Annotated in this window: 105 protein-coding genes, 1 rRNA gene and 1 pseudogene (1 of these 107 running past the window's edge); 72 read left to right on the forward strand and 35 right to left on the reverse strand. The window is 57.0% G+C overall.

Translation table 11 applies throughout. The features are described 5' to 3' along the window. Positions 1–94, forward strand: a 23S ribosomal RNA gene (locus IEX01_RS15680); the annotation flags it as partial. A 227-nt stretch (positions 95–321) separates the two neighbouring features. Here IEX01_RS15680 and IEX01_RS15685 read toward each other — a convergent pair. Further along, positions 322–2,118 carry a thiamine pyrophosphate-requiring protein gene (locus IEX01_RS15685; protein ID WP_188724240.1) on the reverse strand — a complete coding sequence of 599 codons (1,797 nt, stop codon included), beginning with the start codon at positions 2,116–2,118 and terminating at the stop codon, positions 322–324. Between the two features lie 162 nt (positions 2,119–2,280). Between IEX01_RS15685 and IEX01_RS15690 the strand changes: the two genes are divergently transcribed. Together IEX01_RS15690 and IEX01_RS15695 are read left to right on the forward strand one after the other, a co-directional pair. Beyond that, positions 2,281–2,733 carry a DUF4385 domain-containing protein gene (locus tag IEX01_RS15690; protein ID WP_188724147.1) on the forward strand — a complete coding sequence of 151 codons (453 nt, stop codon included), beginning with the start codon at positions 2,281–2,283 and terminating at the stop codon, positions 2,731–2,733. A 152-nt stretch (positions 2,734–2,885) separates the two neighbouring features. Further along, positions 2,886–4,187: an MFS family transporter gene (locus tag IEX01_RS15695; protein WP_188724148.1), complete on the forward strand. Its 1,302-nt coding sequence runs from the start codon at positions 2,886–2,888 to the stop codon at positions 4,185–4,187. Here IEX01_RS15695 and IEX01_RS15700 read toward each other — a convergent pair. From IEX01_RS15700 to trxC, 5 genes are all read right to left on the reverse strand, one after another. Continuing rightward, positions 4,184–4,507, reverse strand: coding sequence for a YfiM family lipoprotein (locus IEX01_RS15700; protein WP_024556597.1), 324 nt, complete (start codon positions 4,505–4,507; stop codon positions 4,184–4,186). The two genes, IEX01_RS15695 and IEX01_RS15700, sit on opposite strands and share 4 nt — an antisense overlap. Positions 4,508–4,563: 56 nt before the next feature. Then, on the reverse strand, positions 4,564–5,919 hold the full coding sequence (gene pssA, locus IEX01_RS15705) for a CDP-diacylglycerol--serine O-phosphatidyltransferase (protein WP_188724241.1): 1,356 nt from the start codon (positions 5,917–5,919) through the stop codon (positions 4,564–4,566). Positions 5,920–6,031: 112 nt separating this feature from the next. Beyond that, positions 6,032–8,692 carry a bifunctional acetate--CoA ligase family protein/GNAT family N-acetyltransferase gene (locus IEX01_RS15710; protein ID WP_188724149.1) on the reverse strand — a complete coding sequence of 887 codons (2,661 nt, stop codon included), beginning with the start codon at positions 8,690–8,692 and terminating at the stop codon, positions 6,032–6,034. A 34-nt stretch (positions 8,693–8,726) separates the two neighbouring features. Next, complete coding sequence (gene tapT, locus IEX01_RS15715; protein WP_188724150.1) at positions 8,727–9,428, reverse strand: tRNA-uridine aminocarboxypropyltransferase; 702 nt, start codon at positions 9,426–9,428, stop codon at positions 8,727–8,729. Between the two features lie 69 nt (positions 9,429–9,497). Next, positions 9,498–9,929: a thioredoxin TrxC gene (gene trxC / locus IEX01_RS15720; RefSeq protein ID WP_024556601.1), complete on the reverse strand. Its 432-nt coding sequence runs from the start codon at positions 9,927–9,929 to the stop codon at positions 9,498–9,500. A gap of 210 nt (positions 9,930–10,139) precedes the next feature. On the opposite strand from trxC, the gene IEX01_RS15725 reads away from it, so the two are divergent. Further along, positions 10,140–11,177 (forward strand): tRNA/rRNA methyltransferase, encoded by a 1,038-nt coding sequence (locus tag IEX01_RS15725; protein ID WP_188724151.1) that lies wholly within the window; start codon positions 10,140–10,142, stop codon positions 11,175–11,177. A gap of 30 nt (positions 11,178–11,207) precedes the next feature. Here IEX01_RS15725 and ung read toward each other — a convergent pair whose 3' ends face one another. After that, on the reverse strand, positions 11,208–11,897 hold the full coding sequence (gene ung, locus IEX01_RS15730; RefSeq protein WP_188724152.1) for a uracil-DNA glycosylase: 690 nt from the start codon (positions 11,895–11,897) through the stop codon (positions 11,208–11,210). 306 nt (positions 11,898–12,203) lie between these two features. On the opposite strand from ung, the gene grcA reads away from it, so the two are divergent. Further along, complete coding sequence (grcA, locus tag IEX01_RS15735) at positions 12,204–12,587, forward strand: autonomous glycyl radical cofactor GrcA (RefSeq protein WP_024556604.1); 384 nt, start codon at positions 12,204–12,206, stop codon at positions 12,585–12,587. A gap of 82 nt (positions 12,588–12,669) precedes the next feature. Here grcA and srmB read toward each other — a convergent pair whose 3' ends face one another. Next, positions 12,670–13,998, reverse strand: a complete 1,329-nt coding sequence (gene srmB, locus IEX01_RS15740; protein ID WP_024556605.1) for an ATP-dependent RNA helicase SrmB — start codon at positions 13,996–13,998, stop codon at positions 12,670–12,672. Positions 13,999–14,128: 130 nt separating this feature from the next. Here srmB and trmN point away from each other — a divergent pair, with 130 nt between their 5' ends. Then, a complete protein-coding gene (trmN, locus tag IEX01_RS15745; RefSeq protein ID WP_188724153.1) occupies positions 14,129–14,866 on the forward strand; it encodes a tRNA(1)(Val) (adenine(37)-N(6))-methyltransferase TrmN in 738 nt (245 codons plus the stop codon). Here the strand turns inward: trmN and nadB are convergent. Then, entirely contained in the window at positions 14,851–16,470 is a 1,620-nt protein-coding gene (gene nadB / locus IEX01_RS15750; protein WP_024556607.1) for an L-aspartate oxidase, read from the reverse strand. The two genes, trmN and nadB, sit on opposite strands and share 16 nt — an antisense overlap. A 331-nt stretch (positions 16,471–16,801) precedes the next feature. Between nadB and rseD the strand changes: the two genes are divergently transcribed. From rseD to acpS, 12 genes are all read left to right on the forward strand, one after another. Further along, a complete protein-coding gene (gene rseD / locus IEX01_RS15755; RefSeq protein WP_229701868.1) occupies positions 16,802–16,909 on the forward strand; it encodes a rpoE leader peptide RseD in 108 nt (35 codons plus the stop codon). Then, positions 16,906–17,481, forward strand: coding sequence for an RNA polymerase sigma factor RpoE (rpoE, locus tag IEX01_RS15760; protein WP_024553705.1), 576 nt, complete (start codon positions 16,906–16,908; stop codon positions 17,479–17,481). The genes rseD and rpoE overlap by 4 nt, the downstream gene beginning before the upstream one ends. Before the next feature lie 31 nt (positions 17,482–17,512). After that, complete coding sequence (gene rseA, locus IEX01_RS15765; protein ID WP_024556608.1) at positions 17,513–18,166, forward strand: anti-sigma-E factor RseA; 654 nt, start codon at positions 17,513–17,515, stop codon at positions 18,164–18,166. Then, positions 18,166–19,119, forward strand: a complete 954-nt coding sequence (gene rseB / locus IEX01_RS15770) for a sigma-E factor regulatory protein RseB (protein WP_024556609.1) — start codon at positions 18,166–18,168, stop codon at positions 19,117–19,119. Before rseA ends, rseB begins: the two co-directional genes overlap by 1 nt. Further along, on the forward strand, positions 19,116–19,592 hold the full coding sequence (gene rseC / locus IEX01_RS15775; protein WP_024556610.1) for a SoxR-reducing system protein RseC: 477 nt from the start codon (positions 19,116–19,118) through the stop codon (positions 19,590–19,592). Before rseB ends, rseC begins: the two co-directional genes overlap by 4 nt. A 201-nt stretch (positions 19,593–19,793) precedes the next feature. After that, the gene (gene lepA / locus IEX01_RS15780) at positions 19,794–21,593 is read left to right on the forward strand and encodes a translation elongation factor 4 (protein ID WP_024558785.1); all 1,800 of its coding nucleotides are present in this window, start codon (positions 19,794–19,796) and stop codon (positions 21,591–21,593) included. Positions 21,594–21,607: 14 nt separating this feature from the next. After that, on the forward strand, positions 21,608–22,582 hold the full coding sequence (gene lepB / locus IEX01_RS15785; RefSeq protein WP_024558784.1) for a signal peptidase I: 975 nt from the start codon (positions 21,608–21,610) through the stop codon (positions 22,580–22,582). Positions 22,583–22,753: 171 nt separating this feature from the next. After that, the gene (rnc, locus tag IEX01_RS15790; RefSeq protein ID WP_024558783.1) at positions 22,754–23,434 is read left to right on the forward strand and encodes a ribonuclease III; all 681 of its coding nucleotides are present in this window, start codon (positions 22,754–22,756) and stop codon (positions 23,432–23,434) included. After that, positions 23,431–24,336 (forward strand): GTPase Era, encoded by a 906-nt coding sequence (gene era, locus IEX01_RS15795; protein ID WP_024558782.1) that lies wholly within the window; start codon positions 23,431–23,433, stop codon positions 24,334–24,336. Before rnc ends, era begins: the two co-directional genes overlap by 4 nt. A gap of 9 nt (positions 24,337–24,345) precedes the next feature. Then, complete coding sequence (gene recO, locus IEX01_RS15800; protein ID WP_024558781.1) at positions 24,346–25,083, forward strand: DNA repair protein RecO; 738 nt, start codon at positions 24,346–24,348, stop codon at positions 25,081–25,083. 74 nt (positions 25,084–25,157) lie between these two features. Continuing rightward, positions 25,158–25,889, forward strand: a complete 732-nt coding sequence (pdxJ, locus tag IEX01_RS15805) for a pyridoxine 5'-phosphate synthase (RefSeq protein WP_024558780.1) — start codon at positions 25,158–25,160, stop codon at positions 25,887–25,889. Further along, the gene (acpS, locus tag IEX01_RS15810) at positions 25,889–26,269 is read left to right on the forward strand and encodes a holo-ACP synthase (RefSeq protein ID WP_024558779.1); all 381 of its coding nucleotides are present in this window, start codon (positions 25,889–25,891) and stop codon (positions 26,267–26,269) included. Before pdxJ ends, acpS begins: the two co-directional genes overlap by 1 nt. Here acpS and IEX01_RS15815 read toward each other — a convergent pair. Beyond that, positions 26,266–26,526, reverse strand: a complete 261-nt coding sequence (locus IEX01_RS15815) for a YfhL family 4Fe-4S dicluster ferredoxin (RefSeq protein ID WP_188724154.1) — start codon at positions 26,524–26,526, stop codon at positions 26,266–26,268. The two genes, acpS and IEX01_RS15815, sit on opposite strands and share 4 nt — an antisense overlap. Before the next feature lie 56 nt (positions 26,527–26,582). Then, positions 26,583–27,431 carry a MurR/RpiR family transcriptional regulator gene (locus tag IEX01_RS15820; RefSeq protein WP_024558777.1) on the reverse strand — a complete coding sequence of 283 codons (849 nt, stop codon included), beginning with the start codon at positions 27,429–27,431 and terminating at the stop codon, positions 26,583–26,585. A gap of 120 nt (positions 27,432–27,551) precedes the next feature. Between IEX01_RS15820 and murQ the strand changes: the two genes are divergently transcribed. From murQ to tadA, 4 genes are all read left to right on the forward strand, one after another. After that, on the forward strand, positions 27,552–28,445 hold the full coding sequence (gene murQ / locus IEX01_RS15825) for an N-acetylmuramic acid 6-phosphate etherase (RefSeq protein WP_024560695.1): 894 nt from the start codon (positions 27,552–27,554) through the stop codon (positions 28,443–28,445). Positions 28,446–28,458: 13 nt separating this feature from the next. Continuing rightward, positions 28,459–29,826 (forward strand): PTS transporter subunit EIIC, encoded by a 1,368-nt coding sequence (locus IEX01_RS15830; protein WP_028019761.1) that lies wholly within the window; start codon positions 28,459–28,461, stop codon positions 29,824–29,826. Between the two features lie 3 nt (positions 29,827–29,829). Further along, a complete protein-coding gene (gene yfhb, locus IEX01_RS15835; protein WP_024558774.1) occupies positions 29,830–30,465 on the forward strand; it encodes a phosphatidylglycerophosphatase C in 636 nt (211 codons plus the stop codon). A gap of 65 nt (positions 30,466–30,530) precedes the next feature. Further along, positions 30,531–31,034, forward strand: a complete 504-nt coding sequence (gene tadA, locus IEX01_RS15840) for a tRNA adenosine(34) deaminase TadA (RefSeq protein WP_188724155.1) — start codon at positions 30,531–30,533, stop codon at positions 31,032–31,034. Here the strand turns inward: tadA and mltF are convergent. Continuing rightward, positions 30,925–32,514, reverse strand: a complete 1,590-nt coding sequence (mltF, locus tag IEX01_RS15845) for a membrane-bound lytic murein transglycosylase MltF (RefSeq protein ID WP_188724156.1) — start codon at positions 32,512–32,514, stop codon at positions 30,925–30,927. The two genes, tadA and mltF, sit on opposite strands and share 110 nt — an antisense overlap. A gap of 268 nt (positions 32,515–32,782) precedes the next feature. Here mltF and purL point away from each other — a divergent pair, with 268 nt between their 5' ends. From purL to glnB, 5 genes are all read left to right on the forward strand, one after another. Continuing rightward, positions 32,783–36,670 (forward strand): phosphoribosylformylglycinamidine synthase, encoded by a 3,888-nt coding sequence (gene purL, locus IEX01_RS15850; protein ID WP_048888601.1) that lies wholly within the window; start codon positions 32,783–32,785, stop codon positions 36,668–36,670. 569 nt (positions 36,671–37,239) lie between these two features. Further along, positions 37,240–38,676, forward strand: a complete 1,437-nt coding sequence (locus tag IEX01_RS15855) for a sensor histidine kinase (protein WP_024558771.1) — start codon at positions 37,240–37,242, stop codon at positions 38,674–38,676. After that, a complete protein-coding gene (qseG, locus tag IEX01_RS15860; protein WP_188724157.1) occupies positions 38,673–39,449 on the forward strand; it encodes a two-component system QseEF-associated lipoprotein QseG in 777 nt (258 codons plus the stop codon). Before IEX01_RS15855 ends, qseG begins: the two co-directional genes overlap by 4 nt. Beyond that, positions 39,446–40,783, forward strand: a complete 1,338-nt coding sequence (glrR, locus tag IEX01_RS15865; RefSeq protein WP_024558769.1) for a two-component system response regulator GlrR — start codon at positions 39,446–39,448, stop codon at positions 40,781–40,783. Before qseG ends, glrR begins: the two co-directional genes overlap by 4 nt. Positions 40,784–40,880: 97 nt before the next feature. Then, a complete protein-coding gene (glnB, locus tag IEX01_RS15870; RefSeq protein ID WP_002438074.1) occupies positions 40,881–41,219 on the forward strand; it encodes a nitrogen regulatory protein P-II in 339 nt (112 codons plus the stop codon). Positions 41,220–41,349: 130 nt separating this feature from the next. On the opposite strand, the gene hmpA is transcribed toward glnB, so the two are convergent. After that, entirely contained in the window at positions 41,350–42,540 is a 1,191-nt protein-coding gene (gene hmpA, locus IEX01_RS15875) for an NO-inducible flavohemoprotein (protein ID WP_024558768.1), read from the reverse strand. Between the two features lie 320 nt (positions 42,541–42,860). Here hmpA and glyA point away from each other — a divergent pair, with 320 nt between their 5' ends. The 5 genes from glyA (at position 42,861) to IEX01_RS15900 (ending at position 47,430) form a co-directional block, all read left to right on the forward strand. Continuing rightward, a complete protein-coding gene (gene glyA, locus IEX01_RS15880; protein ID WP_024558767.1) occupies positions 42,861–44,114 on the forward strand; it encodes a serine hydroxymethyltransferase in 1,254 nt (417 codons plus the stop codon). Positions 44,115–44,172: 58 nt separating this feature from the next. Beyond that, positions 44,173–44,535: a MerR family transcriptional regulator gene (locus tag IEX01_RS15885; RefSeq protein ID WP_048888597.1), complete on the forward strand. Its 363-nt coding sequence runs from the start codon at positions 44,173–44,175 to the stop codon at positions 44,533–44,535. Between the two features lie 57 nt (positions 44,536–44,592). Further along, a complete protein-coding gene (locus IEX01_RS15890) occupies positions 44,593–44,994 on the forward strand; it encodes a carboxymuconolactone decarboxylase family protein (protein WP_024558765.1) in 402 nt (133 codons plus the stop codon). Positions 44,995–45,078: 84 nt separating this feature from the next. Next, complete coding sequence (locus IEX01_RS15895) at positions 45,079–46,734, forward strand: methyl-accepting chemotaxis protein (protein WP_188724158.1); 1,656 nt, start codon at positions 45,079–45,081, stop codon at positions 46,732–46,734. A 135-nt stretch (positions 46,735–46,869) separates the two neighbouring features. Beyond that, complete coding sequence (locus IEX01_RS15900) at positions 46,870–47,430, forward strand: DsbA family protein (RefSeq protein WP_188724159.1); 561 nt, start codon at positions 46,870–46,872, stop codon at positions 47,428–47,430. Between the two features lie 162 nt (positions 47,431–47,592). Here IEX01_RS15900 and IEX01_RS21855 read toward each other — a convergent pair whose 3' ends face one another. Further along, entirely contained in the window at positions 47,593–47,778 is a 186-nt protein-coding gene (locus IEX01_RS21855) for a type II toxin-antitoxin system RelE/ParE family toxin (RefSeq protein ID WP_229701865.1), read from the reverse strand. A 132-nt stretch (positions 47,779–47,910) separates the two neighbouring features. On the opposite strand from IEX01_RS21855, the gene IEX01_RS15910 reads away from it, so the two are divergent. Then, positions 47,911–49,050, forward strand: coding sequence for a 3-phenylpropionate MFS transporter (locus IEX01_RS15910; protein ID WP_024561716.1), 1,140 nt, complete (start codon positions 47,911–47,913; stop codon positions 49,048–49,050). Here the strand turns inward: IEX01_RS15910 and csiE are convergent. Continuing rightward, positions 49,047–50,330, reverse strand: coding sequence for a stationary phase inducible protein CsiE (gene csiE, locus IEX01_RS15915; protein ID WP_188724160.1), 1,284 nt, complete (start codon positions 50,328–50,330; stop codon positions 49,047–49,049). The genes IEX01_RS15910 and csiE overlap by 4 nt on opposite strands. Before the next feature lie 124 nt (positions 50,331–50,454). Between csiE and IEX01_RS15920 the strand changes: the two genes are divergently transcribed. Next, on the forward strand, positions 50,455–51,102 hold the full coding sequence (locus IEX01_RS15920; protein ID WP_373289691.1) for a DUF1007 family protein: 648 nt from the start codon (positions 50,455–50,457) through the stop codon (positions 51,100–51,102). Beyond that, positions 51,093–52,067 carry a nickel/cobalt transporter gene (locus IEX01_RS15925; protein WP_188724161.1) on the forward strand — a complete coding sequence of 325 codons (975 nt, stop codon included), beginning with the start codon at positions 51,093–51,095 and terminating at the stop codon, positions 52,065–52,067. Before IEX01_RS15920 ends, IEX01_RS15925 begins: the two co-directional genes overlap by 10 nt. A 92-nt stretch (positions 52,068–52,159) precedes the next feature. On the opposite strand, the gene suhB is transcribed toward IEX01_RS15925, so the two are convergent. After that, positions 52,160–52,963: an inositol-1-monophosphatase gene (gene suhB / locus IEX01_RS15930; protein WP_024558758.1), complete on the reverse strand. Its 804-nt coding sequence runs from the start codon at positions 52,961–52,963 to the stop codon at positions 52,160–52,162. Positions 52,964–53,084: 121 nt separating this feature from the next. On the opposite strand from suhB, the gene trmJ reads away from it, so the two are divergent. The 12 genes from trmJ to IEX01_RS15990 all read left to right on the forward strand — a co-directional run bounded on the left by trmJ (position 53,085) and on the right by IEX01_RS15990 (position 64,349). Then, positions 53,085–53,819, forward strand: a complete 735-nt coding sequence (gene trmJ / locus IEX01_RS15935) for a tRNA (cytosine(32)/uridine(32)-2'-O)-methyltransferase TrmJ (protein WP_024558757.1) — start codon at positions 53,085–53,087, stop codon at positions 53,817–53,819. A 126-nt stretch (positions 53,820–53,945) separates the two neighbouring features. Further along, positions 53,946–54,434 (forward strand): Fe-S cluster assembly transcriptional regulator IscR, encoded by a 489-nt coding sequence (gene iscR, locus IEX01_RS15940; protein WP_024558756.1) that lies wholly within the window; start codon positions 53,946–53,948, stop codon positions 54,432–54,434. A gap of 122 nt (positions 54,435–54,556) precedes the next feature. Further along, positions 54,557–55,771 carry a cysteine desulfurase gene (iscS, locus tag IEX01_RS15945; protein ID WP_024558755.1) on the forward strand — a complete coding sequence of 405 codons (1,215 nt, stop codon included), beginning with the start codon at positions 54,557–54,559 and terminating at the stop codon, positions 55,769–55,771. Between the two features lie 26 nt (positions 55,772–55,797). After that, complete coding sequence (gene iscU, locus IEX01_RS15950; RefSeq protein ID WP_024558754.1) at positions 55,798–56,181, forward strand: Fe-S cluster assembly scaffold IscU; 384 nt, start codon at positions 55,798–55,800, stop codon at positions 56,179–56,181. A 13-nt stretch (positions 56,182–56,194) separates the two neighbouring features. Beyond that, the gene (iscA, locus tag IEX01_RS15955) at positions 56,195–56,518 is read left to right on the forward strand and encodes an iron-sulfur cluster assembly protein IscA (protein WP_024558753.1); all 324 of its coding nucleotides are present in this window, start codon (positions 56,195–56,197) and stop codon (positions 56,516–56,518) included. 80 nt (positions 56,519–56,598) lie between these two features. Next, on the forward strand, positions 56,599–57,114 hold the full coding sequence (gene hscB, locus IEX01_RS15960; RefSeq protein WP_024560287.1) for a co-chaperone HscB: 516 nt from the start codon (positions 56,599–56,601) through the stop codon (positions 57,112–57,114). Positions 57,115–57,129: 15 nt separating this feature from the next. Continuing rightward, complete coding sequence (gene hscA / locus IEX01_RS15965) at positions 57,130–58,980, forward strand: Fe-S protein assembly chaperone HscA (protein WP_188724162.1); 1,851 nt, start codon at positions 57,130–57,132, stop codon at positions 58,978–58,980. Position 58,981: 1 nt separating this feature from the next. Beyond that, positions 58,982–59,317 (forward strand): ISC system 2Fe-2S type ferredoxin, encoded by a 336-nt coding sequence (gene fdx / locus IEX01_RS15970; protein WP_024558750.1) that lies wholly within the window; start codon positions 58,982–58,984, stop codon positions 59,315–59,317. A gap of 11 nt (positions 59,318–59,328) precedes the next feature. Next, positions 59,329–59,529 carry a Fe-S cluster assembly protein IscX gene (iscX, locus tag IEX01_RS15975; protein WP_024558749.1) on the forward strand — a complete coding sequence of 67 codons (201 nt, stop codon included), beginning with the start codon at positions 59,329–59,331 and terminating at the stop codon, positions 59,527–59,529. Between the two features lie 67 nt (positions 59,530–59,596). After that, entirely contained in the window at positions 59,597–60,883 is a 1,287-nt protein-coding gene (pepB, locus tag IEX01_RS15980) for an aminopeptidase PepB (RefSeq protein WP_024558748.1), read from the forward strand. 105 nt (positions 60,884–60,988) lie between these two features. Further along, positions 60,989–61,765 carry an enhanced serine sensitivity protein SseB gene (gene sseB, locus IEX01_RS15985; protein ID WP_024558747.1) on the forward strand — a complete coding sequence of 259 codons (777 nt, stop codon included), beginning with the start codon at positions 60,989–60,991 and terminating at the stop codon, positions 61,763–61,765. 466 nt (positions 61,766–62,231) lie between these two features. Continuing rightward, a complete protein-coding gene (locus tag IEX01_RS15990) occupies positions 62,232–64,349 on the forward strand; it encodes a M48 family metallopeptidase (protein ID WP_188724163.1) in 2,118 nt (705 codons plus the stop codon). A gap of 33 nt (positions 64,350–64,382) precedes the next feature. On the opposite strand, the gene IEX01_RS15995 is transcribed toward IEX01_RS15990, so the two are convergent. The 4 genes from IEX01_RS15995 to IEX01_RS16010 form a co-directional block, all read right to left on the reverse strand. Further along, positions 64,383–65,159, reverse strand: coding sequence for a MurR/RpiR family transcriptional regulator (locus IEX01_RS15995; protein WP_024560291.1), 777 nt, complete (start codon positions 65,157–65,159; stop codon positions 64,383–64,385). After that, positions 65,159–66,007, reverse strand: coding sequence for a 3-mercaptopyruvate sulfurtransferase (gene sseA / locus IEX01_RS16000; RefSeq protein WP_024558744.1), 849 nt, complete (start codon positions 66,005–66,007; stop codon positions 65,159–65,161). The genes IEX01_RS15995 and sseA overlap by 1 nt, the downstream gene beginning before the upstream one ends. A gap of 93 nt (positions 66,008–66,100) precedes the next feature. Then, a complete protein-coding gene (locus IEX01_RS16005; protein WP_024558743.1) occupies positions 66,101–67,465 on the reverse strand; it encodes a 6-phospho-alpha-glucosidase in 1,365 nt (454 codons plus the stop codon). A gap of 12 nt (positions 67,466–67,477) precedes the next feature. Then, positions 67,478–69,022: a PTS transporter subunit EIIC gene (locus tag IEX01_RS16010; RefSeq protein WP_024558742.1), complete on the reverse strand. Its 1,545-nt coding sequence runs from the start codon at positions 69,020–69,022 to the stop codon at positions 67,478–67,480. Positions 69,023–69,342: 320 nt separating this feature from the next. Between IEX01_RS16010 and IEX01_RS16015 the strand changes: the two genes are divergently transcribed. From IEX01_RS16015 to der, 10 genes are all read left to right on the forward strand, one after another. Further along, the gene (locus IEX01_RS16015; protein WP_188724164.1) at positions 69,343–74,307 is read left to right on the forward strand and encodes an alpha-2-macroglobulin family protein; all 4,965 of its coding nucleotides are present in this window, start codon (positions 69,343–69,345) and stop codon (positions 74,305–74,307) included. Positions 74,308–74,334: 27 nt separating this feature from the next. Then, positions 74,335–76,641, forward strand: coding sequence for a peptidoglycan glycosyltransferase PbpC (gene pbpC / locus IEX01_RS16020; protein ID WP_188724165.1), 2,307 nt, complete (start codon positions 74,335–74,337; stop codon positions 76,639–76,641). Between the two features lie 165 nt (positions 76,642–76,806). Continuing rightward, on the forward strand, positions 76,807–77,238 hold the full coding sequence (gene ndk, locus IEX01_RS16025; protein ID WP_024555254.1) for a nucleoside-diphosphate kinase: 432 nt from the start codon (positions 76,807–76,809) through the stop codon (positions 77,236–77,238). 178 nt (positions 77,239–77,416) lie between these two features. Then, positions 77,417–78,583 (forward strand): dual-specificity RNA methyltransferase RlmN, encoded by a 1,167-nt coding sequence (rlmN, locus tag IEX01_RS16030; protein WP_024558739.1) that lies wholly within the window; start codon positions 77,417–77,419, stop codon positions 78,581–78,583. A gap of 397 nt (positions 78,584–78,980) precedes the next feature. Next, positions 78,981–80,006, forward strand: a complete 1,026-nt coding sequence (gene rodZ, locus IEX01_RS16035) for a cytoskeleton protein RodZ (protein ID WP_024558738.1) — start codon at positions 78,981–78,983, stop codon at positions 80,004–80,006. Between the two features lie 26 nt (positions 80,007–80,032). After that, positions 80,033–81,151, forward strand: a complete 1,119-nt coding sequence (ispG, locus tag IEX01_RS16040; RefSeq protein ID WP_024558737.1) for a flavodoxin-dependent (E)-4-hydroxy-3-methylbut-2-enyl-diphosphate synthase — start codon at positions 80,033–80,035, stop codon at positions 81,149–81,151. Between the two features lie 112 nt (positions 81,152–81,263). Next, positions 81,264–82,538, forward strand: a complete 1,275-nt coding sequence (gene hisS / locus IEX01_RS16045; protein ID WP_188724166.1) for a histidine--tRNA ligase — start codon at positions 81,264–81,266, stop codon at positions 82,536–82,538. 36 nt (positions 82,539–82,574) lie between these two features. After that, complete coding sequence (locus IEX01_RS16050) at positions 82,575–83,195, forward strand: YfgM family protein (protein ID WP_024558735.1); 621 nt, start codon at positions 82,575–82,577, stop codon at positions 83,193–83,195. Positions 83,196–83,205: 10 nt separating this feature from the next. Beyond that, complete coding sequence (bamB, locus tag IEX01_RS16055) at positions 83,206–84,387, forward strand: outer membrane protein assembly factor BamB (RefSeq protein WP_024560297.1); 1,182 nt, start codon at positions 83,206–83,208, stop codon at positions 84,385–84,387. Between the two features lie 120 nt (positions 84,388–84,507). After that, on the forward strand, positions 84,508–85,986 hold the full coding sequence (gene der, locus IEX01_RS16060; RefSeq protein WP_024558733.1) for a ribosome biogenesis GTPase Der: 1,479 nt from the start codon (positions 84,508–84,510) through the stop codon (positions 85,984–85,986). Between the two features lie 354 nt (positions 85,987–86,340). Here the strand turns inward: der and IEX01_RS16065 are convergent, their stop codons facing one another. Genes IEX01_RS16065 through tssD form a run of 3 tightly spaced genes read right to left on the reverse strand, consistent with a single transcriptional unit; the run spans position 86,341 to position 87,658 of the window. Next, positions 86,341–86,790 (reverse strand): hypothetical protein, encoded by a 450-nt coding sequence (locus tag IEX01_RS16065; protein WP_024558732.1) that lies wholly within the window; start codon positions 86,788–86,790, stop codon positions 86,341–86,343. Then, entirely contained in the window at positions 86,787–87,155 is a 369-nt protein-coding gene (locus IEX01_RS16070; RefSeq protein WP_188724167.1) for a DUF2778 domain-containing protein, read from the reverse strand. Before IEX01_RS16070 ends, IEX01_RS16065 begins: the two co-directional genes overlap by 4 nt. A gap of 11 nt (positions 87,156–87,166) precedes the next feature. Next, on the reverse strand, positions 87,167–87,658 hold the full coding sequence (tssD, locus tag IEX01_RS16075) for a type VI secretion system tube protein TssD (protein WP_024560300.1): 492 nt from the start codon (positions 87,656–87,658) through the stop codon (positions 87,167–87,169). Positions 87,659–88,475: 817 nt separating this feature from the next. On the opposite strand from tssD, the gene IEX01_RS16080 reads away from it, so the two are divergent. Continuing rightward, complete coding sequence (locus tag IEX01_RS16080; protein ID WP_024560301.1) at positions 88,476–88,697, forward strand: zinc ribbon domain-containing protein; 222 nt, start codon at positions 88,476–88,478, stop codon at positions 88,695–88,697. On the opposite strand, the gene IEX01_RS16085 is transcribed toward IEX01_RS16080, so the two are convergent. From IEX01_RS16085 to xseA, 3 genes are all read right to left on the reverse strand, one after another. Continuing rightward, a complete protein-coding gene (locus IEX01_RS16085) occupies positions 88,694–89,047 on the reverse strand; it encodes a protealysin inhibitor emfourin (RefSeq protein WP_024558728.1) in 354 nt (117 codons plus the stop codon). The genes IEX01_RS16080 and IEX01_RS16085 overlap by 4 nt on opposite strands. Further along, positions 89,047–90,072 carry a M4 family metallopeptidase gene (locus IEX01_RS16090; RefSeq protein WP_188724168.1) on the reverse strand — a complete coding sequence of 342 codons (1,026 nt, stop codon included), beginning with the start codon at positions 90,070–90,072 and terminating at the stop codon, positions 89,047–89,049. The genes IEX01_RS16085 and IEX01_RS16090 overlap by 1 nt, the downstream gene beginning before the upstream one ends. A 74-nt stretch (positions 90,073–90,146) precedes the next feature. Further along, the gene (gene xseA / locus IEX01_RS16095; protein WP_024558726.1) at positions 90,147–91,520 is read right to left on the reverse strand and encodes an exodeoxyribonuclease VII large subunit; all 1,374 of its coding nucleotides are present in this window, start codon (positions 91,518–91,520) and stop codon (positions 90,147–90,149) included. A gap of 170 nt (positions 91,521–91,690) precedes the next feature. Here xseA and guaB point away from each other — a divergent pair, with 170 nt between their 5' ends. The 4 genes and pseudogenes from guaB (at position 91,691) to IEX01_RS21590 (ending at position 95,416) form a co-directional block, all read left to right on the forward strand. Continuing rightward, positions 91,691–93,157 (forward strand): IMP dehydrogenase, encoded by a 1,467-nt coding sequence (gene guaB, locus IEX01_RS16100; RefSeq protein ID WP_024558725.1) that lies wholly within the window; start codon positions 91,691–91,693, stop codon positions 93,155–93,157. Positions 93,158–93,221: 64 nt separating this feature from the next. Continuing rightward, a complete protein-coding gene (guaA, locus tag IEX01_RS16105; protein WP_024558724.1) occupies positions 93,222–94,799 on the forward strand; it encodes a glutamine-hydrolyzing GMP synthase in 1,578 nt (525 codons plus the stop codon). A 173-nt stretch (positions 94,800–94,972) separates the two neighbouring features. Further along, entirely contained in the window at positions 94,973–95,197 is a 225-nt protein-coding gene (locus tag IEX01_RS16110) for a type II toxin-antitoxin system Phd/YefM family antitoxin (protein WP_188724169.1), read from the forward strand. Continuing rightward, positions 95,194–95,416: pseudogene (locus IEX01_RS21590) on the forward strand (hypothetical protein). The gene IEX01_RS16110 and the pseudogene IEX01_RS21590 overlap by 4 nt, the downstream one beginning before the upstream one ends. 367 nt (positions 95,417–95,783) lie before the next feature. On the opposite strand, the gene IEX01_RS16115 reads toward IEX01_RS21590, so the two are convergent. Then, entirely contained in the window at positions 95,784–95,984 is a 201-nt protein-coding gene (locus tag IEX01_RS16115) for a YfgG family protein (RefSeq protein WP_229701866.1), read from the reverse strand. Positions 95,985–96,336: 352 nt separating this feature from the next. Between IEX01_RS16115 and IEX01_RS16120 the strand changes: the two genes are divergently transcribed. Then, the gene (locus IEX01_RS16120; protein WP_188724170.1) at positions 96,337–98,559 is read left to right on the forward strand and encodes a sensor domain-containing phosphodiesterase; all 2,223 of its coding nucleotides are present in this window, start codon (positions 96,337–96,339) and stop codon (positions 98,557–98,559) included. A gap of 33 nt (positions 98,560–98,592) precedes the next feature. Here IEX01_RS16120 and ppx read toward each other — a convergent pair whose 3' ends face one another. The 4 genes from ppx to purM all read right to left on the reverse strand — a co-directional run bounded on the left by ppx (position 98,593) and on the right by purM (position 104,054). Beyond that, positions 98,593–100,134: an exopolyphosphatase gene (gene ppx, locus IEX01_RS16125; RefSeq protein ID WP_024560304.1), complete on the reverse strand. Its 1,542-nt coding sequence runs from the start codon at positions 100,132–100,134 to the stop codon at positions 98,593–98,595. A gap of 6 nt (positions 100,135–100,140) precedes the next feature. Continuing rightward, positions 100,141–102,201 (reverse strand): polyphosphate kinase 1, encoded by a 2,061-nt coding sequence (ppk1, locus tag IEX01_RS16130; protein ID WP_024558720.1) that lies wholly within the window; start codon positions 102,199–102,201, stop codon positions 100,141–100,143. A gap of 174 nt (positions 102,202–102,375) precedes the next feature. Beyond that, positions 102,376–103,017, reverse strand: coding sequence for a phosphoribosylglycinamide formyltransferase (gene purN / locus IEX01_RS16135; RefSeq protein ID WP_024558719.1), 642 nt, complete (start codon positions 103,015–103,017; stop codon positions 102,376–102,378). After that, positions 103,017–104,054: a phosphoribosylformylglycinamidine cyclo-ligase gene (purM, locus tag IEX01_RS16140; protein ID WP_188724171.1), complete on the reverse strand. Its 1,038-nt coding sequence runs from the start codon at positions 104,052–104,054 to the stop codon at positions 103,017–103,019. The genes purN and purM overlap by 1 nt, the downstream gene beginning before the upstream one ends. A gap of 233 nt (positions 104,055–104,287) precedes the next feature. Here purM and upp point away from each other — a divergent pair, with 233 nt between their 5' ends. The 3 genes from upp (at position 104,288) to IEX01_RS16155 (ending at position 107,082) form a co-directional block, all read left to right on the forward strand. Next, the gene (gene upp / locus IEX01_RS16145) at positions 104,288–104,914 is read left to right on the forward strand and encodes a uracil phosphoribosyltransferase (protein ID WP_024558717.1); all 627 of its coding nucleotides are present in this window, start codon (positions 104,288–104,290) and stop codon (positions 104,912–104,914) included. 82 nt (positions 104,915–104,996) lie between these two features. Further along, positions 104,997–106,286, forward strand: a complete 1,290-nt coding sequence (gene uraA, locus IEX01_RS16150; RefSeq protein WP_024558716.1) for a uracil permease — start codon at positions 104,997–104,999, stop codon at positions 106,284–106,286. 94 nt (positions 106,287–106,380) lie between these two features. After that, positions 106,381–107,082 carry a DnaA inactivator Hda gene (locus tag IEX01_RS16155; RefSeq protein ID WP_024555087.1) on the forward strand — a complete coding sequence of 234 codons (702 nt, stop codon included), beginning with the start codon at positions 106,381–106,383 and terminating at the stop codon, positions 107,080–107,082. Between the two features lie 31 nt (positions 107,083–107,113). Here the strand turns inward: IEX01_RS16155 and arsC are convergent, their stop codons facing one another. Beyond that, entirely contained in the window at positions 107,114–107,467 is a 354-nt protein-coding gene (gene arsC, locus IEX01_RS16160) for an arsenate reductase (glutaredoxin) (RefSeq protein WP_024558715.1), read from the reverse strand. A gap of 11 nt (positions 107,468–107,478) precedes the next feature. Further along, on the reverse strand, positions 107,479–108,942 hold the full coding sequence (gene bepA / locus IEX01_RS16165) for a beta-barrel assembly-enhancing protease (protein ID WP_024558714.1): 1,464 nt from the start codon (positions 108,940–108,942) through the stop codon (positions 107,479–107,481). A 227-nt stretch (positions 108,943–109,169) separates the two neighbouring features. On the opposite strand from bepA, the gene IEX01_RS16170 reads away from it, so the two are divergent. Next, complete coding sequence (locus IEX01_RS16170) at positions 109,170–110,234, forward strand: AI-2E family transporter (protein WP_024558713.1); 1,065 nt, start codon at positions 109,170–109,172, stop codon at positions 110,232–110,234. 39 nt (positions 110,235–110,273) lie between these two features. Here IEX01_RS16170 and bcp read toward each other — a convergent pair whose 3' ends face one another. Together bcp and IEX01_RS16180 are read right to left on the reverse strand one after the other, a co-directional pair. Further along, positions 110,274–110,744, reverse strand: a complete 471-nt coding sequence (gene bcp / locus IEX01_RS16175) for a thioredoxin-dependent thiol peroxidase (protein WP_024558712.1) — start codon at positions 110,742–110,744, stop codon at positions 110,274–110,276. 2 nt (positions 110,745–110,746) lie between these two features. Continuing rightward, complete coding sequence (locus IEX01_RS16180; protein ID WP_024558711.1) at positions 110,747–111,316, reverse strand: glycine cleavage system transcriptional repressor; 570 nt, start codon at positions 111,314–111,316, stop codon at positions 110,747–110,749. Between the two features lie 146 nt (positions 111,317–111,462). Here IEX01_RS16180 and dapA point away from each other — a divergent pair, with 146 nt between their 5' ends. The 5 genes from dapA to IEX01_RS16205 form a co-directional block, all read left to right on the forward strand. Further along, entirely contained in the window at positions 111,463–112,341 is an 879-nt protein-coding gene (gene dapA / locus IEX01_RS16185; protein ID WP_024558710.1) for a 4-hydroxy-tetrahydrodipicolinate synthase, read from the forward strand. Between the two features lie 16 nt (positions 112,342–112,357). Next, positions 112,358–113,392, forward strand: coding sequence for an outer membrane protein assembly factor BamC (bamC, locus tag IEX01_RS16190; RefSeq protein WP_188724172.1), 1,035 nt, complete (start codon positions 112,358–112,360; stop codon positions 113,390–113,392). A 130-nt stretch (positions 113,393–113,522) separates the two neighbouring features. Continuing rightward, entirely contained in the window at positions 113,523–114,236 is a 714-nt protein-coding gene (gene purC, locus IEX01_RS16195; RefSeq protein ID WP_024558708.1) for a phosphoribosylaminoimidazolesuccinocarboxamide synthase, read from the forward strand. Between the two features lie 134 nt (positions 114,237–114,370). Continuing rightward, positions 114,371–115,237, forward strand: a complete 867-nt coding sequence (ypfJ, locus tag IEX01_RS16200; RefSeq protein ID WP_024558707.1) for a KPN_02809 family neutral zinc metallopeptidase — start codon at positions 114,371–114,373, stop codon at positions 115,235–115,237. A 28-nt stretch (positions 115,238–115,265) separates the two neighbouring features. Then, positions 115,266–115,343 carry the 5' end (the start) of a tRNA(Met) cytidine acetyltransferase TmcA gene (locus IEX01_RS16205; protein WP_229701867.1) on the forward strand. 1,932 nt of this gene lie beyond the right edge of the window, so only the first 78 of its 2,010 coding nucleotides appear in the window; it begins with the start codon at positions 115,266–115,268; its stop codon lies beyond the right edge, outside the window.

Below are 115,343 nucleotides of genomic sequence, written 5' to 3' on the forward strand. Positions count from 1 at the left end.
GGAACGTTGAAGACGACGACGTTGATAGGCCGGGTGTGTAAGCGCAGCGATGCGTTGAGCTAACCGGTACTAATGAACCGTGAGGCTTAACCTTACAACGCCGAAGATGTTTTGGCGTGATTTGAGAAATTCAGCTTGTGACGGATAAGCACTCATGGCGAAAGCGGTGAGTGCAGGTGAAAAGCCCATCCTCACGGATGGGCTTTTTGCTTTTCAGCGGTATTGCTGTTATTTAGTTACAACATTCTATTACTGGAAGAGCAAGAAAATAACCACTCGAATGAGTGGTTATTGAGATTTAGTACAACAGAAGATAACTGTTTACTCTTTATTGCCCGGCAGCACAGTATTGATGATCTGCTGCGCCGTGTCTTTAATGACTTTTCCTGCGGAGTGGTCGCCTTTGGCCATAGAAGACATGAATGATTTTGCCTGCTGAAGCGTAATATGCGGCGGTAGTGGAGCAACTTCAGGATCTGTTTTCACTTCCAGCACTACAGGACGATCGGCCCCTAACGCTTCGGTCCACGCCTCATGCAGTTTATCGGGATCGTCAACAAAAATACCTTTTAGCCCAATAGATTCAGCAAACTTAGCATAAGGAACATCCGGCACATCCTGCGTTGCTTCATAACGGGGGTTCCCTTCCATTACACGTTGTTCCCACGTCACCTGGTTCAAATCGCCATTGTTGAATACGCATACAATCAGACGCGGATCGGACCAGCTTTTCCAGTATTTTTGAATCGTAATTAACTCAGCAAGGTTATTCATCTGCATCGCACCATCGCCTACCAGGGCGATAACCGGTTTTTCCGCAAACGCAAACTTAGCAGCAATAGCGTAGGGCACTGCTGCGCCCATAGAGGCAAGCCCGCCTGATAATGAAGAACGCTGTCCCTGCTTCACTTTAAAGTCCCGGGCATACCAGTTAGCGCATGAACCTGAATCAGAAGTGACGATGGCGTTATCAGGCAACAGCGGCGACATTTCCCATACCACGCGCTGCGGATTAACCGGATTGGCTTTCGCCATTGCCCGTTCTTCCATTTTTTTCCACCACTCCTGTACGGAAACAGCAATCTTTTCCTGCCATGAGCGGTCTTCTTTACGTTTAAGCAGCGGCAGCAGAGCCTGTAAGGTACTGACGGCGTCGCCATGCAGATTAACTTCGGTAGGATAGCGTAATCCCAGCATGGAGGGATCGATATCGATCTGGACGGCACGTGCCTGGCCTTCTTTTGGCAAGAATTCTGCCCAGGGAAAGCCGGTGCCAATCATGAGCAACGTGTCGCACTCCTGCATGAGATCCCACGACGGCTCGGTACCGAGCAATCCTATACAGCCCGTTACAAACGGAGCATCATCGGGCAAAACATCTTTACCTAATAAAGCCTTAGCTACACCTGCGCCCAACAAATTAGCTGCCTGAACCACTTCCACCGCCGCTTCGCGCGCGCCAGCGCCAATCAATATCGCAACTTTTTTACCGTCGTTAAGGATATCAGCAGCGCGCTGCAGATCGTATTGATGAGGGATGACATGCGGGCGTTGATAGCCGGGGCCTGAATGCGTAAAACCATGCGCATGCTGCGGTTCTTGCCACTCTTCATCCTGAATATCTTTTGGCAGAATAAGCACCGTTACGCCATTGGTAGCGGTAGCAATACGCACCCCCCGATCCACCAGATGGCGAACCTGTGAGGGCGTCGCCGCTTCCTGTACAAAGCTTGCTACATCGCTGAATACGCGGTCGAGGTTAAGCTCCTGTTGATATGTGGCGCCGCGGGCCGTTGCCTCCGCCTGACCCGCGATGGCGATGACCGGCATATGGTCCATTCGTGCGTCATACAGCCCTGTCAGTAAGTGCGTCGCGCCAGGGCCGCCTGTTGAGAGACAAACGCCAGGTTCGCCGGTGAATTTAGCGTGAGCGCAGGCCATAAATGCGGCCATCTCTTCATGCCGCACCTGAATAAATTCAATGCCGTTGCCTGCTTTCTCTGCACGCTGCAGCGCGCCGAGCACGCCATTTATTCCATCGCCCGGATAGCCATAAATCCGGGTTACTCCCCATGCTTTTAACCGTTCTACAAAAAAGTCACTCGTCATCTTCGTCATTATTTTGCCTCGCTTCAGGTGGTACGTGACGGCGTTCAGCCTGAGCTGCGCTCGAACCTTTAGTCTGTTCGAGAATAGTTCACTTAAAGCAAATGGGCGAAAAAGGGGGAGTTCTCCGAAGGCTGCTATGGTTAAAAGAACAATCACAACGGAGAGCCGCCGGTGCGCAAAGAATTTGATTACCAGCAGGATTTTACTAATACCGATTTTCGCAAGCATCCTGAGCTGTATCAGGTAGGACGGGGCGAGCAGGGTGTGTTGCTGGTTGAGCCTTATAAGAGTGAAATTCTGCCCTGGTGGCGTTATAAGGATCCGGAGTCCGCTCAAAAGTCAGCGGAGAAAATTTATGCGCTGTTTGAGCAATACCGGGAAAAAGATGACTTTGTTGGCATGGATATGGCGCGGAAATTTATTCAAATGGGGTATACCCGCGCACGGCGCTACGCCAATTACAAAGGCGGTAAGAAATATGATGAAAAGCGTGAGTTAATGCCGCGCGGCAACGATCCGGTTAAAGCAGCGGCAGCGGCGGTATTTAAGACGTGGTGGGATCGCATACGTGCCGATGAAGATTATCTTCGTCGTAAAAAAGCACATCAAGAAAAATGGGGATAAGCAGACTCTTTCAGGGGACGTAAAATGTTCTGCGCTTCACAGAATCAATAGCCAACAAATAATTAACACTTTATTTACCTTTAATGCGGGCGCAAGCTACGGATCCGCATTTTACGGGTTGGTTTTCCCGTAATGAAAGACAGGAGAAAAAAATGACAGAAGTAACCGCCCGTTCGGAGAAAACGGCGCTGACGTCATCGGATACTCGTCGTCGCGTCTGGGCTATCGTCGGCGCTTCATCCGGTAATCTGGTGGAGTGGTTCGATTTTTATGTCTATTCGTTCTGCTCGCTCTATTTCGCCCACATCTTCTTCCCCTCCGGCAACAGCACCACCCAGCTTCTGCAAACCGCAGGCATTTTTGCCGCAGGTTTTTTGATGCGCCCAATCGGGGGATGGATGTGTGGCTATATTGCAGATAAGCATGGACGTAAAACTTCCATGCTGATTTCCGTCTGCATGATGTGCTTTGGCTCGCTCGTCATCGCCTGCCTGCCGGGTTATGACGTGCTTGGCACCTGGGCGCCAGCGCTGCTGTTGTTGGCGCGTCTGTTTCAGGGGCTTTCGGTTGGCGGCGAGTATGGCACCAGCGCCACTTATATGAGTGAAGTGGCAATAGAGGGACGTAAAGGCTTTTACGCTTCTTTCCAGTACGTCACGCTTATCGGCGGTCAGTTGCTGGCGCTGCTGGTGTTGGTTGTTTTACAGCAGACGTTAGCGGACAGCGATTTACGCGCCTGGGGCTGGCGTATTCCGTTTGCACTGGGCGCCGGGCTGGCGATTGTGGCGTTGTGGCTGCGTCGTTCGCTGGAGGAAACCTCGCAGCAGGAGACGCGTGCGCTGAAGGAAGCCGGGTCGTTGAAAGGGTTATGGCGCAACCGACGCGCTTTCCTGATGGTATTGGGCTTTACTGCTGCAGGCTCGCTGAGTTTTTACACCTTCACAACTTACATGCAGAAGTATCTGGTCAATACCGCCGGCATGCATGCTAATGTTGCAAGCGGCGTGATGACGGCGGCGTTATTTGTCTACATGCTGGCGCAACCGTTTTTTGGCGCGCTTTCCGATAAAATCGGCCGTCGTAACTCTATGATCTGCTTTAGCGTGCTCGCCACGTTTTGTACCGTGCCTATCCTCACCGCGTTGCAGCATGTCTCCTCGCCTTATGCCGCCTTTGGGCTGGTGATCCTCGCTTTGCTGATTGTCAGCTTTTACACCTCAATAAGCGGCATTTTGAAAGCAGAGATGTTCCCGGCGCAGGTGCGGGCTTTAGGAGTAGGGCTATCTTATGCCGTTGCAAACGCTCTGTTTGGCGGGTCGGCTGAATATGTCGCCCTTTCGCTAAAATCGCTGGGCTCGGAAACCGCCTTTTTCTGGTACGTTTCGGTAATGAGCGCGATTGCGCTGCTGGTTTCGCTCAAATTGCACCGTAAAGGAAAGGGCATGCGGCTTTAATGTTCGGCTAACTGCCAGATTGTATAGCCGGTCGTCGCGCCGGCTACGTCCCAGGCAAAATCCTTCCAGCTCCAGCCGCTGCCCGCCGGGCGGCTGTCCCAAAATTCTTTTGTTGCGCCAAGAGAAAGGGAGAACATGACACCCACGGCAGCGGCGCGATCGTGGCTTATTCCCTGATGTTGTGCAAACTCGTTTCCGGCAGCAGAAAGCATGGCAGAGGCGAGAAAATGCTGAGCTTTATCCTGACCCGACCAGGCGTCCTGCGCCATATGGGTACAGCCAGTTAACAGCATCGTGCTGATGAGTAAAAGAAAACGCATACAGCCTGTCCCAATAAAAAGCCCTGACGGGCAGGGCTTTTCACTATAGTTGAAAGTTACAGAATGCGGCTAATCAGCCGGTCTATCCGAATACGCCGTAAGCGGCGAATCAGCTTACGAACTTTTACCGGATAATCTGCGATGCTTTGTAACTCACGGTAATGCTTCACGACTACCGTATGGGTGCGGATAAGCTCCAGCTCTTTAGTGCGCATTGCAGCCAGTTGCTGCCTGGGATCGTGGATAAGAATGGCGTTTTCCAGGTCGAGCCGCCATGCGCGTGGGTTAAGGTTGTTGCCGGTAAGCAGCATCCATTCATCATCCACCCACATGCCTTTCAGGTGATAGCTGTTATCTTCATCTTTCCATAAGCGCACCACCAGCTGTCCGCTGTTGACATAATACTGCAGGCGGTTTAAGAAACGGCGCAGGTTGATTTCATAGAGGTAGGGCAGCGCGCCAATGATTTTAAAAGGCTCATTCTCAGGAATGTAGAAATCGTTAGCGGTTTTGTCGCCGACGATAATTTCTACCTGTTTGCCATCGCGCAGCAGCTGGATAACGTTGCGTACCAAAACGGCAGGGAGGTTGAAATAGGGAGTGCAGATAACCAGCTTCTGATCCGCACAAGGCATGAGATGGAAGATGGTTTTATTGAGCGGGCTGGATTTGCCCAGCCCAACCAGCGGCGTTACCGCCAGTTGTTCGTTATCCGCATTCCCTTGAAAATGATACGCCGCATCGCGCAATTCCTGGCGAAACAGACGGATATCGTTTTTGATTTCCGGACTCTTCGGACGACCCGGGTTGTCCAGACGATTTACCGCACGGCCTGCAGCCAGATGCTGCTGCACCCAAAAGTACATCTGATCGGCAAGCTCTGCGTTACGGATCCAGTGATAGCGATCGTAACGGTATTTTTCGTGCTGATGCAGATAAACATCATTCAGGCTGGCGCCGCTGTAAAACACGCCGTCATCAATAATAAAGCCTTTGTAGTGCAGCACGCCCAGCGCTTCGCGGGTATTAACAGGAACGCCGTAAACCGGGATTTCGACGCCTGGATTTTCCTTCGCCATACGGCAATACCAGTCAGCGTTGGTATTCGATGCCGCCGCGCCGATGCGTCCGCGCTGGGCGCGGTGCCAGTCTACAAGGACGCTTACTTCCAGTTCAGGACGCTGGCGCTTTGCTTCATACAGGGCGGAAAGAATGCCTTTGCCGCCGTCGTCCTGCTCAAGATAGAGCGCGACGAGGCAGATACGCTGGGTTGCCGCCGCGATTTTTTGCAACAGGGTTTCCCGAAAATCGGCGGGGGAAAAGTAAAACTCGACATCATCAACTGACTGAGAAAGCTTCGGTAGTTGGGCAAGGTGTTGTTGATGTTTGTTTCGTTTAAATTTAGACAACATCACAGTGCATATCTTCTCTGAATAGGATGGTCTTCTGCGCAAAACAGACGACAGAAGTGGACGATAATATCACTACTGTCCGGGAAAGTGGTCACTATTTCCAGCACCTTACTCACGACTCGGCTTCCTGCGACAGTGGTAATGTCAGGCCGACAATGCCATCTTCCAACTGAACATCCACCTTAAATCCGAGTTTTCTGGCCAGCGCCACCATGCCCCGATTATGCGGCATGGTAATGCCGTTTAACCGTTGCAGGCCATGCTCGCGAGTATAAACAATCAGCTTTTCCAGCAAACGGCGGCCAAGCCCAAGGCCTTTGAGATCCGAACGCACCAGTACCGCAAATTCCGCATCAATGTTATCCGGGTCTGATATGGCGCGCGTAACGCCAAGTATCTCCGCTTCGTTGTTCTGGTTGCGCACGGCGACGAAAGCCATTTCTCGATCGTAGTCGATCTGCGTCATGTTGGCTAAGTCATCGTGGGTAAATTCGTTGATCTCGCTGAAATAACGGTAGTAGAGATCCTCTTTTGTGACCTGAGCGATAAAGCGCTGCAACAGCGGTTCATCTTCGGGCAGGATGGGGCGGAACAGGCATCTTTCGCCGTTTTTCATTTCTACCCATTCTTCAAACTGATGCGGATAGGGGCGAACCGCCAGCCGTCCATCCGGGTCGCCTGTGAAAGGCTTAATTTGTAGCGTAACGTCAAGTGCGGTGAACTCGCTGGCGGAGGCGAGCAGCGGGTGAATATCCAGCCGGTCAATCTCCGGGCAGTCCACAATCAGGTTAGAAACCTGCACCAGTAGCTGGCTCAACGCGGGAATATCAAGCGGGCGAAGCGCGCTGCGCCCGCGAACGTTACCCTTTTTAATCGCCTGAATAACAAGATAACGCGCCAGGTTCATGTTAAGCGGCGGCAGCGCTACAGCGGCTTGTTCTTCAGGGCGCCACTCTACGCCGCCTTCGCCCAGCATAATCAGCGGTCCGAATACCTCGTCATGCTCCACCACAACCCGCAACTCCTGCGCGCCCGCACGATTTGCCATGCTTTGCACCAACAGGCCGTGAATGCGCGCCTGCGGCCAGGTCATTTTTACGCGATCGAGGATAGCATCCGCCGCCTGTTGCACCTCTTTTGCCGTGCGCAGGTAAAGCATTACACCCTGGACTTCCGACTTATGCGGAATATCCGGCGAGCGCAGCTTCAGCGCCACCGGGTAGCCAATCTGCTCAGCGATATGCACCGCTTCGGCGCTGTCGCTGGCAATCCAGGTCGGCAAAGTCTGTAGACCGTAGGCCTGCAAAATAGGCTGCACTTCATGCGTATCAAGCCGGGTAGCCCCGTCTTCTAACGCCTGTTGCAGCAAGCGATGGGCATCGGCGGTATTGGTCGTAAGGTTGACGGGCAGGGCCGGGATCTCGCGCAGCTGTTTCTGATTGCGGCGATACTCCACCATATGCATAAAGGCGGTTATTGCCCCTTCCGGCGTGCGGTAAGTAGGAATGCCGGCATCGCTAAAGAGTCTTCGCGCTTCTTGCGAAGAGTGCTCGCCGCACCAGTTGGTGATGAGCGTAACGTACTTGCCGCGCGTATGGCGATTGAGCAGGTCTATAAGCGCGCGCGCGCTTTCGCTGCCCGGCGCTGCGGCGCTGGGAGAGTGAATGATCATCAGCGCGTCATAATCGTGGCTATCAAGCAGCGCTTCTATCGCTTTCAGGTAGCGCTCAGGCGTAGCGTCATCTCGCAAATCAAGGGGGTTGGCAGGCTCAACGCCCGCTGGCAGCGCCGTTTTCAAACGGGCAAGCGTCTCCTCCCCGGGTGTTGCCAGTTTGCCGTTGCGTAACCACAGTTCATCCAGCGCAAGCGCCGCCGGGGCCGCGCCGTTGCTGACAATCATCAGCCGTTCGCCGCGCAGCGGGCGCATGTGGCTGAGCGTTTCGACGGCTGAAAAGAGCTCATGCGTGTCCTGAACGCGCAACAGGCCGGCGCGCTGAATGGCGGCATCCCAGGCGGCATCCAGCCCGGCAGGCGTGCGAAGAAGATGCCGCGCCTGCGGGCTACGTCCGCTTTTAATCACCAGAATAGGTTTATTACGGGAAGCGCTACGGGCGGCGGAAACAAAACGCCGGGCGTCGCTCAGGTGCTCCAGGTAGAGCAAAATGGCGCTGGTTTTGCTGTCCCGCGTCAGGTAATCAAGCAGCTCGTCGACATCAATGTCCAGGCTATCACCAAGCGCGATAAAATAGGAGAACCCCATTTCGCGCTGCTGGGCCCAGTCGAGGATAGTGTTGGAAACGGCGGCGGACTGCGAAATAAACGCCAGCTTGCCTTTACGGATCGGCACCGGGGAAAAGCTGGCGTTCAGGCCCTGCCAGGGGGCGAGCAGACCAAGACTGTTTGGCCCTAACAAACGCATCTGAAAACGCGCCGCGCAGGCCAGCAGGTCTGCGTGCTGCTCCGCAGGCGAAGAGAGAATAATGCAGGTCTTACAGCCTTTTTCTCCCAGCGCCTCCAGCAGCGCCAGATTTCGCCTGGCATTGGTGCAAAGCACAGCGAGATCGGGCGTAAAAGGAAGGCTCGCCACATCGGGCCAGGCAAGGACGCCGCAAACCGCTTTCCAGGCGGGCGTGACTGGCAATACCGGGCCGTTGAATCCGCCCGCCAGCAAATTGCGCATCATCAGATAACCCGCGCGATCCGGCTTCATCGACGCGCCTACCACGGCGATGGATTTCGGGCGTAGCAGGGCTTCCAGTCCACGTTGGCTCATCTTCTTCTCCGCAGGGCAAAGTGACCCGATGATTTTAAACGCTTTCTGTCGCTTCTGCTGTGACGCTTCCCTGATGGTGGGGTTTTCCTGCGAGATAGCGTTCGCGGAACAGCGCAAAATGATCGCTTAGGCGTTTTGCCGCCGCCATGTCGCCGGCGAGATCGAGCAGGGCTACCGCGACCTCGGCAGTGCAGTATTGTCCCTTTGCATGCGCTTCACGCAGGCGATAGGCGGAAACGCGGGAAAGGTCGACCGAAATGACCGGCAACGCGTCCAGATAAGGGCTTTTACGAAACATTTTCCGCGCTTCGGTCCAGGTGCCGTCGAGCATAATAAACAGCGGCGGTTTGCCGCCAGCGGGCGGGGTGGTTAAGACTTCCCGGCCCGCATCGGCATAAGACGCAGGAAAAACCACCATCGGCTGATAGTCAGGGTTAGCGACCAGATCAAGCAGCGCCTGAGGCGGCTCGGTGCGCGACCACTGAAAGGCTTCGGTATCCGGCAACACATCGGCTATCAATCGGCCGGTATTGCTGGGCTTCATTGGCTCGGTGTCAAACATCACCAGACAAAAGCGGCTGCGGGCCTGCGCGGGCTGCAACGTTGCGCACAGACATTGCTTAAGCGGCAACAGACAGCGCTGGCAGCGGCGGATACGGTTGCCCCTGGCAAGAAAAGGACGAGTGGCGCGCGCGAGGCGCTCGGCGCGTAAGCGAAGAACAGCGTTGTCGGTCATGGAAGGCCTGGCAAAAACGCCATTGTCGCAGAGGGGAAAACGGGGCGCAAATTTTGCGCCCCGTTGCGGTTACACGGCTTCGTTGACGGCTTCGTTTAGCCAGACGTCGAACGGTGCTTTAGGCACCGCGCCGTTAAGCATGTCAACGAGCTGGCCGTTTTTGAACATCATAATGGTCGGAATGCTGCGGATGCGAAAACGTGCGCTAAGCTCACGTTCCGCCTCGGTGTTGATTTTCACGAAGCGGATTTTACCGCTGCGCTCTTCAGCCACGTCTTCAAAAATCGGCGCGAAGTTGCGGCAAGGGCCGCACCACGGGGCCCAGAAATCAACCACTACCGGCAGGTCGTCTTTCAACAGGGCGTCGAAAGTTTCGCTGGTGGCATTGATAACCTCGCCGTCAAACAGCTCATGGCCGCAGCGACCGCATTTCGCGCCATCTTCAAGGCGGTCTTCCGGAATGCGGTTAATAGCCTGGCAGGCGGCACAAACGGTATTCATAACAGACCTCTGGGAAACAGGTTTACAGGAACCGGCAGGGCATGTCGGTTATGTTTCAATATTGTTGCATATTATCTGAGAAGTTGTTTCCGGCGACCAGGTGTTTTATCCAATGAGTACAATAGTTATTAGCTTTTGCGCGAAGAACATGGCGCAGCGGGGATACATCGGGTAATCTTCGCGCTTCGCGCAGCGCTGGTGGAGAAAAGCATGAATGACGATTTAAAAGGTAAAGGCGGCAAGGTCAAAGTGATGTATGTTCGCGGTGACGACAATGCCGATAAACGTGGCGCGAATCCGCGCACCGGAAAAGGAGGCGGACGTCCGTCTGGCTCTGCCCGCGCTGAAGGCGGCCGCCGCGCGCCGCGCGACGAGAAAGGCGGCGCGCGCGACCGCAACCGCAACGCTTCACCATGGCGCACCGTATCCCGCGCGCCAGGCGATGATGCGCCGGCGAAACCCGATCACGGCGGCATCAGCGGTAAAAGTTTTATCGATCCGGAAGTGCTGCGCCGCCAGCGCGCCGAAGAGACTCGCGTTTATGGCGAAAATGCTTGCCAGGCGTTATTCCAGAGCCGTCCGGAAGCCATTGTCCGCGCCTGGTTTATCCAGAGCGTAACGCCGCGTTTTAAAGAGGCGCTGCGCTGGATGGCGGCTAACCGCAAGGCCTATCATGTGGTGGACGAAGCGGAGCTGGCGAAAGCGTCCGGCACCGAGCACCATGGCGGCGTCTGTTTTCTCATCAAAAAACGCAATGGCCTGTCGGTTAACCAGTGGCTGAGCCAGAGCGGCGAAGAAGATTGCGTCCTGGCGCTGGAAGATGTCGGCAACCCGCATAACCTCGGCGCAATCGTGCGCAGTTGCGCGCATTTCGGCGTGAAGGGCGTGGTGGTGCAGGATGCCGGGCTGCTTGAATCCGGCGCAGCAGTGCGCACCGCTGAAGGCGGCGCAGAGCATGTAGAAGCGATAACCGGCGACAGCTTTAACGACACGCTCGAGCAGTTCCGCCGCGCAGGTTACGCTATCGTTACTACTTCCAGCCACAAAGGCACGCCGCTTTTCCAGGCGCAACTGCCGAAGAAAATGGTGTTGGTGCTCGGCCAGGAGCGCGAGGGGATTTCAGAAACCACGTTCGCTAATGCCGATCTGCGTCTCTCGATTGATGGCACCGGTAACGTTGAGAGCCTGAACGTCTCGGTAGCGACCGGCGTCCTGCTTGCCGAGTGGTGGCGACAGAACAAAGCCTGATAAAAAACGCCAGCGTAAGCTGGCGTTTTGCTATTCCGATTCGGCGGGCAGCGTCGGTTCCCAGTCGATGGGCTTTTGTCCATGCGCCATCAGGTATTCATTGGTTTTGGCGAAATGACCGCAGCCGAAGAAACCGCGATGGGCGGAAAGCGGAGACGGGTGCGGCGCCTGCAAAACATGGTGCCTCTGACGGTCGATAATCGCGCCTTTCTTCTGCGCATGCGAGCCCCAGAGCAGAAATACCACGCCTTCGCGATGCTCGTTAATAAGCGAGATGACCTTATCAGTAAAGGTTTCCCAGCCGAGATTCGCGTGTGAGTGCGCTTTACCCGCCTGAACCGTCAATACGGTATTGAGCAGCATAACGCCCTGACGCGCCCAGCTTTCCAGATAGCCATGCGTCGGGCGTTCAAAGCCCGGAATCGACTTTTCCAGCTCTTTATACATATTCACCAGCGAAGGCGGCGGCGCTACGCCCGGGCGAACGGAGAAAGCAAGCCCGTGCGCTTGCCCCGGGCCGTGATAAGGATCCTGTCCAAGGATAACCACTTTTACGTCGCCCAGTTCCGTAAAGCGAAAAGCATTGAACACATCTTTTTGCGGCGGATAGATAGTTACGCCTGCTTCGCGCTCGGCGGCTACGGTGGTCAGGATGTTCTGGAAATAGGGTTTCTGTTTCTCTTCGGCCAGCACGTCGTGCCAGGTGAGTTTGTCAGCCATCTCGCTCTCCTGCGAATTTTCTTTCCCTAAGCTTAACTGCTTATTTCATCTGAACAAAATTTCCCGGAAGCCAGAGGCGAACGCGGATGAAAATTTACACTTCTCTGGCCGTCTTGTTGGCTGCCTAAGTTGATATAAAACAAATCCTTGGTTTTATGCCCGCTTTTTCTATGTGGTTTTTGTTGATTTTAATCAAAGAATAATGCCCCGCTGTTGGTATATAAAACAACCCATCAACAATGGTTTTACCAATTAGCCAACGCTGGCTGATGATAATCAAAGACTAAGCCCATAGGGAGGCATCATATGATTACGGGTATCCAGATCACTAAAGCCGCGAACGACGACCTGCTGAACTCTTTCTGGCTGCTGGACAATGAAAAAGGCGAAGCACGCTGCGTTTGCGCGAAAGCAGGGTTTGCAGAAGATGAAGTCGTCGCCGTAAGCAAACTTGGCCAGTTTGAATACCGTGAAGTACCGATGGAAGTGAAGCCGGAAGTACGCGTGGAAGGCGGTCAGCATCTGAACGTCAACGTACTGCGCCGCGAAACGCTGGAAGATGCCGTTAAGCATCCGGAAAAATATCCGCAACTGACTATTCGCGTTTCTGGTTATGCGGTGCGCTTTAACTCTCTGACGCCTGAACAGCAGCGCGACGTTATTGCCCGTACTTTTACAGAAAGCCTGTAATCTGCCGGACGACGAGGGGGCTCTTCGTCGGCAGCCATAAAAAAACCGCCTGTAAAACAGGCGGTTTTTTCTTAACAGACGATTACTCTTCGCTGCCCGTCGTTGCTGCCGCATTGGGTTTGCGACGCTTGCCGATATTTTTAGTATCGCGATGACGTTTTTTCACGCGCGGCTTCTCTTTTTCTTTCTCTTTTTTCTTCTCTTCGCGTTTTGCCAGCACTTTCTTCGACGGTTTGCCCTTGAGCTTCTCGCTCGGCGCGCGCGTTGTCGGGCGCAGTTCGTCGATAACGCGCGCTTTCAGCGGCTCTTTGACATACCGCTCAACTTTGCCAAGCAGCAGATGGTCATGAGCCTCCACTAGCGAAATCGCGGTGCCTTTACGCCCGGCGCGGCCTGTACGACCAATGCGGTGCAAATACGTATCCGCCGTGCGCGGCATGTCGAAGTTAAAGACATGGCTGACATCCGCAATATCGATGCCGCGCGCCGCCACGTCGGTGGCGATAAGCACGTTGACGCGACCATCGGTCAGGCGCTTAATCGCTTCGTTACGCTTAGCCTGCACCATCTCGCCTTCGAGATAACAGGTATTGATGCCCGCTTCGCGCAGCCAGCCCGCCAGTTCATGCACGCGCTCGCGCTTGCGCACAAAGACGATAGAACGGCTGACGTCCGGCTGTTTTAGCAGGTGCACCAGCAGGGCGGTTTTATGTTGAACATCATCCGCGCGGTAATACCACTGGTGGATCTTCTTACGTTCGCGAACAGAAGGGGTGGCGGAGACTTCAACCGGATCTTCCAGCAGACGCTCAGCGAAATCTTTAATCGCTTCCCCTTCGAGCGTGGCGGAAAACAGCATGGTTTGCTTACGCCAGCGCGTTTCGCCAGAGATGTGTTCGATATCCTGCGCGAAACCCATGTCCAGCATGCGGTCCGCCTCATCGAGGATCAGCGTTTCCACAGCCCGGCAGTCGAAATTCTCTTCTTTAATGTATTGCAACAGGCGACCGGTGGTCGCGACGACGATATCCTGGTTTTCGCTGAATACTTCGGCGTGGTTCATATATGCAACGCCGCCAGTGATTGTGGCGATATCAAGATGCGTGTGAGCGGCGAGCTCGCGAGCGTGCTCGGCAACCTGCATAGCCAGCTCGCGGGTTGGCGTCAGAATGAGAATACGCGGCGGTCCCGATTTTTTACGGGGAAAGTCCAGCAGATGCTGCAACGCCGGCAACAGATAAGCTGCCGTTTTACCGGTGCCTGTCGGCGCTGAACCCAGCACATCACGCCCTTCGAGCGCAGGCGGAATAGCGGCGGCCTGGATAGCCGTGGGACGAGAAAAGCCTTTATCCTGGAGGGCATCCAGAAGGCTTTCATCAAGTTCAAGTTCGGAAAAAGTGGTTACAGTCATTTTCTACCTCAGTGTGGGCCGCCGATTATAGACGTTCAGCCTGTAATGTTCATCCCTTTCCAGGGGGAAGCGCTTCCCCGGGGCGTCGCTTTCCCCTATGCTACAGCGGTTTTGTTAGCAGGTAGTGAAGATGTCTGAGCCAAAAGCCCCGCTGCGCCGTAACGGGTTTACATTTAAACAGTTCTTTATTGCACACGATCGCTGCGCGATGAAAGTCAGTACTGACGGTATCTTGCTGGGTGCGTGGGCGCCCGTCGCCGGCGTGACGCGCGTTCTTGATATCGGCGCAGGAAGCGGATTGCTCGCCCTGATGCTGGCCCAGCGTACGCCGCAAACCGTACAAATTGAAGCGGTGGAACTGGATGCCGAAGCCGCAGAGCAGGCGCGCGAAAACGCGCAGGCCTCGCCGTGGGCGCAACGCCTTGCCGTCCATAATGCGGACGCGCTGGCCTGGTCGCAGCTGCAAACGCAGCGCTATGAGCTTATCGTCTGTAATCCTCCTTATTACGAGAAGGGGGTTGAGTGCGCAACGCCGGCTCGCGAGCAGGCGCGCTATACGACAACGCTCGACCATACCGCTTTGCTGAACTGCGCGGCGCAGTTAATCACAGAAGAAGGTTTTTTTTGCGTCATCCTGCCCGTAGAGGTGGGTGAGACGTTCAGTCGACAGGCGATAAAACAGGGTTGGCACCTTCGGCTGCGTACGGATGTCGCTGAAACGCCGGAGCGGTTGCCGCACCGCGTGCTGCTCGCTTTTTCACCCTTCCCGGGCGAAAGTTTTAGCGACAGGTTGATTATCCGTGGGCCAGACCACCATTATTCCGAGGCTTATTGCGGCCTGACCCAGGATTTCTATTTGTTTATGTGAACCAGCGGCGAAAGTACGGAAGGACCGGAGTCGGGCAGGGCATCGGGGTAGTCGAGCGTGTAATGCAGTCCGCGGCTCTCTTTACGCATCATCGCGCAGCGCACAATAAGCTCTGCCACCTGAACCAGGTTTCGTAATTCCAGCAGGTTGTTGGAAACACGGAAATGGGCGTAGTACTCGTCGATTTCCTGCTGAAGCATGGTGATGCGGCGTAATGCCCGCTCAAGCCGCCGGGTGGTTCGCACGATGCCAACGTAATCCCACATAAAAAGCCGTAGCTCGTGCCAGTTATGCTGAATAACAACCAGCTCGTCCGGGTTTTCCACGCGGCTTTCGTCCCATGCGGGCAACGCTTTCACCCCGCGCACATAAGGCATACGCTTGTTTATATCTTCTGCGGCCGACCAGCCGTAAACCAGGCACTCCAGTAAAGAATTTGACGCCATGCGGTTAGCGCCGTGCAGCCCGGTGTAGGTCACTTCGCCAACAGCATACAACCCGTCGACATCCGTGCGGCCATGCTCATCCACCATCACGCCGCCACAGGTATAGTGCGCTGCAGGCACCACGGGAACCGGATCGGTAGTGAGATCGATGCCAAGGCCCAGCAGCTTTTCGTAAATGGTGGGGAAGTGGTGGCGGATAAATTCAGCAGGTTTATGGCTGATATCCAGATACATGCAATCCGCGCCGAGGCGTTTCATCTCATGATCAATCGCGCGGGCGACGATATCGCGCGGCGCAAGCTCGGCGCGCTCGTCAAAGTCCGGCATGAAACGACTGCCGTCCGGCCGCTTCAGCCAGGCCCCTTCGCCGCGCAGCGCCTCGGTAAGCAAAAAATTCCTCGCCTGAGGATGGAAAAGCGCGGTGGGGTGAAACTGGTTAAACTCCAGATTCGCCACCCGGCAGCCTGCGCGCCATGCCATGGCGATACCGTCGCCGGAGGCGATGTCCGGGTTAGTGGTATATTGATAAACCTTAGAGGCGCCGCCAGTCGCCAGCACTACCGCTTTCGCCCGGCAAGTTTCCACCCGCTCTTTATTGCGATTCCAGACCCAGGCGCCCACCACGCGGCGGGTGCCGGGCAGCCCGATTTTATCGGAAATAATGAGATCAACGGCGTTGCAGCGTTCAAGAATACGGATGTTGGGATGGCTCAGCGCCTGACCGACCAGCGTGGTTTCTACGGCTTTACCGGTGGCGTCCGCAGAGTGAAGTATGCGTCGATGACTGTGGCCGCCTTCGCGCGTCAGGTGATAGCTTGCTTCGCCATTGGGCTGAATTTCAGTATCAAACAGCACGCCCTGGTCGATAAGCCATTGAACGCAATGGCGTGCATTGCTGGCCACGAATTCCACCGCTTCGCGATCGCAGATGCCTGCGCCTGCAATCAAGGTGTCTTCAACATGGGAGGCGATGCTGTCGGTTTCATCAAACACGGCGGCGATGCCGCCCTGGGCGTAAAAGGTCGAGCCTTCGCTCACCGGGCCTTTACTTAGCACAATAACCTGATGCTGCTGCGCCAGACGAAGCGCCAGTGAAAGTCCCGCTGCGCCGCTCCCGACAATCAGCACGTCACAATGAAGGTCTGTAGTCGTGTTCATGATGCTGTGTTTAATTTACTAAACAAGGTTGGGCCAGCATAGCACTCCGGCTTTAAAAAGCGCACGCTTTTTTTATAAACGGTTGCAGATGCTGAACAAGAGGGCGTTGAAGAGCTGTACAAGGCGTCAATCGCGCAAAATGGCCTGTTTTGCCGCGCTTCGCACACTTCTGGATTAAAAGATGAAATAAAAGCAGGGTTGCGTTACTCTGCAAACGCCCTGTGCGGCATATTACGGTGCGTAACAGCCCCTTTTTTCCGGGCGGAACATATAATGAATGAGAAAGCGCTTTCCGCAAAACAGAGCACAAAAACAAAGGCGTAACGGAACTATGCGGAGGACCGACACTCTAACCGTCTGCTTGCTCATAAGTGCAGAGTTCGGGTGGCGTTTCGATTACGCGTGGAAATTAGGTTTGGGGAGACATTACCTCGGATGAGCGAGCAGTTAACGGATCAGGTCCTCGTCGAACGGGTCCAGAAGGGAGAACAGAAGGCGTTTAATTTACTGGTGGTTCGCTACCAGCATAAAGTAGCGAACCTGGTTTCCCGGTATGTTCCCTCAGGCGATGTTCCTGACGTGGTGCAAGAGTCTTTTATCAAAGCCTATCGCGCACTGGATTCCTTTCGTGGTGATAGCGCTTTTTATACGTGGTTGTACCGTATCGCCGTCAACACGGCGAAAAATTATCTGGTAGCTCAGGGGCGTAGGCCGCCTTCCAGCGACGTGGACGCCAACGACGCAGAAAACTTCGAAAGCGGCAGCGCGCTGAAAGAAATTTCGAACCCTGAGAACTTAATGTTGTCTGAAGAATTGAGACAAATTGTTTTCCGTACCATTGAGTCACTCCCGGAAGATTTACGCATGGCAATAACGTTACGGGAGCTGGATGGCCTGAGCTATGAAGAGATAGCGGCTATCATGGATTGCCCGGTCGGTACGGTGCGCTCCCGTATTTTCCGTGCTCGGGAAGCTATTGATAATAAAGTTCAACCGCTTATCAGGCGTTGACGATAGCGGGATACTGGAAAAGGTATTAGGCATGCAGAAAGAACAACTTTCCGCTTTGATGGACGGGGAAACACTGGATAGCGAGTTGCTCAATGACTTGTCGAAAGACGAGGCATTGCAGCAAAAATGGGAAAGCTATCATCTCATTCGCGACACGCTGCGCGGTGATACGGGCGAGGTCATGCACTTCGACATTTCCGCGCGCGTTATGGCGGCGCTTGAAAACGAACCGGTTCGCCATGCAGCCCCGCTTATCCCTGAATCACAACCAACCCCCCACCACTGGCAAAAAATGGGTTTCTGGCAGAAGTTGCGCCCCTGGGCGAGCCAGATTACTCAGGTTGGCGTAGCGGCGTGCGTATCGCTGGCAGTGATTGTCGGCGTTCAGCATTATAACAGTACGCCGGACGCAGGCACGGCGCAGCCGGAAACGCCCGTCTTCAATACCTTGCCAATGATGGGTAAAGCCAGTCCTGTCAGCCTCGGCGTGCCGTCAGAGAGCACCGCCAGTACGGGCCAACAGCAGCAAGTGCAGGAGCAGCGTCGCCGCATAAACGCAATGCTTCAGGATTACGAACTGCAGCGTCGTTTGCACGCTGAACAGCTCCAGTTTGAGCAGGCGCAAACGCAGCAGGCTGCTGTGCAAGTGCCAGGAAACCAGACTTTAGGAACGCAATCGCAGTAATGAAGCAACTTTGGTGCGCCATGTCCCTTGTGGCTGGCAGCCTGTTCTTCTCTGTCAGCGCCTCGGCGGATGCTTCGTCAGAGGCGCTGTTGCAGCAAATGAACCTGGCTAGCCAGTCACTCAATTACGAGTTAGCTTTTATCAGCATTAACAAGCAAGGCGTGGAGTCGCTCCGCTATCGCCATGCTCGTCTTGATAACAAACCGCTGGCTCAACTTCTGCAGATGGATGGACCGCGCCGTGAAGTCGTACAGCGTGGTAACGAAATCAGCTATTTCGAGCCGGGACTCGAACCGTTCACGCTTAACGGCGACTATATTGTCGATTCGCTGCCGTCATTGGTCTATACCGACTTCCGTCGTCTGGCCCCATATTATGATTTTATCTCCGTAGGCCGAACCCGCATCGCCGACCGGCTTTGTGAAGTTATCCGCGTGGTGGCGCGCGACGGAACGCGTTACAGCTACATTGTCTGGATGGATACGCAGAGCAAGCTGCCGCTGCGCGTCGATTTGCTGGACCGTGATGGCGAGACGCTGGAACAATTTCGCGTGATTTCATTTACCATTCAGGATAAGCCCGGCACAATGATGCAAAATCTGGCGCAGGCCTCTTTGCCGCCGCTGCTGTCGGTTCCCGGCTCGGAGAAAGTGACGTTCAACTGGGCGCCAGCCTGGCTGCCGCAGGGCTTTTCTGAAGTTTCCAGCAGTCGTCGCTCCTTGCCGACCATAGATATGCCGGTTGAATCCCGGCTCTATTCCGACGGCTTATTCAGTTTCTCGGTTAACATTAATCGCGCCAGCAGCACCAGCGCAGAACAGATGTTGCGTACCGGGCGGCGTACGGTCAGCAGTGAAGTGCGCGACAACGCGGAAATTACCGTGGTCGGCGAACTGCCGCCGCAAACCGCTAAGCGTATTGCCAGCAGCATTAAATTCAAGGCAACACAATGATTAAAGAATGGGCCACGGTGGTATCGTGGCAGGGCGGCGAAGCCGTTTTAAGCTGTGACGTAAAGGCTTCTTGCAGCAGTTGCGCTTCCCGCGCGGGCTGCGGTACGCGCGTGCTGAATAAACTTGGCCCGCAGACGACGCACTACATTACCGTGCCGAGCGAAAAACCGTTAACGCCAGGGCAAAAAGTTGAGTTAGGCATTGCGGAAAGCAGCCTGCTCGGCTCAGCGCTGCTGGTTTATATGTCGCCGCTTGTGGGGCTGTTCATCATGGCCGCGGTTTTTCAGGCGCTTTTCGGCAGCGACATCGCTGCGGCGTGCGGCGCGGCCCTTGGCGGCGTGGGCGGATTTTTGCTGGCGCGTGGTTTTTCGCCGACATTGAGCTCGCGGGAATCCTGGCAGCCCGTCATCCTGAGCGTGGGCTTGCCGCCTGATATTTTGCGTGTTGAAACGCCTTCCTCTGAAAGCCGGTAATCGCCGGCTTTTCTTTTTGTTACCGCTCGGTTTATCGCAGCATTAAGTTGCGACTATGCTTGCAGGATGAGCATTTCCCCGCTTTCTGGTTGTAGTGTAGAATGCAGCGTTTCAGGCAGAAGACAGCCACTATTATCAGGCTCAGTACAGCGCGTTGCGCGAGGCCTCCAGAGCATTTTTAAGGCACAAAAATCTCACTATATGAAGAACATACGCAACTTTTCCATCATAGCTCACATTGACCACGGTAAGTCGACGCTGTCTGACCGTATTATCCAGATTTGCGGTGGCCTCTCCGACCGCGAAATGGAAGCGCAAGTGCTTGATTCAATGGATCTCGAACGTGAACGCGGCATTACAATCAAAGCGCAAAGCGTCACGCTTGATTATAAAGCTTCTAATGGCGAGACCTATCAGCTGAACTTTATCGATACCCCAGGCCATGTCGACTTTTCTTATGAAGTCTCTCGCTCGCTGGCCGCGTGTGAAGGCGCGCTGCTGGTAGTGGACGCCGGTCAGGGCGTGGAAGCGCAAACGCTGGCCAACTGCTACACCGCCATCGAAATGGATCTGGAAGTTGTGCCGGTGCTCAACAAAATCGACCTGCCGGCGGCCGATCCTGAGCGCGTAGCGGAAGAGATTGAAGATATCGTCGGCATCGACGCTACCGACGCCGTGCGCTGCTCGGCTAAAACCGGCGTGGGCGTTCAGGATGTGCTGGAGCGTCTGGTGCGCGACATCCCGCCGCCGGAAGGCGACCCGGACGCGCCGCTGCAGGCGCTGATTATCGACTCCTGGTTCGATAACTACCTTGGCGTGGTTTCGTTGGTGCGTATTAAAAACGGCACCCTGCGCAAAGGCGACAAAATCAAAGTCATGAGCACCGGGCAGACCTATAACGCAGACCGTCTGGGCATCTTCACGCCGAAGCAGGTTGATCGTACTGAACTGAAATGCGGCGAAGTAGGTTGGCTGGTTTGCGCCATCAAAGACATTCTCGGCGCGCCGGTAGGCGATACCCTGACGCAGGCGCGAAACCCCGCGGATAAAGCGCTGCCAGGCTTCAAAAAAGTGAAGCCGCAGGTTTATGCGGGCCTGTTCCCGGTCAGCTCTGACGACTACGAAGCTTTCCGCGACGCGCTCGGCAAGCTGAGCCTGAACGACGCCTCCCTGTTCTATGAGCCGGAAAGTTCTACCGCGCTGGGCTTCGGCTTCCGCTGCGGCTTCCTCGGCCTGCTGCACATGGAGATTATCCAGGAGCGTCTGGAGCGTGAGTACGATCTCGACCTCATCACCACGGCGCCGACCGTAGTGTATGAAGTGGAGATGACAAACAAAGAAGTGGTTTACGTCGACAGCCCGTCCAAGCTTCCGCCGTTGAATAACATCAACGAGCTGCGTGAGCCGATTGCTGAATGTCATATGCTGCTGCCGCAAGAATACCTCGGCAACGTCATTACGCTATGCGTGGAGAAACGCGGCGTGCAGACCAACATGGTTTACCACGGCAATCAGGTTGCGCTGACGTATGAAATCCCGATGGCGGAAGTGGTGCTCGACTTCTTCGACCGCCTGAAGTCCACCTCGCGCGGCTATGCGTCGCTCGACTACAACTTCAAACGCTTCCAGGCATCCAACATGGTGCGTGTGGACGTGCTTATCAACGGCGAGCGCGTCGATGCGCTGGCGCTCATCACCCACAACGATAACGCGCCATACCGCGGTCGCGAGCTGGTGGAAAAGATGAAAGAGTTGATTCCGCGTCAGCAGTTCGATATCGCGATTCAGGCGGCTATCGGCAACCATATTATTGCTCGCTCCACGGTAAAACAGCTGCGTAAAAACGTTCTGGCAAAATGCTATGGCGGTGACGTAAGCCGTAAGAAGAAACTGTTGCAGAAACAGAAAGAAGGTAAGAAGCGTATGAAGCAGGTCGGCAACGTCGAACTGCCGCAGGAAGCGTTCCTCGCCATTCTGCATGTGGGTAAAGACAGCAAATAACCTAAGGAGTTGGCATGGCGAATATGTTTGCCCTGATCCTCGTGATTGCCACGCTGGGCACGGGCATCTTGTGGTGTCTGGATAAATTTGTCTTCGCACCAAAACGCCGCGAACGTCAGGCGGCGGCGCAGGCTGCCTCTGGCGGAGAGCTGGATACCAAAACGCTGAAAAAAGTCGGCCCGAAACCGGGCTGGCTGGAAACGGGCGCGTCCATCTTCCCGGTGCTGGCGATCGTGTTGATCGTGCGCTCGTTTATCTACGAGCCCTTCCAGATCCCGTCGGGCTCTATGATGCCGACGCTGCTGATCGGCGATTTTATCCTGGTGGAAAAATTCGCTTACGGTATTAAAGATCCGATCTACCAAAAAACGCTGATCGAAACTGGTCATCCGAAGCGTGGGGATATCGCGGTCTTTAAATATCCGGAAGATCCGCGTCTGGATTACATTAAACGCGTGGTAGGTCTGCCGGGCGATAAAGTCAGCTATGATCCGGTCGCCAAGCAGGTGACTATCGAGCCGAACTGCAGTTCCGGCCAGGCTTGTGGCAGCGCGCTGCCGGTCACCTATTCCAACGTGGAGCCAGGCGATTTTGTGCAGACTTTCTCGCGTCGCAACGGCGGTGAAGCCAGCAGCGGCTTCTTTAACGTGCCGAAAAACGAAAGTCGCGAAGGCGGCATTCGTCTGACTGAGCGTAAAGAGACGCTGGGTGACGTGACGCATCGCATTCTGATGGTGCCTATCGCACAGGATCAACTGGGTATTTACTTTCAGCAGCCGGGCCAGCAGTTAGGCAGTTGGATTGTGCCGCCGGGTCACTATTTCATGATGGGTGACAACCGCGACAACAGCGCCGACAGCCGTTACTGGGGTTTTGTGCCGGAAGAAAATCTGGTCGGAAAAGCCACCGCCATCTGGATGAGTTTTGAGAAGCAGGAAGGCGAATGGCCAACCGGCGTTCGACTGAGCCGTATTGGCGGAATCCATTGATCAATTAAATCCATTCAGACTAACGACATCCCCTGTCGTTCTGTATAGAATATTCCCCCGAGTTTTCAGGTTGGCTCCCGTAAGGGAGCCACGGCACACGAAACAGCTTTGATTCCTTTTCAGCCCTGTTCCGTGTGCTGCATTGTTGACGCATTCATTAATTGGTATCGCATGAACCCCATCGTAATTAATCGGCTGCAGCGAAAGCTGGGCTACACTTTTCATCATCAGGAGTTGTTGCAGCAGGCATTAACCCACCGCAGTGCCAGCAGCAAGCATAATGAGCGTCTGGAGTTCCTGGGTGACTCCATTTTGAGTTTCGTCATCGCGAATGCGCTCTACCATCGCTTTCCGCGCGTAGATGAAGGCGATATGAGCCGCATGCGCGCGACGCTCGTACGCGGCAATACGCTGGCGGAAATCGCTCGCGAATTTGAACTGGGCGAATGTTTGCGCCTTGGGCCGGGCGAGCTGAAAAGCGGCGGTTTTCGTCGTGAATCGATTCTTGCCGATACCGTAGAAGCGCTAATTGGCGGTGTTTTTCTCGACAGCGATATCCAGACCGTCGAGCGCCTTATTCTCTCCTGGTATCAAAAACGTCTGGACGAAATCAGCCCGGGCGATAAGCAAAAAGATCCGAAAACCCGCCTGCAGGAATATTTGCAGGGGCGCCACCTGCCGCTGCCTTCTTATCTGGTCGTGCAGGTGCGTGGTGAAGCCCACGATCAAGAATTTACTATCCACTGCCAGGTCAGTGGCCTGAGTGAACCGGTGGTTGGCACGGGTTCCAGCCGCCGCAAGGCGGAGCAGGCTGCCGCCGAACAGGCGCTGAAAAAACTGGAGCTGGAATGAGCGAAGAACAAACCTATTGCGGATTTATCGCCATCGTTGGTCGTCCGAACGTTGGCAAATCCACCCTGCTGAACAAGTTGCTTGGGCAGAAAATCTCTATTACCTCCCGCAAAGCGCAGACCACGCGTCACCGCATTGTCGGCATCCATACCGAAGGCCCGTACCAGGCTATCTATGTTGATACCCCGGGTCTGCATATGGAAGAGAAACGCGCCATCAACCGGTTGATGAACCGTGCGGCGAGCAGCTCAATCGGCGATGTCGAACTGATTATTTTCGTGGTTGAAGGCACGCGCTGGACGCCGGACGACGAAATGGTGCTCAACAAGCTGCGCGACGGCAAAGCGCCGGTTATTCTCGCGGTGAATAAAGTCGACAACGTACAAGAAAAAGCCGATCTGCTGCCGCATTTGCAGTTCCTGGCAAGTCAGATGAATTTCCTCGACATTGTGCCGATTTCTGCTGAAACGGGCATGAATGTAGACACTATCGCTGGCATTGTGCGCAAACATCTGCCGCAGGCGATTCACCATTTCCCGGAAGATTACATCACCGACCGCTCCCAGCGCTTTATGGCCTCGGAAATCATCCGTGAGAAGCTGATGCGTTTTCTTGGCGCTGAACTGCCTTACTCGGTGACGGTGGAAATCGAACGCTTCCAGAGCAACGAGCGCGGCGGCTATGACATCAACGGCCTTATCCTGGTAGAGCGCGAAGGGCAGAAGAAAATGGTGATTGGCAACAAAGGCGCCAAAATCAAAACCATCGGCATTGAAGCGCGTAAGGATATGCAGGAGATGTTCGAAGCACCTGTCCACCTTGAACTGTGGGTGAAAGTGAAATCGGGCTGGGCCGATGACGAGCGTGCGCTGCGCAGTCTCGGTTATGTAGACGACCTGTAAGGTCCGCTGATGGAAGGCTGGCAACGCGCCTTTGTGCTGCACGCGCGCCCGTGGAGCGAAACCAGCCTGATGCTTGATCTCTTCAGCGAAGAGGCAGGCCGCGTGCGCGTTGTCGCCAAAGGCGCGCGCCGCAAACGCTCTAATCTTAAAGGCGCGCTTCAACCCTTCACCCCGCTGCTGGTGCGCTGGAGCGGGCGAGGAGAGGTGAAAAACCTCACCAGCGCCGAAGCTGTTTCCCTCGCGCTGCCGCTTTCCGGCATTTCGCTTTACAGCGGTCTCTATGTCAACGAACTCGTCTCCCGCGTGCTCGAGCCGGAAACCCGCTTCTCCGAACTCTTTTTTGACTATCTTCACTGCATTCAGTCGCTGGCGGGAACCTCAGGCTCCCCGGAGCCGGCGCTGCGTCGTTTTGAACTGGCGCTGCTGGGCCATCTTGGCTACGGCATTGATTACCTGCACTGCGCGGGAACCGGCGAAGAGGTAACGGACGAGATGACCTACCGTTATCGCGAAGAGAAAGGTTTCATTGCGAGCGTGGTTATCGACCACAACACCTTTACCGGACGGCAGCTCAAAGCGCTTGCCAGCCGCGAGTTTGCGGATATCGATACGCTGCGCGCCGCTAAACGCTTTACCCGCATGGCGCTTAAGCCCTATCTTGGCGGCAAACCGCTCAAAAGCCGCGAGCTGTTTCGCCAGTTTGTGCCGAAAAAACGTCCACTCACGCCGCCGCCTGATAAGGCTTGAGTCCTCAGCCGTAGCCAGCTTTTCGCTGTCGGGTGTAAACTGCCTGCACACTTTGCCGATTTACGAGGATAGTCATGGCTGAACTGCTGTTAGGCGTTAATATCGATCACATTGCCACGCTGCGTAACGCCCGCGGTACGGCGTACCCGGACCCGGTTCAGGCGGCCTTTATCGCCGAGCAGGCGGGGGCGGATGGCATTACCGTTCATTTGCGTGAAGACCGTCGTCATATTACCGACCGCGACGTGCGTATTTTGCGCCAGACTCTCCACACCCGCATGAATCTCGAGATGGCTGTCACTGAAGAGATGATCGCCATCGCCTGCGAAACCCAACCTCATTTTTGCTGCCTGGTGCCGGAAAAACGCCAGGAAGTGACCACCGAAGGCGGCCTGGATGTGGCAGGGCAGCTCGACAAAATGCGCGACGCCTGCAAGCGCCTCGCTGACGCGGGCATTTTGGTTTCGCTCTTTATCGATGCCGACAACCAGCAAATCGACGCCGCTGTCGCCGTCGGCGCGCCGTATATTGAAATCCATACCGGCTGCTACGCCGACGCGCAGGATGACGCTACCCGCGCGAAAGAGCTGGATCGCATTGCCAAAGCCGCTACCTATGCCGCAAGCAAGGGGCTGAAGGTGAACGCCGGGCACGGCCTGACCTACCATAACGTGCAGGCTATCGCCGCGCTGCCGGAGATGCATGAGCTGAACATTGGCCACGCGATTATCGGCCGCGCGGTCATGAGCGGCCTGAAAGAGGCGGTGGCGGAAATGAAGCGCCTGATGATAGAAGCGCGTCGCTGATGGCTATTCTTGGCCTTGGCACCGATATCGTGGAGATTGAGCGCATCGAAGCGGTCATCTCCCGTTCCGGCGACCGGCTGGCGAAGCGGGTGCTTAGCGCCAACGAGTGGTTGCAGTATCAGGCCCACCAGCAGCCGGTGCGCTTTCTCGCCAAACGCTTTGCGGTGAAAGAGGCGGCGGCAAAAGCATTTGGTACCGGCATTCGCAACGGGCTCGCCTTCAACCAGTTTGAGGTTTTCAACGACGAATTAGGGAAACCCAGACTGAGATTATGGGATGAAGCCGAGCGGCTGGCGCAGAGGATGGGCGTAACGTCAGTGCACGTTACGCTTGCCGACGAGCGGCACTACGCCTGCGCGACGGTAATCATCGAAAGCTAAATCTTATCGGCGTGATGCAGCAGGACAAACTTATCCCACAGCTGCTCATTGTTCTCAACGTGCGCCGGATCTTTAATGATGGTGTTAGGGATCGGGCACACTTTCTGGCAGGTCGGCGTGTCGTAATGGCCCACGCATTCGGTGCAGCGGTCGGTGTTAATTTCATAAATGGCATCTCCCATCGAAATCGCCTCATTCGGGCACTCCGGCTCGCACATGTCACAGTTGATGCATTTTTTGGTGATTAACAGCGCCATCGGGAAATTCTCAGAAACAACACAAACAGGGCGGGCATTATACGCCCATTCCTTGCTCAGACCAGTTTTTTCACCAGCGCCTCGCTGTGGCGAATACGGTCCGGCGCTTTTTCCAGATCCTGCTGCACCAGCGCCATAAACAGTAAATCGGCAAGCATCATCTGTGCAGAGGTGGATGAAATAGCGGCGCTGCGCGTCGCCTGCTCTTCCGCAATGGTATAAAGGCAATGGGTTGCGCGCTGCTGCAATGCGTTCGGGCTAAAGCCGGTGATGGCAAGCACCTTCGCCCCCACGCGCAGCGCCTCGTCGGCGGCAAGGTTGATTTCACGCCGCGTGCCGGAATAAGAGATAGCCACCAGTAAATCGCCTTCCTCCAGCGCCTGCACGCTCGCGAGCAACGCATGCATATCCTGCTCGGCGGCGGCGTTAAGGCCAATCTTCATTAACTTCCAGGAAAAATTCTTCGCCACCAGCCCGGAGGCGCCAATGCCGGTCAGCACTACACGCCGGGCGTCGCGCAGCAGCGTGACGCTCGCCAGCAGCTTCTCTTCCGTGTTGATATCAAGCGAAGCGTGCATGGCCGCCACGTTATCTTTAATCAGCTTTTCTCCCACCAGCCGCAGCGGGTCGTCGCCGAGAATTTCGTTATGCACCGGAATCGAATGCGGATTGGGGCTGGTCGCCAGCGCTTCGCTGATAGCGAGCTTCATCGCCGGAAACCCCTTATACCCCAGCTTTTGCGCGAACTTCACCACGCTCGACTGGCTGACGCCTGCCTCGGCCGCTAGTTGCTGTGAACTCAAATGGCGTGCGCGGTCTGGCTGCGCCAGCAAATAGTCCGCCAGCCGGCGGTCGCTCTGCGCAAGCCCCGGATAGCGCTGACGGATGCATATAAGACAGTTCATCAGGTCACTCCGAAGGTGAGTGTGATCCGCTTTAAGGAGACGGGGAATTTCACTCGCCTGTTTGAATTTTATATTCCATTATAGAGCAATCATTATGAATTAAATATTCAGAGGTGCAATATGAATCTCGGCTCGCTGGTTTCCGAAAGCCGTAATCCACAAACCATGGATCTTGACGCGCTCTCCACGCTTGAAATGGTTACGCGTTTTAACGAGCAAGACGCGCGGGTGGCGCAGGCGGTAAAAGCTACGCTGCCGGAAGTGGCGCAGGCGGTGGACGCCGCCGCCGACGCCCTGAAAGCGGGCGGGCGCATTATCTACATGGGCGCCGGCACCAGTGGGCGGCTGGGCGTGCTGGACGCCTCCGAGTGTCCGCCGACATTCGGCGTGCCTCATGGCCTGGTGGTGGGTCTTATTGCCGGCGGGCCAGGCGCTTTGTTAAAAGCGGTGGAAGGGGCGGAAGATAACCCGCAGCTTGGCGAAGAGGATCTTAAAGCGTTAAACCTTACCGCCCGTGATCTGGTCGTGGGCCTCGCCGCTTCCGGACGTACGCCTTATGTTATTGGCGGCCTGCAATATGCGCGCGCCGCAGGCTGCAAAACGGTGGCGATTTCCTGTAACCCCGCGTCGCCGATTGCCCGCGAGGCGGATATCGCGATTTCGCCCGTCGTGGGGCCAGAAGCCCTTACCGGCTCCACGCGACTTAAGTCCGGCACTGCGCAAAAGCTGGTGCTGAACATGATCTCCACGGGCGCCATGGTGAAATTTGGCAAGGTTTACCAGAACCTGATGGTGGATATGAAAGCGACCAACGTAAAGCTGGTGGACCGCGCCTGTCGCATGGTGATGGAAGCGACAGGCGTTGCGCGCGAAGAGGCGCAGGCGGTGCTGGAACAGACCGGGTATGAAGTAAAACCCGCGATCCTGATGGTGCTGACCGGTCTGGATGCGTCTGCCGCCGAAGCGCGTCTGGCGGCGCATAACGGTTTTCTGCGGGCGGCGTTACAACAATAGCGAGGGAAGGGCGATGGAAAAAACGGCGTCGCTTGCCAGCGATATTCTGCTGGGCGTAGGCGGACAGGGTAATATCCTGCGGCTGGAAAATTGTATGACGCGGGTGCGCATGGAGGTGCAGGACGAGGAGAAACTGGATATCGCCCGGCTGAAAGCGTTGCCCGGCGTCAGCGGCTATGTGAAGCAGGGAGAGCAGCATCAATTGATTGTCGGCCCGGGCCGCGCCGCGCAGGTGGTTGATGCGATGCGCGCGCAAATAGCCGGCGCCGATACGTCCAGCGCCGCGTTTGATGATGTCGAGCGTAACCGGGCGCAGGCGAAAGCGCGTTACAAGGCGCCGATGAGTGATGCGCTGCGCAAGCTCGCCAACGTTTTTATTCCGCTGATTCCCGCTTTTATCGCCTCCGGGCTGATCACTGGCATTATTAACATCCTGAAACGCCCCGATATCGTGGGCGATTTTGCCACTCACTACCCTAATCTGCTGGGATTGCTGGCCATTTTCGGCAGCGCGGTGTTCGCCATCATGAATATTCTGGTGGGGGTGAACACCGCGAAGGTGTTTGGCGGGTCGGTGGCGATGGGCGGCGTTATGGCGGGCATTCTCTCCAGCCCGCAACTGGCGCAGATAACGCTGTTCGGCGAAGCGCTGCAGCCGGGGCGGGGCGGCGTTATCGCCGTGCTGCTGGTGGTGGCGTTGATGTGCTGGGTTGAAAAGCGGCTGCGCGCCTGGCTGCCGGGTTCGCTGGAGCTTATCTTTAACCCGCTTATTACCACGCTGGTTACCGGCACGCTGGCTATCGTGGCGCTGCAGCCGCTCGGCGGCTGGATTTCAGAATCCATCGCTCATGGCGCGTCGCTTGCCATCGACAAAGGCGGTTTGCTGGTAGGCGCGGTGCTGGCGGGAAGCTTTTTGCCGCTGGTGCTGACGGGGCTGCATCAGGGGCTGGTGCCGATCCACGTCGAGCTGGTGCAGGCGCACGGCTATAACGCGCTTTTTCCCATTCTTGCGATGGCGGGCGTCGGACAAATAGGCGCGGCCATCGCCGTGCTGTTAAAAACCCGCAACGCGCGGCTTAAAAAGGTCATCAAGGGCGCTTTGCCGGTAGGGCTGCTCGGCATCGGCGAGCCGCTGATTTTTGGCGTCACGCTGCCGCTCGGCAAGCCGTTTATCGCCGCCTGCCTCGGCGGCGCGGTGGGCGGCGCGCTTATCAGCTACTTCAAAGTCGCGACGGTTATCACTTTCGGCATCTCCGGTTTGCCGCTGGCATTAACTATCGTGACCGGAAAAGTCATGCTCTATCTGTTAGGCTATCTTGTAGCGGTAATCGCAGGTTTCCTGTTTACCTGGCTGATGGGCTTTCACGATCCAGAGGAGTAGAGTTTGACCAGTAACGAGCGACGGGTAGTTTTTTTCGATCTGGACGGCACGCTGCATCAGCAGGATATGTTCGGCGCCTTTCTTCGCTATCTGCTGCGTCGCCAGCCGCTCAATCTGCTATTGGTAATCCCACTTTTGCCGGTTATCGGCGTCGCGCTGTTGATAAAAGGCCGCGCCGCTCGCTGGCCGATGAGCCTCCTGCTGTGGGGCTGCACCTTTGGCCACAGCGAGGCGCGGTTAAAACAGCTGGAGGCGGAGTTCGCGACCTGGTTTCGCGGCCACGTGACCACCTTTCCCGTGGTGCATGAGCGCCTCACCGGTTATCTCTCCAGCACCGATGCCGATGTCTGGCTGATTACCGGCTCGCCGCAATCCCTTGTGCAACGGGTCTATTTCGATACCCCCTGGCTGCCGCGCGTAAACGTCATCGCCAGCCAGATGAAGCGCGGCTACGGCGGCTGGGTGCTGACGCTGCGCTGCCTGGGCCATGAGAAAGTGGCGCAGCTGGAACAGCAGATAGGCACGCCGCTGCGTCTTTACAGCGGTTACAGCGACAGCAAGCAGGATAACCCGCTGCTTTACTTCTGCCAGCACCGCTGGCGCGTGACCCCGCAGGGGCAGCTCCAGCAGCTGGAATAAGGCGCGTTTCGCAACCTGGAAACGGTGTGTATAATGCCGCCCGCCTTATTTCCCCGGAGAACACCGTGTCGGACAGCGAACTGAATCATGAAGACTGGATGCGCCACGCCCTGACGCTTGCAAAGCGCGCATGGGAAGAGGGCGAAGTGCCGGTAGGCGCTGTGCTGGTACACAATAACCAGGTGATTGGCGAGGGATGGAACCGCCCGATTGGCCGTCACGACCCTACCGCGCATGCCGAAATCATGGCGCTGCGCCAGGGCGGACTGGTGCTGCAGAACTATCGTCTGCTGGACACGACGCTTTATGTCACGCTGGAGCCGTGCGTCATGTGCGCCGGCGCAATGGTGCATGGGCGCATCGGCACGCTGGTGTTTGGCGCGCGTGACGCCAAGACTGGCGCGGTAGGCTCGCTAATGGATGTCACAGGCCACCCGGGCATGAACCACCAGGTGCAGGTTATTGAAGGGGTGCTTGCACCAGAATGCTCTGCTCTACTGAGCGATTTTTTTCGCCAGCGTCGCCTCGAAAAAAAGGCGTTAAAGGAAGCTGCCCGTAAAGCGGAATGAAAGAGGATAGCGGCGTGGCGGCGAGGGACGCTGGCATCGTCGACTGTTCCGCTTCGGCTTGCGACTTCGCTTTCGCCTCTGCCTGCGCTTTCGCCGCCTGCTTCTCCTTCTCCTGCAAATAGCCCATCAGGCTAATCTGGTACTTACGGATATTCTCCACGTAGGCGTAAGCCTCATGACCGCGCGCGTAACCATAGGTCGTTTTGCTGTACCAGGGCTTCTGGCTCAGCAGCGGCAAACGCTGCTTCACGTCGGCCCAGCTATCGGGGTTGCCTTTCTGCTTCGCCGTCAGTGCACGGGCGTCCAGCATATGGGCGTAGCCGATGTTATAGGCGGTGAGCGCAAACCAAATCCGCTCTTCTTCCGGTACGCTCTGCGGCACTTTCGCCATCATCTCCTGCAAATAGCGCGCACCGCCGCTGATGCTCTGCTCTGCATCCAGTCGGTCAGTCAGCCCCAGACTCTGGGCGGTGTTGCGAGTTAGCATCATCAGCCCGCGTACGCCGGTCGGTGAGGTCGCCTGGGTATCCCAGTGCGACTCCTGCCACGAAATAGCGGCCAGCAGACGCCAGTCAATCTCACCTGAATATTTTTCAAACAGCGGCTGCAGCTCCGGCAGGATATTGTCTATAGCGCGCAGGAAAGTACGGGTATCAACATAATCAAACCCTTCGCCGTGGCCGAGGTATTTCTCTTCAAGACGCGCCAGGGTGCCGTCTTCGTTAATGCGGTTAAAGAAATCGAGCAGCGCGGCGGAAAGGGAGTTATCACTGCTGCGCTGGCTAAACCAGGTCACCGGCTGCTCGTCGGTGATGTCGAGCGCGACGGCGAGTTGCGGATGCACGCGCTGGAACAGGCTGATGGCGACCGAATCGGCAATGGTGTAATCAAGCTTGCCCTGTACAACCTGCTGTAAAAGCTCGCCGCTGTTGCGCTTATCATCCACTTTCCAGCTCAAATCCGGATATTTTTTTGCTTTCAGGTTGAGCAGGTCGTCCGCCGCCACGTGGCCGGGCGCAAGCGTCAGCTGCGCTTCGGTCAGGCCCGCCAGCGTGCGCGGGCGAGGTTTGCCCATGCGGTAAACCAGCTGTTGAGAGACGGAGTAGTAGGTTGGGCCCGCCTGATAGTTCTGGCTGCGCTGGCTGTTGGAGACCAGGCCGGCGGCCAGAATGTCGGCGCGCTGGCTGTCGAGGTCGTCGAACAGCTGATTGATGTTCTTGCGCACGGTAACCTGAAGCTTCACGCCCAGGTAGTCGGCGAACGCGCTGGCAAGCTCATAATCCAGACCCCAGACTTTATCGTCCTGGCGATTGTAGGTCAGCGGGGTGACAACGGTGCTTACGCGCAGCACGCCGCGCGACTGAATCGCCGCGATGCGATTGTCGGTTTTACCGAACCAGGGAATGGATGGCCATAACGCCACTGCCAGCAGCAAAGTAACGATGCCGATGAGCAGATAATTAATCTTTAATTTTTTCAATTAGTTAATTCTCTGCGCAGCCTCAGGTCTCAGCAAAATATCGTTATTAAACCGCTTATAAGGGGTGAACACTGAGCGGCATTTTGCGTAACAAAGCGATGTATAGCAACTAATTAGAGCGATACGGCAGGGCAATCAATGGGAAAAAAGCCTGATTTTATTTCTACGCAAACGGTTTCGTCGGGGCCGGGGATTCTCTATAATGACGCCCGTTTTCCCCCTTGCGCCCACTGAAGTGCCCCCTGGCGCTTCGAAGACGAGAGACTTGATGATGGAAATTCTGCGTGGTTCGCCCGCTCTGTCGGCATTTCGTATTAACAAACTGCTGGCTCGTTTCAAAGATGCACACCTTCCGGTAAGCGACATTTACGCCGAGTATGTCCATTTTGCTGACCTCGACGCCCCGCTCGGTGCCGAAGAGCGCGCCCGCCTTGAGCGGCTGTTGCAATATGGCCCGAGCCTCAGCAGCCATGCCCCGACGGGCCGCCTGATGCTGGTAACGCCGCGCCCGGGCACCATCTCCCCCTGGTCTTCCAAAGCGACCGATATCGCGCACAACTGCGCGCTGGCCCAGGTAAAGCGCCTGGAGCGCGGCGTGGCCTGGTATGTTGACGCTTCTGGCTTAACCGCCGCCCAGTGGCAGGCCGTCGCCGACGAGCTGCACGACCGCATGATGGAAACCGTTTTCGACTCGCTGGAAGCGGCGCAGGCGCTCTTTTCTCACCACGAACCGGCGCCGGTACAGAGCGTCGACCTGCTGGCTCAGGGGCGCGGCGCGCTGGTGGAAGCCAACCTGCGGCTGGGCCTTGCGCTGGCGGAAGATGAGATTGATTACCTGTTTGACGCTTTCACAAAACTTGGGCGCAACCCGAACGATATCGAACTCTATATGTTCGCCCAGGCGAACTCCGAGCACTGCCGTCACAAAATCTTCAACGCCGATTGGGTGATCGATGGCGAGCAGCAGCCGAAGTCGCTGTTCAAAATGATTAAAAACACCTTCGAGAAGACGCCGGAATTTGTGCTCTCCGCCTATAAAGACAACGCGGCGGTGATGGAAGGGTCTGCGGTGGGACGTTTCTTTGCCGACCACGACAAAGGCCGTTATGACTATCATCAGGAAAAAGCGCATATCCTGATGAAGGTAGAAACCCACAACCACCCGACCGCTATCTCTCCGTGGCCGGGCGCAGCGACCGGCTCCGGCGGCGAAATCCGTGACGAAGGCGCCACCGGGCGCGGCGCGAAGCCGAAAGCGGGGCTGGTGGGCTTCTCGGTGTCTAACCTGCGCATCCCGGGCTTTGAACAGCCGTGGGAAGAAGATTTCGGCAAGCCGGATCGTATTGTTAACGCCCTCGACATCATGACCGAAGGGCCGCTTGGCGGCGCGGCGTTCAACAACGAATTCGGCCGTCCTGCGCTCAACGGCTACTTCCGCACCTATGAAGAGAAAGTGACCAGCCACAACGGCGAAGAGCTGCGCGGCTATCACAAACCAATCATGCTGGCGGGCGGCATTGGCAATATCCGCGGCGAGCATGTGAAAAAAGGCGAAATCCCGCCTGGCGCGAAGCTGATTGTGCTCGGCGGCCCGGCGATGAACATCGGCCTTGGCGGCGGCGCGGCGTCGTCGATGGCTTCCGGCCAGTCGGACGCTGACCTCGATTTCGCCTCCGTGCAGCGCGACAACCCGGAAATGGAGCGTCGTTGCCAGGAGGTGATTGACCGTTGCTGGCAGCTTGGCGACGCCAACCCCATTCTCTTTATTCACGATGTCGGCGCGGGCGGTCTTTCCAACGCCATGCCGGAACTGGTGAGCGACGGCGGTCGCGGCGGCCGTTTCGAGCTGCGCGACATTTTAAACGACGAGCCGGGCATGAGCCCGCTGGAAGTCTGGTGTAACGAATCCCAGGAGCGTTACGTGCTGGCGGTGGCGCCGGAGCAGCTCGCGCTGTTTGACGAACTCTGCCGCCGTGAACGCGCCCCTTATGCAGTGATTGGCGAAGCGACCGAAGAGCAGCATCTGACGCTGAACGACCGTCACTTCGACAACCAGCCTATCGATATGCCGCTCGATGTGCTGCTGGGCAAGACGCCGAAAATGACCCGCAACGTTGAGCGCATGCAGGCGAAAGGCGAAGCGCTGGATCGCGCCGATATCACGCTTGAAGAGGCGGTGAAGCGCGTGCTGCATTTGCCGACCGTGGCGGAAAAAACGTTCCTTGTCACCATCGGCGACCGCACCGTAACCGGCATGGTGGCGCGCGACCAGATGGTGGGCCCGTGGCAGGTGCCGGTGGCCAACTGCGCGGTGACTACCGCAAGCCTCGACAGCTACTACGGCGAAGCGATGGCGATGGGCGAGCGCGCGCCGGTGGCGCTGCTCGATTTCGCCGCTTCCGCGCGTCTTGCAGTCGGCGAAGCGCTGACTAACATCGCCGCCACGCAAATCGGCGACATCAAGCGCGTAAAACTCTCTGCAAACTGGATGGCGGCAGCGGGGCATCCCGGTGAAGACGCGGGCCTGTATGAAGCGGTAAAAGCGGTGGGCGAAGAGCTCTGCCCGCAGCTGGGTCTGACCATTCCGGTGGGTAAAGACTCCATGTCGATGAAAACCCGCTGGCAGCAGGGCAACGAGCAGCGCGAAATGACCTCGCCGCTCTCGCTGGTTATTACGGCGTTTGCTCGCGTGGAAGATGTGCGCCGCACCGTTACGCCGCAGCTCTGCACCACCGATAACGCCTTGCTGCTTATCGATCTCGGCAAAGGCGAAAACACGCTCGGCGCCACTGCGCTGGCGCAGGTTTACCGCCAGCTTGGCGACAAGCCTGCCGACGTGCGCGACGTAGCGCAGCTTAAAGGCTTCTATGACGCCATTCAGGCGCTGGTGGCGCAGCGTCGCCTGCTCGCCTATCACGACCGCTCTGACGGCGGTCTGCTGGTGACGCTTGCGGAAATGGCCTTTGCCGGGCACTGCGGCGTTGAAGCGGATATCGCTTCGCTTGGCGACGATCGTCTGGCGGCGCTCTTTAACGAAGAACTGGGCGCGGTGATCCAGGTGGCGGCGGACGATCGCGAGCAGGTTGAGCGCGTGCTTCACGATCACGGTCTTGGCGACTGCGTGCACTATCTGGGCAAAGCGGTGGCGGGCGATCGCTTCACGCTGACCTCAGGCAGCAGCACCGTCTTCAGCGAAAGCCGCACGACGCTTCGTATGTGGTGGGCGGAAACCACCTGGCAGATGCAGCGCCTGCGCGACAACCCGGCCTGCGCTGACCAGGAGCACGAAGCGAAAGCCAACGACAGCGATCCGGGTCTTAACGTGAAGTTGACGTTTGATATCGCCGCCGATGTCGCAGCGCCTTTCATCGCGACCGGCGCGCGTCCGAAAGTGGCGGTGCTGCGCGAGCAGGGCGTTAACTCCCACGTCGAGATGGCGGCGGCGTTCCATCGCGCCGGTTTTGACGCCATCGACGTGCATATGAGCGACCTGCTGGCGGGCCGTCGCGGTCTGGACGATTTCCAGGCGCTGGTGGCGTGCGGCGGCTTCTCTTACGGCGACGTGCTGGGCGCGGGCGAAGGCTGGGCGAAGTCCATCCTCTTCAACGAGCGCGTGCGCGATGAGTTTGAAACCTTCTTCCACCGTCCGCAGACGCTGGCGTTGGGCGTGTGCAACGGCTGTCAGATGATGTCCAATCTGCGTGAGCTGATCCCGGGCAGCGAACTGTGGCCGCGCTTTGTGCGCAACGCTTCAGATCGCTTTGAAGCGCGCTTTAGCCTGGTGGAAGTGGCCGCCAGTCCGTCGCTGCTGCTTGACGGCATGGCGGGCTCGCATATGCCAATCGCCGTCTCTCATGGCGAAGGCCGTGTGGAAGTGCGTAACGAAGCGCACCTCGCCCAGCTTGAAAGCAAAGGGCTGGTGGCGCTGCGCTACATTGATAACTTCGGCGCGGTGACTGAGAACTACCCGGCAAACCCGAACGGCTCGCCGAACGGCATCACGGCCGTGACCAGCGAAAGCGGCCGCGTGACCATCATGATGCCGCACCCGGAGCGCGTTTTCCGCACGGTGGCGAACTCCTGGCACCCGACTCACTGGGGCGAAGACAGCCCGTGGATGCGTATTTTCCGCAACGCGCGCAAGCAGCTTGGCTAAGCCTTGCCTGTCAGAAAAAGGGTCTCTTCGGAGACCCTTTTTTTATGGGTTCGCGGCGGTAAAGAAAAGTGTCGGTGATCGGCAACAAGAACCGGTAGGAGGTGTCTCTAATTGGCGACATTTAATGTATTGATAAATAAGAATATAAAATTATTGCTTATATACCGTCTCCTTCAGGAGACACCGCTACGAAAAAAGTATGAGATTTGAGAGCGGCGTCATAAATTAAAAATACATTATTTACAGTGACTTATTTTTTTACTGGCTGTGTTGGCATGATGGATGCATAATATGGCTTAGTGGCTCATTCACCTTCTTATGTCAGCCCCTTTGGTTTTCACAAAGCGAGCGCTACATAAACTTCGAATGACGCACAAACAGGTGCCTGCCGTCCAACTTCTGATCATAGCGCTGCTATTTCAGGCCCAGGGCGAAACGTTGAGTAAGGCACCGCCTCATTCCAGAACAAAGGCAGGGTTATTACCCTGCCTTTGTTGTTTCTGTCGCCCTTTCATGACGCCTCCGTCTCGGCTAGCATCAGGTCATTACCCTTGCTGGAGAAAGTGCTGTTGAAACGCTGGCCTGTTTTTCCCCGCTCGCTGCGCCAACTGGTCATTATGGCTTTTGTGCTGGTGCTGGTTCCGCTTTTGATCCTCGCCTGGCAGGCCTGGCAAAGCCTTAATGCGCTGAGCGCTCAGGCGGCGCTGGTTAACCGCTCAACGCTCATCGACGCCCGGCGCAGCGAGGCGATGACCAATGCCGCGCTGGAGATGGAACGCAGCTACCGCCAGTATTGCGTATTAGACGACGACACGCTGGCGCGGGTTTATCAGGACCAGCGTCGGCGCTATGTACAAATGCTGAATGTGCAGGCGGCCGCTATTCCCGCCGACAACCTTTACGCTTCATTACGTGAAAGCCTCAATGGGTTGACGCAGCTGCATTGCATTAACAGCGGGCCGGATGAACAGGCCGCCGCGCGCCTGAAGGCGTTTGCCGAAGCCAATACCTCGATGGTGCAAATCACCCGCAGCACCATCTTTTCTCGTGGGCAGCAACTGCAGCGCGTCATCGCCGAGCGCGGGCAATTCTTCGGCTGGCTGGCGCTGGGCCTGTTTCTGGTCAGCCTTGTGCTGGTGGTGCTTTTCACCCGCATGATTATCGGGCCGGTGAAGAGCATTGAACGCATGATTAACCTGCTGGGGGAGGGGCGCACGCCGGACAGCGCCGGCTTGTTTAAAGGCCCTCGCGAGTTGCGTTCCGTAGGCCAGCGTATCGTCTGGCTGAGCGAGCGCCTCGCCTGGCTTGAATCCCAGCGGCATCAATTTTTACGTCACATCTCCCATGAGCTAAAAACGCCGCTTGCCAGTATGCGCGAAGGCACAGAATTGCTGGCCGATCAGGTGGTTGGGCCGCTGACAGCGGAGCAAAAAGAGGTGGTGGCTATTCTTGATAACAGCAGCCGCAATCTGCAAACCCTTATCGAGCAGTTGCTTGATTACAACCGCAAGCTGGCAACCGGCGCGGTGGAGCTTGAAAAAGTGGATCTGGCGCCGCTTATTGAAATGGTGATTACCGCTCACAGTTTGCCGGCGCGCGCTAAAATGATGCATACCGGGGTTAATCTGGAAGCGACCGAATGTCTGGCGGAACCCACTTTGCTGATGAGCGTGCTCGACAATCTCTATTCCAACGCGGTGTACTATGGCAGTGAATCCGGTAACATTTACCTACGCAGCCGTCAGGTTGGGCAAAAAATACGCATAGAAGTCGCCAATAGCGGCGCGCCGATCCCACAAGCGGAGCGGGAGCTGATTTTCGAGCCTTTTTATCAGGGAAGCCATCAACGAAAAGGGGCGGTAAAAGGCAGTGGCCTGGGACTGAGTATTGCCCGGGATGGTATTCGCCGAATGCATGGCGAGCTTCGTCTGGTGGACGATAACAACGCGGACGTTTGTTTTCGTATTGAATTGCCCGTCTTTGACCCGGAAAGCTTAAAACAATGACTTTATTTTCGGTTAGCTCATGGCGTCGCCTGCGCGCGCGCCCATTACAGCGCGGTTTTTTCCGCACGCTGGCCTCTTTTGCGCTCGCGCCTCTTTTACTGGTCGGGTGCGCAGAGGGGCCGATTCACAGCAATATTCATCAGAATCAACGACCTGCTTTGCCAGAACAGCAATTACCGGATTTTTTCGCTACCGACTGCGCCGATATCTGGCAGCTGGGAGGCCCTCATATCGAGGCGAATCCGCTTTACTGGCTGCGCGGCATGGAGTGCGCGCAGCGGCTCGGACCTGCGGAAGCCCGGGCTGAAGCCCGCGCCTGGCCGGACGATACCTGGCAGGCGACATTCAAGCGCGGCATCCTGCTGGCGAACGCCAAAATTACCCCTATGGAGCGCCGCGACTATTTTGCTCGCCTTGATGAGATGGCCGCGCAGATCCCCGCGCACGTACGCCCGCTTTTTCAGGTCTGGCGCGACGGGCAAGCCGCGCAACTGCAGCTTGCCAGCGAACGCGGCCGCTACAGCAAGCTCCAGCAATCTACCGATCTTGAACTTGATACGCTGCGCGAGCAGCAACAGCGCCTGCGCTCGCAGCTTAATTTGACGACCCGCAAGCTGGAGAACCTGACGGATATTGAACGTCAGCTCTCCACGCGCAAAGGCGCGGGCGGTTACCTGCAGGAGCCGGAGCATCCCGCCGATGGCGCAAAATCTCACGAAGGGAGCGCCGCTGATAAAGAACGCGCGCCCGCGAAGGAGGAGGCGAAACCATGACATCACATAAATCCGCCCGGCTGTTGCTGGTGGACGACGACCCGGGGCTGCTGAAGCTGCTGGGCCTGCGGCTGACCAGCGAAGGGTTTTCCGTCTCAACGGCGGAAAGCGGCCAGGAGGGGCTGCGCCTGCTGGTGCGTGAGAAAATCGACCTGGTAATAAGCGACCTGCGCATGGATGAGATGGACGGCATGCAGCTGTTCGCCGAGATCCAGAAAATCCAGCCGGGCATGCCGGTTATCATCCTGACCGCCCACGGTTCGATTCCCGACGCGGTGGCCGCCACGCAGCGCGGCGTTTTCAGTTTCCTCACTAAACCGGTGGATAAAGACGCGCTCTACAAAGCGATAGACGACGCGCTCGCCCATACGGTCATTGCCGGTGACGACCCGTGGAGCGAGACCATCGTCACCCGCAGCCCGGTTATGCTGCGCCTGCTTGAACAGGCGCGCATGGTGGCGCAGTCTGACGTGAGCATTCTCATTAACGGGCAGAGCGGTACCGGCAAAGAGGTACTGGCCCAGGCTATCCATAGCGCCAGCAGCCGGGGTAAAAACGCCTTTATCGCGATTAACTGCGGCGCGCTGCCGGAACAGTTGCTGGAGTCTGAACTGTTTGGCCATGCGCGCGGCGCCTTTACCGGCGCGGTCAGCAGCCGGGAAGGGCTGTTTCAGGCGGCGGAGGGGGGCACGCTGTTTCTTGACGAGATTGGCGATATGCCTATCCCCTTGCAGGTAAAACTGCTGCGCGTGTTGCAGGAGCGCAAGGTTCGCCCGCTTGGCAGCAACCGGGATATCGACATCGACGTGCGTATTATCTCCGCGACCCACCGCGATTTGCCAAAAGCGATGGCGCGCGGCGAATTCCGTGAAGATCTCTTTTATCGACTGAATGTGGTGACGCTCAAAATCCCGACGCTGCAGGAGCGCGCCGAGGATATTCCCCTGCTGGCGAACCATCTGCTGCGCCAGGCGGCGGACAGGCATAAACCCTTCGTGCGCAGCTTTTCTACCGACGCCATGAAGCGTCTGATGGCGGCAGGCTGGCCCGGCAACGTGCGCCAGCTGGTGAACGTGATTGAGCAGTGCGTGGCGCTCACCTCGGCGCCGGTCATCAGCGAGGCGCTGGTGGAGCAGGCGCTGGAAGGGGAAAACACGGTGCTGCCGACCTTTGTGGAGGCGCGCAATCAGTTTGAACTTAACTACCTGCGCAAACTGCTGCAAATTACCCGTGGCAATGTTACCCATGCGGCGCGGATGGCCGGACGCAACCGCACCGAGTTCTATAAACTGCTCTCTCGTCATGAACTCGACGCTAATGATTTCAAAGAGTAGTTTTCATGCGCCAAAAGGCGCCGGATTGTGGTAATTTGAGCCACCGATTACGCAGTTGAGCCGCGCCGGGCAGGCGTGAAAGAGTTAAGGATCCACCATGAAAAAGATTGATGCGATTATTAAACCCTTCAAACTGGATGATGTGCGTGAAGCGCTGGCGGAAGTAGGCATTACCGGGATGACGGTGACTGAGGTGAAAGGGTTTGGTCGCCAGAAAGGTCATACCGAGCTTTACCGCGGCGCTGAGTATATGGTCGATTTTCTGCCGAAAGTGAAAATTGAGATTGTGGTGACCGACGATATTGTCGATACCTGCGTGGACACCATTATTCGCACCGCCCAGACCGGTAAAATCGGCGACGGCAAAATTTTCGTTTTCGATGTGGCGCGCGTGGTGCGCATCCGCACCGGCGAAGAAGACGACGCGGCTATCTAACGGCGCGTTGCTTCAACAAAAAGGCAGGTCGTTGGACCTGCCTTTTTTATGGGCGTGAGAGAGTGGGATTCACGCCCGGCGCATTGGCGCCACGCTCACGGCGGGTAAGCACACGCCCCGCCGCATTGCGTTAAAGCACCTTATGCGGCCCAAAGCACTCGTAGTGAATGCGCTCGCTGCTTACGCCCAGCGCTACCAGTTGCTCTGCGGCGAATTGCATAAACGCCACCGGGCCGCAAAGGTAAAACTGCATTTCCGGCGCGCTGAAATGCCCTTCGTGCAGACCAAGCTCCATCAGCCCTTCGCTCTGAAAGCGCGCCGCCTCGCGGTCTGCCTCAGAAGGCGAACGGTACCAGATATGGCGGGTAAAGCGCGGCAGCTCGGCGCCAAGCCGCGCCACTTCGTCGGCGAACGCATGCACATCACCCTGTTCCGCTGCGTGGAACCAGTTTACCTGCGCCGGGTGTTTTGCCTGGGAAAGGGTATCGAGCATCGCCAGCATCGGCGTCTGACCAACGCCTGCGGAAATCAACGTGACCGGTGTGGTCGGCGCAACCTGCATAAAGAAATCGCCTGCTGGCGCGGCAAGCTGCACCACATCGCCCACTTTTGCTGCGTTATGCAACCAGTTAGAAACCTGACCTTCGCCCTCGCGCTTGACCGCGATGCGGTAAGTTTTGCCATTCGGCTTGCGTGTGAGCGAGTACTGGCGAATCTCCTGATGCGCGAACCCGTCGGGTTTGATCCACACCCCTACATACTGGCCTGGCAGATAATCCGCCACCGGCTGGCCGTCCACCGGCTCGAATTCGAAGCTTGTGATAATCGCGCTTTGCGGTTTTCTCTCAACGATGCGAAACGCGCGGGTCCCTTCCCAGCCGCCGGTTTTCGCCGCGTTGTCCTGATAAATCTGCGCTTCGCGGTTGATAAACACCTGGGCTAACACACCGTACGCTTTGCCCCAGGCGTCCAGCACTTCCTGGCCCGGGCTGAACATCTCATCCAGCGTGGCGAGCAGATGACCGCCGACAATATTGTACTGCTCGGGTTTAATCTGAAAGCTGGTGTGCTTCTGGGCGATTTTTTCCACCGCCGGCAGCAGCGCCGCGAGGTTTTCAATGTGAGTAGCGTAAGCGCAAATGGCGTTGAACAGTGCTTCGCGCTGGTCGCCGTTGCGCTGGTTGCTCATGTTGAAAATCTCTTTCAGTTCCGGGTTGTGAGTAAACATCCGGTCGTAAAAGTGGGCGGTGAGTTTCGGGCCGGTAGCGGCGAGCAGGGGGATAGTGGATTTCACAACGGCGATGGTTTGTGCATCAAGCATGGCAGCTTCCTTAACAAAGAGAAATATCTATAAGTTGTATTTTAAATGCATCTTATAAAAGGTCTCCCTGCCGTGTAAAGGGTTTTTCTCTTTACAGGCGAAACGGGGCGGGATGTTGAGAAATCTGCATCACAAAGCTGAAAAGAAATCGTGATTCACTGGCTTGACTAAAGCGCGGCAGGGCCTTGTCCTGCGGCATGCCAAACGTTTGCGTAAAAATCTTTGTCAATACCGGTCAGGCGGTTTACACTGTTGCGCGTTGCCTGCAAGGGCCCTTCAAAATGCAGTAAATTTACCGTTAGCTGAGTCAGGAGATGCGGATGTTAAAGCGTGAAATGAACATTGCCGATTATGATGCCGAACTTTGGCAGGCGATGGAGCAAGAGAAAGTACGTCAGGAAGAGCACATTGAACTGATCGCCTCCGAAAACTACACCAGCCCGCGCGTAATGCAGGCTCAGGGCTCTCAGCTGACCAACAAATATGCCGAAGGCTATCCGGGCAAGCGCTACTACGGCGGCTGCGAATATGTCGACATCGTTGAGCAACTGGCTATCGACCGCGCGAAAGAACTGTTTGGCGCAGACTACGCCAACGTCCAGCCGCACTCTGGCTCCCAGGCGAACTTCGCGGTCTACACCGCGCTGCTGCAACCGGGCGATACCGTGCTGGGTATGAACCTGGCGCAGGGCGGCCACCTGACGCACGGCTCTCCGGTTAACTTCTCCGGCAAGCTCTACAACATCATCCCTTACGGTATCGATGAGTCCGGTAAAATTGACTACGAAGACATGGCGAAGCAGGCTAAAGAGCACAAGCCGAAGATGATCATCGGCGGCTTCTCCGCTTACTCCGGTATCGTTGACTGGGCGAAAATGCGTGAAATCGCCGACAGCATCGGCGCGTACCTGTTCGTTGACATGGCGCACGTGGCGGGCCTCATTGCCGCAGGCGTTTACCCGAACCCGGTTCCGCATGCGCACGTTGTGACCACCACCACGCACAAAACGCTGGCGGGCCCGCGCGGCGGTCTGATCCTCGCCAAAGGCGGCAGCGAAGAGCTGTACAAAAAACTGAACTCTGCGGTGTTCCCGAGCGCGCAGGGCGGCCCGCTGATGCACGTTATCGCGGCGAAAGCGGTGGCGTTGAAAGAAGCGATGGAGCCGGAGTTCAAAACCTACCAGCAGCAGGTTGCGAAAAACGCCAAAGCGATGGTGGAAGTGTTCCTGAACCGTGGCTACAAAGTGGTATCTGGCGGTACTGAAAACCACCTGTTCCTGCTGGATCTGGTAGATAAGAACCTGACCGGTAAAGAGGCGGACGCCGCGCTCGGCCGCGCCAACATCACCGTTAACAAAAACAGCGTGCCGAACGATCCGAAGAGCCCGTTTGTGACTTCCGGTATCCGTATCGGTTCTCCGGCGGTAACCCGTCGCGGCTTCAAAGAAGCGGAAGTGCAGGAGCTGGCTGGCTGGATGTGCGACGTGCTGGACAATATCAACGACGAAGCGACCATTGAGCGCATCAAGCAGAAAGTGCTGGATATTTGCGCGCGTTTCCCGGTTTACGCATAAGCGTTATTGCAAAACAGAGGCCGCCTTGTGCGGCCTTTTTTATTGGTCTGGAGGCGATATGCGGATACAGGCATTTGCTGAACTCACCGGTCTTACGGCGCATACCCTGCGCTACTATGAAAAGCTGGGATTACTGGTTCCGGGGCGCAACGCGGCGGGCCACCGCGACTATCGCCAGAGCGACATCGACTGGGCGGCGTTTATCCGACGGCTCAAAGCGACGGATATGCCGCTTGAGGAGATCCAGCGCTATGCCGCGCTGCGAAGCCAGGGCGAGGGTACCGCCGCCGAGCGTCGCGCCTTGCTGGCGGAGCATGCCGAAAGGCTGGAGCGGCGACTGGCTGAGCAGGTCGTTCATCTGGAGCGGCTGAAGGAAAAGATGGCCTGGTACGACCGGGAGCTTTTAAAAAACCGCGCTTGACCTGGAGTTTACTCGAAGGTTTACCGTTGTTCTTATCAACACCATGAGGAGAACAACATGACTGCATCACGTTATGAAACGGGCCTGGCGCGCCTGACGGAAATCGACGGCGCCGCAGGAGAAAAGGTCATTGCCGCGCTGGCCGACATCGCGCCGGATCTGGGCCGCTACGTTATTGAATACGGCTTTGGCGATGTTTACAGCCGCCCGGGACTGGATCTAAAAAGCCGGGAGCTTGCCACCGTCGCCGCGCTTACCGCACTTGGCCACGCGCAGCCGCAGCTGGCGGTGCATCTTCACGCCGCGCTTAATGTGGGCTGCACGCGGGAAGAGTTGATTGAGGTTATTATCCAGATGTCGCTTTACGCCGGGTTTCCGGCGGCGCTGAATGCGATGTTTACCGCAAAAGCGGTTTTTCAGGAACATGACCAGAACAGAAGTCAGACCACAGTTCCATAACAAATCGTTACAAGTTCCCGTCTCCCTGCCGATAACCGGGTGGAAGGCCTTCGGGCCACACTCCTTTCAGGCAGGGAATTGATTATGGGTTTGCTCAAAAATTTTTCGATACGTTCAGTCATGCTCGCCGTGCTGGGGTTGTTCTGCCTGCTATGGCTGGGCGTCGGTCTCTACAGCGCGTACTCGCTTTCGCAACTTGGCAAGGGTAACGAGGTGGATCGTGAACTGGTGACGCAGATGAGCGTGCTCAGTAAAGGCAACGATCAGTATTTTCGCTTCGTCACGCGGCTTTCCCGCGTGATGGAGACGAAAGCTGCTGGCGGCTCGCCCGATGCCAGCGCTTTTGCCCCGGCGCAACAGGCGCTGGAGGGGATGACGAAGCAGCTTGAGACGTTTAAACGCCTCTCCCCCGGACCAATGGATGTCGCCGTCTCGCAGCAGACCATCAATAACTGGCAGAAACTGCTGGACGAAGGGGTTGCGCCACAAATGAAGCTCGCGCGGGAAGGCACGCTTGAGCAGTATCGCGCGCAGGCGAATAACGTTACGCCAGCGTTGAGCCGGGCTTTCGGCGCGGCGGCGGAAAAGTTCACCGCCACGGCCAGCGCCCGCCTTGACGAGGCGCGCGTGCGGGTGGATTCACTCACTCAGATGACAAAAGCCATTATTATCGTCGCGGTGATTATCGGCCTGCTGTTGCTGCTGCTGACCGACCGCTATCTGGTTGTCATGCTGGTGAAGCCGCTCGACCGCATTCGCCATCACTTCCGTCTGATTGCCGAAGGCGATCTCAGCCAGCCGGTGCAGGAGATGGGCCGCAACTGCGTAGGCAAGCTTGTGCCGCTGTTAACGGCGATGCAGGACAGCCTGCGCGAGGCGGTAAGCGCCATTCGCAGCGGTAGCGAGAATATCTGGCGCGGCGCGGCGGAGATTTCAGCGGGCAATAACGATCTCTCTTCGCGTACTGAAGAGCAGGCCTCGGCGCTTGAAGAGACGGCCGCCAGCATGGAACAGCTCACCGCTACGGTAAAACTCAACGCCGATAACGCTCGCCAGGCAAGCGATCTTGCGCAGACCGCCTCGAACACCGCCAGCAAAGGCGGCACGCTGGTCGGGAGCGTAGTGAGCACCATGGAAGGCATTTCCGGCAGCTCGAAGAAAATTGCGGATATCACCAGCGTCATCAACAGCATCGCTTTTCAGACCAACATTCTGGCGCTAAACGCGGCGGTGGAAGCGGCGCGCGCGGGCGAACAGGGGCGGGGCTTCGCCGTCGTGGCGGGCGAAGTGCGTAATCTCGCCAGCCGCAGCGCCGGAGCGGCAAAAGAGATTGAAACGCTGATTGCCGATTCCGTCGGCCGCGTGGAAGAGGGATCTCGTCTGGTGAATGAAGCGGGCGCAACGATGACGGAGATCCTGAACGCGGTGAACAATGTCAGCACCATCATGAAGCAGATAGCCTCCGCTTCGGAAGAACAGAGCAAAGGGATTTCGCAGGTCGGCACGGCCATCGCCCAGATGGATAGCGTAACGCAGCAGAACGCTTCGCTGGTGGAGCAGGTCTCCGCCGCCGCCGCCGCGCTGGAGCGCCAGACGGACGAGCTGCAAAGCGCGGTGCGTAAGTTCCGCCTCTCATCAGGCGAGCAGAAAACCGCGCAAAGCGCGCCAACGCCTGCCGTTAAGCCAGCCCCCGTCGCGGCGACTAGCGTGAAGCGCACCGACGACTGGGTCGCTTTCTGACAAAAAACGCCCTGCTTAGCGCAGGGCTTTTTTATGCGAAGGCCAGAGTGCAGGGTCAAAGAGGGCAGGTGAATCCGGCGGTTACGTGGTAAGGTGCTGGCACACAACCCCGTCCTTCTGCAAACAGGAGTTCGCATGAACGCAACAACGACACTGCACGGTGCGCCGCTGGAGTGGGGCCACGGCCCTCGCGTATTTGAAGTCTTCCTTGAGCCGACCTGTCCTTTTTCAGTCAAAGCGTTTAACAAGCTTGAAGCGCTGCTTGACCACGTTGGTGAAGACAAAGTTACGGTGAAAATTCGCCTGCAGTCGCAGCCCTGGCACCTGTTTTCCGGCGTTATTGTGCGCTATATCCTCGCGGCCTCCACGCTGCCGGAGGGCAAAGCGGCAGCCTGGAAAGTGATGAAAGCGGTAGGCGATCATCGTGAAGAGTTTGAGTTTACCGACCACTGCCGCGGCCCGAATATGGACGCCACGCCACATCAAATTATGCAGCGCATTGAGCGCTACAGCGGCGTGAACGTAGATGAGCCTTTCGCGCGCGCCGAACTGCAACAGCTGATTAAATGGCACTGCAAATACGCCCGCCAGAACGGCATCCATGTGTCGCCCACTTTTATGGTCAACGGCCTGGTGCAGCCTGATTTAGGCAGCGGCGATGATATCAGCGTCTGGGCTGAGCGCATCCTGGCCTGAGAAAAATCATTCACGCCTGGCTTTATCCAGAATGAAAACCATGCCGGAAGGAGGTTTCCTCCTTCCGCTCTTTTCAGGGATATTCTCTGCGCGTATGCAGCACGCGCAAGGTTTCTGTTTGCAGCTCCGATTCTCTGTAAATCAACACGTAATGTGGATGGACTACCGCTTCGCGGGTGCCGGGTACTCTACCGAGCGGTAAAGTGAAGGATGAGAGGGCAGGCTATCGGCAACCCGCATCATCTGTTCCAGCAATTTTCTGCTTGCTACGGGGTTCTGTTGCTCGATGTAATCAAGGATATTGGCCAAATCGTTTAGCGCCTGTTCTTTCCATGTAACCCGCCGCACTTTATTTCCTTAATTCAGCTTCCCTTAACTGACGTTCCGATCACCTTACTTCTGTTAATGTTAAAGCAATGTTACGTCTTGCGCGACAGCCGATATCCCGCCAGACTATCGCCTCCGCAACGGGAGGGACTCATGGTTTTGCACTCAACGCGCTGGCTTGCGCTTAGCTATTTCACTTACTTTTTCAGCTACGGCATCTTTTTGCCCTTCTGGAGCCTGTGGCTGAAGGGGGTAGGGCTGCCCCCCGAAACCATCGGTCTGCTGCTTGGCTCAGGGTTAATCGCCCGTTTTCTTGGCAGCCTGCTGCTGGCGCCGCGGGTAAAAGACCCCGCCCGGCTGGTATTTGCCTTGCGGGTACTGGCGATGCTGACGCTGCTTTTCGCGGTCGGCTTCTGGCTGGGGCATGCCACCGCCTGGCTGCTGCTGGTGATGGTCGGCTTCAACCTCTTTTTCTCGCCGCTGGTGCCGCTCACCGACGCGCTCGCCGGTACATGGCAGCGCCAGATAACCATGGATTATGGCCGCGTGCGCCTGTGGGGGTCGCTGGCGTTTGTTATCGGTTCGGCGCTGACCGGCAAGCTGGTCAGCCTGTTTGACGCGCAGGCTATTCTGGCGCTGTTAACTATCGGCATCGCTTCCATGCTTATCGGCATGCTGTTGCGCCCTTCGGTGATGCCGCAAGGAGAAGCGCGCGTGCAGGAGACGGCGGGCTGGCAGGCGTGGCGCAGGTTGATTGGCGAAAGCTGGCGTTTTCTCGCCTGCGTGTCGCTGTTGCAGGGGGCGCACGCCGCCTATTACGGCTTCAGCGCCATCTACTGGCAGGGCGCGGGCTATTCCGCTTCTGTGGTGGGCTATTTGTGGTCGCTTGGCGTGGTGGCGGAGATTGTCATCTTCGCGCTGAGTAAAAAGCTATTCAGCCGTCTGAGCGCCCGCGACCTGCTGCTTATCTCCGGCGTGTTGGGCATTATCCGCTGGTCGCTGATGGGCTGGACCACCGCGCTGCCGTGGCTTATCGTCGCGCAAATTCTGCACTGCGGCAGCTTCACAATTTGCCACCTGGCGGCGATGCGCTATATCTCAGCGCGCCAGGGCGGCGAGGTTATTCGCCTGCAGGCGGTGTACTCCGCCGTGGCGATGGGCGGCGGTATCGCGGTGATGACCATGTTTGCAGGCTACCTCTACCAGCATTTACAGGGCGGGGTATTCTGGGTAATGGCGCTGGTGGCGCTGCCGGCTCTCGTTCTGCGCCCGAAAGTGGCAGCGCGCGCTTAATGTTCTAAAAGTTCGCGGATACGCTGCCGCTGATGGTCGCCGAGCGGCATTTCAGCGGCGTGGATCAGCGGCGGCGAGAAAAGCGGCAGCGAAGTGGTGTAAGGCGTGACGATAAGCGCGACCTCTTTAGGCGCGCCCTCCTGCTGGAAGGCGTGGAGCGTCAGCCTTTTAATATTAAGCGGCAGCAGGGTAAGTTCGCGCAGCTGTTGCTCAAGCTCCATCTCCAGCGCCTCGTTATTGCCGGTCAGCAGCAATACCTGCTTCTCCTGCAGATCGCTCTCCTGCATCAGCCAGGCGCCGAAAATCACCGCCACCAGCCCGACCTCTTCATCTGAAAACGTCACGCCATATTCTTCTTCAAACGTCGAAAACGCATTGCGCGTGGTGCGCATCAGGCGTGGATAAAGCCGGGTTATCTCTTCAGGCAACGTATTATCGATACCGATGCCGAACAGACTGCGATCGAGCGCCTGGCAAAGATGCACGTAAAGCTGGTCCGCCAGACCTTGTTCGTCGCTGAACGCCATGCCGGAAAGTTCGCGAAAACGGGCTATCATGCCCGTAATCGCTTCGCGCAGCCGCAAATCCTGCGGGTGGCAGTCGCGCAGCGGATCGGGCGTGCGCAGCATCATAAACAGCAGCGCCAGAAAACAGTGCTCGTTAATATGGGGCGCCTGCGCCACGCGGCGCTGCCAGTGGCGCACGATCTCCTGCGCCGCCAGATATTCGGCGCGCATGCGCATCCACATCAACTGCGGCTCCGAAAACTCCGGCGTTTGCCCGTAATGGTGCTGGACCAGGCAATATTGCAGATAAAGGCGCAGGAATTCGCGGTCGCGCGTTTCAAACTGGCGATTCAGCCTGCGGGCACAAAGGTTGACGAGCGCATGTAAATTCGTATCGTCATACAGCGCCTTCGCGATGCCGTGCTGTCTGAGCTCGCTTTTCAGCGCAGGGGTAAAGTTGTGCTGAACAAAGTCCGGGCACAAACGAAGCGCCCGGCGCAGCCAGTGCAGCAGACAGAGCCTGCGATCTAACGCGGTGCCTTCTATCCGGTAGCTGCCGTCTTGCTGGGTGATGATGTTAAGCCGGTGGTAACGCTGGATTTCGTCGCTGGTTTCAGCAATATCCTGGCGGGCGATGGCGCCATCCACACCGTTGACGCGGCCTACGATTTCGGGCGTCACAGTTTGTCCCGGCAGGTAAAGCATCAATAATACCTGGCAGCGGCGCTGCGGACTGGAAAGCACAGATGGTGGTGGGGCGAGAAGAGTCATCATCCGTTTAGTCCAGTGGGTCATTTTACTGCTAAGGATAGCCAAAGGATTTTTCGCTGTTATGGACAGCGGAAAGTTTCATCGCGGAATTCTGGCTGGCTCACAGAATTTTTCGCCAGAGGGGATCATGAAGAAAATATTACACCGCTTATTCATAACGATGTGTTTACTGGTCATGCTTTCGGCTGAGCCAGCCCTGGCGCACCCGCACAGCTTTATCTCTATGAAAACGCAAATTATTGCCGGGCAGGGCCAGATTACTGCGCTGCAAATGCGCTGGATGATGGATGAAATCACTTCAGCAGACTTATTGTATGACGCCGGAGAAGCGAAACCGGACTCACCGGTCTGGAAACGGCTGGCGGCGGAGGTGATGGCGAACGTGCTGACGCAACATTATTTCACGGAATTCTGGCATAACGGTGAGAAAGTAAAATTCGCCGCCCGGCCTTCCGCCTACAGTTTGTCACGCGAAGGGCACCAGGCGGTGCTTGAGTTTACCTTGCCGCTGGCGCGTCCTCAGCCGCTTGCCGGGCAACGCTACCTGTTCTCAACTTTCGATCCCAGCTATTTTGTCGACATGAGCTATGAAAACGATAACGAGGTGCTTTTGCCGGATGAACTGAAGGGCGCCTGCAAGGTCGCCGTGAAAACGCCGAAACCGGACGCCGCCGTGCAGGCTTTCGCGCTGTCGCTCGATAAAGCGGACGCCCCGCCGGAAGAGATGGCGCTCGGCAAACAGTTCGCCCAGCAGGTGACGCTGCAATGTCAGTGATGGCGACTTCTGGAAAAAAACGCCGCTGGGCACACCTCTGGCCGCTGGCGCTCTTTCTTCTGCTGATGCTAGCGGGCGGCTTCTGGCTATGGCGGGCATGGCCGCAGGTGATGATGGAAAGCGCCCTCTGGCAGCGCAGCGTGAACCGCGAGCTGAGCGGGCTGTTGCAGCAGGTAGCGCAAAACCCGTCGCGGGCGGGCGTTTCGCTGCTGGCTTTCAGTTTTCTTTACGGCGTGCTGCATGCGCTGGGGCCGGGGCATGGCAAAATCGTTATCACCACCTGGCTTGCCACCCATCCTTCGCGCCTGAAACGCAGCCTCGGTTTAACCCTCGCCTCGTCGCTTTTACAGGGACTGGTGGCGATAGGGCTGGTCGTCGTGGTGCTGACGCTTCTCGCGCTCCCGGCGCGACAACTTCATCTGGGCAGTTACTGGCTGGAGAAGGGGAGCTATCTGCTGGTCGGGGGGCTTGGCGCGATGCTCTGCTGGCGAGCGGTTAAGCGGCTACGCGGGCTGCTGCGTAAGCCAACGTTCAACGCTTTCACGCCCCATCATGTGCACAGCGAGACCTGCGGTTGCGGGCATCAGCACCTTCCTTCGCCAAACCAGCTGGAGCGCGCCGATGACTGGCGCGCGAGGTTGATGGTCGTGCTCTCGATGGGCATGCATCCCTGTTCCGGCGCGATTATGGTGCTGCTGTTCAGCAAGGTGATCGGCGTGTTTGGCTGGGGGGTTGCGGCGGCGCTGGCGATGGCGGCGGGCACGTCGCTGACTATCTCGGCTATCGCGCTGTTTGTGCATAGTTTTCGCCAGCTTGCGGTGCGGCTTGGCGGCGGCGCGCCGCCGCTGTGGCGTCAGACCGGATGGGCGACGCTTGCCCTGGCGGGCGGCGTGGCGCTGGTTTTCGCCGCGCTGGTAATGTGCATGAGCGCGCAGCCGCCAGGGCAGGGGCTGCGGCCGTTTTAACGGTTTCCCCGCCGTTTTTCAGGCAACAAAAAAGGCAGGCCGCTTCCGCGGACCTGCCTTTTCGTTTAAGCGGAAAATCGCCTGAAACGGAATTAACGCTTCAGCGCTTCGCTCAGCTCTTCGCGCATGCCCGCCAGCAGCGCTTTCACTACGCGCGGGTTGCCTGCAACGATGTTGCCGGAGCTCATGTAGTTGTGGCCGCCGGTGAAATCGCACACCAGGCCGCCCGCTTCACGCACCAGCAGTTCGCCGGCGGCGAAATCCCACGGCTTCAGGCCGATTTCGAAATAACCATCCACGCGACCGGCAGCAACGTAAGCCAGGTCCAGCGCAGCGGAACCGGTGCGGCGGAAATCGGCGCACTGGGTAAAGAGTTTAGTGACGATGTTCATATAAGCCGGCGCATGCTGCTTGGCTTTGAACGGGAAGCCGGTCGCCAGAATGGTGCCGTCGAGGTCGCGCGCGCTGCCGCCGCGCAGACGGTAGCCGTTGAGCTGGGCGCCCTGGCCGCGTACCGCGGTGAAAAGTTCGTTGCGCATCGGGTCGTAAACCACAGCGACTTCGGTACGGCCTTTAATGCGCACGGCGATGGAGACCGCGAAATGTGGCAGACGCTTAACGAAGTTGGTGGTGCCATCCAGCGGATCGATAACCCATTGAATATCCTGCTCGGTGCCGGCGTGTTCACCGCTTTCTTCGGTGATGATGGTGTGTTGCGGATAGGACTGGCGAATGGTGTCGATAATTACGCGTTCTGCGCCTTTATCGATGTTGGTAACGAAATCATTGCTGCCTTTCTGGCTGGTTTCTACGGCGTCCGGGGTTTCGTAGTTTTTGGCGATAAAGTTTCCGGCCTTGCGCGCAGCACGCACGGCGATGTTGAGCATCGGATGCATCAGGTTTCTCTCACTGGATGTTAAAGAACGGGAAAACGGCGCGGAGTATAGCAGAGGGTTCGGATTATGTCTCAGGTTTATGATAGGATGTCCCAATATTCTTTATTCGTACAGAATCGCTATGCTGGAAAATATTCGTATCGTGCTGGTGGAGACCTCTCATACCGGCAACATGGGCTCGGTCGCCCGCGCCATGAAAACCATGGGCCTGACCAACCTCTGGCTGGTTAACCCGCTGGTGAAGCCGGACTCCCAGGCCATCGCGCTCGCCGCAGGCGCCAGCGACGTCATCGGCAATGCAACGATTGTAGACACGCTTGATGAAGCGCTTTCCGGCTGTAGCCTGGTGGTGGGCACTAGCGCGCGCTCCCGCACGCTCCCCTGGCCGATGCTCGACCCGCGCGAATGCGGCCTTAAGAGCATTTCAGAAAGCCAGCACGCGCCGGTGGCGCTGGTGTTTGGCCGCGAACGCGTGGGGCTGACCAACGAAGAGTTGCAGAAATGCCATTATCACGTCGCCATTGCCGCTAACCCGGAATACAGCTCGCTTAACCTCGCCATGGCGGTGCAGGTCATCGCTTATGAAGTACGCATGGCCTGGCTTGCTACTCAGGAAAACGCGGCGGCGGAACACGAAGAAACGCCATACCCGTTAGTTGACGATCTGGAGCGTTTTTACGGCCACCTGGAGCAAGTGCTGCTGAAAACCGGCTTTATTCGCGCTAACCACCCCGGTCAGGTGATGAACAAATTGCGTCGCCTGTTTACCCGCGCACGCCCGGAAAGTCAGGAACTTAACATTCTGCGCGGCATTCTTGCCTCCATTGAAAATGGCGATAAAGCGAAGCCGGAATAGTTGAGTAAAATACCAGGGTAAATAGTTGACCAAATTACTCGGGAATGTCAGACTTGCGCCTGCTATGCAACACCCATATGACAATAATCCCCCGCTTCGAGGGGCGTGTTTGAGGTTAAGTAAGACATGAGACTGACATCAAAAGGGCGCTATGCCGTGACCGCAATGCTGGACGTTGCACTTAACTCCGAAGCGGGCCCGGTTCCGTTGGCTGATATTTCCGAGCGTCAGGGCATCTCCCTGTCCTATCTGGAGCAGCTGTTTTCCCGTCTGCGCAAAAATGGCCTGGTGGCCAGCGTACGCGGTCCGGGCGGCGGTTATCTGCTTGGTAAAGACGCAAGCAGCATCGCCGTCGGCGAAGTGATTAGCGCCGTTGACGAATCTGTCGACGCGACCCGTTGTCAGGGCAAAGGCGGCTGCCAGGGCGGCGACAAGTGCCTGACCCACGCGCTGTGGCGCGACCTCAGCGACCGTCTGACCGGTTTTCTGAACAACATCACCTTAGGTGAACTGGTGAATAACCAGGAAGTGCTGGACGTTTCTGACCGTCAGCATAACGATGCCCATCGCCCGACCCGCGCTCAGGACGCCATCGACGTCAAACTGCGTGCGTAAGTAAGTTAAAAAAACTACAGGTATTCAGAACCCGGCCGGGGTGTCCGAACACTCCGTCGGTATCGGCTTTTATCCAGCCAGCCGCCGGGTTTACGTATTGAGATGTACGGAGCATAAGAGCAATGAAATTACCGATTTACCTCGACTACTCCGCGACCACGCCGGTTGACCCGCGCGTCGCCGAGAAGATGATGCAGTTTTTGACGATGGACGGCACGTTCGGTAACCCGGCGTCCCGTTCTCACCGCTTTGGCTGGCAGGCGGAAGAGGCGGTTGATATCGCCCGTAACCACATTGCCGACCTGGTTGGCGCAGACCCGCGTGAGATTGTCTTCACCTCTGGCGCGACGGAATCTGACAACCTGGCTATCAAAGGTGCGGCCAATTTCTATCAGAAGAAAGGCAAGCACATCATCACCAGCAAGACCGAGCACAAAGCGGTGCTGGACACGTGCCGCCAGCTGGAGCGCGAAGGGTTTGAAGTGACCTACCTCGCCCCGCAGAGCAACGGCATTATCGATCTCAAAGAGCTCGAAGCGGCGATGCGCGACGACACCATTCTGGTCTCCATCATGCACGTGAACAACGAAATCGGCGTGGTGCAGGATATCGCCACCATCGGCGAAATGTGCCGCGCGCGCGGCATCATCTACCATGTGGACGCGACCCAGAGCGTGGGCAAACTGCCTATCGACCTGAGCCAGCTGAAAGTGGATTTGATGTCCTTCTCCGCTCACAAAATTTATGGCCCGAAAGGCATCGGCGCGCTCTACGTTCGCCGTAAGCCGCGCATTCGCATCGAAGCGCAGATGCACGGCGGCGGTCACGAGCGCGGCATGCGTTCCGGCACCCTGCCTGTTCACCAGATTGTCGGCATGGGCGAAGCTTACCGCATCGCCAAAGAAGAGCTGGAAAGCGAGATGGCGCGCCTGCGCGGTCTGCGTAACCGTCTGTGGAACGGCATTAAAGATATCGAAGAAGTTTACCTGAACGGCGACCTCGAGCAGGGCGTACCGACCATTCTGAACGTGAGCTTTAACTACGTGGAAGGCGAGTCGCTGATCATGGCGCTGAAAGACCTGGCCGTCTCTTCCGGTTCCGCCTGTACCTCGGCGAGCCTGGAGCCGTCCTACGTGCTGCGCGCGCTGGGCATGAACGACGAGCTGGCCCATAGCTCTATCCGTTTCTCTTTAGGTCGTTTTACTACCGAAGAAGAAATTGATTACACCATCGAGCTGGTTCGTAAATCCATCGGCCGTCTGCGCGACCTTTCTCCGCTGTGGGAAATGTTCAAGCAGGGCGTGGACCTGAACAGCATCGAATGGGCGCATCATTAATCGGTATCCGACGGGAGAAATAAAACATGGCATACAGCGAAAAAGTTATCGATCACTACGAGAATCCGCGCAACGTCGGTTCTTTTGACAACAACGACGAAAGCGTCGGTAGCGGCATGGTCGGCGCGCCGGCCTGCGGCGACGTGATGAAGCTGCAGATCAAAGTCAACAATGAGGGTATCATTGAAGACGCGCGCTTTAAGACCTACGGCTGCGGCTCCGCTATTGCTTCCAGCTCCCTTATCACCGAGTGGGTGAAGGGCAAATCCCTGGACGAAGCGCAGGCTATCAAGAACACCGACATCGCCGAGGAGCTTGAGCTTCCGCCAGTGAAAATTCACTGCTCTATTCTTGCGGAAGACGCCATTAAAGCCGCGATTGCGGATTACAAAAGCAAACAAGCCAAATAATTGAGGTTGTAGTATGTCGATTACCCTTAGCGATTCCGCCGCCGCGCGTGTGAATGCCTTCCTTGCCAACCGCGGTAAAGGGTTTGGCCTGCGTCTTGGCGTGCGCACGTCTGGCTGCTCTGGCATGGCCTATGTGCTGGAATTTGTTGATGAACCCCAGCCGGAAGACCAGGTGTTCGAAGACAAAGGCGTAAAAGTGGTTGTCGATGGCAAAAGCCTGCAATTCCTCAACGGCACTCAGCTGGACTTCGTTAAAGAAGGCCTCAACGAAGGGTTTAAGTTTACTAACCCGAACGTAAAAGATGAGTGCGGCTGCGGCGAAAGTTTCAACGTCTGATACCACGACCCGCCCTGATGACCCCACCGCCCGACCGGGCGCGTGGGGCATTGCTTTACCACGCTGACCCCGAGACCGTTATGGATTACTTCACCCTCTTTGGGTTGCAGCCTGGCTTTGCGCTCGACAGTGAACAACTGGCGGCGCGTTACCAGGAGCTGCAACGTCAGTATCATCCCGATAAATACGCCAGCCGTCCGCAAGCCGAGCAACTGGCGGCCCTCTCGCAATCCGCCACCATCAATCAGGCCTGGCAAACGCTGCGCCACCCGCTGACCCGCGCTGAATATCTGCTTTCGCTTCACGGCTTCGACCTGGCAAGCGAGCAGCACACCGTGCGTGATACGGCATTCCTGATGGAACAGCTGGAGCTGCGCGAAGAGCTGGATGAGATTGAGCAGGCGAAAGATACCGAGCGTCTCGAGTCGTTCATGCAGCGGGTGAAAGGCATGTACAACACCCGCCATCAGCAGATGGTGGCGGAGCTGGACAGCGAAGCGTGGACGCAGGCGGCGGACACCGTGCGCAAACTCCGTTTTCTCGATAAACTGCAAAGCCAGTCAGAACAACTCGAAGAAAAGCTGCTCGATTTTTAATTCTGGAAGCTCAACATGGCCTTATTACAAATCAGTGAGCCGGGCATGAGTAGCGCGCCGCACCAGCGTAAGCTTGCGGCGGGCATCGACCTTGGCACCACCAACTCGCTGGTGGCGACGGTTCGCAGTGGGCAAACCGAAACCCTGGCGGACCACGAAGGCCGCCATCTGCTGCCCTCCGTTGTGCATTATCAGCACCAGGGCCACACCGTGGGCTGGGAAGCGCGCGCGCAAGCCGCCAGCGACCCGGTCAACACCATCAGCTCCGTTAAGCGCATGATGGGCCGCTCCCTTGCTGATATTCAGGCACGCTACCCCCATCTGCCGTACCACTTAACGGCAAGCGAAAACGGCCTGCCGATGATCAACACGCCTGCCGGGCTGCTGAATCCGGTGCGCGTCTCTGCCGATATCCTCAAAGCGCTGGCTGAACGCGCGCGCGAAGCGCTGGCGGGCGAGCTTGACGGCGTAGTGATCACCGTTCCCGCTTATTTTGACGACGCCCAGCGCCAGGGCACCAAAGACGCCGCCCGCCTCGCCGGGCTGCATGTGCTGCGCCTGCTAAACGAACCTACCGCTGCGGCCATCGCCTATGGCCTCGATTCGGGGCAGGAAGGGGTGATCGCGGTTTACGATCTTGGCGGCGGCACGTTTGATATCTCTATCTTGCGCTTAAGCCGCGGGGTGTTTGAGGTGCTGGCGACCGGCGGTGATTCCGCGCTCGGCGGCGACGACTTCGACCACCTGCTGGCGGATTTCATTCGCGAACAGGCGGGCCTCACGGACCGTACCGACAACCGTCTCCAGCGTCAGCTTCTCGACGTCGCCATCGCGGCGAAAATCGCCCTGAGCGACGCCGAAACCGCAGAGGTCGAGGTGGCGGGCTGGCGGGGCAGCGTCACCCGCGAGCAGTTCAACGCGCTTATCGCGCCGCTGGTGAAACGCACGCTGCTGGCCTGCCGCCGCGCGCTGAAAGACGCGGGCGTAGAGGCACAAGAGGTGCTGGAAGCGGTAATGGTGGGCGGCTCCACCCGTGTGCCGCTGGTGCGCGAGCGCGTGGGCGAGTTTTTCGGCCGCACGCCGCTGACCTCCATCGACCCGGACAAAGTGGTCGCTATCGGCGCGGCGATTCAGGCGGATATCCTGGTCGGCAACAAGCCGGACAGTGAAATGCTGCTGCTGGACGTGATTCCGCTGTCGCTCGGTCTTGAGACCATGGGCGGTCTGGTGGAAAAAGTCATTCCGCGCAACACCACCATCCCGGTCGCCCGCGCTCAGGAGTTCACTACTTTTAAAGACGGGCAGACCGCCATGGCTATCCACGTCATGCAGGGCGAGCGCGAGCTGGTGCAGGATTGTCGATCGCTGGCGCGCTTTACGCTGCGCGGCATTCCCGCGATGCCGGCAGGCGGCGCGCATATCCGCGTCACCTTCCAGGTGGACGCCGACGGCCTGCTGAGCGTCACCGCGATGGAAAAATCCACCGGCGTGGAAGCGTCTATTCAGGTGAAGCCTTCTTACGGTCTGACCGACGGTGAAATCGCCGCCATGATTCAGGATTCCATGAATTTTGCCGAGCAGGACGTGAAAGCGCGCATGCTGGCCGAGCAGAAAGTGGAAGCCGCCCGCGTGCTGGAAAGCCTGGAAGGGGCGCTGAAAACCGACGCCGCGCTGTTAAGCGCCGCGGAGCGTCAGGCGGTTGACGAGGCGGTAGCGGCACTTCGCGCCGCCGCCCTTGGCGATGATGCCGACGCCATTGAACACGCCATTAAAAATACAGACAAACAAACCCAGGAGTTTGCCGCTCGCCGTATGGATGCTTCTATCCGTAAAGCGTTGAAAGGCCACTCCGTGGACGAGGTTTAATATGCCAAAGATTGTTTTTCTGCCTCATCAGGATCTCTGTCCCGATGGCGCAGTTCTGGAAGCGAAGAGCGGTGAAACCATTCTTGACGTTGCGCTGCGCAACGGCATAGACATTGAGCACGCCTGCGAAAAATCGTGCGCCTGCACCACCTGCCACTGCATCGTGCGCGAAGGTTTCGACTCGTTGCCGGAAAGCAGCGAAGACGAAGACGACATGCTGGATAAAGCCTGGGGGCTTGAGCCGGAAAGCCGCCTGAGCTGCCAGGCGCGCGTCACCGATGAAGATCTGGTGGTCGAAATGCCGCGTTACACTATCAACCATGCTCGCGAGCACTAACCGGGGGTAGTATGGGACTGAAATGGACCGACAGCCGCGAAATCGGCGAGGCGCTGTACGACAGCCGCCCGGATACCGATCCGAAGACTGTGCGTTTCACCGATATGCATCAGTGGATCTGCGAGCTTGAGGATTTCGATGACGATCCGAACGCGTCTAACGAAAAAATCCTCGAAGCGATACTGCTGGTCTGGCTGGACGAAGCAGAATAACGAAACGGGCTGCCTCTGGCGGCCCGTTTTTACGTTTTAACCATGAGCCGACTATAAGGACAATAAGATGACCGAAGCCATGAAAATCACCCTTTCCACCACTCCCGCCGACGCCCGCTGGGGTGAAAAAGCCGCTTACAGCATCAACAACGAAGGCATTACCCTGCATCTGACCGGCAAGGACGACCTTGCGCTTATCCAGCGCGCGGGGCGTAAAATCGACGGCCAGGGGCTGAAGCACGTGGAACTGGCCGGCGAAGGCTGGGACGTGGAGAAAAGCTGGGCCTTCTGGATGGGCTATCGCGGGCCGAAAGGCAAGCGTACGGTGAGCTGGGCGAAGCTTGACGACGCCCAGCAGCAGGAGCTTACCAGCCGCCTGAAAATCATCGACTGGGTGCGCGATGTTATCAACGCCCCGGCAGAAGAGGTGGGGCCGGAGCAGCTGGCGCAGCGCGCGGTCGATCTGCTGGCGGACGTTGGCGGCGAGCGCGTGACTTATCGCATTACCAAAGGCGAGGATCTGCGCGAGCAGAACTACCTTGGCCTGCATACCGTAGGCCGTGGTTCAGAGCGCCCGCCGGTGCTGCTGACGCTCGACTTCAACCCGACAGGGGACAAGAGCGCGCCGGTTTACGCTTGCCTCGTGGGTAAAGGCATTACGTTTGACTCCGGCGGCTATAGCATCAAGCAGACCGCCTTTATGGATTCGATGAAGTCGGACATGGGCGGCGCGGCGCTGGTGACCGGCTCGCTGGCTTTCGCTATCACCCGCGGCCTTAACAAGCGCGTGAAGCTGATCCTCTGCTGCGCGGACAACATGATCAGCGGCAACGCTTTCCGCCTGGGCGATATCATCACCTACCGCAACGGCAAAACCGTTGAGGTGATGAATACTGACGCCGAAGGCCGCCTGGTGCTGGCGGACGGGCTTATCGACGCCTCAGCCCAGAAGCCGGAGCTTATCATCGACTGCGCCACGCTGACGGGCGCGGCGAAAACTGCGCTCGGCAACGATTACCACGCGCTGTTTAGCTTTGACGACGCGCTGGCGGCTCGCCTGCTGGAGAGCGCGAACGCTGAAAACGAAGCCTTCTGGCGCCTGCCGCTGGCGGAGTTCCATCGCAGCCAGCTGCCTTCCAACTTCGCCGAGCTGAACAACACGGCGGGCGGCGCTTACCCGGCGGGCGCCAGCACGGCGGCGGGTTTCCTGTCGCATTTTGTTGAAAATTATCAGCAGGGCTGGCTGCATATCGACTGCTCCGCCACTTACCGTAAGGCTGCGGTAGAGCAGTGGGCGGCTGGCGCCACCGGCATCGGCGTGCGCACGCTGGCGAACCTGCTGACCGCAGAGTAACGTTCCAGGCGGGCGGCGTTGCGCTGACCCGCTGCGGAAAATGCCGCTATTCCTGTGGCGAGAGGCATGACCCCTCGCCGTTAATAAACAGACGATTTAAACCTTATGTCCGAAACCAAAAACGAACTTGAGACCCTGCTGGAAAAAGCGGCCACTGAACCCGCGCACCGGCCCGCATTTTTCCGCGTCCTGCTGGACTCCACCGTCTGGGTGCCGGGCGAAGCGGCGCAGGGCGAGGCCATCGATGCCGACAGCGCGGTGGATTTGCAGCACTGGGAAAAAGAAGACGGCGCGTCCGTTATTCCGTTTTTCACCTCGCTTGAAGCCATGCAGCAGGCGGTGGATTACCAGCAGGCGTTTGTCATGATGCCTGCGCGCCAGCTTTTTGAAATGACCCTTGGCGAAGCGCTCTTTCTGAACGCGAAGCTTCCAACCGGCAAAGAGTTTACGCCGCGTGAAATCAGCCATCTTATCAGCAAGGAAGGTGATGCAGTCAGCAGCCAGGAAGTGCTCGAAGGCGGTGTTTCGCTGCTGCTCTCGGAGGTCAACGAGCCGCCGGCGCAGATGATTGATTCGCTCACCACGCTCTTTAAAGAGATGAAAACGGTGAAACGGGCATTTCTCTGTTCTATCAAAGAGCAGGCGGATGAACAGCCGAACCTGCTCATTGGCATCGAGGCGGAGGGCGATATCGATCCGGTGATCCGCGCCGCGGGCAGCGTGGCGATGGATACGCTGCCAGGCGATGAGCCGGTGGATATATGCCAGGTCAAAGAGGGCGAGAAGGGAATAAGTCATTTTATGATTGCCCATATTACGCCGTTTTATGAACGCCGCTGGGGCAGTTTCCTGCGCGACTTTAAACAAAACCGTATTATTTAATTTCCGGGGCGGCAGACATTGCCGCCTTTTTATTTCCCGCCATGGCGCCGTTATTTATTCTCTTCATCAAGACAAATTCTGGTAGGCCCCTGTTCATCCTCTCTTTGCTAAGCTTGCCCGCTGCTGAGTCCCTCCTGTTTCGCTGTTTAGTTTAGCGCCCGCAACCGGGGCGCAGCAGGGACTGGCATACCTTAGCTTGCGCTTGCGCAACGGCATCGCCGTTATCCAGCGCGTTTTAACGCGTGAATGCTGTTCACATTTATTGGCCTGTTGAGAAACGCGCCGCGTAACGTTAACGGCAAGGCGGGCCTCTGGAAACGTTAGAGCGTTACTGAAAACCTGATTTTAACCCACAGGCCCCTGAGAGGGCCGTGGTCTCAATGCGTCTGCCAGGCGGCAGGCGTGGTTAACGGCGCGGGCAAGGCGCTCGCCCTCTATGGCTAAAACAAGGAAAACGGATATTACGATGAACAGGAAGAGCCTTATCTATCTCTTTTTGGTGCCGCTGCTGATTGCCTGCTATGGCCTCTGGCAGCACTACCGGGTAAGCGACATTACCGGACGCGTCGATTTTTCAAACGCCCTGATCCAGACGGCGAACGAGGCGTTGCAAAAGGACAGCAATGCGGTGGTGGAATTCGCCGCTGACGGCGAAAACTATCGCATGCCGGCGAAAGAGCTCATCACGAATGAACGCCAACTGCAAAACCAGTACGCCAGGGAAATTATGCTGGCCCAACTGCAAAGCAAACTGGCGGACCTGGCCGTAGGCCTGGCGCTGTTGTGCATTGTGCTCAATGCCGGCGCGCTTGCTCTGTGTCGGCGCAGCGTAAAAGTGGCGAAGCGCTCTCAGGACGACCTGGTGCGCGCTTTCGACCGCTGCCGCAAACTGCTGCCGTGGCTGATGGTCTCGCAGATTGTTATCTGCGGGCTGGCTTTCTTCTGCGCTGTGGTTTACGAAACGCTCTGGTTCGGCACCCATTTCAAAATGAACGCGGGCGGCATCAAAGTGATGTTTTTCGCGCTTATGGTGCTGTTCGGTATTTTGTGGGTGCTCTACAAGAGCCTTGGCAGCCTGAAGCAGTGTTTTACTTTGTTCCAGCCGGAGCCGCACGAGGTGGCGGGTCATAACCTGACCCGTGAGCAGGCGCCAGCGCTGTGGCAGTGGGTGGAGTCGCTGGCGCAGCGTCTTGGCGCTATCGTGCCGGATAATATCGTGGTCGGTCTGCTGGAGGGCTTTTATGTGACGGCTAACCCCGTACAGCTGGAAGAGGGCCCGCTGCTGAAAGGGCAGACGCTTTACTTCCCGCTGACCTGGGCGGCGCTCATGGATAAAGACGAACTGAGCGCCGTCGTCGGGCACGAGCTGGGCCATTTTGCAGGCCAGGACACGCTCTACAGCCTGCGCTTTGCGCCGCTCTATGCGGGCATCAGCCACAGTATTGAAACCATGGTGCTTAACCAGCGCAACGCGCCCGTGCTGGACCATGTCATTCTTTATCCTTCGCTGCACATCGGCATTCAGTTCATTCAGCAGCTTCACGAAACGGTAAGCCACTGGAGCCGCATCCGCGAGCATGAAGCCGACGCCGTCGGCGCCCGCGCCAGCTCTCCCCGCGCGCTTGCCGCTTCGCTGCTGCGTATCTCCGCTATTGGCGAAGCGCAGAATCGCGTCTTCGAGGCTTTCTTTAACGGCAAGCTGCAGAGCGACAACCTGGTGGAAAACGTGATTGACGATCTGCGGGTCAACGGCTTTAGCGACCCGCAGCACTATCTTGAGAGCGAAACGGCGCACCCGACCGACAGCCACCCGCCGAGCCGCAAGCGCATCGAAACGCTGGGCTGCCCGCTGGACGCCTCGCTGCTGGCGCAGGCTACCCGTCCGGCTGAGGATGCCTGGCAGAGCCTGACGCCGCTTCTGCCTCAGGCCGCGGCGATGGCGGCGCAAATGACCCGTGAGCTGGATGGCAAGGCCACGCAGCATCGCGAAGCGTTCCGTCGCGAACTGGAAGAAGTGGTGGAGCAGGCGGGCGAATCAGTCACGTTGTATACCGGCAACAAGGTCTATGTCGTCGGCGGCTTTTTGGCGATTATTCTGTTCGTCGCGTCGTTTATTCTGCTCACCCAGCTTGGCTTCAACTATCTGGGCGAACCTAACCTGAATATGCTGGCTGGCGGCGCGGCCATGGGCGCGCTGGGACTGCTGGCGTGCTGGTCGCTCTGGCAACAGTGGCGTAAGCGCCATACGCCGTTCCTGACCCTGACGCCGCAAGCGCTACGCTGTCGCCAGTTCACCGCCGATATCCCGCTTAACGCGATAGAGGATTTCAAGGTGCAGAACATGAACGACACCATCACCGTGACGCTCATTTGCAAGCAAGGTTATGAACTGCCGCGCGCCGTGGGCGGCTGGTGGAAAAACCGCACCCGGGTGCAGCGCAGCAAAAACCAACTGATGTTTACCTGGATAGGCAAGCTGAAAGGCGAAGATAAAAAGGCCTATTCTACTGAAACGCTGCTGGAGCTGTTCATCCGCAACCTGAACGCGATTCACGCTCGCGAGGCGCTGAACAACTTTAAGTAATGCTCCCTTCGGCGCGGCCAGTGTGCCGCGCCATTACGCCATCGCCTGCAGCAAAAGCAGATCGATAAGCAGCACCAGGTTGGACTCAAACGAGGTAATGCCGTCCGCTTGCGCCGCGAAATGGATCCCTTCGTCATAAAGGGCGAAATGCAGGTCGGCCATCGCCGCCAGGCTGTTGGGCGAGGCGCGGGTAAAGGCCACCACTTTCATACCCACGTTTTGCGCAATGCGGGCTTTATCCAGCACCTGCTCGGTTTCGCCGCTGCGGGAAACGGCGATAAACACTTCATACCGGGAAGCGTTGCTGAGAAAAATTGCCCGGCTGTCGCCCGGACCAGAAATAAACGCCGTCTTGCCCAGCACCTGCAGCTTTTTGGTCAGGTACTCGGCGAAAAGCCAGGAAAAACCGGCGCCGTAGAGAAAGAAATGTTCTTTCTCACGCAGCAGCTGCGAAAACAGCGCCATTTTTTCCGGCGTCACCCACTGAAAGGTGCGCCGGTAATTGCTGAGGAAACGTTCAAACAGCGCGGGCACCGCGTCGCTCTGCGCGGCGGGCGCTTCACTGGCGATATGCGGCGAGGCGGAAAGCAGTTGCTTGCAGTGCCAGATAAGCTCGCTGTAGCCGCTAAAACCGAGCTTCTGGCACAAACGCATAATGGTGGCGGTGGAGACGTATGTCGCCTGCGCCAGTTCGCGCACCGTGACCTTGCCTACCAGTAAAGGGTGGCCGGTCAGGTGCGACAAAACGCGATACTCCGCGCGCGTCAACGACTCCCCGCGCGTCAGCAGCGGCGCAAGGCGGCTGTCCATTATTGCGCCGGTTCGATGGGCAGGTCGTTGCGCGCGCCCCATTCGCTCCAGGAGCCGTCGTAAAGTTTAACCTCTTCCACCCCGAGCGTGGCGAGCGCCAGCATCACCACCGCCGCGGTTACGCCGGAGCCGCAGCTGGCGATAATGGGCTGCGTCAGATTAACCCCCTGGCGGTTAAACACCTCCTGTAACTCGTCAGTGGTTTTTAACTGCCCTTTAATCACTAAGTCGGTCCAGGGCACGTTCAGCGCGCCGGGAATATGGCCGCGTTTCAGGCCGGGGCGCGGTTCGTCCGCTTCGGCGTTAAAGCGTGCGGCGGGACGTGCGTCGACCAGTTGCGCGGTTTTTTCATGGCTCGCCAGCAAGACTTCCGGCAGGCGCTTTATCAGCGAGTCGTCAAACTTCACCTCGAAGTCGCCTTCCGGCAGGCTGACCTCGCCTTCAATAAGCGGATAACCGTCGCGCTGCCACTCCGCCAGCCCGCCCGCCAGAATCGACACGTTCTGCACGCCAAAAGCGCGCAGCATCCACCAGGCGCGCGGCGCGGAGAAGAGGTTGCCTTCGTCATAGACCACCAGGTGTTTATCGCTGCTGACGCCCAGCTCGCGCATCGCCACCGCGAACGTTTCCGGGCGCGGCATCATGTGGGGCAGGGAGGTGGTGTGATCGGAGAGGGCTTCAATATCAAAAAAGACCGCGCCGGGAATATGGCCCGCGCGGTACTCTTCAGCCATATTGCGCAGATGCTCCTGACCTGCGGGCGCCATACGGGCGTCGAGGATCTGGATTTCCGGATCGTCGATATGCTCTGCGAGCCAGTCGCCCGCGACAAAGAAAGTGGTGGACATGGTTTTCTCCGTGTCAAAACTGAGAAACGGATTGTCAGCGCTTTTCCGCCGGACCACAAGGACACCACTTTCATGTCGCGAGCTGGCTCGAAATTATTGCGCCGCCTCCCCGTTCCGCCAGGCTTTTTGCAGCGCCGGCCAGTAGTCGCGGTTCGCGTCGATCATCTCATCGAGAATCGCTCTGGCGTGCTGCATCGTGGGAACAGTACGGTTAAGTGTAAACGCCTGGAGCGCTTTTTCGTAACTGCCTTCAATGGTGGCTTCCACCAGCAGCTGTTCTGAAGCGAGTTGCTGCATCAGCAGCGTCTGGTGGAACAGCGGCACCGCGCCCATACGCACAGGTTCCGGCCCGGCGGCGGTGATGTAAGCGGGCACTTCCACCATCGCGTCGTAAGGCAGGTTGGCGATAGCGCCTTTGTTCTCGACGATGACCAGGTGGCGTTGACGTAAGTCGAAGGCGAGCGAGCAGGCGACATCCACGATAAACGCGCCGTGTACGCCCACATGGAACGCATCCGGCAACACGCCGGTGCGCTTATACTCCTGCGCGGCGGCGAAGAGCTTTTTCTCACGGCCGTTCATCACTTCATTGGCGCGGGTGTAGTTCGGGTCCTGATGCTCGACGATGTCGTTTGGCATCAGGTAGTACTGCAGATAAGGGTTCGGCAGGTAATCCGGGAAGTGGTCCATAATCGGCTTGATGTTGCGCCAGGTCTTCACCCAGGACGGATCGGAATGTTGCGGGTCCGTTTGCGCCGCGTCTTCGGTCAGCAGGCCGAATTTCGCAATGTGGCGACGCAGCTCCGGTAACCGGTCTTCGCCATCTACCATCACGCGGGTAAACCAGCCGAAGTGGTTCAGGCCGAAATAATCCACCTCCAGTTTATGACGATCGACGCCCAGGATCGCCCCCATATTGCGCATCGCCGCGACGGGCATATCGCAGATGTTGAGCACGCGGGCGTGCGGGCGAAGGCGGCGCACCCCTTCAGCGACAATCGCTGCCGGGTTGGAGTAGTTCACAATCCAGGCCTTGTCATCGGCGTAGCGCTCAACCAGATCGATAAGCTCTACCATCGGCAGAATGGTGCGCAAGCCATATGCCAGCCCGCCGGGACCGCAGGTCTCCTGGCCCACCACGCCGTGGCGCAGCGGGATCTTTTCATCCTGCTCGCGCATCTTGTACTGGCCCACGCGCATCTGAGCGAATACGAAATGCGCGCCGCTGAACGCCACTTCCGGGTCGCTGGTGGTGGTGAATTTTATGGTCTGGCTGTGGTCGCGGATAACCTTTTCCACCACCGGCGCGATGGTCTCCTGGCGCGCGCTGTCGATGTCATAGAGACGGATCTCGGCGAGCGGAAAATCGCTTAAGCGCACCATCAGGCTTTTCACAATGCCTGGCGTATAGGTGCTGCCGCCGCCGGCGATGGATAAAATAAAGGGAGGTTTCAACATCATAAGCTCCTGTCAGAGAAACATTTCGACTGCTTCACGCATCTTTTTCACATGCAGTCCGTAGACCACCTGAACGTTATTGCCTTGCTTAATCACCCCTTTGGCGCCGGTTGCTTTCAGACGAGGCTCATCGATAGCGGCGACGTCGCGCACCGTGACGCGCAGGCGGGTATAACAGTTGTCCACCACTTCAATATTTGTCCGGCCGCCCAGACCTTCGATAATCGCTTCGCCAAGGCCCTCGTTGGCGCCTTTCGCCTGGTACTCCTGCTTACTGTACAGGCGCGTCTCCTGGTCTTCTTCTTCACGCCCCGGGGTTTTCATGTCGAAGCGGCGGATGAGAAAGCGGAAAATCACGAAGTACAGCGTCGCCATGATCAGGCCCACCAGGATATACATCGGCCAGTTTGATTTGGCGGTGCCAAGCGGCAGGTTATAGAGAATAAAATCGATAATGCCGTTAGCGCCGATGGCGTGAACGCCGAGCAGGTAAAACAGCATCATGCCGAGGCCTGTCAGCACCGCGTGCACCACAAAAAGCAGCGGCGCGATAAACAGGAAAGAGAACTCGATAGGCTCGGTGACGCCTACCAGCATCGACGTGAGCGCCGCCGGGATGAGAATGGCTTTGGCCGCCGCCTTGCGTTCGGGTTTCGCCGTCATATACATGGCAAGCGCCGCAGCGGGCAGGCCGAACATTTTGCTGATGCCGCGGGCGTCCCATACCACCGTGCTGCTTAGCTGCGTAACGGTTGGGCAGGCCATTTCGGCGAAGTAAATATTGCGCGCGCCCTGATAGACGGTGCCGCATACCTCCTGCGTGCCGCCAAGCTCGGTATAAAGAAACGGGGTATAGACCAGGTGATGCAGGCCGGTCGGTACCAGAATGCGCTCAAGGAAACCATACACCGCCACGCCAAACGGTCCGGCGCCTTTAATGGCGAGCGCCATCGCGCTGATGCCGTGCTGGGCGAAAGGCCACAGTTCGCTCATTATCACCCCAAGCACCATCGAGACCGGCAGCATGATGATGGCGACAAAACAGTGGCCGGAGTAAATGGCCATCGCACCGGAAAACTGCACGCTGGAGTAGCGGTTATAGAGATAGCCGGAAAGCGCGCCGGTCAGAATGCCGGCAAAAACGCCCATCTCCAGCACCTGTACGCCCAGCACCATGCTCTGGCCCGCCGCGCGCATCTGGTCGGCAGGCGCCAGTTCGCCCTGCATCGCAAGCGTAACGCTCATGGCGTTAATAAAGACCACAAAGGTGACCAGCCCAATCAGCGCCGCGTAGCCTTTATCCCGCGCCGCCAGCCCTATGGGGATGCCGACGGCGAAAACCAGCGCCAGGTTCGCCAGCACGGAGACCGCCGATTTCGCGATCAGTTGACCAATGTTCTGAATGGCAGGGTGACCGAGGAAGGGCAGGTAATCAGCAAGGTTGCCGTTTCCCAGCACGTTGCCGAAAGCGATAAACAGACCGACGATGGGTAAAATCAGCACCGGTCCGTACAGCGACTTGCCGAAGTTTTGTAGGGCGTTCACGGCTCGTTTCATTCAGCACTCTCTTTTTTATAGTGGGCTAAACCGTAATTGCTAAAGGTACGCCGTTAAAAGTACATTCCATGCTGGGGCCTTTCCAGCTATCTCTTTGTTTTAAAAACAAATGACTGCCAAGGTAACATGTAACGTTATGGCTTGTGATCGCGGTTGCAAATCGGCTTTTCGCCCGGACAGCAGCAAATTTCATCGTCTTGCATCGGCTTTGCGAGACGCGGTTCAGAAATAAAAATGGTGGCTTTTGTATTTGCTGAAGTTGCGCATAATACTTGCCGGTACTGAAACCCTTTGGGGCCGTTTCGGCCAGGGATAAAAAAATGAATCGAGTACGACTGGCTGCCTTATCGGCGGCATGGCTGGCCGCGCTTACGCTTATGGGGTGCGATAATAACGATAACGCGGCGGTAAGCCCGGCGAGCGCGCAGCAAAGCCGCGCGCCTGAACCGCAAGCGGCGCAAAACGCGAAGCCCGACGCGGCGACGCTGCAAAAGCTGGCGGCGCAAAGCGCGGGCAAACCGCTTGCCTTAACCGATGCCTCGGAAGTGCAGCTTGAAGGCGCAAGCGCTCTGGCGCTCGCCTTCTCCATTCCGCTCGACCCGGAGCAGGAGTTCTCGCGCGTTGTTCATCTGGTCGACAAAAAAAGCGGCAAAGTGGATGGCGCATGGGAGCTTTCAGCCAATCTTAAAGAGCTGCGTTTGCGCCATCTGGAGCCAAACCGGGAACTGGTGCTGACCATCGACAGCGGGCTACAGGCGCTCAACAAATCCTCCTTCGGCAAAGAGTATGAAAAAACCATTACCACGCGCGATATAGCGCCTGGCGTCGGCTTCGCCAGCCGCGGCTCGCTGCTGCCGGGGAAAGTCGTGCAGGGGCTGCCGGTCATGGCGCTTAATGTGAATAGCGTCGACGTCAATTTTTATCGCGTGAAGGCGGAGTCGCTGCCCTCTTTCGTCAGCCAGTGGGAGTACCGCAGTTCTCTGACCAACTGGGAATCCGATCAACTACTGAAAATGGCGGACCTGGTTTATACCGGGCGCTTCGATCTCAACCCGGCGCGCAATACCCGCGAAAAGCTGCTGCTGCCGTTGAACGATATCAAGCCGTTGCAGCAGCCGGGCGTTTACCTTGCCGTTATGAATCAGGCGGGCCATTACAACTACAGCAACGCCGCAACGCTGTTCACGCTGAGCGATATCGGTCTCTCTGTCCACCGCTACCATAACCGGCTGGATATTTTCACCCAGAGTCTTGAGAACGGCGCGGCGCAAAGCGGCGTGGAAGTCCGCCTGCTGAATGACAAGGGGCAGACGCTTGGCGAGGCGAAAACCGACGGCGACGGCCACGCCATGCTGGATGACCACAAAGAGGCGGCGCTGGTGCTGACGCGCCTTGGTGAACAGACCACGCTGCTCGATCTCAACCTGCCGGCGTTAGATCTCGCGGAATTCCAGATTGGCGGCGACACGGGTTACAGCAAGCAGTTCTTTATGTTTGGCCCTCGCGATCTTTATCGCCCAGGGGAAACGGTCATTCTCAACGCGCTGCTTCGCGATGGCGACGGCAAGCCGCTGCCTGCGCAGCCAGTTAAATTCGAGATGGTGAAACCGGATGGGCAGGTCGCGCGCACGCTGGTGGTAGAGCCAAAAAACGGCCTGTACCAGTTAGCGCTGCCGGTTGACAGCCGCGCCCCAACCGGCGGCTGGCATATCCGCGCCAACACCGGCGACAACCTGCCCCGCGACTGGCGCTTCCAGGTGGAAGACTTTATGCCGGAGCGGCTGGCGCTGAACATTACAGCGCAACAAGCGCCCATCGCGCCCGCCGATACGGTGAATTTTGCGGTAACCGGCCATTATCTGTATGGCGCGCCAGCGTCCGGCAACAGCCTCCAGGGGCAGCTTTTTGTGCGTCCGCTGCGAGATGCAGTAGCGCAGCTGCCTGGCTTTCAGTTCGGCGATATTGCCGAAGAGAATCTCTCCCGCAGCCTGGATGAAGTGCAGCTTACGCTGGATGACGAAGGGCATGGTCAGATAGAGGTGCCGAGCCAGTGGGGCGAAAGCCGCTCGCCGCTGCGCGTTATTTTGCAGGCGAGCCTGCTGGAATCAGGCGGTCGTCCGGTAACCCGCCGCGTGGAGCAGCCGGTATGGCCCGCTAAAAATCTGCCGGGCATTCGTCCCCAATTCGGCGACAAAGCCGTTTATGACTACCGCACGGGCGATACCACCAATCAGCCGATGGTGGATGAAGGCGGCAACGCCGCTTTCGACATCGTTTATGCCGACAGCCAGGGCGTTAAAACGGCGGTATCGGGCCTGCAGGTGCGGTTGATTCGCGAGCGTCGCGACTATTACTGGAACTGGTCGGAAAACGAAGGCTGGCAGTCGCAGTTCGACCAGAAAGATCTGGTGGAAGGCGAACAAACGCTTAATCTCGCGGCGGATGAAACCGGCAACGTCAGCTTCCCGGTAGAGTGGGGATCTTACCGTCTGGAGGTCAAAGCGCCGGATGAAACCGTCAGCAGCGTGCGTTTCTGGGCGGGCTACAGCTGGCAGGATAATAGCGAAGGCGGCGCAGGGGCGCCGAGGCCGGACCGCGTTACGCTAAAAATCGACAAACCGACCTACCAGCCAGGCGACACGATTAACCTGCACATTGCCGCGCCAGCCGCCGGTAAAGGTTATGCAATGGTGGAGTCGAGCGACGGTCCGCTGTGGTGGCAGGAGATAGACGTGCCGGAAAAAGGGCTGGATATTGCGATTCCGGTCGATAAAGCCTGGCAGCGTCACGATCTCTATCTCAGCGCGCTGGTGGTCCGCCCGGGCGATAAATCCCGTTCTGCAACGCCCAAACGCGCCGTAGGGCTGCTGCATTTACCGCTTGGCGACGAGAGCCGTCGCCTGGCGCTGAGCCTGGAATCACCGCAAAAAATGCGCCCGAATCAGCCGCTCACGGTAAAAGTGAAGGCCAGCGTGAAGAACGGCGAAATGCCTGAACAGGTTAATGTGCTGCTGTCCGCAGTGGACAGCGGCGTGCTTAATATCACCGATTATGTCGCGCCTGACCCATGGCGCGCCTTTTTCGGCCAGAAGCGCTATGGCGCGGATATTTACGATATCTACGGCCAGGTTATTGAAGGGCAGGGGCGGCTGGCCGCGCTGCGTTTTGGCGGCGACGGCGATGAGCTTAACCGCGGCGGCAAACCGCCGGTCAACCATGTCACTATTATTGCCCAGCAGGCGCAGCCGGTGCTGTTGGACGCCAATGGCGAAGGCACGGTGACGCTGCCGATTGGCGATTTCAACGGCGAACTGCGCGTTATGGCGCAGGCCTGGACTGACGATCGCTTCGGCAGCGCGGAAGGAAAGGTGATCGTGGCCGCGCCGCTGATTGCGGAACTGAGCACGCCTCGCTTTATGGCGGGCGGGGATGTATCACGCCTGGCGCTGGATATCACTAACCTCACGGATAAACCGCAGCAGTTAACCGCGCAGTTCACGACCAGTGGGCTGGCGCAGCTTGAAACAAATGATACGAAGCAACTGCAGCTCGCGCCGAATGCTCGCCAGACGGTGTTTATCCCTGTGCGGGCAGGGCAGGGCTATGGCGATGGCGAAATAAGCGCTCGTATTAGCGGTCTTGTTCTGCCGAATGAGACATTCGCGCCGTTGGTCAAACAGTGGAAAGTGGGCGTGCGTCCGGCTTTTGCCGCGCAGACTGCCAACAGCGGCGCCGTGCTTGGCCCGGGCGAAGTCTGGACGCCCGCCGCGCGTCATGTGACTGGGCTGGATGTCGCCACGCTTGGCGGACGACTGCTGCTGAGCGGGCAGGCGCCGCTTAACATTGCCCGTTATATTCAGGAGCTTAAGGCCTACCCTTACGGCTGCCTTGAACAGACCACCAGCGGCCTGTTCCCATCGCTCTACACCAATGCCGCGCAGCTTAAATCTTTAGGGATCAAAGGAGAAAGCGATGAACAGCGCCGGGCGGCGGTGGATATCGGTATTGCGCGTCTGCTGGAAATGCAGCGTGAAGAGGGTGGCTTTGGGCTGTGGGATAAAGAAGGCCCGGAAGAGTACTGGGCGACCGCCTATGTTACTGACTTCCTGGTGCGCGCTGGCGAGCAGGGCTATAGCGTTTCCACCGAAGCGCTTAACAAAGCCAATAACCGCCTGCTGCGCTACCTGCAGGATCCGGGCGTGATGGCGCTGCGCTATAGCGATGACACGCCTGCCAGTAAATTCGCCGTACAGGCCTATGCGGGCCTGGTGCTGGCGCGTCAGCAAAAAGCGCCGCTGGGCGCGCTTCGCGAACTGTGGGAGCAGCGCGCGGCGGCGCGCTCCGGGTTGCCGCTGGTGCAGCTTGGCGTAGCGTTGCAGTTGATGGGCGACGCGCCCCGCGCCAAAGAGGCGATAGAGACAGGGCTTAAGACCGGACGCAGCGAAAAAGCCGGCTGGCTTGGCGATTATGGCAGCACGCTTCGCGATAATGCGCTTAAGCTCGCGCTGCTTCAGGAAAACAAACTGCTGCCGCTGGCGCAGAACCAGCTTGTCACTTCGCTTTCCGAAGAGGCTTATAGCCAGCGCTGGCTTTCAACCCAGGAGAGCAACGCGCTGTTCCTTGCCGGACGCAGCCTGCAAAGCCAGCTGGCGGCATGGCAGGCGCAAACCTCGCTGCCGGGGCAGTTCCTGCAGGGTGATAAAGCGCAGGCGATTCCGGTCTCAGGCGAACAACTGGCGTCGCTTCAGGTAACCAACACGGGCAGCTCGCCGCTCTGGCTGCGTCTGGACAGCAGCGGCTATCCGCTTGAGGCGCCCGCGCCTGGCGGCAACGTGCTGCACATTGAACGCCACTTCCTTGACAGCAAAGGCCAGCCGAAACCGCTTTCCAGCCTGAAAAGCGGCGAACTGGTGATGGTCTGGCTTGATGTCTGGGCCGACAAAACGGTGCCGGACGCGCTGGTTGTGGATCTGCTGCCCGCCGGGCTCGAGCTGGAAAACCAGAATCTGGCGAATGCCAGCGCCAGCCTGAATAACGCTGGCAGCGAAGCGGAAAACCTGATTAACCGCATGCAGCAACTGGATATTCAGCACATGGAGTTTCGCGACGATCGCTTCGTTGCGGCGCTGCCGGTAAACGAAGGGGAACATGTCACGCTGGTATACCTGGCCCGTGCCGTCACGCCGGGCAGCTATACCATTCCTGCTCCGCAGGTTGAGTCGATGTATATTCCCCAGTGGCGAGCTAACGGCGCGGGCGGTGAAACCCTCAGTGTTACGCCTTAAACGAGCCTTATTGTGAGAAGGCGTTTAATGCGGCGTCGCTGGCTCTGGCTGGCGGCGCTGCCGCTCCTGTTGATGCTGATGTTGTGGAGCGCCGACCGGCTCTGGCCGCTGCCGTTGCGCGAAGTGCATCCTGCGCGTGTTGTCGTCACGGAAGCGGGCGTGCCGCTGTGGCGCTTTGCCGATGAAAACGGCATCTGGCGTTATCCAGTCTCTCTGAATGAGGTTTCGCCCCGCTATCTTGAAGCGCTGCTGAACTACGAAGACCGCTGGTTCTGGAAACACCCCGGCGTAAATCCTTTTTCCGTGCTGCGCGCCGCCTGGCAGGATTTACGGGCGGGCCATGTCGTATCCGGCGGCAGCACGCTTACCATGCAGGTGGCGCGCTTATTGGACCCCCATCCGCGAACGCCTGGCGGCAAGCTTCGCCAGTTGTGGCGAGCCCTGCAGCTGGAGTGGCATCTTTCAAAAACGGATATCCTCACGCTCTATCTTAACCGCGCGCCTTTCGGCGGTACGCTGCAGGGCGTAGGCGCAGCAAGCTGGGCCTATCTGGGCAAATCGCCTGAACGGCTGAGCTACGCCGACGCCGCGCTACTGGCGGTGTTGCCGCAGGCGCCGAGCCGGCTGCGGCCCGACCGCTGGCCGCAGCGCGCTCAGGCAGCGCGCGACAAAGTGCTGCGGCGAATGGCGAAGGAAGGCGTCTGGAGCGACAGGCAGGTCAAAGAGTCCCTGCAAGAGCCTGTATGGCTTGCGCCGCGTCAGATGCCGCAACTGGCGCCGCTCTTCGCCCGCCATCTGGCGCAGCGCGAGGCTGGCGTAAAAATTGTTTCCACACTCGACGCCGCGCTTCAGCGGCAACTGGAGGCGCTGGCGCTTAACCTGAAAAGCCGTTTACCGGCCCGCAGCTCGCTGGCGATGCTGGTGGTGGACCATCAAAGCATGAAGGTGCGCGGCTGGGTCGGGTCAGCGGATATCGATGATGATAGCCGTTTTGGCCATGTGGATATGGTCACGGCCGTGCGTTCTCCAGGCTCGGTGCTTAAACCCTTTATCTATGGCTTCGCGCTGGATGACGGGCTGATCCATCCCGCCTCTTTACTACAGGATGTGCCGCGTCGTTTTGGGGATTACCGCCCCGGAAATTTCGACAGCGGTTTTAACGGCCCGGTCAGCATGAGCGAAGCGCTGGTGCGTTCGCTCAACCTTCCGGCGGTGCAGGTGCTGGAGGCCTATGGACCCAGGCGTTTTACCGGCAGGTTGCGAAATGCCGGCCTACAGTTGCGGTTCCCGCCAGCGGCTGAGCCAAGCCTTGCTATTATTCTTGGCGGGGCGGGCGCCCGGCTTGATGAACTGGTCGCCGCGTATAGCGCCTTTGCCCGCCATGGTCGGGCAGGGCAATTGCGGCTGACGCCGCAGGATCCTTTACTTGAACGTCCCCTGATGTCGCAGGGCGCGGCGTGGATTATTCGCCGCATTCTGGCCAATGAAGCGCAGCCGCTGCCGGACAGCTCGCTGCCGCAAACCGTGCCGCTGGCATGGAAAACCGGCACCAGCTATGGCTACCGCGACGCATGGGCCATTGGCATCACTGCGCAATATGTCATTGGCGTCTGGACAGGAAGACCCGACGGTACGCCGGTCGCAGGGCAGTTTGGTTTCGCCAGCGCCGTGCCGGTACTCAATCAGATCAACAATCTGTTGCAGGCAGGCGTACAGAGCCAGCGCATTGCGCAGCCTGTCGATCCGCGTCCCGCTTCGGTGACTTCCGCCGCGATCTGCTGGCCTGGCGGGCAAACTCTGCCTGCGGGCGACCCGAACTGTCGTCGTCGGCTTGCGACCTGGCTGCTGGACAACAGCGAACCGCCAACGCTGCTGGCGCAGGGGCAGGAGAGTAACCAGGGCATCGTTCGCCCGGTCTGGCTTAACAAGAAAGGCGAGCGTGTGGCCGCCGATTGTCCCGAGGCGATAAAAAAGGACGTTCTGCTTTGGCCTTTGCCGCTGGAGCCCTGGCTGCCGGCGTCAGAACGTCGTGCGGCGCGCTTGCCGCCTGCCTCAGCAAGCTGCCCGCCAATGCAGGCGGAGGATGTCGCGCCGCTGCTGATTTCCGGCGTTAGCGATGGCGCGATAGTGAAACGGCTGCCCGGCCAGACGGCGCTCTCCTTACGCATTGTCAGTCAGGGTGGGCAGGGCAGGCGCTGGTGGTTTTTAAATGGCGACCTGCTTGAAGCGAGCGGCAACAGCGTAACGTTAATGCCGCAAAAAAGCGGTGAATATCAATTAGTGGCGCTGGATGAGGCGGGCCAAACGGCGGTAGCGCGCTTTACTTTGCAATAAGCCAAAATGGTGAAAAACGCGCTTTAAGCATGAACTGTTGCTAAAGGTAACATTATTTTAAAAAAATGTTATCCCGAACCATAGGCAAGGCTGACGTTGCTCATTATAATCGGCGCCAATTTCACTCCGGCCTGCCGGGTAAACAGAACAATTACAGAGGTAATCATGGCAATTGAACGTACTTTCTCCATCATCAAGCCGAACGCCGTAGCTAAAAACGTTATCGGCAGCATCTTTGCTCGTTTTGAATCCGCTGGTTTCAAAATTGTTGGCACCAAAATGCTGCATCTGAGCGTTGAGCAGGCTCGCGGCTTCTATGCTGAGCACGAAGGTAAACCGTTCTTTGACGGCCTGGTGGAGTTCATGACTTCCGGCCCGATCGTGGTTTCCGTACTGGAAAGCGAAAACGCAGTACAGCGTCACCGCGACCTGCTGGGCGCAACCAACCCGGCAAACGCGCTGGCCGGCACTCTGCGTGCTGATTACGCTGACAGCTTCACTGAAAACGGCACTCACGGTTCCGATTCCGTAGAATCCGCTGCGCGCGAAATCGCCTACTTCTTCGGCGAAGGCGAAGTCTGCCCGCGCACTCGCTAATCGCTGTAAAACCGAAGCGCCGCAGGAAGTTTATTTTTTCTGCGACGCTTTAAGCGATGGCATCCATGCCATAGAATTTGTACAATGCTGCGCCCCGGACGAGCGTGTCTGCTCACCGGGGCGTCTCTTTTTAACCCTCCAGGGGCCATAACGTGTAATAACGAGGCCGGAATACATTATGTCTGAACACATTGTCACGCCTGAGCTCGCCTCAGCAGCCACCGCTTCCAAAGCTGAAAAAATCAACCTGCTCGACCTGAACCGTCAGCAAATGCGCGAATTCTTCAAAACGCTTGGCGAAAAGCCTTTTCGCGCCGATCAGGTGATGAAATGGATGTATCACTATTGCTGTGATGATTTCGATGAGATGACCGACATCAACAAGGTGTTGCGCGGCAAGCTCAAAGAGGTAGCGGAAATCCGTGCACCGGAAGTCGTTGAAGAGCAACGTTCTTCTGACGGCACCATAAAATGGGCCATCGCCGTAGGCGACCAGCGCGTGGAAACGGTTTATATCCCGGAAGACGATCGCGCTACCCTGTGCGTCTCTTCACAGGTTGGCTGCGCGCTGGAGTGTAAATTCTGCTCTACCGCACAGCAGGGCTTTAACCGTAACCTGCGCGTTTCAGAAATTATCGGCCAGGTATGGCGCGCCGCCAAAATTATTGGCGCGGCGAAAGTGACCGGCCAGCGTCCTATCACCAATGTGGTGATGATGGGCATGGGCGAACCGTTGCTGAACCTCACCAATGTGGTGCCGGCGATGGAGATTATGCTGGATGATTTCGGTTTTGGCCTGTCAAAACGTCGCGTTACGCTGTCTACCTCGGGCGTCGTGCCGGCGCTGGACAAGCTTGGCGATATGATTGACGTAGCGCTGGCCATTTCCCTGCACGCGCCGAACGATGAAATCCGTGACGAAATTGTCCCGATCAATAAAAAGTACAATATCGAGACTTTCCTGGCAGCAGTGCGTCGTTATCTGGAAAAATCCAACGCTAATCAGGGCCGCGTTACCATTGAGTACGTGATGCTGGACCACGTTAACGATGAGACGGAGCATGCGCACCAGCTGGCGGAACTGCTGAAAGATACGCCGTGCAAGATTAACCTGATCCCGTGGAACCCCTTCCCTGGCGCGCCCTACGGACGGAGTTCGAACAGCCGTATCGACCGTTTCTCCAAAGTGCTGATGAGCTACGGTTTCACCACCATCGTGCGCAAAACGCGCGGCGATGATATCGATGCGGCATGCGGCCAGCTGGCTGGCGATGTCATCGACCGCACTAAGCGTACGATGCGTAAGCGTATGCAGGGTGAACCTATCGCCGTTAAGGCAGTCTGACAGGCAGACTGGCGGCGCGCTGGCGATGTTTACGTCAGTGCGCCGCTTGCAGGATAAAGAAGCGTAAGATGTAAATAATTACGGTGCGTTTCTTCTCGCTTTGAGGCAGTATGTAGCGTCGCAACAACAGTTTAGCTTGGCCGATTCTGGCTGTTCTGTGCGCATTAAACAGGCAGGGCATAAAAAGCTGGCTATGGTTAACTGACCAGAAGCGCGTGCGTTAACAATGACACAGGCTTAACGGTGAAAACACCGTCAGTCTTCGGCATGACAGCGAGCACGTAAGCTTCAATGGGCAAACAGAGTTTTCGCGGTACGGGCGGGCAATACAGGAAACCGTAGAGTCGCCAGCCGGTGCCTGGTTCCTTAATTAAAACAGTACCAGCAGTTGTAGCTAATGAATACTGAAGCCACTCACGAACACAATGCAGCACAAACCACGGGCGAACGTCTTCGTCTTGCTCGTGAACAACTCGGACTTAGCCAGCAGGTCGTGGCGGAACGCCTTTGCCTGAAGCTCTCTACAGTTCGCGATATCGAAGAGGATAAAGCGCCTGCCGATCTGGCGTCGACTTTCCTGCGTGGCTACATCCGTTCCTATGCGCGCCTGGTGCATATTCCGGAAGAAGAACTGCTGCCGATGATGGCTAAGCAGGTGCCCGTTAAAACCGCCAAAGTCGCGCCGATGCAGACTTACGCGCTGGGCAAACGCCGTAAAAAACGCGACGGCTGGCTGATGAGCTTTACCTGGCTTATCTTGTTTGTGGTAGTCGGCCTGACAGGCGCGTGGTGGTGGCAGAACCACAAAGCGCAGCAGGAAGAGATAACCACCATGGCCGATCAGTCAAGCGCTGAACTGAATGCTTCCGGCGGCCAGGGCCAGGCCGTTCCCCTGAATACGGGCGACGCCTCCGCGGCTCAGGATCAATCCACCGTGCAGGCGACGCCGCCTGCCGATCTCCCGGACGAAACCAGCACCTCTGCCGCCAGTGCGCCCGCCGCTACGGCGCAAACCAGCGCGCCGACCGCGACGCCAGTGCAGCCGCAGCAGCCGGCTGTCGTTTCGCCGAGCCAGGCGAACGTAGACGCCACAGCACAGCAGCCTGCGCCTGCAGCCGGTCAGTTGCCGGTTGACCAGGCGGCCACAACGCCTGCGGCGGATGCTAACGCGCTGGTAATGAACTTCACCGCCGATTGCTGGCTGGAAGTTACGGACGCTACGGGTAAGAAATTGTTCAGCGGCCTGCAACGTAAGGACGCTAACCTCAATCTTTCTGGCGAGGCGCCTTACAAGCTCAAAATTGGCGCACCGTCCGCTGTCCAGATCCAGTATCAGGGTAAACCGGTTGATTTAAGTCGTTTTATCAGAACTAACCAGGTTGCTCGTCTGACCCTCAATGCCGAACAATCAGTAACGCAGTAACAGACGGGCAGTGAGGGAGAAATTTCATGCATAACGCAGCGCCGATTCAACGCAGAAAGTCTAAACGTATTTATGTCGGCAATGTGCCGATCGGCGATGGCGCCCCCATCGCCGTTCAGTCGATGACCAACACCCGCACTACGGATGTAGAAGCGACGGTCAATCAGATCAAAGCGCTTGAGCGCGTGGGCGCCGACATCGTGCGCGTATCGGTTCCTACCATGGACGCCGCTGAGGCGTTTAAACTCATCAAGCAGCAAGTCAGCGTGCCGCTGGTGGCGGACATTCACTTCGACTACCGCATCGCCCTGAAGGTGGCGGAATATGGCGTGGATTGCCTTCGCATTAACCCCGGCAACATCGGCAACGAAGAGCGCATCCGCACGGTAGTAGACTGCGCGCGCGATAAAAATATTCCTATCCGCATCGGCGTAAACGCCGGATCGCTGGAAAAAGATCTGCAGGAAAAATATGGCGAGCCGACGCCGCAGGCGCTGCTGGAATCCGCCATGCGCCATGTCGATCACCTCGATCGTCTGAACTTCGATCAATTCAAGGTGAGCGTAAAGGCCTCCGACGTGTTCCTGGCGGTCGAATCTTATCGCTTGCTGGCAAAGCAGATCGATCAACCCCTGCATCTTGGGATCACCGAAGCGGGCGGCGCACGCGCGGGCGCCGTGAAATCAGCTATCGGCCTTGGTTTGCTGCTGTCTGAAGGTATCGGCGATACCCTGCGCATTTCGCTTGCCGCCGACCCGGTGGAAGAGATCAAAGTCGGCTTCGATATTCTCAAATCCCTGCGCATTCGTTCCCGTGGCATTAACTTCATCGCCTGCCCGACCTGTTCGCGCCAGGAGTTCGACGTTATCGGCACCGTGAACGCGCTGGAGCAGCGCCTGGAGGATATCATCACGCCGATGGATGTCTCTATTATCGGCTGTGTGGTGAACGGGCCGGGCGAAGCGCTGGTTTCCACGCTTGGCGTAACCGGCGGCAACAAAAAGAGCGGCTTTTATGAAGAGGGCGTGCGTAAAGATCGTCTCGACAACGAAGAGATGATAAGTCAGCTTGAAGCGAAGATCCGCGCCAAAGCCGCCATGCTCGATGCAAGCCAGCGCATCAACGTGCAGCAACTGGAAAAATAAGGCAACTGGGAAGCGTCTGGCTTCCCGTGTATGATTGAACCCGCATGGCGCGTCGCGATTTGGCAGCGGGCCTGATTCGGGTTCATTTTTTGTATTGAATAAGAGAATAAACGTGGCAAAAAACATTCAAGCCATTCGCGGCATGAACGATTATCTGCCGGGCGAAACCGCCATCTGGCAGCGCATTGAAAGCACACTCAAACAGGTGCTCGGCAGCTACGGTTACAGCGAAATTCGTTTGCCGATTGTAGAGCAGACCCCGTTATTCAAACGCGCCATCGGTGAAGTCACCGACGTGGTTGAAAAAGAGATGTACACCTTTGAGGACCGCAACGGCGATAGCCTGACTCTGCGTCCTGAAGGGACCGCGGGCTGCGTGCGCGCCGGTATTGAACATGGTCTTCTGTACAATCAGGAACAGCGCTTGTGGTACATCGGGCCGATGTTCCGTCACGAGCGTCCGCAAAAAGGGCGCTATCGTCAGTTCCATCAGCTGGGTGTTGAAGTGTTTGGCCTGCAGGGGCCGGACATCGACGCTGAGTTGATCATGCTGACCGCTCGCTGGTGGCGTGCGCTCGGCATCGCCGACCACGTATCTCTTGAGCTCAACTCTATCGGTTCGCTGGAAGCGCGCGCGAACTATCGCGATGCGCTGGTGGCTTTCCTTGAACAGCATGTTGATAAGCTCGACGACGACTGCAAACGCCGTATGTACAGCAACCCGCTTCGCGTGCTGGACTCTAAAAATCCGGAAGTGCAGGCGCTGCTTAACGATGCGCCGACGCTTGGCGATTACCTGGATGACGAGTCGCGCGAGCATTTTGCCGGCTTGTGCGCATATCTCGATGCGGCGGGCATCGGTTATACCGTCAATCAGCGCCTCGTGCGCGGTCTCGATTACTACAACCGCACCGTGTTTGAGTGGGTGACCAGCAGCCTCGGCTCGCAGGGCACCGTCTGCGCGGGCGGGCGTTACGATGGCCTGGTTGAGCAACTGGGCGGTCGCGCAACACCGGCCGTTGGCTTCGCCATGGGGCTTGAGCGCCTCGTTTTATTGGTTCAGGCTGTGAATCCGGAATTTAAAGCCGATTCTGTTGTCGATATTTACCTGGTTGCTTCCGGCGACGGTACCCAGACGGCGGCGATGCTGCTGGCTGAAGCGGTACGCGATGCGTTCCCGGCAGGCAAGCTGATGACGAACTACGGCGGCGGCAACTTCAAGAAACAGTTCGCCCGTGCTGACAAGTGGGGCGCTCGCGTTGCGCTTGTGCTCGGCGAAAACGAAGTGGCGAACCGTCAGGTCGTCGTGAAGGACTTGCGTTCAGGTGAACAGCAAACCGTCGCGCAAAGCGAGGTTGCGGCTCACCTGCAGGCGCTGCTGGGTTAATGTCCCCGGCGATTTATCGTTAAGGAGAAGGACAGCGTGGAAATCTACGAGAACGAAAACGACCAGGTCGACGCAGTAAAGCGTTTCTTTGCTGAGAATGGCAAGGCGCTGGCGGTCGGGGTGGTATTAGGGATTGGTGCGCTGGTCGGCTGGCGCTACTGGACAAGCCATGAAGTGGAGTCAGCGCGCAGCGCTTCGCTTGCCTATGACAATGCCGTTTCCGGCGTACGCGCCGATAATCCGCAATCGCTGACTGCCGTAGAGCAGTTCGCTGCGGAGAATAAAAACAACTACGGCGCGCTGGCGTCGCTGAAGCTTGCTCAGCAGTACGTTGATAAAAACGATCTGAACAAGGCTGCCGCGCAACTCCAGCAAGGGTTGAACAGCACGAAAGATGAAAATCTCCAGGCGCTTATTAATCTGCGTCTGGCGCGCGTTCAGGTTCAGCTTAAGCAGGCTGACGCGGCGCTGAAAACGCTGGAGTCGGTAAAAGGCGCGGGCTGGACGGCAATTGTCGCCGACCTGCGCGGTGAAGCGCTGCTGAGCAAAGGCGACAAGCAGGGTGCACGCGAGGCGTGGAGCAAAGGGGTGGAGAGCGATAGCTCCCCGGCGCTTCGTGAGATGATCCAGATGAAAATTAATAACTTGTCCGTCTGAGAGGGACCCGATGCAATTGCGTAAATTACTTCTGCCAGGGCTGCTTTCCGTTACGCTGTTAAGCGGGTGTTCACTGTTCAGCGGTGAAGAAGATGTGGTGAAAATGTCGCCGTTACCGACGGTTGAAAACCAGTTTGATCCGCAAACCGCATGGAGCGCTTCGGTAGGCGATGGGATTGGCGATTTTTACTCCAACCTGCACCCGGCCTTCCAGGATGGCACTGTCTATGCAGCGGACCGTCACGGCGTTGTTAAAGCCATGAACATTGCCGACGGGAAAGAGGTCTGGCGCGTCGATCTTTCTGAGAAAACCGGCTGGCTTTCCCGCAACCGTCCGGCGCTGCTTTCCGGCGGCGTGACTGTTGCAGGCGCGCATGCGTATGTCGGCAGTGAAAAAGCGCAGGTCTACGCGCTTAATACCGCAGACGGCACCATTGCATGGCAGACTCGCGTCGCGGGCGAAGCGCTTTCCCGTCCGATAGTCAGCGATGGTCTGGTGCTGGTGCACACCAGCAACGGCATTCTGCAGGCGCTTAACGAGAGCGATGGCGCTGTAAAATGGACCGTTAACCTGGATATGCCTTCACTTTCTCTGCGCGGCGAATCTGCGCCGACCACCGCTTATGGCGCCGCCATCGTCGGTGGCGACAACGGCCGTGTCAGCGCGGTGTTGATGCAGCAGGGGCAGATGATTTGGCAACAGCGTATCTCCCAGGCGACAGGCGCAACCGAAATCGATCGCCTGAGCGATGTAGATACCACCCCGGTCGTGGTTAACGGCGTCGTTTACGCGCTCGCTTATAACGGCAACCTGACTGCGCTGGATCTGCGCTCTGGTCAGATCATGTGGAAACGTGAACTCGGTTCGGTGAATGATTTCGTCGTTGACGGTGGCCGTATCTACCTGGTTGACCAGAACGATCGCCTGTTGGCGCTTAATACCGAAGGCGGCGTCACGCTCTGGACGCAAAGCGATCTGCTGCACCGCAACCTCACCGCGCCAGCGTTGTATAATGGTTATCTGGTGGTGGGCGACAGCGAAGGCTATATGCACTGGATCAATACCGATGATGGCCGCTTTGTCGCTCAGCAGAAAGTTGACGGTTCAGGCTTCCTTACGGAACCGGTCGTCGCGAATGACAAACTGCTGATTCAGGCAAAAGACGGCACGCTCTACGCCATTACACGTTAATCAGAACGGGCGTAGCACAGAAAAACGGCTCCTGAATCGCACAGGGGCCGTTTCCTGTTTTCTGGAACCCTGCTAAAACGGCGGGGTTTGATCATGATTTTTAGTAATGAGGCTTTGATAATGGTACCTGTGGTCGCGCTGGTCGGGCGCCCTAACGTCGGAAAATCCACCCTCTTTAACCGTTTAACTCGCACCCGTGATGCGCTGGTAGCGGATTTCCCGGGGCTGACTCGCGATCGCAAGTATGGTCGTGCTGAAGTGGAAGGCCGCGAGTTTATCTGTATCGATACCGGCGGTATCGACGGCACGGAAGAGGGCGTTGAAACGCGCATGGCGGAGCAGTCGCTGCTGGCGATTGAAGAGGCGGATGTCGTGCTCTTTATGGTCGATGCGCGCGCGGGCCTGATGCCGGCGGATGAAGCTATCGCCAAACATCTGCGCAGCCGCCAGAAGCCGACGTTTTTGGTCGCCAATAAAACGGACGGGCTGGATCCGGACCAGGCGGTAGCGGATTTCTACTCGCTGGGCCTTGGTGAAATTCATCCTATCGCCGCTTCTCACGGGCGAGGCGTGACCAGCCTGCTGGAGCAGGTGCTGATGCCGTGGATGGATGATATCAATCCGCCGGAAGAGGTGGATGAAGACGCCGAATACTGGGCGCAGTTTGAAGCGGAGCAGAACGGCGAAGAAGCTGAGGAAGAAGAAGACGATTTCAACCCGCAGGATCTGCCGATTAAGCTCGCTATTGTCGGTCGTCCTAACGTTGGTAAGTCTACACTCACTAACCGTATTCTCGGCGAAGACCGCGTGGTGGTTTATGACATGCCTGGCACCACGCGCGACAGCATTTACATTCCGATGGAGCGTGATGGCCGCGAGTATGTACTCATTGATACCGCAGGCGTGCGCAAGCGCGGCAAAATCACCGATGTGGTGGAGAAGTTCTCGGTCATTAAAACGCTGCAGGCCATTGAAGATGCAAACGTGGTGTTGCTGGTTATCGACGCTCACGAAGGCATTTCCGACCAGGATCTGTCGCTGCTCGGCTTTATTCTAAACAGCGGCCGCTCGCTGGTTATCGTGGTCAACAAATGGGACGGTCTTAGCCAGGAAGTAAAAGAGCAGGTGAAAGAGACGCTTGATTACCGTCTGGGCTTTATCGACTTCGCCCGTGTGCACTTTATCTCCGCGCTGCACGGCAGCGGCGTTGGCAACCTGTTTGAATCGGTACGCGAAGCGTATGACAGCTCAACCCGCCGCGTGAGCACCGCGCTGCTCACGCGCATCATGAACATGGCGGCAGAAGATCATCAGCCGCCGCTGGTGCGCGGTCGTCGCGTGAAGCTGAAATATGCCCATGCGGGCGGTTATAACCCGCCGATTGTGGTTATCCACGGCAACCAGGTGAAAGACCTGCCGGATTCCTACAAACGCTACCTGATGAACTATTTCCGCAAATCGCTGGAAGTAATGGGGACGCCAATCCGCATTCAGTTCAAGGAAGGGGATAACCCGTTCGCTAATAAGCGCAATACGCTGACGCCAAATCAGATGCGTAAGCGTAAGCGTCTGATCAAGCATATTAAGAAAGGCAAATAACGATTCACTAAAAATCATCAACTTTCTAAAAATCCAGAAGCCCGCATTGCGCGGGCTTTTTTTATCAGGGACTATCATAATGAGGCAGTCAACTTATAATCCCCTTGTACCCATGGATGTACTCAATGGGTTGTGCTTATTTTTTTGGGTACGAAAATCTGTACCCAATCATGATTTAGCCAGTACTGGGTACAACCGGAGGCCAGTTATGCCGAAACTAACTGATATGCAGATTAAAGCCTGAATTAAAGCGAATGAACGATTTGAAGGTCGCCGCCAGACGATAAAATCCCATTCTGATGGTGGGCGGAATGGTGAAACAGGCCCGCTACAACGTAATGGGGGCCTCAGCCGTCAGAACTCTCGTGATAAGGTGATATATCCGTTGTACCGTACTGAGCATTCATCGTCATTGGCGAACGCTGACGAAATGAACTCATCACGTTTGCCGTTTTTATCCGTAAACGTGTATTTCGCCGTCACGGTTAGTACATGTCCATCGTGATACATGCTGTAGTAATCGCTCTCAGAAAGCCTGAGATCAGCTGATTTCTTTAAGTCGGCCTGGCTATCAGCAATCGCCATTTTTCTGGCGAATACATCAGACACAGGCAGCACATCAAGCACTTCCACGGTTGTTTTGCTGTACTGGATAGATGTCAGGTCGATGCCGAGATCGTTCTTTATGCTGGTCAGTAACATACCTTCGACATAATGCCCTGGTGCTGCGCATTCGCTACCGGGAGTAGCTGCCATTGCAAATACAGGCATCAGAACTACAGCCAGTATATATCCGCGGATCATCGTACAACCTCCAGCGACGCCCCTGTATCTTTGCTCACAAGGAGGCGGGTTGAATGGCTCATGATGATACAGCCTTCGGAAGCGAATCCGGCAATACCAACACGCTTATCACCGTGCATACGGAATGTGTGCATATCGCGTGCGTAGGAATTACCACTGATATGTTTCAAGGTGATGGTGAGCGGCCCTTTGCTCGTTCCCGTACTGCCTGTCTTCCATATACCGCGAGGAATGGGCCCCATGCCGCGTACCTGCTCACGGTCCGGATTGTTTTTATTGGTCAGTGCGCCGGAGTAGCCCGTTTCAATTAATTTGCCGTTGCGAAACAGTTCGCCGGTATTTTGCTTATAAAGCCATTTAGCCATGAGTGATCTCCTTATGCTGTTTTACGTTCTTTCCAGCTATCGGCGTGCTGGATGTTGCCATCGACATAGTTCCACGTGATTTTTTCGTAACGCAGGCCTACATGCTCTATATGACCCTGTTTTTCGAAGTCGGGATCTTTGATGTCAAACATAATTGGCACAACGTGGCACACCTTCACGTTCTCCAGCACGGCATTGAAATATTCTTCTTCCATGCCGTTATTGTTGATGCGGTAGTATCGGAAGATAGCTTTTGCCAGCGTGCGGCCTGTTGTCAGTGCGCGATATAAAAGTGGGGATGATGGGTCGATTTCTTTTTCGAAAGTATAGGCCTCATGCTGGCGTGTACCGGTAGCAGAGCCGGTCATATCGTCGGTGGGGATAAACACGTCGTGCTGCATACCCACCAGCTCTATGCTTCCCTCTCGTCCGTTAACATTAACACCGCCTTTCAGTAGCTTTCCTTCCTCCTCGTAAAGCCATAGATAAACGGGTATTGCCATTGGGGTAACCCCTTGTTGCTGTATGAAATTCGGTTAACCATACCGCGCAACAAGTTGTGTAAATGTAATGATTGATTTGCATGAATTAACCATCATTTGCGTGGGTGATGGTATGGCGCGGTCTATTGATGCGGGTTGCCAAAAGCTGGTGGGAGGGGAAAGGAAAATCTCTGGAAGCCATAACCTGTGTGGCGGCTCGCTTGGGTAGAATTTTTGCACCCGTGAGATTAAAAAACTCCACTGCGCAAAAAAACAGAAAATCTATGCGCAAGCCTCAAGTGCGCAGAACAGTTAAAATGAGGCTACAGCCCGTGTCAAAGCTTGGTTTTATATTGCGCAAAATCGGGTATTACCTGATCCGGAAAGATCCGCTTTTTTTGGGTAGTGCGCAGAAAAAAAGCTGAGCAAAATACTTCCCCGCCGGCTAAGTAAAGTTGCGCCCTTGCTGCGATGTTATCCGATCTACAGCTGCGTGAAATATGTGGTCGGGATGCGCTTTAAATAGGGTGGACATCAATACGCAGCAGTACGCTAAAAAGTACGTAATTGCTTGATCACTGGTAGTGATTTTCGTCATCAATATGCGTAGGATTGAGTAAGTCTCGCTGGTTGATCATTGTGCAAATAGTTGAGCACTTCCCCGTTTCGTGTGCACAAAGGTGTGCACAATCAATGTGATAAGTGGTTAATTCCTTTTAAAACAACCAATAAGATCTTATTTGTTCTTCACATTAAGAAAGACAAATAAGCCACGGTTTCCTGTGCGATGGCGCGGGAAGCGCGCTTAAAGAGAGCGTTAAGCCAATAAGGAGGCGTTATGGAAACCATCTGTCCTGATTGCCGCCAGCCGCTGGAGCAGACAGCAGGCGGCGCACACTGCGCCACGTGCGATAAAGATTTCCAGCTGGAGCCGCGTTGCCCTGACTGCCACCAGCCGCTTGAGGTGCTGAAGGCCTGTGGCGCGGTCGACTACTTCTGTCAGAACGGCCACGGCCTTATTTCAAAAAAACGCGTTGACTGGCAGCCTGCCCCACGCTAATCGCAGACGCAATCTTCGCCGCGCCGCCACAGCTCTTCCAGCTCTGGCGGCGCTTTTGTTTCCGGCACCAGGACAATAACGTCGGCGTAATGGGCGCTGTTATGGTGCGTCCAGGTTATCTGGATGCGGTAATAACGCTGGTCGCCGCGGCCCGGTGAATCGGGCTCGCCGGGCGGCTTCGCTACCGGTAAGGTCTGCTGCAGAATATTCACTATGCGCTGGCGCTGCGCTTCATTAAGCTGGGCGAGAATAATTCGCCTCAGCCCGCTCAGGCGGGGAATAAACGCCACGCCGCCTTCTCGCGCCAGCTCAATGACTGCATCGTCCGTCAGCGTCGGCAACTCGTTCATTACAATACTCCCACCTGTTTCCAGGCCGCTTCAATCGCATTAGCCACGCTGCTGCCGGAACGTGTGCCGCCATGCTCTATGGTCAGGCGAGCGAAGGCGGCAAAATCGGCGTTTTGTGCAAGTGAGCGGTCACATACTGTGTCATACCAGGCATAGCCCGCCTTCTCCCAGGCATAGCCGCCCAGCGCGGTAGCTGCAAGATAAAATGCATGGTTAGGGATGCCTGAGTTCAGGTGTACGCCGCCGTTATCTTCCCGGGTTTTTATAAAATCATTCATATGAGCCGGTTGCGGATCTTTTCCCAGCAGCGGATCGTCATAAGCGGTGCCCGGCGCTGACATTGAGCGCAACCCTTTGCCGTTAATTCCTTCTGCAAGCAATCCTTCGCCGATGATCCAGTCTGCTTCCGTCGCCGTTTGTCCAAGGTGGTACTGTTTAACCAGCGAGCCAAAGACATCTGAGAGCGATTCATTCAGCGCGCCGGCTTGCTCAAAATAAATCAGCCCGGCTTCGGTTTCAGTAACGCCGTGGCTGAGCTCATGGGCGACCACGTCAATGGCGATGGTAAAACGGTTGAAAATCTCGCCGTCACCGTCGCCAAACACCATCTGCTGGCCGTTCCAGAAGGCGTTCTGGTACTCCTCGCCGTAATGCACCGTGCCGCTGAGCACCAGCCCCTTGTTATCCAGCGAATCGCGCTGATAAATTTTCCAGAAGAATTCATGCGTTACGCCCAGATAGTCATACGCCTCGTCTACCGCCACGTCGCCATTTGAGGGCTGGCCTTCCTTGCGCACCGATTCGCCCGGCAGAGACTGGGTGTTATTTGCATTATAAATATCGCGGATGAGTTCGCCCCTGGCGACAGCCTGCGGGGCATGGGGTTTGGCATGGCCTTCAGCCATCAGCGTCTGTACATGGGTTAGCGTCTGGCGCGCGTAGCGCTGCTGATGTTCGTTGCCGTGGTCGATAATACGGCGAAGGATATAGGGAGGAATAACGGTGGGATAACGGGACTGGATCATGCTGCTCTCCTTCTGGCGGGAAATGCCGATTAAAAAAGGAACAGCAGCAGTATAGTTGGCGAAGCGCCGGAGCGTCAGGCGCTTTTGGGTTTACGCGGTTTTTTTATCGGCGCGATGGCGGTAACCTGGCTTTCCACTATGCCATCCGCAAGACGAGTGGTGAGCTTGTCGCCCGCCTGAACCTGTCGCGTTTGCTTAAGCAGCTTGCCGTCCGCCGCCTGCGTGACGCTATAGCCGCGCGCGAGTGTCGCGAGCGGGCTTACCGCCTCCAGGTGCGCGGCAAGCGTACCGAAGCGTTCGCGGGAAGCGCCTAGTCTTGTACTTAGCGCCTGCGACAGGCGATATTCGTGCTGCTGCAGGCGCGTCTGCAGACGATGAATGCGCGGCAGCGGGGTGTGTTGAGAGAGCCGTTGAGAGAGCCGCTGCTGATGCAGTGAGGCGCGCCGCAGGCGGGCGTCTATCGCCGTATCAAGGCGCTGTTTCAGACGCACCAGTTCAGTCTGTTGGCGGGCCAGCCGCAGTTGCGGGTGCTGCTGTTGCAGACGATGCTGCAAGCGCGTGAAGCGCTGGTTATTGCTTGCAAGAAAATAATCCATCGCCATCTCCAGCCTTTGCTGCTGCGACTGGATCTGGCGCAGCAGTTCAAGCTGGTTGCGGCTGACTATCTCCGCTGCCGCAGAAGGGGTCGGAGCGCGCAGGTCGGCGACAAAGTCGGCGATGGTTACGTCAGTTTCATGGCCGACGGCGCTGACGATGGGAATGCGGCTGGCGAAAATTGCTCGCGCCACGCGTTCGTCGTTAAAGCTCCACAAATCTTCCAGCGAGCCGCCGCCGCGCCCGACGATCAGCACGTCGCACTCATCCCGGCGGTTGGCAAGCTCAATGGCGCGCACAATTTGCCCCGGCGCATCGTCGCCCTGTACGGCCGTTGGGTAGATAACCACCGGCAGCGACGGGTCGCGGCGTTGCAGCACGTGCAGCACATCATGCAGCGCCGCGCCGGTTTTCGACGTAATGACGCCCACCTGGCGGGCCGGGGAGGGGAGCGGTTTTTTCAGGCTCTGGTCAAAGAGGCCTTCCGCGGCAAGGCGCTGCTTAAGCTGCTCGTAGCGCTGCTGCAAAAGCCCTTCACCCGCAGGCTGCATGCTCTCGACGATTATCTGGTAGTCGCCGCGCGGCTCATAAAGCGTGATATTAGCCCGCACCAGCACCTGCTGGCCGTGCTGAGGCCGGAAAGTAACGCGGCGGTTGCTGTTGCGAAACATCGCGCAGCGTACCTGCGCTGAATCGTCTTTTAGCGTGAAGTACCAGTGCCCGGAGGCGGGCTGGGTGAAATTAGAAATTTCGCCGCTTATCCAGACCTGGCCCATCTCCTGTTCCAGCAGCAGGCGGACCGTCTGATTCAGGCGGCTGACGGTAAAAATTCCGGAATTTTGCGTGGGTAACATGTGAGCTGGATCAAATTCTAAATCAGCGGGTTAATGAGTCGATAGTAACGCCGTTCAGTTCAATCGCAAGCGTTTAACGTAAAAAAATGTGGAAGCAATCGGTTACGCTCTGTATAATGCCGCGGCAATATTTTATCTGTTCTCATTCACCCCAGGTTGAGATATTGCCCATGCTACGTATCGCTAAAGAAGCTCTGACGTTTGACGACGTTCTCCTCGTTCCCGCTCACTCTACCGTTCTGCCGAACACGGCCGATCTCAGCACGCAGTTGACTAAAACCATCCGCCTGAATATCCCTATGCTTTCCGCTGCGATGGATACGGTCACCGAAGCGCGTCTGGCTATCGCGCTGGCGCAGGAAGGGGGCATCGGCTTTATCCACAAAAACATGTCTATTGAGCGCCAGGCGGAAGAAGTCCGCCGCGTGAAAAAACATGAAAGCGGCGTGGTAACCGACCCGCAGACTGTACTGCCGACCACCACCCTGCGCGAAGTAAAAGAGCTGACCGAGCGTAACGGCTTCGCCGGCTACCCGGTTGTGACCGAAGATAACGAGCTGGTGGGCATTATCACCGGTCGTGACGTGCGTTTTGTTACCGACCTTTCTCAGCCGGTCAGCGTTTACATGACGCCGAAATCCCGCCTGGTCACCGTGCGCGAAGGCGAATCCCGTGAAGTGGTGTTCGCTAAAATGCATGAAAAACGCGTTGAAAAAGCGCTGGTTGTGGATGACAGCTTCCACCTGCGCGGCATGATCACCGTAAAAGACTTCCAGAAAGCGGAACGTAAACCGAACGCCTGTAAAGACGAGCAAGGCCGTCTGCGCGTTGGCGCGGCGGTGGGCGCCGGCGCTGGCAACGAAGAGCGCGTGGATGCGCTGGTGGCCGCAGGCGTCGACGTATTGCTGATTGACTCCTCTCACGGTCATTCTGAAGGCGTGCTGCAGCGTATTCGCGAAACCCGTGCGAAATACCCGAACCTGCAAATCATCGGCGGCAACGTGGCGACCGCGGCGGGCGCGAAAGCGCTGGCGGATGCGGGCGTAAGCGCGGTGAAAGTGGGCATCGGCCCGGGTTCTATCTGCACCACCCGCATCGTCACCGGCGTTGGCGTGCCGCAGATCACGGCCGTAGCCGATGCCGTTGAGGCGCTGGAAGGCACCGGCATTCCGGTTATCGCCGATGGCGGCATTCGCTTCTCCGGCGATATCGCAAAAGCTATCGCGGCGGGCGCAAGCGCGGTAATGGTCGGCTCAATGCTTGCTGGCACCGAAGAATCGCCGGGTGAAATTGAACTCTACCAGGGCCGTTCTTACAAATCCTATCGCGGCATGGGCTCGCTTGGCGCGATGTCCAAAGGCTCCTCAGACCGTTACTTCCAGACCGATAACGCCGCCGACAAGCTGGTACCGGAAGGCATCGAAGGCCGCGTAGCTTATAAAGGCCGTCTGAAAGAGATTATTCACCAGCAGATGGGCGGCCTGCGTTCCTGTATGGGCCTGACCGGCTGTGCTACCATCCACGATCTGCGCACCAAAGCGGAATTCGTGCGCATCAGCGGTGCGGGCATCCAGGAAAGTCACGTACACGACGTGACCATCACCAAAGAGTCTCCGAACTACCGTATGGGCTCCTGATTTTCCTCGCCCGGCCATGCGCCGGGCGATTTACTTTAATGCACTTGCCTCGGAATTAGCGTCAATGACGGAAAATATCCATAAACATCGCATTCTCATTCTTGATTTCGGCTCGCAGTATACGCAGCTGGTTGCCCGCCGCGTGCGTGAACTGGGCGTTTACTGCGAACTTTGGGCGTGGGATGTCACTGAAGCACAGATTCGTGAGTTTAACCCGAACGGGATTATTCTTTCCGGCGGCCCGGAAAGCACCACCGAAGAGAACAGCCCGCGCGCGCCGCAGTATGTTTTTGAAGCAGGCGTGCCGGTGCTGGGCGTTTGCTATGGCATGCAGACCATGGCGATGCAACTCGGCGGCCATGTTGAAGGCTCTAACGAGCGTGAGTTCGGTTATGCGCAGGTAGAGGTGAAAACCGACAGCGCGCTGATTCATGGTATTGAAGACGCGCTGAGCGCGAGCGGCAACCCGCTGCTGGACGTGTGGATGAGCCACGGCGACAAAGTGACCGCCATTCCGTCCGATTTCGTGACCGTCGCCAGCACCGAGACCTGCCCGTTCGCCATTATGGCTAACGAAGAAAAACGTTTCTACGGCGTGCAGTTCCATCCGGAAGTGACCCACACCCGCCAGGGCCTGCGCATGCTGGAGCGCTTCGTGCGCGATATTTGTCAGTGTGAAGCGCTGTGGACGCCGGCAAAAATTATCGACGACGCGGTTGAGCGCATCCGCCTGCAGGTGGGTAACGATAAAGTTATCCTCGGCCTCTCCGGCGGCGTGGATTCTTCCGTTACCGCGATGCTGCTGCATCGCGCCATCGGCGACCGTCTGACCTGCGTATTCGTGGACAACGGCCTGCTGCGCCTGAATGAAGCTGAGCAGGTGATGGACATGTTCGGTGACCATTTTGGGCTGAATATTGTTCACGTGCCGGCGGAAGCGCGCTTCCTGGAAGCGTTGGCGGGCGAAAATGACCCGGAAGCGAAGCGTAAAATCATCGGCCGCGTCTTTGTTGAAGTGTTCGACGAAGAAGCGCTGAAGCTTGAAGATGTGAAATGGCTGGCGCAGGGCACCATCTATCCGGATGTGATTGAGTCCGCCGCGTCCGCGACCGGCAAAGCGCACGTTATCAAATCTCACCACAACGTAGGCGGTCTGCCGAAAGAGATGAAGATGGGCCTCGTTGAGCCGCTGAAAGAGTTGTTCAAAGATGAAGTGCGTAAGATTGGTCTGGAGCTGGGCCTGCCGTACGACATGCTTTATCGCCATCCGTTCCCGGGGCCGGGCCTCGGCGTTCGCGTGCTGGGCGAAGTGAAGAAAGAGTATTGCGACCTGCTGCGTCGCGCCGACGCTATCTTCATCGACGAGCTGCGCCGCGCCGATCTCTATAACAAAGTCAGCCAGGCGTTCACCGTCTTCCTGCCGGTTCGCTCCGTTGGCGTGATGGGTGATGGCCGTAAATATGACTGGGTCGTTTCTCTGCGCGCGGTCGAAACCATCGACTTCATGACCGCACACTGGGCGCACCTGCCGTACGATTTCCTGGGCCGCGTTTCCAACCGCATCATCAATGAAGTGAACGGTATTTCCCGCGTGGTGTATGACATCAGCGGCAAGCCGCCAGCGACGATCGAATGGGAATAATCAAGAACCCTTCCTGTGTTTTCATGAGCAGGTGAAAGTAAATATAACCCTCTGTTTATACAGAGGGTTTTTCTTTATTTGCATTCGGTATTTTTTGTAGCGCACCGTTCCTGTTTGCAGAGGAACAGGATTTACATGCGCTCTGGTTGGTTATCTTAATAAGGTCTCTATTAATGGCCATCAGGCGAACGAATCATGAAGTAGAGACAATCAGCTACGTTAAAAAGAACGCAGCAATGCTTGATCTGTCCGAACCTATTCTGGTCACACAAAATGGTGCGCCTGATTATGTTATAGAGGCCAGTGAACATAAGCAGGAACGGGAAAACACCATTGCTTTGCTCAAGCAGGTGACTTTAAGTACACGCTTACGTTTAAGCACTATATCGACACAATAACGCCGTCCCTGCGCCCGTGTTGATATTAAACCACGCCCGGTTATCGCAGATTTACCCTGAACTGCTGAAAATTGGCTGCGCCAGGTTGCAGGAGTTAACCATGTTAAGGGCTATCGGGTTTTGTATTCCGTAGACGAAACCTTAGTGACCACGCATGTTATTCTGGCACATCGGCAGGATGTCCAGCAGTTGCTGTTTAAGCGTCTGATAATGGCCTGATAGCAACCTTTTTTATTGCCTGATAACGTCATTAAAGCCCTCTGCGGTGCGAAGGGTTTTTTATTAATCCGAAGAAAATTGGACATTATTTTGCTTTATTAACAGGCGGTAAAAACAGGTATATAAACCCGATAATTCCAGCGTCCGGCATGACGAATAAAGGGAGTCTCTGAGATTAAACACGCCGCGTCTGCCGCTCAGGTTTTATTGCCCTGATTAATGCAACCAGCAAGCCAGACAGGTTATGGCTTCCACACGGCCTTGTCTTTGGTCGTAACAGGTTAAATCTTGTTCATTAAGCATCACTAAAGGCGAAAATAATCCCACCGCGCCGCTCGGGCAGTGTCAACTCAGGGTAGAATAGCGATTAGCGTGGCGACGTAGTTTCGATAGTCAGACTGGATTGCTGTGCCTGAACTTTGTCCTGGTAGTGATACCATGCGCCTACAGCGGAATAGACAAAGCGGCCAAAGAGGAAGAGGAAGCTGATAAGCAGCACAATGCGGGTCATGCGGCTGTTAAAACGGTGTCGTTTTCGTATTCGTAAGGGGGAGGTGGCCTGTGTCACACCAGTATCCTTCAGGTTTGCCCGGCAGCTGCGGGCGACGTTGCTATTAAGGCACAGCGTGACAGACAGGTCAATTCTTCATCATGTAAAAATCCGTCAACTGATGATTACTGGCTGTTATTAAAAAGATATTTGGCATTAGTTAAATAAATATATTCCATTTAGATCAATATAAAGTCAGTGGATAAAACCCAGGGACAACAAATAAATTGATATATATCAATTATTAATTGCTTTCCTTAACTAAAATTTCACTCCATTCCGTCTCTGTCGCCGCAGAAGGCGGGAACTTCCGGCCAGGTTGGATGCCTGCCTAAACACCTTATGGACGAGGGGTTTTAATCGAGCATCTATGCAGCCGAAAACAATACTTAACATGTTCAAACAGAAATGGTGGGGATTGCCCTTAATACTTCCGCTGGTTCTGCTGCCGCTTGCCCGCCTGTGCAATACCATCACGTCAATTGATGGCGTGCCGGTAATGCTTTATTACCTGCCGCTGGCGCTGGTCACCGCCTTGCTGCTCTTTTATGGTTGGGCGGCGTTGCCCGGGATCGTGCTGGGGCTGGTGGTGAACTATCACGCCTTTCGCTGTAAAAGCGATGTGTTAATTATCGTTATTCACTTTCTGCTGTCGGCCCTGCTTAGCTGGGGCGGCTACCGGGTTTTCGCCACCCGCATGGCGCCCGTTTCAGGCTGGTATTCGAAATGCACGGGACAACGCCTTTTCTGGCTGGTGTTTGTTAACGCCTCGGTCTTTATCCTTTTTTATCAGTTTGCCACTTTCTTTGGCCTGTATGATGAGCATGTACGGCTGATGGGAGAAAATCCTTTTACCCTGCTGATGCTCGTAAACTATCAGGCTGTGCTGGTAGGGTGTCTGACGGGGATCCCGCTTTTTTGTCTTATTATCAGAGCGATAAGACATCCTCGTTACCTCAAGGCTTTTGTAAGCCAGATGCGCTCGCAGTGTGACAAACGCGTAACGAAAGCTGAACTGGGCATCTGGTTTGCGCTGCTCGGCGGGCTGTTCCTTTTACTGCTGCTGCCGCTGGGGCCGGACTCGACGATATTCAGCACTAACTATTCGCTTTCGCTATTACTCCCGCTCATGCTGTGGGGCGCCATGCGCTTCGGCTATTTTCTGGTTATTACGGTATGGACGCCGTTGCTGGTTCTGTTATGCCACTACTTTTACCGCTATTTTCCGCCGTTGCCGGACTATAACTTCCAGTTGGTGATTAACTCCTCAAGCTACGGCATCTTTTCGCTGGTGATTATCTTTATGGCGCTCACCTCCACGCGCCAGCGGGTTGTGCATCAGCGGGGGAGGCGGCTTGCCCTGATCGATCCGCTTTTTCATCTGCCCAACCTGCGGGCGCTCAGCCGCGATCTTGGCGACACGCCCTGGTCGATACTCTGCTTTATACGTATTCCCGAACTGGATCTGCTGGGGCGAAACTATGGGCTGATGCTGCGCGTCTATTACAAACAGCGCATGGCGGCCTGGCTGCGTGAAGTTATGGAGCGGGATGAGCTGACCTACCAGCTTTCCGGGCATGATATGGTGTTGCGCCTGCGAACGGAGTCGCACCCGGAGCGAATCGACAGGCTTGCGCAGCATATCAGGCAGTTCCGTTTTATGTGGGATGGCATGCCGCTTCAGCCGCAGGTGGGCATCAGCTATAGCTTTGTCCGCACGCCCGTAACGCACCTGCATTTACTGTTAGGAGAAATGAGCACGATGGCCGATCTGTCGCTGGTCACTAACCGGCCGGAAAGCGTGCAGGATCGCGGGGCGAACCATATTCAACAAGCGGTGAAGCGCAAAGTAGACATGTTTAATGAGCTACAACATGCGCTGGACCACAATCAGTTCGTCCTTATGGCGCAGCCGATTGAAGGTGCGCGGGGCGATGATTACTACGAAGTGCTGCTAAGAATGCAGGGCAAGCACGGCGAGCTTATTCTGCCGGAGCGGTTTTTGCCGGTGGCGCAGGAGTTTGGCCTCTCCTCCCGGATCGATCTCATGGTGCTGGAAAATACGCTGGCCTTTATGGCGAAATGGCGTGAAAAAATGCCTGCCTGTCGGTTTGCCGTTAATCTTACTGCCTCTTCGCTCTGCCGGACCCTCTTTCCGAATGAGGTTCATGCACTGCTGACACGCTATCAGATAGAGGCATGGCAACTCATTTTTGAGATAACCGAAAGCAACTCGCCTGGTCATTATGAACAGACGCACCAGAATGTGCAGCGGCTGCGCGCCATGGGCTGCCGGATTGCGATTGACGATTTCGGCACCGGTTATGCAAGTTATTCCCGCCTGAAAAACATTGACGCCGACATGATGAAAATCGACGGCAGCTTTATTCGTAACCTGGCGGTCAGCAGCCTGGATTACCAGATAGTCGAGTCGATGTGCCATCTGGCGCGCATGAAGAAGATGCAGATTGTGGCGGAGTTTGTCGAGAACGAGGCGACGGGCGAACTGGTGCGGTCTTTGGGCATCGACTATCTGCAGGGGTTTCTGATTGGTCACCCGCTGCCGCTTGAATCGCTGGTTGCAGGCAATTAAAAAAGGAGCGCGTATGCGCTCCTCTCAAAAGAATCAGGCCGCCACTTCCGGGCTGGCCTCTTCTTCGATGGTCAGCCGCCAGCCCGTAACCCCTTCCCAGTACTGCTGCTCGCGCTCAAGGTCAAGCATCACCAGCGCGTTCTGGCTGAACCAGTCATGCGGGAAGCGCAGCGTCCAGTGGCTATCGTCTGTTTCAAGAACCAGCGTCGGCGGGGTAGTGGTAGCCTGGCGCTGGTTGTTGAGCAACACGCCAAGACGCAGGATCTGAATCAGCGGCAGATACTGCTTTTTCTTAAAGAGCGTAAAGCGGGGTAGCTCATCGAGCTTGACAGCCTTACGGTGAAAGCGCACCAGCGTCGCCATTAAAGCCTGCTGCTCCTGCGTAAAGCCCGGCAGGTCGCTGTGCTGCAAAATATAGGCGGAGTGGCGGTGCATGCCGCTGTGGTTGATGGTAAGACCCACCTCATGCAGCATTGTCGCCCACTTCAGCAGCGCCGCCAGCTGCGGGTTGGCCAGTTTGGCGTTTTGCGCCTGCCACTGCTCATACATTAGCGTGGTGGTATCCAGTACGCGACGCGCCTGTTCACGGTCAATATGGTACTGGTTCGCAAGGCTTTGCGCGGTGCGGCTGCGGATATCCTGATGGCGGAAACGGCCTTCCATCTCATACAGCACGCCTTCGCGCAGCGCGCCGTCGGAAAGACGCAATTCGCGAATCGCCAGCGCGTCGAACACGCCGCACAAAATCGCCAGCCCCGGCACGAATACCGCCTTGCGCTCTTCCGACAGCCCTGGCAGCGTCAGAGAAGCGAAGCTTTTATAATTCAGCACTTCATCACGCAGCTTATCCAGGCGATCGGGCGTGATAAGCCCGTCTTTTTCGCCCATCGCCAGCAGCACTTCGTGCGCCGCTTTGATGGTGCCCGAAGCGCCGAGCGCCACGCTCCAGCCGTGCAGGCGATACTGCCAGGCGAGGCTTTCCAGCTTTTGCACCGCCGCAAGACGAGCGCGACGGAAATTATCCGGCGTTATCTCGCCATTGGCGAAGAAATGCTGCGCAAAACTCACGCACCCCATCCGGCGGCTTTCCACCAGCTGCGGCTCGAAATCTTCACCGATAACCAGTTCCGTCGAGCCGCCGCCGATATCAATAACCAGCTTGCGGCCGCGCTCCGGCTGCGTATGCTCCACGCCCATAAAAATCAGGCGCGCTTCTTCATTGCCCGAAATGATTTCAATGGGGTAGGGGATAACCTGTTCAGCGCGCTTAAGAAACTCCGGCGCGTTAACTGCCTGACGCAAGGTATGGGTGCCAACAATGCAGACGTTAGCGGGCGAGAAGCCCTGCAACCGTTCGGCAAAGAGCGAAAGGCAGGAGAGGCCGCGCTCCATGGCCTCCTCCGTCAGCATATTATTGGCGTCCAGCCCGTCGGCCAGATGCACACGCTGTTTCAGTCGTCCGATGATTTGCATCGCGCCATCCACAACGCGGGCGATGACCATATGGAAGCTGTTAGAGCCGAGGTCGACTGCAGCGAATTCCTGCGGTCGCGGAGCTTGTGAGTTTATCGGCATAGAGTATCAGTCAGGTTGCTCGAGTGATTTGAGATAGTCGTAAATCGCCAGCTGCGCGCGCACTTTCCGGCGATTGCCGCGCGGCACGTAGCGATTGCTCAGTTCTTTATCGATAATACGGGCTTTCACCGTATCGCTGAACAAGATGTCGATAATATCCAGGATCCGCTGCTTGAGTCGAGGATCAAGCAACGGCGCGGCAACTTCGATACGGTAATCGATGTTGCGCGTCATCCAGTCTGCGGAAGAAAGATAAACCTGCTTATCGCCGCCGCGCTCGAAGATATAAATGCGATCGTGCTCGAGGTAGCGATCCACAATGCTGATAACACGAATATTATCACTCAGCCCTTCCAGCTGCGGGAGAAGCGAGCACATACCGCGAATCAGCAGGTTTACCGGCACGCCGGCGCTCGAAGCGGCGTAAAGCCGGTCCACCAGACCTTTATCGACGAGGTTATTTAGCTTAAGCGTAATGCCGGCAGGCAAGCCCTGCTGCGCATTAGCGATCTCGGTGTCTATCATCTCATAAAGCAGGCGGCGAGAGTTTTGCGGCGACACCAGCAGGTAGTCGAAGCTCACCGGGCGATAGGGGTTCTCGATAAAATTAAAGACGCGGCGCACCTCGTTGGTAATGCGCGCATCGGCGGTCAGCAGCGAGTAGTCGGTATAAATGCGTGCGGTTTTCTCGTTAAAGTTACCAGTGCCGATATGGGCGTAACGCACCACTTCCTCTCCCTCTTTACGGGAGATAAGGAACAGTTTGGCGTGAATTTTAAGCCCGGGCGCGGAGAAAATAACATGCACGCCCGCCTCGGTGAGGCGTTTCGCCCAGTGGATATTCGCTTCTTCATCAAAGCGCGCCTGAAGCTCCACCACCACCGTCACTTTTTTGCCGTTGTGCGCCGCATGGATCATGGAGTCGATGATGCGGGAATCTTTCGCCACGCGGTAGATGTTGATCTTAATAGCCAGCACGCTTGGGTCGAACGACGCCTGGCGCAGTAGCTCCAGCACATGTTCGAAAGTGTGGTAGGGGTAGTAGAGCAGCACGTCGCGCTCGCGGATGGCGTCAAAGCCGTTGCGGAATTTATCAAACCAGATATGACGCAGGCGCGGCAGCGGCTTGTTCACCAGGTTCGCTTTGCCGACATTCGGGAAGCTGATGAAGTCTTTGAAGTTGTGATAACGGCCGCCTGGAATAATCGAGTCGTAGCGAGAAATAGAGAGCTTCTGACGCAACATTTCTACCATCGCGTCCGGCATATCGCGTTGATAAACAAAGCGTACCGGCTCAGCGGTCAAACGCTGCTTGAGGCTTGACGACATGAGTTCCAGCAGGCTCGACTCCATTTCATGCACTAAATCGTACTCGGCGTCGCGCGTCATTTTCATGGAGTAAGCGTTGAGCGCGTCGTAATCGAAAAAGCCCTTAAAGATGTCTTCCAGACAGAATCGCAGGATATTATCCAGAAGTATCATCGGCTTACGTCGACGCGGCGCTTCCGGCGGCAGGTTGACGAAGCGCGGTACTTTGTCGGAGGGGATCTCAAGTAGCGCATAACGAATTTCATCGCCGCGAATAATCTCCACCGCCAGATAGGTGTAATCGTCTTTCAGAAACTGAACGAGATCGGTGTCGCGGTTGATAAGCGTAGGGGTAATGTGCTGGCGCAGATAATGTTTGAAATAGTGGCGCAGCCAGGTTTGCTGATTCTCAGAAAGCTGTCTTTCGTTAATGAGGAAAATTTGATTGCGCGCCATCTCCAGCAGCAGATCGTTATACAGGCCGTCAAACTCCTGATCCGCTTTCAACACGCGGGACTGGATCTTGCCTAGCAGGTGGCGGGAATGTGAGTGTGAACCCTGCTCTTCGCTAATGATGATACGGCGCTTGAGTTCCGCGAAGCGCACCTTGTAAAACTCATCGAGGTTGTTGGAGTAAATCCCTAAAAAACGCATGCGCTCAATTAGCGGATTGCTTTTGTCCGCCGCCTCCTGGAGCACGCGCTCGTTGAAAGAGAGCCAACTCAGTTCTTTTTCGATATATAGCTTTTCCTGACCCATTACTACTCACACTCCGGTTTATTCACTCGGGACGTGGCAAATCCGTCTCAGCCGCTATTATGGCGAGCATTGCCGCACGATGTCCAACTGTGCCAGAGAAGTATGACAAGAAAGCGCGCGGCCTGCCGAAAATGGACTGAACATATTGAAAAAAGGGCCATTTGGCCCTTTTTATCATTCGTCTGCGGCGTGTCCCTGAGCGGGAAGCGGGAGTCCGTCCAGCCAGGCGGCGCCATCGCGCATCGCCAGACGTCCGTCGACATACCAGCTTACTACCAGCGGGTAAATGGCGTGTTCCTGATGCTGCACGCGGGCGGTTATCTCCTCTTCCGTGTCGCCCGGGAAAACCGGCACTTTCGCCTGCAAAATAACCGGCCCGCCGTCAAGTTCGTCGGTGACGAAATGTACCGAGGTGCCGTGCTCTTCGTCGCCGTTTTCCAGCACCTGGCGGTGCGTATGCAGGCCCGGATACTTCGGCAGCAGGGAAGGGTGAATATTGATAAGCCGCCCCTGATAGCGCGCGACAAAATCGGGACTGAGGATGCGCATATAGCCTGCCAGCACCACGAGGTCAGGCGCGTAGGCGTCGATCTCCTGCATAAGCTCGCGGTCGAAAGCTTCGCGGCTGGCGAACTGCGCCGCTGTCAGCGCATGGGCGGGAATGCCCGCCTCGCGCGCGCGCTCAAGGCCGAACGCGTCGGCCTTATTGCTGAACACCGCTTTAATGGCGCCGTTAATCCGCTTTGTCTCGCAGGCGTCGATAATCGCCTGCAGATTGCTTCCGTTGCCGGAAATAAGCACCACGATGTTTTTCATTACTCAATAACCACGCGCTGTTCGGAATCAGAAGCGTTGATGATACCGATTTTCCACGCCTTTTCACCTTTGCTGTTGAGCAGTTGCAGCGCGCTGTCCACCTCAGAGGCGGGCAGGGCGATAACCATGCCGACGCCGCAGTTGAAGGTGCGATACATCTCGTGACGGCTAACGTTGCCCGCCTGCTGCAGCCAGGTAAACACCGCCGGCCACTGCCATGACGACTCGTCGATAACGGCCTGGGTGTTATCCGGCAGCACGCGCGGAATATTCTCCCAGAAGCCGCCGCCTGTCAGGTGGGCGATAGCATGTACATCGGCTTTCTCAATCAGCTCCAGCACGGATTTGACATAAATGCGCGTCGGCGCCAGCAGGTGATCCGCCAGCGGTTTGCCTTCCAGTTCGGTAGCTTGCGGGTCCGCACCGCTCACCTCAAGGATTTTGCGCACCAGCGAATAGCCGTTGGAGTGCGGGCCGCTGGAGCCAAGGGCTATCAGTACATCGCCATCCGCCACTTTTGCGCCGTCGATAATTTCAGATTTTTCAACCACGCCCACGCAAAAGCCGGCGACGTCGTAATCTTCGCCGTGATACATGCCCGGCATTTCGGCGGTTTCGCCGCCTACCAGCGCGCAACCCGATTGCAGGCAGCCTTCGGCGATGCCGCTAATCACGCTGGAAGCCGTCTCCACGTCCAGTTTGCCGGTCGCGTAATAGTCGAGGAAAAAGAGCGGCTCGGCGCCCTGAACCACCAGGTCGTTAACGCACATGGCGACAAGGTCGATACCGATTGTGTCGTGACGCTTCAGATCCATCGCCAGGCGCAGCTTAGTGCCGACGCCGTCAGTGCCGGAGACCAGCACGGGCTCGCGATATTTTTGCGGCAGAGCGCACAGCGCGCCGAATCCGCCCAGTCCACCCATCACTTCCGGGCGGCGGGTCTTTTTCACTACGCCTTTGATGCGGTCAACCAGAGCGTTGCCTGCGTCAATATCTACACCGGCGTCTTTATAGCTGAGAGAGGTTTTATCGGTCACTGCACAATCCCCACGCGGTTGCGGTTGGTGGTATAAGAGAAAACGCGGCAATTCTAACAGCCAAGGCAAACGTTTGCTATCCCCTTCTCTTTGAGAAAGCGCTTCTGCCTTTGGCTGACTGATTCCCGTTCGCTTGATCGCGATCAAGCCCATTACGTATGGCGCGCGCTTGAAAAAGCGGTATAATCCGGCGATTTTTTTTTGTGGTAGCCACTTTTCTGGGGAGAAAGAGTATGAAGATCGTGGAAGTGAAACACCCACTCGTCAAACACAAGCTTGGCCTGATGCGCGAGCATGACATCAGCACCAAACGCTTTCGTGAACTCGCCTCTGAAGTCGGGAGCCTGCTGACCTACGAAGCGACCTCCGACCTGGCTACCGAAAAAGTAACCATCGAAGGCTGGAACGGCCCGGTGGAAGTTGAACAGATTAAAGGTAAGAAGATTACGGTCGTGCCTATCCTTCGCGCCGGGCTTGGCATGATGGAAGGGGTGCTGGAGCACGTGCCGAGCGCGCGCATCAGCGTGGTAGGCATCTACCGTGACGAAACCACGCTTGAGCCGGTGCCTTACTTCCAGAAACTGGTTTCGAATATCGACGAGCGCATGGCGCTGGTAGTCGACCCGATGCTGGCGACCGGCGGTTCGATGATAGCCACCATCGATCTGCTGAAAAAAGCGGGCTGCAGCAGCATCAAAGTGCTGGTGCTGGTAGCGGCGCCGGAAGGCATCGCGGCGCTGGAAAAAGCGCATCCGGACGTTGAGCTTTACACCGCTTCCATCGACAAAGGACTGAATGAGCACGGATACATTATTCCGGGCCTCGGCGATGCGGGCGACAAGATATTTGGTACGAAATAAAAAATGAGCCGACTTTGATAGTCGGCTTTTTTTTGGTCCAGCAACATAACATTTGCACACAACGACACTTGAGGAAAACACTATGACGCGCCGTGCTATCGGGGTAAGTGAAAGACCGCCGCTTTTACAGACTATCCCGCTTAGTTTGCAGCACCTGTTCGCCATGTTTGGCGCTACCGTGCTGGTGCCAATCCTGTTTCATATTAACCCGGCTACCGTGCTGCTGTTCAACGGCATTGGTACGCTGCTTTATCTCTTTATTTGCAAAGGAAAAATTCCCGCTTATCTGGGCTCAAGCTTTGCCTTCATCTCACCGGTGCTGCTGCTGCTGCCGCTCGGTTATGAGATGGCGCTGGGCGGCTTTATCGTCTGCGGCGCGCTCTTTTGCCTGGTGGCGCTGATCGTGAAAAAAGCGGGAACCGGCTGGCTGGATGTGATGTTCCCGCCTGCGGCGATGGGCGCCATCGTCGCCGTTATCGGCCTTGAGCTGGCGGGCGTCGCCGCCAACATGGCAGGCTTGCTGCCGGCGCAAGGACAGACGGCGGACTCCACGACTATCACCATCTCGCTGGTAACGCTGGCGGTAACGGTATTCGGCTCCGTGCTGTTCCGCGGTTTCCTCGCCATTATCCCGATTTTGATTGGCGTGCTGGCGGGCTACGCGCTCTCTTTTGCGCTGGGCGTTGTGGACACCGCGCCTATCCAGCAGGCGCACTGGTTTGCATTGCCGACGTTCTACACCCCGCGTTTTGAATGGTTCGCCATCTTTACCATTCTGCCTGCGGCGCTGGTGGTTATCGCCGAACACGTCGGTCATCTGGTGGTGACGGCGAACATTGTGAAGAAAGATCTGCTGCGCGACCCGGGCCTGCACCGCTCGATGTTCGCCAACGGTTTCTCCACCATGATTTCCGGTTTCTTCGGCTCCACGCCGAACACCACTTATGGCGAGAATATCGGCGTAATGGCCATCACCCGCGTTTACAGCACCTGGGTTATCGGCGGCGCGGCTATTATCGCCATTCTGCTCTCTTGCGTAGGCAAGCTGGCCGCGGCGATTCAGATAATCCCGGTGCCGGTGATGGGCGGTGTTTCGCTGCTGCTTTACGGCGTAATTGGCGCCTCCGGCATCCGCGTGCTGATCGAATCCAAAGTCGATTACAGCAAAGCGCAGAACCTGATCCTGACCTCCGTGATTCTGATTATTGGCGTGAGCGGTGCGAAAGTGCATGTCGGCGCGGCGGAGTTGAAAGGCATGGCGCTGGCGACTATCGTCGGTGTAGGCCTGAGCCTTATTTTCAAACTTATCAGCGTGTTGCGCCCGGAAGAGGTGGTGCTGGACGCGGATGAGCAGGCTGAAAAACATTCCTGATCGTGATACCGGGCGGCGATCCGCCCGGTTCAACAGCGAAACGATTCTGTGGTAAACTCAGCGCGTTTTTCTGCAAGCCTTTGAAGAGGTCCCTCTGAACACTCCGGCACAGCTCTCTTTGCCGCTCTGGCTGCCCGACGATGAAACCTTCGCAAGTTTCTGGCCGGGTGATAATCCTTCGCTTTTAGCCGCGCTACAGAACGTGCTGCGCCAGGAGCACAGCGGGTATATCTATTTCTGGGCCAGAGAAGGGGCCGGTCGCAGCCACCTGCTGCACGCCGCCTGCGCCGAGCTTTCCCAGCGCGGCGACGCCGTGGGCTACGTTCCGCTCGATAAGCGCACCTGGTTTGTACCGGAAGTGCTGGAAGGAATGGAGCAACTCTCGCTGGTTTGTATCGACAACATCGAATGCATTGCCGGTGACGAGCCCTGGGAGATGGCTATCTTCAATCTCTACAACCGGATCCTGGAGTCGGGCAATACCCGGCTGTTGATCACAGGCGATCGCCCGCCGCGCCAGCTTAACCTGCATCTGCCGGATCTCGCTTCGCGCCTCGACTGGGGGCAAATCTACAAGCTGCAACCGCTTTCGGATGACGATAAGCTGCAGGCGCTGCAACTGCGCGCGCGTTTACGCGGGTTTGAGCTGCCGGAAGATGTGGGACGCTTTCTGCTTAAACGCCTGGATCGCGAGATGCGCACGCTGTTTATGACGCTTGATCAGCTCGACAGAGCGTCTATTACCGCCCAGCGCAAGCTGACCATTCCGTTTGTCAAAGAGATTCTGAATCTGTAGCGGGCAGAGCGCCCGCTACAAAAGGTGAGGATTACAGGATTTCCAGCACTGACTCCGGCGGGCGGCCAATGCGCGCCTGGCCGTTGTTAACCACAACCGGACGTTCAATCAGCTTCGGGTTATTCACCATCGCCGCAATCAACGCTTCGTCGTTTGTTTCATCAGCAAGCTTAAGCTCTTTATAGCAATCTTCTTTGGTGCGCATAAGCTCGCGCGGGCTCTTCATGCCGAGCATGTGCAATAACCCTTTCAGCGTCTGCGCATCGGGCGGCGTATCCAGATAAAGCACTACCTGCGGCTCAACGCCGCGCGCTTTTAACAGGTTCAGCGTTTCACGGCTTTTAGAGCAGCGCGGGTTGTGATAAATCGTCACGTCCTGAGACATGTTTTCTCCTTTTACATTTTTTCGTAAGGGCGGAAGCGCTGCTGTAGCTGGCGCAACTGGTCGATACGGGCGTCGTAGCGCGCCTGCTGGAGGCTGCCGAGCTTCACCTGCGAGCTGGCGCCGCTGAGCAGGCTGATGGCCTGGTCGAGCTTGCCGAGCAGCGCCATGACTTCGGCGCGCGCCGCCAGCTCCTGGTCGCGGTTGCCGAGCTTCGCCTGCGCCTGCGCCAGCAGATCCCAGCCGTTGGTATCGTCCGGATGCGAGAAAGTATAGCGGTTGAGGATTTTCACCGTTTCGCCAGGCTGGCCGCCTTCCAGATAAGCGTTGGCCAGGTTCAGTTGCAGCACCGGGTTATTTTTTAAATCCGGCGCGGTTTTCAGCCGGTTAATGGCGTCGTTCGCTTTGTTCAGACCGAGATCGATATCGGTGGAAAGGTCGAGATACCAGGCGCTGCCGGGCTGGGCGGCCAGCAGCGGCTGCAGCTGACGGCGCGCCTCGGCGAAGTTTTTATCCTGCATCGCCTGCAGCGCGCGGCCATACTGGGCGGCGTGCTGTTCACGCACGTTGCCTTTCGCCAGCGCATCCAGCAGGTCGCTGGTCAACTGGTTGCGCCCCGAATTGTACATGCCGAGCGTACGCACCTTCGCCATATAGAAATCTTCTGACGACTGCGTGACAACCGGGCGCATCTGGTTGGCGCGGTTTCGGGCGTCGGCGAGACGGCTTTCCGGCAATGGGTGAGTCAGCAGAATTTCCGGCGGCCGAGTGGAGTAACGCGCCTGGTCGAGCAGCTTCTCAAGGAAAGTGGGCATCGCTTGCGGGTCGAAGCCTGAACGCTGCAACACCTGAATGCCGATGCGATCCGCTTCCTGTTCGTTTTGCTGCGTAAAGCTAATCACGCCCTGCTGGGTACCGGCGAGCGTGCCGGTGAGCGCCGCCATTCCCGCCTGCGGGCTCGCCATCGCCAGCAGAATCGAACCCAGCGCGCCGACCCAGGTCAGCGGCGCGCTGCGCTTTTGATCTTCCATCGCCCGCGCCAGGTGGCGCTGGGTAACGTGAGAAATTTCATGCGCCATGACCGAGGCGAGCTGGCTTTCGTTATCGGCATAGCGGAACAGCGCAGAATGCAGCACCACATTGCCGCCAAAGAAGGCGAAGGCGTTGATTTCGTCGTTGTTGATTAAAAAGAAGTGAAAGGGGGTCTTTACCGAGTTGGCATGCGAGACCAGCCGCATCCCCAGGCCGTTGATGTACTGCACCAGCAGCGGGTCGTTGATAAGCGGCGCGCTGCCGCGCAGCTGGCGAACATAATAGTCGCCCATCTGCATCTCCTGACCGATGGAGAGCGTGCTTCCTGCCGAGGTTCCCATATCCGGCAGCTGATCGCCCGAATCCGCATAGGCGGGAAGGGCCTGGCCTGCCAGCATGGCGCCGATGAGTGTCGCAACCAGTGTTGTTTTCAACTGCCTGAACATAACCTCTGTCCTGTTTGTCTGAAGTCTCTTTAAGACCGGGCTGGCCTGAATGTGTTCAGCAAAATCCGTGCTTCGGGAGTGTAGCCTGCATCAAGGGTGATGAAAATCATATTCAGCCGACAAACGCTTGTCTTGTGAGCGGGTGAAAAATCGCAGTCTTTTTTGTGACATTTCGATACAATTCGCCCTTCACTTTTCGGCTATTCCTCCGCCGGGGAAGGAGTCTTATGCTTGAGTTGTTAACGCAGTGGTACCGCCGTCGCTTCAGCGACCCGGAAGCCATTGCTCTGCTTGTTATTCTGGTTGCTGGTTTTTGCATCCTCTTCTTTTTGCATGGTCTGCTGGCGCCGCTGCTGGTCGCGATTGTGTTCGCTTACTTACTGGAATGGCCCACCGTGCGGCTTGAGCGCATCGGCTGCTCGCGCCGGCTCGCGGCCACGCTTGTGCTGGTACTCTTTGTCGGCATCGTGCTGGTGATGGCTTTTGTGGTGATCCCCGTCGCGTGGCAGCAGGGGATTTACCTGATTCGCGACATGCCTGGCATGTTTAACAAACTGGCTGATTTCGCCGCGACGTTGCCCAAGCGTTACCCGGCGCTGACGGATGCCGGCATCATTGACGCCATGGCGGAAAACCTGCGCGCCCGCATGTCTGTGTTGGGCGATTCGGTAGTGAAATATTCGCTCGCCTCGCTGGTGGGGCTGTTGACGCTCGCCATTTATCTGGTGCTGGTGCCGCTGATGGTCTTTTTCCTGCTTAAGGATAAAGAGCAGCTGCTCAATGCGGTGCGTCGCGTGCTGCCGCGTAATCGTGGGCTGGCAGGGCAGGTGTGGGTTGAGATGAACCAGCAGGTCACCAATTACATTCGCGGTAAAGTGCTGGAGATGATTGTCGTTGGCGTCGCCACCTGGATTGGCTTCCTTATCTTCGGCCTCAACTACTCGCTGCTGCTGGCGGTGCTGGTGGGGATCTCGGTGCTTATTCCTTATATCGGCGCGTTCGTGGTGACCATTCCGGTTATCTGCGTGGCGCTCTTCCAGTTTGGGCTCGGCACCGAGTTCTGGAGTTGCTTCGCCGTTTACCTCATTATCCAGGGGCTTGACGGCAACCTGCTGGTGCCGGTGCTTTTCTCCGAGGCGGTCAACCTTCATCCGTTGGTTATTATTCTGTCTGTCGTGATTTTCGGCGGGCTGTGGGGCTTCTGGGGCGTCTTCTTCGCCATCCCGCTGGCGACGCTGATTAAAGCCGTGGTTCACGCCTGGCCGGATGATATGTCGCTGGAAGAGAAATAAAAAAAGCCGACCTCAGGTCGGCTTTTTTATAACATGGGTTCAGGCGTTCGCTTTCAGCCAGTTCATCACCACGTCATGGTGATTGCTGGTTTTGAAATCATCGAACACCTTTTCCACTTCGCCGTTAGCGTTAATCAAAAAGCTGATGCGATGAATGCCGTCATAGGTTTTGCCCATAAAAGACTTTTCACCCCAGACGCCGAACGCTTCGCTGACCTGATGATCTTCATCGGAGAGCAGCGTGAAGTTGAGCAGCTCTTTCTCCGCGAAGCGGGAGAGCTTTTCCGGTTTGTCGGTGCTGACGCCCAAAACTTCAACGCCCGCTTTTTTCAACTCGTCCATGTTGTCGCGCAGTCCGCAAGCCTGCACGGTGCAACCCGGCGTCATGGCTTTCGGATAAAAATAGACCAGTACACGCTGTCCCTGGAAGTCGGCCAAATTTACTTGTTCACCGTCCTGATCGGGCAAGCTAAATTTCGGTGCGATATCACCGGCTTTCAGTGGATTCATCACTACACTCCATCCTGTTCATCTTGCTGTGGGTAATTCACCACGCTAATAGTGCCTTGCGCGTTTAGTTCTGTACATAGGTCGCGAAAGGCTTGTTCGATAATTGTCGCATCCTGTGATGCCGGGCTGTGCGCGGTAATCTGAATATAGAGCTGCGCGGCGTTATCCTCCACTGCCGGCTGCGTGCGCGACACCAGTTCGGCAATATTCATATTATGGGCGTCGAACAGCGCCGTGAAACGTTCAATCAGATGCGGCGAATCCGCCACTTCGACTTGCACCCAGACCGAGGCGGGCATCGGCGCGCGGGCCTGCGCGGCGGTGCGCTTCATCACAATCAGCAGTTCAAGCTCGGCGCCCTTGAGCGGCAGCGTGGATTCAATCAGGGTTATCGCGTTCCAGCTGCCGGAAAGCAGCATGATGAAAGTGAACTCTTCACCCAACATCGCCAGACGGCTGTCTTCAATATTACAGCCGCAGCTGCTGACGTGACGAGTGATGGTATTGACGATACCAGGACGGTCCGCGCCCAGCGCCGTGATGACCAGATAATGCTGTGATGAGGGTTCCAAACGGGTTATTCCTGTGAAGCAGTGAAGTAAACTCTAGGAAAGCATAAAAAAAACCGGCATACAACCGCGTAGCCCGGCATGGCCGCTTGCTTTTATTACGACTCCAAACGTACCATTGTGACACTTGTTTGTGGAGAGGATGGCCAATGTTCACGGGAAGTATTGTCGCGCTTATCACACCGATGGATGACAAAGGTAATGTCTGCCGGTCGAGCCTGAAAAAACTGATTGATTACCATGTCGCCAGCGGAACGTCGGCGATCGTTTCGGTAGGGACTACCGGTGAATCCGCAACGCTGAGTCATGATGAGCATGGCGACGTAGTGATGATGACGCTTGAGCTGGCTGACGGGCGTATTCCTGTTATCGCCGGCACCGGCGCGAACGCCACTTCCGAAGCCATTAGCCTCACCCAGCGTTTCAACGACAGCGGCGTCGTGGGCTGTCTGACCGTCACGCCCTACTACAACCGCCCGACGCAGGAAGGGCTGTTCCAGCACTTTAAAGCTATCGCTGAACATACCGATTTACCGCAAATCCTCTACAATGTACCGTCCCGTACCGGTTGCGATATGCTGCCGGAAACCGTAGGCCGCCTGTCGAAAGTCAAAAATATTGTCGGCATTAAAGAAGCGACAGGGAACTTAACGCGAGTTAACCAGATCAAAGAGCTGGTTGCAGATGAGTTCATTCTGCTGAGCGGCGATGACGCCAGCGCGCTGGATTTCATGCAGCTTGGCGGACATGGCGTCATTTCCGTTACCGCAAACGTGGCGGCGCGCGAAATGGCGGAAGTCTGCAAACTTGCCGCTCAGGGGCAGTTTAAAGAGGCGCATCGCGTTAACCAGCGCCTGATGCCGCTGCACTATAAATTATTTGTCGAACCCAATCCGATCCCGGTGAAATGGGCCTGTAAGGAGTTGGGACTTGTGGCGACCGATACGCTTCGCCTGCCAATGACGCCTATCACCGACGCAGGTCGTGAAGCTGTCAGCCAGGCGCTTAAGCATGCCGGTTTGCTGTAAAGTTTAGGGAGATTTGATGGCTTACTCAGTACAGAAGTCGCACGTGGCGAAAGTGGTTACCGTTTCACTGGTGATGCTGCTTGCCGCCTGTAGTTCCGATTCACGTTACAAGCGTCAGGTCAGCGGCGACGAGTCTTATCTCGATGCCGCGCCGCTGGCGGAACTGCACGCCCCGGCCGGGATGATTTTACCGGTACAGAACGGCGACTATAACATCCCCGTGACCAACGGCAGCGGCCCGGTCGGCAAAGCGCTGGACATTCGTCCGCCCGCTCAGCCGCTGGCGCTGGTAAACGGCGGTCGCACCCAGTTTACGGGCGACACTTCTACGCTGCTGCTTGAAAGCGGCCGCAACGGCTCGCTCTGGCCACAGGTTGTCAGCGTGGTGCAGGCGAACAACTACACCATCACCAAACGTGACGATGCAGGCCAGACGCTGACCACCGACTGGGTACAGTGGAACCGTGCGGATGAAGACGAGCAGTATCGCGGACGCTATCAAATCACCGTACAGCCGCAGGGTTACCAGCAGGCGCTGGTGGTGAAACTGCTGAATCTGGAGCAGAGCGGTAAACCGGTAGGCGACGCGGCTTCCATGCAGCGCTACAGCGCCGAGATGCTGAACGCTATCTCCGCGGGGCTGGATAAGAACTTAACCGCGCGTCAGAACGCCGCTGACAACCGCAACGCGTCGCAAATCGACGTGCAGAGCGGCGCAGACGATGTCGGTCTGCCAGTGCTGGTGGTGCGCGCGCCGTTTAACGTCGTCTGGAATCGCCTGCCGGCCACTCTTGAAAAAGTGGGCATGAAAGTGACGGACTCCACCCGCTCGCAGGGCAGCCTGGCGGTGACGTACAAACCGCTGTCTGACAGCGACTGGCAAGCGCTGGGCGCACGCGACCCGCACCTGCCTGGCGGCGACTACAAGCTGCAGGTCGGCGATCTGGATAACCGCAGCAGCCTGCAATTTATCGACCCGAAAGGGCATACGCTGACGCAGGCGCAAAACGATGCGCTGGTGGCCGTATTCCAGGCCGCATTCAGCAAATAATCGCAGGGCCGGAAGATTCCGGCCCTTTTTTATTCCTTCTACGCAAACGTGTGCGTAGAATTGGGCGCAACCTTTTTTGTGTTAAATCATCAGGCCGCCCGGGCGGTCATCCCTACCTGGAGTAATAAAGATGCAAAAGCAAGCTGAGTTGTATCGTGGCAAAGCGAAAACCGTATACAGCACGGAAAATCCGGATCTGTTGGTGCTCGAATTCCGCAATGATACGTCAGCAGGAGACGGCGCGCGTATTGAACAGTTTGATCGCAAAGGCATGGTGAATAACAAGTTCAACCACTTCATCATGACCAAACTGGCGGATGCGGGCATCCCGACTCAGATGGAGCGCCTGCTCTCTGATACCGAATCGCTGGTGAAAAAGCTGGAGATGGTGCCGGTCGAGTGCGTAATCCGCAACCGCGCCGCCGGTTCGCTGGTCAAGCGTCTCGGTATTGAAGAAGGCATCGAACTCACTCCGCCGCTGTTCGACCTCTTTTTGAAAAACGACGCCATGCATGACCCGATGGTTAACGAGTCTTACTGCGAAACGTTCGGCTGGGTGAGCAAAGAGAACCTGGCGCGCATGAAAGAGCTGACTTACAAAGCGAATGATGTGCTGAAAAAACTGTTCGACGATGCCGGGCTGATTCTGGTCGACTTCAAGCTGGAATTCGGACTTTATAAAGGCGAAGTGGTATTGGGCGATGAGTTCTCACCCGATGGCGCGCGCCTGTGGGATAAAGAAACGATGGACAAAATGGACAAAGACCGTTTTCGTCAGAGCCTCGGCGGGCTTATCGAAGCTTATGAAGAAGTCGCACGCCGTCTTGGCGTTAAACTAGACTAACCGGGCAATCGTTTCCCTCGCTGCCGGGGCGCAAACCTCTTCGTCCCGGCGCACTGCCTCCGCTTTCTTATGGTAATCCTCCCATTAACCACCTACGATCTCCTTATTACTCGATTGGTAGCAAGGAGAAAGCTATGCGTTGGCAGGGTCGTCGCGAAAGCGACAATGTAGAAGACAGAAGAAACCAGCCCGGCGGTCCGATGATGGGCGGCGGCGGGTTTCGCTTGCCGGGCGGCAAAGGCGGCATTGTTCTGTTGATTATTGTGATGGTGGCGGGCTATTACGGCGTGGATCTGACGTCGCTGCTTACCGGCGGTCAGCCGCTCACGCAGCAAACCCAGACCCGCTCTATCAGCCCGGATGAGGATGAAGCGGCGAAATTCACTTCCGTTATTCTCGCCACAACGGAGGATACCTGGGGCCAGCTGTTCGAGCAGATGGGCCACAGCTATCAGCAGCCTAAGCTTGTGATGTACCGCGGCGCCACGCGTACCGGCTGCGGCACGGGACAGTCCGTCATGGGCCCCTTTTACTGCCCCGCGGACAGCACGGTCTATATCGACCTCTCTTTCTATGACGAAATGAAAACCAAGCTCGGCGCAGATGGCGACTTCGCCCAGGGGTATGTTATTGCGCATGAAGTAGGCCATCACGTACAGAAGCTGCTGGGCATTGAGCCAAAAGTGCGTCAGATGCAGCAGAACGCTTCGCAAACTGAAGTGAACCACCTCTCCGTGCGTATGGAACTGCAGGCGGACTGCTTTGCAGGCGTCTGGGGACATAATATGCAGCAACAGGGGGTGCTGGAAACGGGTGATATCCAGGAAGCGCTGAACGCCGCCCAGGCGATTGGCGACGACCGTCTGCAACAGCAAAGCCAGGGGCGCGTTGTACCGGACAGCTTTACCCATGGCACTTCCGAACAACGCTACAGCTGGTTCAAACGCGGCTTCGACAGCGGCGATCCGAAGCAGTGCAATACCTTTGGCAAAAGCCTTTAATCTTCGCAGCTAACCGCAAGGACGCTCTATGAAGCCCCTGATCCACGCCGCCGCCGAGATGGCAGAAAGCGGTATTCGTCGTCTTTTAGTTATCAGCGGCGAAAAC

The organism is Franconibacter daqui (assembly GCF_014644275.1).
GTDB classification, from domain to species: Bacteria; Pseudomonadota; Gammaproteobacteria; order Enterobacterales; family Enterobacteriaceae; genus Franconibacter; species Franconibacter pulveris.

Excerpts from the sequence above, each read along its gene's own strand:
- ispG (WP_024558737.1), top strand. The coding sequence starts at position 80,033 with ATGCATAACGCAGCGCCGATTCAACGCAGAAAGTCTAAACGTATTTAT.
- recO (WP_024558781.1), top strand. The coding sequence starts at position 24,346 with ATGGAAGGCTGGCAACGCGCCTTTGTGCTGCACGCGCGCCCGTGGAGC.
- qseG (WP_188724157.1), top strand. The coding sequence starts at position 38,673 with ATGACTTTATTTTCGGTTAGCTCATGGCGTCGCCTGCGCGCGCGCCCA.
- IEX01_RS15995 (WP_024560291.1), bottom strand. The coding sequence starts at position 65,159 with ATGGACAGCCGCCTTGCGCCGCTGCTGACGCGCGGGGAGTCGTTGACG.
- IEX01_RS16010 (WP_024558742.1), bottom strand. The coding sequence starts at position 69,022 with ATGAAACGAGCCGTGAACGCCCTACAAAACTTCGGCAAGTCGCTGTAC.
- pbpC (WP_188724165.1), top strand. The coding sequence starts at position 74,335 with ATGCGGCGTCGCTGGCTCTGGCTGGCGGCGCTGCCGCTCCTGTTGATG.
- trxC (WP_024556601.1), bottom strand. The coding sequence starts at position 9,929 with ATGAATACCGTTTGTGCCGCCTGCCAGGCTATTAACCGCATTCCGGAA.
- IEX01_RS16085 (WP_024558728.1), bottom strand. The coding sequence starts at position 89,047 with ATGAACGAGTTGCCGACGCTGACGGACGATGCAGTCATTGAGCTGGCG.
- ung (WP_188724152.1), bottom strand. The coding sequence starts at position 11,897 with ATGGCTGACAAACTCACCTGGCACGACGTGCTGGCCGAAGAGAAACAG.
- IEX01_RS16110 (WP_188724169.1), top strand. The coding sequence starts at position 94,973 with ATGGCCATCAGGCGAACGAATCATGAAGTAGAGACAATCAGCTACGTT.
- rlmN (WP_024558739.1), top strand. The coding sequence starts at position 77,417 with ATGTCTGAACACATTGTCACGCCTGAGCTCGCCTCAGCAGCCACCGCT.
- hmpA (WP_024558768.1), bottom strand. The coding sequence starts at position 42,540 with ATGCTTGATGCACAAACCATCGCCGTTGTGAAATCCACTATCCCCCTG.
- guaA (WP_024558724.1), top strand. The coding sequence starts at position 93,222 with ATGACGGAAAATATCCATAAACATCGCATTCTCATTCTTGATTTCGGC.
- IEX01_RS15830 (WP_028019761.1), top strand. The coding sequence starts at position 28,459 with ATGGAAAAAACGGCGTCGCTTGCCAGCGATATTCTGCTGGGCGTAGGC.
- sseB (WP_024558747.1), top strand. The coding sequence starts at position 60,989 with ATGTCCGAAACCAAAAACGAACTTGAGACCCTGCTGGAAAAAGCGGCC.
- pepB (WP_024558748.1), top strand. The coding sequence starts at position 59,597 with ATGACCGAAGCCATGAAAATCACCCTTTCCACCACTCCCGCCGACGCC.
- iscR (WP_024558756.1), top strand. The coding sequence starts at position 53,946 with ATGAGACTGACATCAAAAGGGCGCTATGCCGTGACCGCAATGCTGGAC.
- trmN (WP_188724153.1), top strand. The coding sequence starts at position 14,129 with ATGTCTGAGCCAAAAGCCCCGCTGCGCCGTAACGGGTTTACATTTAAA.
- IEX01_RS15815 (WP_188724154.1), bottom strand. The coding sequence starts at position 26,526 with ATGGCGCTGTTAATCACCAAAAAATGCATCAACTGTGACATGTGCGAG.
- csiE (WP_188724160.1), bottom strand. The coding sequence starts at position 50,330 with ATGATGACTCTTCTCGCCCCACCACCATCTGTGCTTTCCAGTCCGCAG.
- IEX01_RS16080 (WP_024560301.1), top strand. The coding sequence starts at position 88,476 with ATGGAAACCATCTGTCCTGATTGCCGCCAGCCGCTGGAGCAGACAGCA.
- sseA (WP_024558744.1), bottom strand. The coding sequence starts at position 66,007 with ATGTCCACCACTTTCTTTGTCGCGGGCGACTGGCTCGCAGAGCATATC.
- IEX01_RS15990 (WP_188724163.1), top strand. The coding sequence starts at position 62,232 with ATGAACAGGAAGAGCCTTATCTATCTCTTTTTGGTGCCGCTGCTGATT.
- pssA (WP_188724241.1), bottom strand. The coding sequence starts at position 5,919 with ATGTTGTCTAAATTTAAACGAAACAAACATCAACAACACCTTGCCCAA.
- glnB (WP_002438074.1), top strand. The coding sequence starts at position 40,881 with ATGAAAAAGATTGATGCGATTATTAAACCCTTCAAACTGGATGATGTG.
- IEX01_RS16065 (WP_024558732.1), bottom strand. The coding sequence starts at position 86,790 with ATGATCCGCGGATATATACTGGCTGTAGTTCTGATGCCTGTATTTGCA.
- IEX01_RS15895 (WP_188724158.1), top strand. The coding sequence starts at position 45,079 with ATGGGTTTGCTCAAAAATTTTTCGATACGTTCAGTCATGCTCGCCGTG.
- pdxJ (WP_024558780.1), top strand. The coding sequence starts at position 25,158 with ATGGCTGAACTGCTGTTAGGCGTTAATATCGATCACATTGCCACGCTG.
- rseD (WP_229701868.1), top strand. The coding sequence starts at position 16,802 with ATGCGGAGGACCGACACTCTAACCGTCTGCTTGCTCATAAGTGCAGAG.
- trmJ (WP_024558757.1), top strand. The coding sequence starts at position 53,085 with ATGCTGGAAAATATTCGTATCGTGCTGGTGGAGACCTCTCATACCGGC.
- glyA (WP_024558767.1), top strand. The coding sequence starts at position 42,861 with ATGTTAAAGCGTGAAATGAACATTGCCGATTATGATGCCGAACTTTGG.
- iscU (WP_024558754.1), top strand. The coding sequence starts at position 55,798 with ATGGCATACAGCGAAAAAGTTATCGATCACTACGAGAATCCGCGCAAC.
- rseA (WP_024556608.1), top strand. The coding sequence starts at position 17,513 with ATGCAGAAAGAACAACTTTCCGCTTTGATGGACGGGGAAACACTGGAT.
- ndk (WP_024555254.1), top strand. The coding sequence starts at position 76,807 with ATGGCAATTGAACGTACTTTCTCCATCATCAAGCCGAACGCCGTAGCT.
- IEX01_RS15685 (WP_188724240.1), bottom strand. The coding sequence starts at position 2,118 with ATGACGAAGATGACGAGTGACTTTTTTGTAGAACGGTTAAAAGCATGG.
- rpoE (WP_024553705.1), top strand. The coding sequence starts at position 16,906 with ATGAGCGAGCAGTTAACGGATCAGGTCCTCGTCGAACGGGTCCAGAAG.
- iscS (WP_024558755.1), top strand. The coding sequence starts at position 54,557 with ATGAAATTACCGATTTACCTCGACTACTCCGCGACCACGCCGGTTGAC.
- purN (WP_024558719.1), bottom strand. The coding sequence starts at position 103,017 with ATGAAAAACATCGTGGTGCTTATTTCCGGCAACGGAAGCAATCTGCAG.
- purL (WP_048888601.1), top strand. The coding sequence starts at position 32,783 with ATGATGGAAATTCTGCGTGGTTCGCCCGCTCTGTCGGCATTTCGTATT.
- rodZ (WP_024558738.1), top strand. The coding sequence starts at position 78,981 with ATGAATACTGAAGCCACTCACGAACACAATGCAGCACAAACCACGGGC.
- IEX01_RS15925 (WP_188724161.1), top strand. The coding sequence starts at position 51,093 with ATGTCAGTGATGGCGACTTCTGGAAAAAAACGCCGCTGGGCACACCTC.
- IEX01_RS15710 (WP_188724149.1), bottom strand. The coding sequence starts at position 8,692 with ATGAGCCAACGTGGACTGGAAGCCCTGCTACGCCCGAAATCCATCGCC.
- IEX01_RS15725 (WP_188724151.1), top strand. The coding sequence starts at position 10,140 with ATGAATGACGATTTAAAAGGTAAAGGCGGCAAGGTCAAAGTGATGTAT.
- IEX01_RS15885 (WP_048888597.1), top strand. The coding sequence starts at position 44,173 with ATGCGGATACAGGCATTTGCTGAACTCACCGGTCTTACGGCGCATACC.
- xseA (WP_024558726.1), bottom strand. The coding sequence starts at position 91,520 with ATGTTACCCACGCAAAATTCCGGAATTTTTACCGTCAGCCGCCTGAAT.
- bamC (WP_188724172.1), top strand. The coding sequence starts at position 112,358 with ATGGCTTACTCAGTACAGAAGTCGCACGTGGCGAAAGTGGTTACCGTT.
- lepA (WP_024558785.1), top strand. The coding sequence starts at position 19,794 with ATGAAGAACATACGCAACTTTTCCATCATAGCTCACATTGACCACGGT.
- tssD (WP_024560300.1), bottom strand. The coding sequence starts at position 87,658 with ATGGCAATACCCGTTTATCTATGGCTTTACGAGGAGGAAGGAAAGCTA.
- era (WP_024558782.1), top strand. The coding sequence starts at position 23,431 with ATGAGCGAAGAACAAACCTATTGCGGATTTATCGCCATCGTTGGTCGT.
- bamB (WP_024560297.1), top strand. The coding sequence starts at position 83,206 with ATGCAATTGCGTAAATTACTTCTGCCAGGGCTGCTTTCCGTTACGCTG.
- IEX01_RS16070 (WP_188724167.1), bottom strand. The coding sequence starts at position 87,155 with ATGGCTAAATGGCTTTATAAGCAAAATACCGGCGAACTGTTTCGCAAC.
- IEX01_RS16090 (WP_188724168.1), bottom strand. The coding sequence starts at position 90,072 with ATGATCCAGTCCCGTTATCCCACCGTTATTCCTCCCTATATCCTTCGC.
- grcA (WP_024556604.1), top strand. The coding sequence starts at position 12,204 with ATGATTACGGGTATCCAGATCACTAAAGCCGCGAACGACGACCTGCTG.
- rseC (WP_024556610.1), top strand. The coding sequence starts at position 19,116 with ATGATTAAAGAATGGGCCACGGTGGTATCGTGGCAGGGCGGCGAAGCC.
- IEX01_RS16170 (WP_024558713.1), top strand. The coding sequence starts at position 109,170 with ATGCTTGAGTTGTTAACGCAGTGGTACCGCCGTCGCTTCAGCGACCCG.
- srmB (WP_024556605.1), bottom strand. The coding sequence starts at position 13,998 with ATGACTGTAACCACTTTTTCCGAACTTGAACTTGATGAAAGCCTTCTG.
- guaB (WP_024558725.1), top strand. The coding sequence starts at position 91,691 with ATGCTACGTATCGCTAAAGAAGCTCTGACGTTTGACGACGTTCTCCTC.
- fdx (WP_024558750.1), top strand. The coding sequence starts at position 58,982 with ATGCCAAAGATTGTTTTTCTGCCTCATCAGGATCTCTGTCCCGATGGC.
- IEX01_RS15900 (WP_188724159.1), top strand. The coding sequence starts at position 46,870 with ATGAACGCAACAACGACACTGCACGGTGCGCCGCTGGAGTGGGGCCAC.
- hscB (WP_024560287.1), top strand. The coding sequence starts at position 56,599 with ATGGATTACTTCACCCTCTTTGGGTTGCAGCCTGGCTTTGCGCTCGAC.
- IEX01_RS16120 (WP_188724170.1), top strand. The coding sequence starts at position 96,337 with ATGCAGCCGAAAACAATACTTAACATGTTCAAACAGAAATGGTGGGGA.
- IEX01_RS15700 (WP_024556597.1), bottom strand. The coding sequence starts at position 4,507 with ATGCGTTTTCTTTTACTCATCAGCACGATGCTGTTAACTGGCTGTACC.
- upp (WP_024558717.1), top strand. The coding sequence starts at position 104,288 with ATGAAGATCGTGGAAGTGAAACACCCACTCGTCAAACACAAGCTTGGC.
- IEX01_RS15695 (WP_188724148.1), top strand. The coding sequence starts at position 2,886 with ATGACAGAAGTAACCGCCCGTTCGGAGAAAACGGCGCTGACGTCATCG.
- bcp (WP_024558712.1), bottom strand. The coding sequence starts at position 110,744 with ATGAATCCACTGAAAGCCGGTGATATCGCACCGAAATTTAGCTTGCCC.
- tapT (WP_188724150.1), bottom strand. The coding sequence starts at position 9,428 with ATGACCGACAACGCTGTTCTTCGCTTACGCGCCGAGCGCCTCGCGCGC.
- bepA (WP_024558714.1), bottom strand. The coding sequence starts at position 108,942 with ATGTTCAGGCAGTTGAAAACAACACTGGTTGCGACACTCATCGGCGCC.
- IEX01_RS15820 (WP_024558777.1), bottom strand. The coding sequence starts at position 27,431 with ATGAACTGTCTTATATGCATCCGTCAGCGCTATCCGGGGCTTGCGCAG.
- acpS (WP_024558779.1), top strand. The coding sequence starts at position 25,889 with ATGGCTATTCTTGGCCTTGGCACCGATATCGTGGAGATTGAGCGCATC.
- iscX (WP_024558749.1), top strand. The coding sequence starts at position 59,329 with ATGGGACTGAAATGGACCGACAGCCGCGAAATCGGCGAGGCGCTGTAC.
- murQ (WP_024560695.1), top strand. The coding sequence starts at position 27,552 with ATGAATCTCGGCTCGCTGGTTTCCGAAAGCCGTAATCCACAAACCATG.
- IEX01_RS15890 (WP_024558765.1), top strand. The coding sequence starts at position 44,593 with ATGACTGCATCACGTTATGAAACGGGCCTGGCGCGCCTGACGGAAATC.
- IEX01_RS15910 (WP_024561716.1), top strand. The coding sequence starts at position 47,911 with ATGGTTTTGCACTCAACGCGCTGGCTTGCGCTTAGCTATTTCACTTAC.
- purC (WP_024558708.1), top strand. The coding sequence starts at position 113,523 with ATGCAAAAGCAAGCTGAGTTGTATCGTGGCAAAGCGAAAACCGTATAC.
- dapA (WP_024558710.1), top strand. The coding sequence starts at position 111,463 with ATGTTCACGGGAAGTATTGTCGCGCTTATCACACCGATGGATGACAAA.
- hscA (WP_188724162.1), top strand. The coding sequence starts at position 57,130 with ATGGCCTTATTACAAATCAGTGAGCCGGGCATGAGTAGCGCGCCGCAC.
- IEX01_RS16005 (WP_024558743.1), bottom strand. The coding sequence starts at position 67,465 with ATGTTGAAACCTCCCTTTATTTTATCCATCGCCGGCGGCGGCAGCACC.
- uraA (WP_024558716.1), top strand. The coding sequence starts at position 104,997 with ATGACGCGCCGTGCTATCGGGGTAAGTGAAAGACCGCCGCTTTTACAG.
- ppk1 (WP_024558720.1), bottom strand. The coding sequence starts at position 102,201 with ATGGGTCAGGAAAAGCTATATATCGAAAAAGAACTGAGTTGGCTCTCT.
- arsC (WP_024558715.1), bottom strand. The coding sequence starts at position 107,467 with ATGTCTCAGGACGTGACGATTTATCACAACCCGCGCTGCTCTAAAAGC.
- der (WP_024558733.1), top strand. The coding sequence starts at position 84,508 with ATGGTACCTGTGGTCGCGCTGGTCGGGCGCCCTAACGTCGGAAAATCC.
- suhB (WP_024558758.1), bottom strand. The coding sequence starts at position 52,963 with ATGCATCCGATGCTCAACATCGCCGTGCGTGCTGCGCGCAAGGCCGGA.
- IEX01_RS16015 (WP_188724164.1), top strand. The coding sequence starts at position 69,343 with ATGAATCGAGTACGACTGGCTGCCTTATCGGCGGCATGGCTGGCCGCG.
- ypfJ (WP_024558707.1), top strand. The coding sequence starts at position 114,371 with ATGCGTTGGCAGGGTCGTCGCGAAAGCGACAATGTAGAAGACAGAAGA.
- IEX01_RS15920 (WP_373289691.1), top strand. The coding sequence starts at position 50,455 with ATGAAGAAAATATTACACCGCTTATTCATAACGATGTGTTTACTGGTC.
- rseB (WP_024556609.1), top strand. The coding sequence starts at position 18,166 with ATGAAGCAACTTTGGTGCGCCATGTCCCTTGTGGCTGGCAGCCTGTTC.
- lepB (WP_024558784.1), top strand. The coding sequence starts at position 21,608 with ATGGCGAATATGTTTGCCCTGATCCTCGTGATTGCCACGCTGGGCACG.
- glrR (WP_024558769.1), top strand. The coding sequence starts at position 39,446 with ATGACATCACATAAATCCGCCCGGCTGTTGCTGGTGGACGACGACCCG.
- iscA (WP_024558753.1), top strand. The coding sequence starts at position 56,195 with ATGTCGATTACCCTTAGCGATTCCGCCGCCGCGCGTGTGAATGCCTTC.
- ppx (WP_024560304.1), bottom strand. The coding sequence starts at position 100,134 with ATGCCGATAAACTCACAAGCTCCGCGACCGCAGGAATTCGCTGCAGTC.
- rnc (WP_024558783.1), top strand. The coding sequence starts at position 22,754 with ATGAACCCCATCGTAATTAATCGGCTGCAGCGAAAGCTGGGCTACACT.
- nadB (WP_024556607.1), bottom strand. The coding sequence starts at position 16,470 with ATGAACACGACTACAGACCTTCATTGTGACGTGCTGATTGTCGGGAGC.